This window comes from Mesorhizobium sp. L103C105A0 (assembly GCF_000502215.1).
Classification (GTDB): Bacteria; Pseudomonadota; Alphaproteobacteria; order Rhizobiales; family Rhizobiaceae; genus Mesorhizobium.
The window spans coordinates 1-113,313 of sequence record NZ_AYXF01000013.1 but is presented as its reverse complement, the minus strand read 5'-3'; the positions used below and the strand labels follow the sequence as shown (position 1 = coordinate 113,313).

Genomic DNA, 113,313 nt, shown 5'->3' with positions numbered 1-113,313 from the left:
TCCTGTTGACCGATGTCGACGCCGTCTATGTCGATTACGGAACGGCGACTGCTCGGGCGCTCCGGCGCGTGGATCCGAAGGAGGTGTCGGGGTGGAATTTTCCCGCCGGCTCCATGGGACCGAAAGTCAGCGCTGCGGCGGAGTTCGCTGAAGCAATGGGCAAACCTGCCGCTATCGGCAAGCTCGATGACGCCGTCGAAATTGTCAGGGGCGAACGCGGTACCTGGTTCAAAGCCAGTTGGAGCGTGGATTGATGCGTTTCAAGGCCGCTTGAACGCCTAGTGCCATGAGCGGTGCCGGCATCAGGCTTCGCTTCGGACCATCCCGGCGGTGCGACGGGTCCATGACGATGTAGCCTGAGGGACTGGCAAGATGTGCAGGCTTTGATGCGCATCAAGGCGGAAGGTCGCACCTCGGGCGATCCTGCAATAAAGCTCATCGGAGGAACGACAATGACCTTCAACACCATCATGGTCCAACTCGATGTCGATTCCCCGGCAGTGCCGCGAACGACCTACGCGCTGGAGTTGGCGCGACGCTTCGAGGCTACGCTGATCGGTTTTGCGGCGGCTGATGCATATGTGTTTGTTCCTGGTGACGATGGCGACACGGCGGCGGCTGAAATTATGCGGCAGCGCCGGAACGGGATCGAGGATCGCCTGAAGATCCTGAAGGAAGAATTCCTGAGTGTCGTTGTCGGACACGATGCCTCCTGGCGCAAGGAGGTCGGCGATCCAACATGTATGCTGGCGATGCATGCGCGCGCAGCCGACCTCATCGTGACCGGGGCTCCCGCACGAGGAGTTCCGAGCGACCGTCACCGGATGGTCGATGTCGGAACGTTGGTACTGTCGGCCGGGCGGCCCGTGTTGCTTGCGGCTGACAAGGTTGCGCCGCCTAAGTCCGAAAATGTTCTGGTGGCTTGGAAGGATACCCGCGAGGCGAGGCGCGCGGTCACCGATGCGATGCCCTTTTTGACCGGTGCACAACATGTCCTTGTGGCGACGATCGAGGAACAGAACCTGAGAAACGCACGCGAAAGCGTCGGGGACGTCATCCGGTTCCTGATGAGACATGGCGTCGAGGCAAGATCGGAGGTTTTGGACGTCGGCCAAGCGGACGCTTGCGAAGCCGTGTCCGAAGTCGCCCGGGCGATGGGTGCAGATATTGTGGTCGCGGGCGGCTATGGCCACAGTCGTATCCGCGAATGGGCTTTTGGCGGCATGACCCGCTCCTTGCTGAAGCAAGGGGCGATTAACCGGCTGCTCTCGAACTGACCCACTGGGAGCAGGGATACGCAGAGTCGAGGCGAATGCGAGCGGGAGACCAATGATGGCAAAGAGAACGGACAAGGTCGAGGTTGGCATGGATCTGGCCGCGAGGTGCCGCGTTACCGAAACTTGGCAAGACGATCTGGGGGACCGGTGGGCCACGGTTCTGATCGAGGGCCACGACATCCCTGTCACACTCAAGGTAGTCCACTTTTACCCGTTCGATGACGGCAACTAGCGCGTGACCAGGGCATATGGCGGCGCGACTGTGGGACCTGATCTCTTGAAGCCGCGGCTGGATTTGGGAAGGCCGTTGGCGGATGAGTCACACGGTCTGGCGGCTCTAAGAGTGCATGCCGTCGCGGCGGAAATGGCTTAACGTGGCTTGGCGGTGCCGAATTTGCTGCAGCGTCTGCAGTCGTGCGTTTGTAAACAAGGCGTATGACAAAGGCGAAGTATGCGACCTGCAGAACTACAAGGTCGATAATCGCCCAGCCTACCGCGGTCCAGATTGACCCGGTTGCCGCGTAAGCCCACAGACACACAATACCCGAGGTCAAAAACATTCCGAGCAGGAATTGCGCAAGATACATCGCGGTCCACCCAGCCGTTCGACGAAGGATTTCGAAACGACTCTATTGCTGTCGCCCAAAGCGAACGAGGTCTTAAGCGACCGGCGCGCCTGGCCACTTGATGTGGATCAACAATCCGCGCGACTAGGTAGTTTCCCGTAGGGATATAACCGAATTTCGCGACCCGCGGATTCGCGCGATTGCTGTGTCACGGAACAACCGGGAAAACAGCCATGCACGCTTACACCGCTTCCAGAATTTCATTGCCGACGCATTCTGCTCAGCCGAGCCTGCCAGCGGTCTTTGGCTCGGAACCGCAACTGCCCGTCAACTTCTTTCCCGCCGGTTCGGAGATTTATGCTCAAGGTGAGAAGGCCGGCGCTCTCTACCAGGTCGAATTCGGCGCCGTGCGCATCTACCGCCTGCTCGCGGATGGCCGCCGGCAGATCAGCGCCTTCCACCTCGCCGGAGAGACTTTCGGCTTCGAAGCCGACACGAAGCATCATTTCTTCGCCGAGGCTATCAACGCCACCGGGGTACGCGCCTTCCGCATCGGCACTGGAGCGGACATGTCCCATCAGCTGTTGCCCCTGGCGCTCAAGGGCCTGACGAGGGCGCAGGAGCACCTCCTGGTGCTTGGCCGCCAGAACGCTATCGAACGCGTAGCCGCTTTCCTCGTGGATATGGCGGAGCGGCAGGGCGGCTTGCGGCAGGTTGAGTTGCCAATGTCGCGTATGGACATCGGCGACTATCTCGGCCTCACCATCGAGACCGTATCGCGGGTGTTCACCCGGCTGAAAGACAAGGGCGTCATCCGGCTGCTCAACCTGCGCAGCATTGAAATTGTCAAACACGACGCGCTCCATTGCATGAGCGAATGAAGCGCCTGCCTGCGCAAGAGACGACAATGACGCCGCAAACCGGCCTCAGTTCAAGGACCAGATGACGATGGACAACACACTGACCACCCCATACCGGCTTTCGCTTTGAAGTGCGCCGCGCGCGCCCGGATGATGAGCCAACGCTGGTCGAGTTCTTCACCCATGTGACCGCAGACGACCTGCGCTTCCGCTTTCTCGGCGCTGTGAAGGAAGTCTCGCATGAACGGCTGGTCGCCATGACGCGTTCAGACGACGCCCATATCCATAATTTTCTAGCATTCTCAATTGACGGGATGCTCATCGCGGTTGCGACGTTGGCAAGCGATCGAGCCGATCGAAGCGGCGAGGTCGCGATCTGCATTCGCCAGGATCGCAAGCATCTGGGCGTTGGCTGGGAGCTCCTCGCCTATGTTGCGAAATATGCCGAACAACTCGGCCTCAAAGCGATCGAGTCGATCGAGAGTCGTGAAAATCGTGCTGCGATCGAGGTCGAGCGCGACATGGGTTTCACCGTCACGACCGATCCCGACGATGCGACGCTTGTCCTGGTTCGGCGGGAGCTGGGGGCGCGATCAGCCGCTTAGCTGCCCCTTCCGGGCCGTTGTGGGCGTGGCAGATCGAAAGACGAGCATCTCCGCGGCCACAGCGCTTTCTTCATCCGCTGGAATGACAAGGACATCGACGCGGGAATTTGCAGCGCTGACTACCTCCTCGCCTCTTCGGTTGCGCTCGTCGTCGAGACCTACTCCAAACCAGGCCGCGGCGGCGCTGATCCCACGCGTCCGCAGGCCCAACGCAAGGCGTTCGCCGATGCCCTGTCCCGGAAGCGGCTTTTCTACGCGTCCTATCATCTATCCGTCTGGCCCGCATGAGACGCGTCAACCTCCATGACCGAAACACCGGCACTTCTTGATTGAAGCACCATGTTGGCCGTGCCTCTTCCACCGGGAAACGCGACGACTAGATCGGGAGTGCCTTCGTCTAGCATTTGCTTGTTTCGGATCGGCCCGGCTGCGCGACGATGAGTTTCCCAATCGGCTGGGAAAGCCCGTACGGGGATTTGCCGGCTTTCGGCCAACGTACCCGACAGACGATCGGCACCGTCAGCATCGCCATGAATGACTATCGAAATAGCGCGCTCCTGATGTAGCCGATCGAGAGCTTGGAACAAGAATTTCCGGTCTTGGTCTGCTCTGATCAAATCGACATCGCTTGGTAAATTTGGCCCGTGATCGAGAGGCACTCCGAATTGGCGCCCTCCACACACAAGAACGATCATGCACACCTCCTTTCCTGGAACCACGAGGATCCAATTTCTGCCCCCTCACCGCCTGTGCGTAGCCTAGGAATGCAGAGATGCGAGTTCAGTCGATCATCCGAGCTCGCTTTCAATTGATCTTCGGTCGTATCGAATTGCCCATTATCTCCGCAAAGAATTGGTCAATGGCGTCACCCGTCGGGTGTTCGCCTTTGACACCAAAGGCATTTACCTTGGTGTGCTTTCCGATGAGCTCAAGGATCCGAGCTCGATCACCGAACTTGATCTTAGTAATGCGCCCTACCGGCACTTTCGTGCCACCTTCACCGCGCTCGTAACGCTCCTCTGACTCAATACCCCGGACAAGACCTTGGCGCCAGACGGTAGGCCATTCATGAATTGGCTTGATTGTCCCATCCCGATTGAAGAGATCGCCAAGGTCGGCATTCACCTGGTCCCTCAGTTTCTCAAGGAGGTCGTCCGAGCTGAACTGGACTCGCTGGGAGCGTTGGCGTTTTAATTCTTCAATGAACGCGCTTACGCCAGCATGCTTGAGCAGATCACAGCCTTCGACATCGGCTCGCTTTGCGGAATAGCCGGCCCGGATAGCGGCCTGCGTCGCGTTCAGATCGACGAGGTACTCGTAGGCAAACTGCCGCTGCTTCTCGGTGAGTTTTTTCACAACCTAACTTTTCCCAACCGTTTTACCAAACTCGAGCCCCATCCGTGGATGGCACTCCCCAACATTCCAAGGGGATGCCAGCCCGTCGGCTGCTATCTCACTTCAAGCGAAAGATGTGCGTTTCCAGATCGCCTTATCCGCCAGCCCAACGAGCTGAATGTTCGTGTTTCCCTTTCACGGCTTCCTCGAAAGCCTTCAATCTGACAGGCCCGCCTGCTGGAAAATAGGCCACTGGCTGATCGCCTTGGGACGATAACCAAGGCCAGCCTCGCCTCTGGTGTTCAGCCTCCCAGGCAGCCCAGAGCGGCGTTCCGGGGCGAACTTGTTCTAGAGATGAACCAACGACTTCCAGCATTGGAATGTCTGCGGGAACGGGTGTTCCGTTGCCGTTGTCAGCCTGAACATCCATGCGGTTGACCATCGGCCATCCATGCCGCGCCTGGTATGCCAAACGCTCACGATGTCCGGCTGCACCGTCGTCAGCCATCAACTTCCCAAGGAAAGATCTTGGCTTGGGCAACTGCTGCGGCGGAAGGAGTAGCCAACAAAGCCTGATCGCGCACCAAATGCTCCCGAATGGCTGGGCCATTAGTACAGATGACCCCTTGGCCACTGATAATGCTGAAGTGCGAAGATGCTTCCATTTCCGATCTTTGAAATACGTTCCAAGCGCCAGCGCTTTGCGCCCACAATGGGCAAGATAGGCAGATGCTTTCGCCTCTGCTTCGGCTCTTTCCGTATCTGACAATTCCGCGAAGCACGCTACTGTCCAATCCAGGGGCGATTTCGCCCAATGCGGCCAATTCAAGCTTTCGGCGAGATGCGTAACCCGTGCTTTGAACCCCGCCGGATCGTCCGCCTGGGGCTCACATTCTCCCTTGTCGTCGCGGCTTCGCTCTCTCTTTTGATAATCCGTAATTGCTTTAGGATCAGTCTTTACTAGTGCCGCATTTTCCGTCGACGGATTTGCCGTCGACCGTTTTTCGGGCTGCGGTAAGAATGCAACACTTTCCGACGTCTCGTCGCCTCGCTTAGACCTAGGTTCATCGAAAATGACCAAGCTAAGGGGAGCAAATCGTCCGTCGGCACGAGGTTGCTCTCTAACCGCATAACCAAGCTCGACAAGCTCACTGACCATCCGCTGTGCCTTGCCACGGCCACATCCCCCTTTGTTGCGAATGTCACCTATGACAACCTTCCAGTTGTCGGGTTTTGAAAGGAGATACCCCAGTAGCCAGCGCGCCTCCATCGATAGGCGTTGGTCTTCAAAGACATGGTTCGGAACGGTTGTGTAATTCGTAGTGCGTGGCCCACGCCTGATGGTAGGTTCCGAACTCACGCAACCCTCGTACGGTTTGCCGAGTTCCAGTCAGAGGCTGCGTGGCTTTTGACGGGAACAGAACGGAGGCTGTCAACGGAGGTCTGGTCGAGCCCTGCCCGACGAAGGTTTGAGGCCGTGTGGGCCAAACCCGTTGGTGTCGAAGCGTTCCGACTTGGGTTCCTCATTTTGCAATCTTGTCCGACGCGCGAGCCGAAGCCAGCAGGCAAGCGCCTGAACTGTTCTCAAAGGCTTCAAGCTCGGTCAGACGCCAACGCGTGCAGCCTGGTCCGATCTTGATAGGGTTAGGGAAATCTTTGCGATGTGAGGTCCATCGCCAAACGCTATTCACGGAGATGCGATAGCGCGCCGCAACGTCGTGAACTGAATAGAATACCTCTTTGGGCAATATCGACATGGATTGCAGGACCCTTGCCGAGGTCTCGCCTCGACATTTGCCCGCACGTCATGCGCAGAAGTTGCTCCTCGATCTCAATCAACGCGAACGATGCGTTTGACCTACAAGAGGCACTTTAGGAGAAGCGATTCCATTGCGTCAGTCAACATGCCATATCGACCCACACTACGGCGCACAAAAATCCGACCAGTCCTGCATAAGCTGCCGGCGTTTTTCAAACAGATCACCGCGCCGATAGGCTGCCTCAACCTTGTTGCGAATGCTGTGTGCCAGTGCCATCTCAGCTACATCGCTTGGATATGCAGTGCGTTCGGCCACCCAGTCGCGAAACGTAGACCGGAAGCCGTGCGGAACAGCTGCAACACCCATCCGCCTCATCACGGCTGACAGCGTCATGTCCGAGAGCGAACCCCCGCGCGGTGCCGTGAAAACAATCTCCGAATGCAAGAACCTTGGGATGCCATCGAGAACAAGCATGGCTTGCCGTGAAAGAGGTACACTGTGTTCCCTCCCCGCCTTCATTCGATCGGCTGGGACCGTCCAAACAGATTTCTGCAGATCAAATTCGCTCCACTTCGCTTCGCGCACCTCGCCCGACCGGCCAGCTGTCAAAATAGCAAATTCGAGTGCTTTGGACCCCATCCCCTCAATCCGCTTCAAAGCAACAAGAAACTCTGCAACTCGATCAAATGGCAGGGCTGAATGGTGCGATACCGACCTCAGCTTTTTCGGCTTTGGAAGTACTGAATCAAGGTTCCCTTTCCACCTTGCAGGATTCTCTCCGGATCGAAAACCCGACACTGTGGCCCAGGACAAAACGTTCTCAATTCGACCCCGAAGCCTGGTGGCCGTCTCAGTCTTCTCAGCCCAGATGGGTTCGAGAACTTGAACAATGTGCGCAAGTGAGATCAACCCCACCGGCACAGTACCCAATGCCGGAGACGCGTAAGTCAGGATCGTCGTCAGGACCTGTGCGGCGTGCTTTTCGTTCCTGTATTCACGGCGCTTCGACTTATGCCATCGCCGCGCCGCTTCATCGAAGGTAATTTCACTCGCGACTGCAGACAACAGAGCACGCTTGGCTGCCCGCCTTTGTTCGGCGGGGTCGGCCCCGCGATCAACTGCTGCACGCATCTCCCGCGCTTTTTCGCGAACCTGGGCGAGTGTGACGTCCGGATATCCACCAAGACCAATCTCTCGCCGGCGTTGCCCGATGGAGATTCGAAGCAACCAGGAGCGTGCACCGGTATCCTTGACCTGCAACCCCAGACCCGCCACGCCGCCAACGGCATGTAGCCCCGGTTTCGAAAGGCGCTTGACCTCCAACGGTCCAAGCTCTCTAGCTTTGCGCGGCAATCCTACCTCCAAGACCCATCATTAGACCCACCAAAAAATATGCAACACGGTGAGGGCGCATGCAATGGCATAAAACGCTGCATAAGCCTATGGGACTGAATTTAAATGATATTCTATATTGATTGGACCGATATGTCACTGGGGCAAGGCGGACACTCCCTCCGCCAGATATTTGGCTACCGTGCTGAATTGCCTCTGTATTTTCAAAGAGGGCCAAATCTTTCCTAAGTTATTCCTAACTTCCTAAAACGAAGAAGCCTGCCACCGTGAGGCAGCGGGCCAGCGTGAGCGCAAACGTTGCGCCAGCCTCAGGATCAACGTTCGTCCTGGCGATAGAGCCGTTTGGTCGCGCGGTCGCTTTCCATGCGTTCTGCAGGACCACGGTGGCGTCGGGTCATAAGAACGTACGCCATCAATAGGGCCAGCAACAGTGGCCCACCAGCAACGACGATCAACCACATCACACTTTCAAACATGAGGCATCTCCTTCACGTCACAACCGTCAAGGAGAAGAACCGTTCCGTTCAAAGTTACAGCAACACCAGCTCCTCCTGCGACTGAGGCTCGTTTTCCCACGTGACCGTTTCGGAAATCCGGGCTCCGCTGCAACAAAAGGCTGCGGCTGCACGTTGCGGTTGATCATTCAACCAGGAGCAAAGCAAATGGCCGACGACAAAACGAAGACGGACTTCCGCGATCGGGACCGCGTCTCTGCCGATGAGGATTATGAAGTCGAGTATTTCGCCACCAAGGCCGGCATCACCCCGCAGCAGGTCAAGGAATTGATCGCGAAGCACGGCAACCGACGCGAGACGCTGGAGCGGGAAGCGAAGGCTCTGGGGAGCGGTAGGTAGGCCGGCATGCCAGAGTACCAGGTGGAAGAGTGGCATGGAGAGGAGTGTGTCTCATCTCAGGCCACGAACGCCGATGATCCGTTATCTGCGGTAGAGAAGGTCACGGGCCAAAGGGTGTCGCCTAGAGCGCTTCAGGAGCATTGGTTTCGTGTGGTCGATGAAGATGCGCGAAGCACGCATGAATTCAGCGTTGAGGACGGCGGCGCGGCTGCAGATTTCGCAAAATAGCCATCACCAGAATCTCGGACCTGCATTAGGACCAACGCTGCAGATAGGCGAGAAAGGTACAGCCGCCGGGCGGACCCGACGGCTTATCGTCGATTGGATCGCTGCCGCCGCATGGGGCCTTAAGGCGCGGCCGGCGCCAGCTTGGCGGCTACTTGGTCGATCTTGTCGGCAAGTACGCTATTGGCCCAATCTGTCACCTCAGGGTCAACGGGCTTGTTGGCCATTTGGGCAAGGGCTGCATCGATCGATGGGACGTTGGCAGCGGCAGCTGTGGCGGCGGTCTGAGCAGCGGCCGCATCCTGGGTGGCGTCATCGAGCGCTGCCTGTGCTGCATCGAGGTCGGCCTGCGTCGGGACATCTTCGGGCAGGGTATTCGGGTCAGCCGCTTTCGCATTCAGCGCGTCGAGCGCCGCTTTGGCGTCGGTAACCGCCTGATTAGCGGCGTCGAGCGCCGATTGAGCGTTCTTGGCTATTGCCGACTGTGTCACAAAAGCCTGCACGCCAGCGAAGTTCTTGCTCTTGGAGTGCATAAAGGCGTTGGCGTTGCGCTGAAGCGAGTTCAACCGGCCGAGCTTGGCATGGATATTCTTTTCCTTGGACACAGAAGGGGTAGCGGCCTTGGCGACCTGGCCCTTAGGGGCCTGGCCCTTGGCGGATGCCGACTTGCCGACCGAACCGCCGCCTCCGCCATTGCCGNCCATTGCCGCCAGCATTACCGTTTCCTCCGCTATTGCCATTGCCATTGCCATTGCCGTTACCATTGCCATGGCCGTTACCATGGCCGTTGCCACCAGCAGCAGCCAGGGCCGGCGACACCAGAAGCGAGAACACCGCAAATGCAGCAAAAAGGGTCTTTCGGGATGTCATAACTACCTCCGAGATTGCCACCGCCACTAACCGCTATAGCGGGCAACATGAGGAATCGCTAACACAAAGGGTAAACTTAGATATAGATGTGCTTTCATTGCGAGAACGAAGCGGCCGGCCGGCGAAACGCCAACCAGCATAACTCTTTGAAATTGCTGAAGTAGATCACCCTCCTTGGAACCGGCCGGCCTTCCGAACTCAAAGGTCCTAGACCGCTCAGACCAAGGTCTTAAGCCGTGGTTTCGGCCGCGACTCAGAAGTCGTGACGGCGCGGCGACCTTCGGTAGTCGGCACCTATCGGCCTGAGGCCGAGCTCGACATCGATCCGCTGCAGTGTTCCCAAACACCGCCTAAGTGGTTGTATTCCCTGTCTTTTGATATAAGCGCTAGTCTGAGGTAAAATTTCGACCGGCATCTGGCGGGCTTACGTTATGCAGCATCGAACGTTCTTTGGTGGCAAGGTCACCGAGATCCCCACTTCGTTACATAGCGATCCAAGGGGAATGCTGACCGCTATCGAGTTCAGCGGTTACAATTTCCAAGCCGTGCGGGCGTTCGTCGTCACCGCGCCGCGCGGCACGTCGCGGGGCGGACATGCACACGGCTCGGGCCGGCAATTGATGATGCAGCTGTCGGGCGAGATCGGCATCGAATTTCGGTATCAGGAACAGGTCGAACGGCTGACGCTCACCGCATCGAATCGCGCGGTGCTGGTCGACGCCCCGGTGTGGGCGCTGCAGACCTATGAAGGCGAGAACCCGTCTTTGCTGGTTTTCTGCGATACCGAATACGACCCTGAAAACTACGTATCGAACCCCTGATAACAGTCATCGGGAAAGGAGAGGCCGCGATGCGCGCCAGGACATGACAGCGCCTCGCGGCAGAATGGCTATTCTCGGCGCCGGCATCATGGGCGCCAGCCTCGCTCTCATGATGGCCCGCAGAGGCTACGCGGTGACCCTCTTCGACAAGGAGAGCGAGCCGATGGCCTGCGCCAGCCGTTGGAACGAGGGCAAGATTCATCTCGGCTATCTCTACGGGAACGATCCCTCGCTGCTGACCGCTCGGCATCTGCTTTCGGGAGGACTGTGTTTCGGCAGGCTTGTCTCCGAGCTGATCGGAAGCAATCTGGAAGCGCACACGACCCTTTCGGAAGACCTTTATCTGATCCATCGCAACTCGATCGTCGCTGCCGAGGCGCTGGGGGCGATCTTTGAACGTGTGGATGTATTGGTGCGCAGCCACGCTGACGCCACGAGCTACCTTGCCGACGTATCGGCGGCGCGGTCGAAACGGCTTTCCAGAACTGAATTGGCCGATGTCACCAACTCGGACCAGATCGTCGGCGGCTTCCAGGTGCCGGAGCGATCCGTCAACACGCGATGGGTTGCCGACCGGCTTTGCGCGGCGCTTCGGGGTGAACCCAATATCAGCTTGCGGATGGCGTCCAAAGTCCTGTCGGCACAGCCGGTGGACGGAATTGACGGGAAATGGCGCGTGGCGGTCGCAGGCAAGAAAAGTGAGGCGTTCGACATCGTCGTCAATTGCCTTTGGGAGGGGCGGCTGGCTGTCGACCGCACGGCCGGCATCGAGCCGGTTCCCGGATGGTCGCACCGCTACAGGCTTTGCCTGTTCGGCCGCACCAGGCAGCCTGTCAATGTGCCATGCGCGGTCGTCGCCCTTGGCCCGTTCGGCGACATAAAAAACTATGACGGGCGCAACTTCTATCTCTCCTGGTACCCGAGCGGGTTGCTTGCGGAGAGTGGCGAATTGTCGATCGAAACGCCGCAAGCGCTCGATGCCGACGCACGACAGCGGTTCATCGGCGACGTTCGCGCCACGCTCGCCCGGTTGGTGCCCAGTGTTTCCAGCATGTTCGACGATGCCGAGGAGCTTGAGGTACGCGGCGGCTTCGTGTTTGCGCAAGGGCGTGGTTCGCTCAGCGACCCGAAAGCCACAATCCATCGCCGCGACCAATTCGGGGTCAACCGCCTGGGCAACTACATCTCGGTCGACACAGGTAAATATTCGACGGCGCCGTGGCTTGCCGACAGGCTGGCGCGGCAAATCTGCGGGATCGAGTGAATGGGTGAGACAGAACAGGGCGGCGCGAAGCAGGTAGCGCAGAAACAAGTCCAGCTTCGATCCGGCTGGCGGCCGAAGGTCACGGCGCTGGTGCCATGCTACAATTCGGCGGCATTCATTTCGCGTACGCTGGACAGCCTCGCCGCGCAGACCTGGGACAATATCGAGATCCTGGTCGGGGAGGACAATTCGACCGACGCGACATTCGAGATCGTTTCAGCCTTCGCCGGCGGCCGCGACGATGTCCGTATCCTCCGCCGGGACAAAAACCTGGGATGGCTGAAGAACTCCAACGATCTGATGGCCAATGCCAGCGGCGAATTGATGTTCTTTGCCTTCCATGACGACGTCATCGATCCAACCTATATCGAGGCGCTGGTGCGGGCGCTCGATGCCAATCCCGCGGCCGTACTGTCGTTCAGCGACGTCGAAGTGATCGAAGTCAGCGGCGAAAGTGCCACGTGGAAGTTCGACCTGCTGGAGGGCTTGCAGGACGGTTTTGCGCGTGGCCGGGCGATGGCGCGCCAGCCGCATGGATGGTGGGTTCCCAATCGTGGGATATTCAGGGCCTGGGCGTTCCACCGTAGCGGCGGGATCAAGCCCAACAGCCAAGGCGAATTCAGCGCCGACTGGACCTGGCTTCTGCATCTGTCGCTGCTCGGCGGCTTTGTCCGCGTGCCGCAAGTGCTCTGCCACAAATACTACCGGGCGGGCAGCATCAGCCGGCGCTGGGACCGCAACAGCACCCAACGAAGGGCCTTGCGGGCGGCGGGGATAAGGGAGGTCTGGCACAGCGAGGCCGGCCTTGCACAAAGAGCCTTCCTCGCTGTCTATATCGCCTTGCGGCCGTGGCGGTGGGTGCCGCGATCGCGAGAAGCGCAAAGACGGCGAAACAGGCAATCGGTGCATGGCAGCCCGGACAAATAAGAATGGCGCCGGCGACGTATCAAAGCGGCTGCGTCAAAACACCCTGCCCGGCCAACGGCGATTTCCGCGCATATCCGGCTGCCCCAAAATGGCACTCCGGTTGATTTTTCACGCGAGTTATGGTCGTTCTCCCGCCCATGAAAAAACTATTCCTTGCGGCGCTGGCCTCGGTGACGCTGGCCTGGCCCGCCCACGCGATGGACGCCGCCCTGCGCGCCGGCCTGCTGAAACTCGACCCGGAGACCCGGCTGGAGCAGAGATGCGACGCCGAAGTGCTCGACCGCATCAGCCATGACGACCACAAGTACAAGGCAGACCGCGTCGTCGCCTACGCCTTCGCGACGCCGGAAATGAAGGCCGATGCCATCCGCAGCCCGGGCGCTGCCTTCCGCAGCAAGGGGCAGTGGTACCGGCTGAAGTTCAAATGCGAGACGGCGCCTGACCATATGGAGGTCCTGCAGTTCCGTTACCGCATCGGCGACGAGATTCCGGAAGCCGACTGGGCGAAGTACAATCTCTACGACTGAATTCGCTGCGACCAGAATTCTCTCTGGCAGAACGACCTTCCCTATTCCCGTGGCTTTCAGCGTCGGCCGTTAGAGCGGTTCAGCTTTTTACAGAGCAGCTGACCCACTCTAACTCTTTGTTTTTGCATGATTCCGGACGGAAAACCGCTACGCACTTTTCCTGGAATTGCGCCGGCAGTCTCTTGACGCGCGGGAACCATACACGTTAGGGCGTCGGCATATCCGACGACGAACACGCCGATACAGCAAGGGGCTCCGGTCGATGGACATTTTCAGCGCTGCAAGCATGACGGCCCTCCTCCAGGTCATCGCCATCGATCTGGTGCTTGCCGGCGACAATGCCATCGTCATCGGCCTTGCCGCCGCCGGCCTGCCGGTCGAGCAGCGCAAGAAAGCCATCCTGATCGGCGTGTTGGCGGCGACTGTGCTGCGCATCCTGTTTGCCGCCGTCACCGTCAAGCTTCTTGCCATTGTCGGCCTGCTGCTGGCCGGCGGCATCCTTTTGTTGTGGGTGTGCTGGAAGATGTGGCGCGAGCTGCGGACGTCGCATGCCGACGAGTTCGAGGCGACCGAGGCGCTCTCCGATTCCGACCTCAACAGCGACAGAACGGTAGGTGGCAAGGCGCCGCGCAAGACGCTCGGCCAGGCGGCCCTGCAGATCGTCGTCGCCGATGTTTCGATGTCGCTGGACAATGTGCTGGCGGTCGCCGGTGCGGCGCGCGATCATTTTCCGGTGCTTGTCATAGGCCTGGTGCTGTCGATCGCCTTGATGGGCTTGGCCGCGAGCTTCATTGCCAAGCTGCTGCACCGCCACCGCTGGATCGCTTATGTCGGCCTGCTGATCATTCTCTACGTCGCGATCGATATGGTCTATCGCGGCGTTGTCGAGGTCTGGCCGCATGTCAGTCCTGTGGTGAGCTGACTCTGCCGGTCCTACAGCTTCTGTATACTACGGGTATCTGCCGGAGGCAGTGGTCGCGTTCGCCGCAGCCGCTGCCCATACCAATGCCGCAATAAGTGTGGTACTGGCCGCCGATCCCGAAAAACCCGGAATGTTTCTCATGTCTGCGCCTCGCGTCAGTTTCGTCAGCCTTGGATGCCCGAAGGCGCTTGTGGATTCCGAGCGCATCATCACGCGCCTGCGCGCCGAAGGCTATGAGATCGCGCGCAAGCATGACGGCGCGGACCTTGTCGTCGTCAACACCTGCGGCTTTCTCGATTCGGCCCGCGACGAATCGCTCAACGCCATTGGTTCGGCGCTTTCGGAAAACGGCCGGGTGATCGTCACCGGCTGCCTCGGCGCCGAGCCGGACGTCATACGAGAGAAGCACCCCAACGTCCTCGCCATCACCGGCCCGCAGGCCTATGAGAGCGTGATGGCCGCGGTGCATGAGGCGGCGCCGCCCAGCCACGATCCCTATATCGACCTTCTGCCGCCGCAAGGCGTCAAGCTGACGCCGCGCCACTACGCCTATCTCAAGATTTCCGAAGGCTGCAACAACCGCTGCACCTTCTGCATCATTCCGGCACTGCGCGGCGACCTCGTCTCGCGCCCGGCGGCCGATGTGCTGCGCGAGGCCGAGAAGCTGGCCAAGGCCGGCGTCAAGGAACTGCTGGTCATCTCGCAGGACACCAGCGCCTACGGCATCGACATCAAGTACCAGACGTCGATGTTCGGCGACCGCGAAGTGCGGGCGAAATTCCTCGACCTTTCGGAGGAGCTGGGCAAGCTCGGCATCTGGGTACGCATGCACTATGTCTACCCCTACCCGCATGTCGCCGATGTCATCCCGCTAATGGCGGATGGAAAAATCCTTCCCTATCTGGACATCCCCTTCCAGCACGCCTCGCCGCAGGTGCTGAAGAACATGCGCCGTCCAGCCCATGGCGAAAAGACGCTGGAGCGCATTCGCGGCTGGCGCGAGGTGTGCCCGGATCTGGCGATACGCTCGACCTTCATCGTCGGTTTCCCCGGCGAGACCGACGAGGATTTCGAGATGCTGCTCGACTGGCTGGACGAGGCCAGGATCGATCGCGCCGGCTGCTTTAAATACGAGCCGGTCCGCGGCGCCCGCTCCAACGATCTCGGCCTCGAACAGGTGCCGCAGGAGATCAAGGAAGCGCGCTGGCATCGCTTCATGCAGCGCCAGCAGAAGATCTCGGCGACGCAGCTGGCCAAGAAGGTCGGCAAGCGCCTGCCGGTGCTGATCGACGAGGCGCATGGCACGTCTGCCAAGGGCCGGACAAAATACGACGCGCCCGAGATCGACGGTTCGGTGCATATCCAGTCGCGCCGCCCGCTGCGCCAAGGCGACATCGTCACGGTCAAGATCGACCGCGCCGACGCCTACGACCTTTACGGCTCGGCGGTTTAGAAAATTACCAAAAAGGGCGCCTCCCGGCGCCCTCGGATTTTTGGCACAGCCCTCGGCGCGGTTTCGCAGTCGAAGCGTGCAGCCCGCGAAATGAAAAAGGGCGCCGCGCGGCGCCCCTTCTCCTTTGCGTTTCCGATATTTACTGCGGCAACTTGTCGTCGACGCCCTTCACATAGAAGTTCATGCCGAGCAGCGTGCCGTCGTCGGCGACTTCGCCGTCCTTGAGCCACGGCGTGCCGTCCTGCTTGGCGACCGGTCCGGTGAAGGGGTTCCAGCCATCTGCGATTTTCTTGGCGGTTGCCTCGGCCATCGCCTTCACATCGTCCGGCATGTTGGTGAAGGGCGCCAGCTTGACGGCGCCGTCCTTGATGCCGAGCCAGACATTGTCCGGCTTCCAGGTGCCGTCGAGCGCTGCCTGAACGCGGCTGATGTAGTACGGCCCCCATTCGTCCGTCAGCGAGGTCAGCTGCGCGTTCGGCGCGAACTTGATCATGTCGGAGGACTGGCCGAAGCCGTGCAGCTTGCGCTCTTCCGCCACCTGCAAGGCAGCGGTGGAATCGGTGTGCTGAACGATGATGTCGGCGCCCTGATCGAACAGTGCCTTGGCCGCGTCAGCTTCCTTGCCCGGATCGAACCAGGAGTTCACCCAGACGATCTTGGCCTTGAAGTTCGGGTTGACCGACTGCGCGCCGAGCATGAAGGAGTTGATACCCATCACCACTTCGGGGATCGGGAAGGAAACGATATAGCCGGCGACCCCTGCCTTCGATTCCTTGGCGGCGATCTGGCCGAGCACATAGCGGCCTTCATAGAAGCGCGCATTGTAGATGCCGAGATTGTCAGCGGTCTTGTAGCCGGTGGCGTGCTCGAACATCACTTTGGGGAACTTCTTGGCGACCTTCACTTCCGGGTCCATGAAGCCGAAAGAGGTGCCGAAGATGATCTTGCAGCCTTCGCGCGCCAGACGCTCGAAAGCGCGGTCGGCATCGGGACCTTCCGAGACGTTCTCGAGATAGGCGGTTTCGACCTTGTCGCCGAGCGCCTTTTCCACCTCGAGGCGGCCCTGGTCGTGCTGGTAGGAATAGCCGAAGTCGCCGATCGGGCCGGTGTAGACCCAGCATGCCTTCAACTTGTCGGCGGCCTGCGCGGACGCCGCCAGTGACATGGCGGCGGTCGTGGTCATCAACGCAATAAGCAGTTTTTTCATTGTGTTACCTCTCTGAGTTTAGCCTTGGAGCTTCCCGTTTGTTTTTGTTGTCAACGATCCGGAACGAATGGCTGCCCCAAGGAAGCCGGCGTGTTCATCATCGTCAGACGCTTGTTGCGCGAGATTAGAACGAGAACCACGACGGTTGCCAGATAGGGCAGAGAAGAAAGCAGCTGCGAAGGCACCGGAATGCCAAATGCCTGTGCATGAAGCTGGCCGATCCACACCGCGCCGAAGATGTAGGCGCCGGCGAGCACGCGCCACGGCCGCCAGGAGGCGAAGACGACCAGCGCCAGCGCGATCCAGCCGCGGCCCGCGCTCATGTTCTCCACCCATTGCGGCGTGTAGACCAGCGACAGATGGCCGCCGGCAAGGCCGGCGCAGGCGCCGCCGAAGATGACCGCGAGATAGCGGTAGCGGATGACCTTGATGCCGAGCGCATGCGCCGATGTGTGGCTGTCGCCGATCGAGCGCAGAGTGAGGCCGGTGCGGGTCTTGAACAGGAACCACATGACGGCCGCCGTCAGCGCGATCGAGATGTAGAAGATCGGGTCCTGGCCGAACAACAGCCTGCCGACCACGGGAATGTCGGTGAGCACCGGAACGTAGAGGTTTGGCAGCCGCTCGCCGGGCTGGCCGACGAAGCTGGTCCCCATCATGCCGGAAAGGCCGAGGCCGAGCAGCGTCAACGACAGGCCGGTCGCCACCTGATTGGTGGCGAGCGACAGCGTCATCACCGCAAACAGCAGCGAGAACACCGCGCCCATGGCAATTGCCGCCAACAGGCCCATCCAGGGCGATCCCGTGAGATAGCCGGCTCCGAAGCCGCCGACGGCGCCCATGATCATCATGCCTTCGACGCCGAGGTTGAGCACGCCGGAGCGCTCGACCACCAGTTCGCCGATGGCCGCTATTAAAAGCGGCGTCGCCGCCGTGGCGATGGTCAAAAGGATGTTGACGGCGATGTCCATCAGCGGGCTTCCTTCAACTTCGGCGCGGCTTCAAGCTTCGCCGCGCTTTTCGTCAGCGCCATGCCGACCAGACGGATGCGATAGTGGATGAGCGTGTCGCAGCCGAGCACGAAGAACAAAAGCATGCCCTGGAACACGCGTGCCACTTTGTCGGAAATGCCGAGCGCGCTCTGCACCGCCTCGCCGCCGAGATAGGTCAACGCCAGCACCAGGCCGGCGGCGACAATGCCGAGCGGATTGAGCCGGCCGAGGAACGCGACAATAATGGCGGTGAAGCCGTAGCCGGGCGAGATCACCGGCTGGAGCTGGCCGATGGCGCCGGAGACTTCCGAAATGCCGGCAAGCCCAGCCAGCGCGCCTGACAGCAGGAAGGCGAAGAACACCATGCGGTTGAGGCCGAAACCGGCGAAGCGCCCTGCCCTCGGGCTGGAGCCGAGCACGCGGACCTCAAAACCCTTGAGCAGGCGGCTCATCAGCACCCAGATCAGCACGGCTGCGATGAGAGCGAAGACAAAACCCCAATTTGCGCGGCCGGCATCCGGCATCAGTTCCGGCAGCACCGCCGAGTCGTTGAACTGGATCGTCTGCGGGAAGCCGTGGCCCTGCGGATCGCGCCAGGGACCGCGCACCAGCCAGTCGAGGAAAAGCTGGGCGACATAGACCAGCATCAGGCTGGTCAGGATTTCGTTGGTGCCGAAGCGCGTCTTTAAGAGAGCCGGGATTGCAGCGTAGGCGGCGCCGCCGACCATGCCGAACAACAGCATCAGCGGCAGCACCAGCGGGCCTTCGAACCCGGGAAACAGCACCGGAATGGCCGAGCCGAAAATGCCGCCGAGGATGAACTGTCCCTCGGCGCCGATGTTCCAGATGTTGGCCTTGTAGCAGACGGACAGGCCGACCGCGATCAGGATCAACGGCGCGGCCTTGATCGCCAGCTCATGCAGCTGCCAGACCTGGCTGATCGGCTCGATGAAGTAAATCCCGAAAGCAGTCAGCGGGTTGACGCCGAGCAGCGCGAACAGAACCGCGCCGGCGATGATCGTCAGAGCGAAGGCGATGAAAGGCGACAGCGCCGAAAACAGCATCGAGCGCTGTGGGCGTTTGACGAGTTCGAGGCGCATCATGCCGTCTCCAGACCATGTTCGGCGTGGCCGGGCTCGGCGCCGCCCATCAACAGGCCGATCTTCTCGAAAGTGGCCTCGGCGATCGGCAGCGGCTTCGACAATTCGCCATTGTGCATGACCGCGATCGCGTCCGAAATCTCGAACAGCTCATCGAGGTCCTGGCTGATGACCAGAACCGCCGAGCCACTGCGCGCCAGTTCGATCAGCGCCTGGCGGATATGAGCGGCGGCGCCGGCGTCGACGCCCCAGGTGGGTTGGTTGACGACCATGACGGCAGGGCTGCGGTCGAGTTCGCGACCGACGATGAATTTCTGCAGATTGCCGCCCGAAAGGGCCGCAGCTTCCGGATCGGGCGCGCTCTTGCGCACATCCATCGCCACGATGATGCGCTGGGCGGCGGCATAGACCGCACCGCTTTTGACGGCGCCGCCGACGCCGACAAAAACCTTGCCGTCGGTGGCGTGCCGCGACAGAAGCAGGTTTTCCGAAAGCTTCATGCGTGGCGCCGCGCCATGGCCGAGGCGTTCTTCCGGCACGAAGGCAGCGCCCATCAGCCGCCGGCCTGTGATCGAGAGCGAGCCGGCATCCTTGCCGCGGATGCGCACGGATGCGGCGTCCTGCTGCAGCACCTCGCCGGAGACGGATTCGAAGAACTCGCCCTGGCCGTTGCCGGCGACACCGGCAATGCCGATCACCTCGCCGGCGCGCACAGTGAGGTTGATATTCTTCAGCGGAATCGAAAACGGCGTTGCCGGCTTGCGGCTGAGGGCGCGGATTTCGAGCAGCGGCTGCGCGGTCTCGATGCCTTCGGCCGGCGCACGCACCACGGCCTTCACCTCGTTACCGACCATCATGCGGGCCAGCGACGAAGCCGTTTCCTCGCGCGGATTGCAATGGCCGACGACCTTGCCGTGACGCAGCACGGTGGCGCGGTCGCAAATGCGTTTGACCTCTTCCAGCCGGTGCGAAATGTAGAGGATGGATTTGCCCTCGGAGCGCAGGCGCTCCAGCGTCTCGAACAGCTTGTCGGCTTCCTGCGGCGTCAGCACCGAGGTCGGCTCGTCGAGGATGATGAGCTGCGGCGTCTGCAACAGGCAGCGGATGATCTCGATGCGCTGGCGTTCGCCGACCGAGAGATCGCCGACCAGCGAGTCCGGATCGAGCGGCAGGCCATAGCTGAAGGAAAGCGCCCTCGCCTTGGCCGCGATCGAGCTGATCGGTGAGCCGTCATCCAGAGACAGAGCGATATTCTCGGCCGCGGTCAGCGCCTCGAACAGCGAAAAGTGCTGAAACACCATGCCGATGCCGAGCTTCTTCGCCATGCCCGGACTGGTGATCCGCACCGCTTCGCCGTTCCAGAATATCTCGCCGGAATTGGGCTCCAGCGAGCCGAACAGCATCTTGACCAGCGTCGACTTGCCGGCGCCGTTTTCGCCAAGCAGCGCGTGGATCTCGCCCTTGGCGATGTTGAGGTCGATATGATCGCACGCCGTCAGCGTGCCGAATATCTTGGTCAGGCCACGAACCTCAAGCAGGTTCGCTCCATCATGATCTGCACTCACAGTGCCTCCCATCCGGTTCCCGGACATGTTCTGTGTTCCCGCCAGCATGGTATGCGCTGGCCGCTCTCGTGCGAAAGCAGCACCCACCTTGAAAGAGCTTCAAGAATTTCAGCGGAAACTCAAGGGGTAAAGACCGACCTGCTTCGTACAACAGACCGATCGCCCGGTTTTTCGTGCAAACAGTGCCTGGCGTCGCGGCAAAACGCTGAAAGCAAGGCAGATCAGGGGATCAGTATGGTCGTGCCCGTGGTCTTGCGCCCTTCGAGATCGGCTTGCGCCTTGCCGGCGTCCTTCAGAGCATAACGCTGGTTGATCTTGATCTCGACCGCACCGCTCAACACCACGTCGAACAATGCCGCGGCGGAGACTTCGAGGTCTTCACGCTTGGCGTTGTAGACGAACAAAGTCGGCCTGGTAGCGAACAGCGAGCCCTTCTGCGCCAGCAGCGACATCGAAAATGGCGGGATCGGTCCAGAGGACTGACCGAAAGAGACGAACATGCCGAGCGGCTTCAGACAGTCGAGCGAGGCCGGGAATGTGTCGTTGCCGACCGAATCGTAGACGACGTCACATTTCTTGCCGTCGGTTATGGCGGCGACGCCGGCGACGAAATCCTGCTCCTTGTAGTTGATGACATGGCCGAAGCCATGCGCCTTGGCGAGCTCGATCTTATCGGTTGAGCTTGCCGTGCCGATCACGGTGGCGCCGAGATGTTTTGCCCATTGTCCCAGGATCAGCCCGACGCCGCCGGCGGCGGCATGGAACAGGATGGTGTCGCCTGCCTTCACCTTGAAGGTCCGGCGCAACAGATACTCCGCCGTCATGCCTTTAAGCATCATGCCGGCGGCCTGTTCGTCGCTGATGCGGTCCGGCACCTTGACGACGCGGTCGGCGGCGACGACGCGCTGTTCGGCATAGGCGCCGACGTTGACGGCATAGGCGATGCGGTCGCCCGGCTTCAGCCAGTCGATGCCTGCACCGACCTCGAGAACCACACCTGCCGCCTCGCCGCCGGGGATCAGCGGGAAGCCGCCGGGCGGCGGATAGAGGCCGATGCGGTGATAGACATCGATGAAATTGAGGCCGATCGCGGTGTGCCTGACCAGGATCTGCCCGGCGCCGGGTTGTCCCGGATCGGCGTCTTCATAGGTCAGGACTTCCGGACCGCCATGGGCGTGGATACGGACTGCTTTGGACATTGTGGGCTTTCCTGCGGTCAGGCTTTCTTAGTGTCCGGCTTGGCGCCGAGTTTGGGGAAGAACTGCATGATACCGCCGATGCAGGCGAGGTAAAGTCCGGTGATGGTGATGCCGACCTTGGTAAAGACGCTGACCTGTTCGCCCAAAACGCCGATCTGGTCGTAGAAGGCGGCAAGGGCCGCCTGCGCCAGCGCCAGCGCACCGAAAGCACACCAGAGCAGCGTCATGCCAAGATTAATTGGCCGCAGCCGCACCACCCGCACGGGGTGAATGAAGTTGATCGGCACGAAGGTGAGGATGCCGGCCGCCACGACGACGCCGAAGGACACCCACTGTCCCGGCTCGATGACGAACAGCGTGAACACGACCATGTTCCAGACGACCGGAAAGCCTTTGAAGAAGTTCTCCTTCGTCTTCATTCCGGTGTCGGCATAATAGATGGCGCTGGACACCACGATGATGGCCGCCGACAGGAACGACAGCCCTTCGCCCATGAAGCCGCGCTGGTAGAGTGCGAAGGCCGGGATCAGCACGTAGGTGACATAGTCGATGATGTTGTCGAGGAGTTCGCCCGACCAGGTCGGCAAAATCTCCTTGACCTCGAGCTTGCGGGCGATCGGCCCGTCTATGCCGTCGACGAACAGCGCCAGCCCCAGCCACCAGAACATCGCCGTCCAGCGTTGCTCGCTTGCCGCCACCAGCGACAGGAAGGCCAGGAACGAGCCAGACGCGGTCAACAGATGCACCGAGAATGCCCGCGCCTGCGGCCAGGTGACCTTTTTCTTCGGCCTCGGAATCCGGTCGGTGATCTTTTTGGCGGCGTTTCTGGCCGTTGTGTTCTTGCTCACGGGCCCCGCCAATCCAGTTTGCAGATTTCGGCCGAGCGGCCGGCAAAGTTCCAGTTGCGGCCGAAAGCCCGCATCTTGCTCTTGTCGGACCTGGCCACGATGATCTCCGGCGCGATCCAGTATTCCGAGTTGCCGATCACGGTATCCTTCTCGCGATCCTTGCCGGGAATCGGTGTGACCGCCCCGTCGATGATCTTCGGTATCTGGAAAATGCGGGTCTTGTCACGCGTCTCGTAGGTGATCGGCACCTGCTCGACACCGAGGAACTTGCCGACAAGGATCGACAACAGCGAGGTTGTTCCGCCGGCCTTCCCGGTGAAGATCCTGGTCAGCGCTTTCACCGCGTAGACGGAGGCGCGCTTGTCGATGAACAGGCCTGCGGTCCAGTTGCCGCGGCTCATAAAGCCGGGGATTTCCATGACCAGACCGAGATTGAGGCCGGACAGGTCGACCTCGCCGAAATGGCCTGCGTCGATGCGGAAGCCCGCCCAGGTCTGACAATAACCCTCCGTCGGCGGATGGCTGCCAAGCGACAGCACGCAAGGACAAAAAACCGTGCAATTGCAGGAGAGTACGAGCTCTCCTTTCATTGCCCAGCCTTGCTCTGCCATGGAATTCTCCCCCGTCATGCCGAGACTACTAGCAGGGCGACTACCCAGACAAGCAGTATCGCACCGGCCACTCGGGTTGGAAGGCTGCCGGTGGTCTGTTTTTCGATCAAGGTGAACAGGCCGATCAGCGCCATCCAGAACACGTTCATCGCGCCGACGGCAAACATCACCAGCATCAGCGCCCAGCAGCAGCCGAGGCACCACAGGCCCTGCTTCAGCCCTAGCCGGAAGATGCCACCCGGCTCCGCGCTCCAGTTGGAAAACAGTGTCGAGAACGGGTTCCGGCATTTTGTCAGGCAGGCCTGCTTGAGGCTGCTGAACTGGTAGAGGCCGGCAACCAGCAGCGCGGCCGCCGCGGCAAGGCCGCTCACCGGATCGAGCAATCGAGCGGAGGACGTAAATGCGTGGACGAGCAACGTCAGCACCGCGAAGCCGATAGAGGCGACAAGCCATGTCGAGAGGTAGCCGGCAGCCAGGACCAGCGGATGGGCCACCGGCTCGCCCTTGATGCGGGCGGTGTCGGCGATTTCACAATAGGTACGGATCATCGGCGCCGCCGACGGCAGCATCGTCGCCACGGCCATCAAAAACCACATCACGATCAGCGCCAGAACCGGTGCGCCGCCGGCATCAAGTGGTGCGGGCGTCAGGCACATGCCGAAGAAGCGGTCGAGGACATCCGGCAGCGGCAGTTGCGGCAGATATCGCAGGACCACATGGCCTGGTACGCCGGGGAGCCGGGCTTCGGCGCCGCGGATCGCCATGGCGCCGAGAATGAACCAGGCGAGCAGAATGCCGCCGGCGATGGCGATGTTGACCGTCAGGCGGGGGCTGCGGGCCAGGCTTGCCGTGGCGCGGCCGGCGCGGTCGAGATGGCTGAAATCGTCCTGCTGGCCGGTCATGACAACCGAATGAGCCTAATCGCCGCGTTGATCAAGCCGCATGGTCTGACCTATATCCATGGGTAGACACCTGCATCGCAAACTGGAAGTCCAATTTGGATCATCGCGAGACAGCACGGATACTGGTAGCCGGCAGCGGCCCTGCCGGACTGATCGCGGCGCTCGGTTTCGCCGAGGCGGGCTTTCCGGTAACCCTGGTCGGACCCGAAGCAGGCGGGCCCGATGGCCGGACCACGGCGCTGATGAACCCTGCTCTCAAGGTTCTCAATCGGCTGGGCGTGCTGGCCGAACTTGCGCCGAAGGCCGCGCCGCTGAAGGTGATGCGCATCGTTGATGCGACCAGCCGGCTGATCCGCAGCCCGGTGGTGACTTTTCGCGCCATGGAGATCGGCGAGGAGCAGTTCGGGCTCAACCTGCCCAACAGTGCGCTGAACCCGACGCTGGCCAAGTCCGTCGCGGCCCATCCCGGCATCGAATGGCTGACGTCGATGGTCGAGAGTTGGCGTCTGGACGCCGATCAGGCGCATGCCGTCTTGACTGATGGTCGCGAAGTCTCGGCCGCGCTTGCGGTCGCTGCCGATGGGCGCCTGTCGCCGGCGCGCGAGGCGGCAGGCATAGTGGCCTCGGTGCGATCCTACCGCCAAGCGGCGCTGGTGCTGAATTTCGGCCATCGCAGCGAACACGGCTTCACCTCGACCGAGTTCCACACAGAGACCGGGCCGTTCACCCAGGTGCCGCTGCCCGGCAACCGCTCCAGCCTCGTCTGGGTGGTGAAACCGGAGGCGGCGAAGGACCTCGCCGCACTCGATGACGCGACGCTTTCCGAGCGTGTCGAGCAGCAGATGCAGTCGATGCTGGGCCGGGTGTCGGTCGAGCCCGGCCGACAAATTTACCCGCTTTCAGCGGCATCACCGGGGCGCTTCGCGCAAAACCGTGTGGCGCTGGTCGGCGAGGCTGCACATGTGTTCCCGCCGATCGGGGCCCAAGGTCTAAACCTCGGCATCAGGGACGTCGAGGATCTGATTGGAATCGCACGCGAAAATCGCGGCGACCCTGGCGCCGCAAGGGCTTTGGCCGCCTATGATTCCAGGCGCCGTCCCGACATTCTGGCGCGTTCGGGCGCGGTCAACCTGCTTAACATGTCGTTGCTGTCGGACATGTTGCCGGCGCAGATGGCACGCAGCGCCGGCCTCAATGTGCTCGGCAGTTTCGCGCCGCTGCGCGCCTTTTTCATGCGCGAAGGCTTGAGGCCGGGCAGCGGCTTTGCGGCGCTTACCGGCGGTTCAGGGAAACAGGTCCGGCGGTAAGATGCCGTGGCGGATCATGTAGAGCAGCCCGGTCACCGTCAGCACCGAGAGGCAGGTGGTGATCAGCACGCTGGCCGACGCGCGTTGCACCCAGACGCCATATTGCTGGGCGATGACGAAGACGTTGGTTGCGGTCGGTAATGCCGCCAAAAGCACGGCTGAAAAAACCCAGATTTCGGAAAAGTTCCCGATCCAGCTCAGCACGACGTAGCAGAGCGATGGATGCAGGATCAGCTTCAGCGCCGCGATCGACGCCAACTCATGCGGCACGCGGTTGAGGGGCCGGAGCGCAAGCGTCACGCCCATGGCAAACAGGGCGCAAGGGGCGGCCGCCCGAGACAGATATTCGAGCAGGCGATCGACCGGCTGCGGTGGGTGAAAGCCGAGATAGGCGGCGCCGACGCCAAGCGCGGTCGCGATGATGAACGGGTGCAGGACGATTTTCCTGACTACGCCGAGGATGAGCCGCCACGGCGATGTCTTGTCGTCGCCCGACAGCGCCATCATCATCGGCGCGATGGCGAAATGCATGATATTTTCGAAGCAGAAGATCAGCGCAACGGGGACCGCCGCTTGTTCGCCGAAGGCGAGCAGCGCCAGCCCCGGCCCCATATAGCCGATATTGCCGTAGGCCGCGGCCAGCGCCTTGATCGTCGACTGGGCTATCTCGCCGCGCGACGCCGTCACCGACCAGACGAACATGATCGAGAAGATCGTGTAGGTGGAAAACACCGAGCCGAAGATGAAACGCCATTCGGTCAACTGTTCGAACGGCGTGCGGCCAGCAATTGGAAGAACAGGGCAGGAAGCGCGACATAGACGATGAAGGTGTTCATCCAGCCAAGCGCTTCCAGCGGCTGCCTGGTGATGCGCGCGACCAGAAAGCCGATGAAAATCAGCCCGAAGAACGGAAGAACAAGACCGACAATGTCAGACATTTTTGCCCTGGCCCGAAACCCCGGGACCGGGCTAGCCCGTAGCTTCATCGGGCGTCAAGCGCTTCGGCATTGAACTGACACGCTTTCTGCGCCAAATAAAGCCTGATCCCAGACCTAAGTCGGGCTCGATTTTTGGCCACGGTGTGTGTAAATTCAAAGTCTTAGAGCGCTCTTCGCACATTCGAGGGGACGCCGGGCGCTCTAGAGGCTTAGTGGTGAGTATGATGAAAACGGCCAAATTTTCGATCGGACAGGTGGTTCGTCATCGGCTGTTTCCGTTCCGCGGCATCATTTTCGATGTCGATCCGCAATTTGCCAACACCGACGAATGGTACGAAGCCATCCCGGCCGACGTGCGGCCGCGCAAGGACCAGCCGTTCTATCACCTGCTCGCCGAGAATTCGGAAACCGAATACATCGCCTATGTCTCCGAGCAGAACCTGCTCGAGGATCAATCGGGCGAACCGGTCCGGCATCCACAGATCGGCGAGATGTTCGACAAGCGGCCCGACGGACGCTATGAGCCAAAACGCCAGTCGAGACACTGACATCACCTTGCATCGACGTGACGACAACAAAAAAGCGGGGCATGACCCCGCTTTTTGTCGCTCCGGTATCTGTCCCGGCGATTAGTTGGCGGCTTTGGCCTTGGCCTGCTCGTCCTTGAGCTTCTTGGCGAAGTCCTGGTTGTTCTTGACGACGAAATCCTGAAGTTTTTTCTGCCGATCCTCGATGTCCGACTGCTGCAGCGGCGCGCCGTCAAAGGCGCCGCTGAAGCCGGTCAAGGCAACCTTGATTGGATTTGGCTGACTCTGGAAGTTGATCGAGGTCAGCGTGATCGCCTGTCCCTTCTTGAAGGACGCGACGAGCGCGTCGGTCAGCGGCACTTCGGCAACGCAACGGTCGGCGAAGCAAATGACATAATCCAGCTTCGTCGCCTTGCCGGCGTCTATCTGCAGGGCGATGCCGGGGGGCACCAGGCGACCTGGGGGAACCGTGACCTGGAAGACCTTGCGGTTTACCTTGCCCTTCAACTCGATCAGGCTGACCCCGGTGACGAACTGGCCGTTGCCGGCAGTAATGATGTTCTGGACATTGCAGATGTCGACATCTTCCTGCTTGGTGCAGGCCTTGAACCAACCCTGCGGAATCTGTTGCTGTGCCGAAGCGGTGGGAAGTCCGGCGCCCAGAAAGCCGACCACGCCTGCGGCCAGGACCGAAAGGCGGTATGCGTTGCTCAGGCTCGTCATGTCGTGCATTTCCTCTCAAATGATCCCGGGACCGGCTTCTTCGCGCCGTGTGGTCCTGCTACCTGTTGCCGAATTGAGGCAACAGAATGACTTCGGAGCGCGTGTTACACTGCATGAGCAGCCGAATCCAGCCCGCCGCCTGCAATTCTTGGCCTCGCAATTTGGGTCGTGCGATTTGGGTTGATGTATCTGGCCGGAGCGCCGCAGCGCCATGTTAGGGTGCACTCCGAATCATCAAGCCGCCCAGTAAGGAGACGGTCATGGGCCGCATTCTTGTTTGGCTGATCGCCGCAATTTCGTTCTTCGCCTTTGCACCCGGCGTGGCGATGTCGGAACCGAAACATGCCATCGCCATGCAGGGCGAGCCGGCGCTGCCAGCCGACTACCAGCATTTCGACTACGTCAATCCCGATGCGCCCAAGGGCGGCAACATCACTTACTGCGTCGTCGGCAGCTTCGACAATCTGAACCCGTTCATCCTGAAGAGCCTGCGCACCACGGCGCGCGGCATGCAGGACCTCATTTTCGGCAATCTCGTCTTCGAGCCGTTGATGATGCGCAACTACGACGAGGCCTTCAGCCTCTATGGCCTGCTCGCAGACACAGCCGATATGGATCCCGAGCGCAAGTGGATCGAGTTCCATCTCAACCCAAATGCAAAGTGGTCCGATGGCGACCCGGTGACGCCGGATGACGTGCTGTTCACCTACGATGTCTTCACCGACAAGGGCCGCCCGCCCTACAGGGATCGCATGAGCCTGATCGCCAAGCTCGAAAAGACCGGCGATCACAGCGTGCGCTTCACCTTCAACGACAAGGCCAATCGCGAGACCCCCTTGATCATCGCGCTGACGCCGATCATCCCAAAGCACGCCTTCAACAAGGATACCTTCGACAAGACGACGTTGAAGCCGGTGATCGGCAGCGGTCCCTACATCATCGACAAGGTGCAGCCGGGACAGCGCATCGTGTTCAAGCGCAACCCGAATTACTGGGGCAAGGACATCCCTTCCAAGCGCGGCTTCGACAATTACGACCAGATCACCATCGAGTACTTCCTCAACGCCAATGCCAAGACGGAAGCGTTCAAGAAAGGCATCTGCGCCATTTACGATGAGGGCGATCCGGTCAAGCGCGAGCGCGATATCGATTTTCCCGCCTTTCATCGCGGCGAGGTGATCGCCGAGACCTTCGACACCGGCATACCGCCCGTGGTGACCGGCTTCCTGTTCAACACGCGACTGGAGAAGTTTTCCAATCCGGAGGTGCGGCGCGCGCTCGGCATGCTCTACGACTTCGAATGGGCTAACAAGAACCTGTTCGGCGGCAAGTACACGCGCACGATGAGCTACTGGCAGAATTCCGAACTTTCCGCGCTCGGCCATCCCGCCAGCGACAGGGAAAAGGCGCTGCTGGCGCCCTACCCCGGCCGCGTGCCGGCCGATGTCATGGACGGCAGCTGGCGCCCGCCGGTGAATGACGGCACCGGCCAGGACCGCAAGGTGATGAAGGTGGCGTTCGACCTGCTGAAGAGCCAGGGCTACGCCGTTAGGGATGGTGTCCTGCTGGACCCAAAGGGAATTCCCTTCGGTTTCGAGATCCTGACCGCCTCGCAGGACGAGGAACGCTTTGCCGCCATTTATCAGCGCTCGCTGGAAAAGATCGGCATCGCGGTGACCATCCGCAGCCTCGAAGCCGACCAGATCCAGTCGCGCAAGCAGCGTTTCGACTTTGAGGTTCTTGTCGGGTCGAGCGGGTTCAGCAACTCGCTGTCGCCCGGTATGGAGCAGAACCTTCGCTGGGGTTCTTCAGAGGCCAAAAGAGAAGGTTCATTCAATCTGGCCGGCGTCGCCGATCCGGCGGTCGACGCGGCGATCGACGCGATGCTGAGAGCACGGACCAAGGAAGACTATGTCGCCGCCGTGCGCGTGCTCGACCGATTGCTGATCTCCGGCAATTTCATGGTGCCGATGCAGTACAACGCGCAGCAATGGCTCGCTTACTGGAATTACCTGGATCATCCCAAAAAGACTCCCATATTCGGTTATCAATGGCCGACATGGTGGCGCAAGCCGAACTGAGCGTAGCCGAGATCATGCTCGGTAAAACGCTCGGCTGCAGGAGATCAAGATGAGCGATGACAATTCCATTTCCGTCGACGTGGTTTCCGACGTCGTCTGCCCCTGGTGCTTCGTCGGCCAGAAGCGGCTGGATAAAGCGATTGCCGCTGCCGGCGACGTTGAGGTTCATGTGCGCTGGCGGCCGTTCCAGCTCGACCCGACCATCCCGCCCGAGGGCAAGGACCGGCGCGAATACATGCTGGCCAAATTCGGCAGCGACGAGCGCATCCGCCAGATGCATGCCCGCATAGAGCCGCTCGGCGAAGCCGAAGGCATCGATTTCGCTTTCGACGCCATCAAGGTCGCCGCCAACACGCTGGACGCGCATCGTGTCATCCGCTGGGCCGGTGCCGCCGGTGAAGCCGTGCAGAACCGGCTCGTGCGCCGGCTGTTCCAACTGTATTTCGAGAAAGGCGGCAATATTGGCGACCACGCCGTGCTGATCGATGCCGCCCGCGAGGCCGGCATGGACGCTGCCGTGGTCGAAACGCTGTTGCCGACCGATGCCGACGTCGAGGAGGTGCGCACAGAAATCGCCACGGCATCGCGGATGGGGATCACCGGCGTGCCGTGTTTCCTGCTCGAAGGCAAATACGCCGTCATGGGCGCGCAGGACGCCGACACGCTGACTGATGCCATCCGCCAAGTCGCGGTCGCAAAGGCCAAGGGCGAACTGGAAAAGGCCGGCTAGAGCCTGTTCCATCCCGATGGAAATCGGGATGGGCTCTATCTCCTTGTTTGAGCATGATCTCTGGACAAAACGGTTTCCCGTTTGTCCGAGAAAACCGGCAACCACTTTTCGGGATCATGCTCGGGTTATTTCACCGTCACCTTGGCTTTGCTGAGGAAGAATCCGTGGCCGTTGCTGCCCGTGCAGGTCAGTCCCTTGGTTGACGACTGGCAGGTAAACGGCCCTTTGCTCCAGCTGCTTCCGTAAGCCAGCTTCGCCACATCGCTGCAGCAGCCCTGCTCGCCCGGATTCTTGATCAATGTCGCCGGGCCGTTCGGCCCAAGGATCACGGTGACGTAGCTGGGCTCGACGCGCGAACAGCTCAGTTCCGGACCGCCATCCTGTGGCTCGTAGGTGCTGGTGCCGCCCTTCGGCGTGTAGATGCAGCCGATGTTGCCGGACGGCGCATTGAACTCGATTTGCCCTTCGGCGCTTGCCGGAATGGTCTGGCTGCCGGCATGCGCAAGAGGCAGCCAGGCAAAGAGCGTCACGATTGCGGGAACGGCTGCGCTTGCAAGCATTGGGGAGCTTCCTTGTTGGGGACCGGACATGCATTGGTGCCGACAGTGCCCGGCAAGGTTCATTCCAGTGCGCTTGATTGTCAAACGGTGTTGAACTGCAGCTAAAAAGCGCGTGCCACCTCATGAACAGTCGCTTTACAGCAGCGACGATCTTGCGTGCCCAACCATGATGGCCGGTGAGATGATTCGGGCGGCCTGGGGCGATCATGGACGGCAATTTTTCGGGCGATCCGGTTAGCGCGCGGTGGGAAAACCGGCCGACGGGCAGGCCTTTTGGTCACAAAGCCGTGTATGAGCCTTCCCTCAGGGAATATATTCGCACATCTGAACGTTCTCGCAACACATTGAAATAAAGGACAAATTTGGCCCAAAGACGGCGATCTCGCAGCGCCAACTGTTGCCTCATGGCAACGGCGGGTGGGCTGCTTCACATCCGCCGGGATAAAATTCATAGAAAATGATCAATTGGTGTTACTATCCGTAACAAAACTAAAAAAGGTTTGGGCGGGATTGTGATTCGGGTCGACAGACCGCGACGTTCAATATCGGCACTTTGGAACCGCGACGCCCCCGTCGGGCCGTCGCCCCTGACGCCAGTATCGTCGATGCGGACCTTCTGGGGACTGATGCGGGCCTACTGGTTCTCGGACCGGTGGAGGGAGGCCTGGGCTCTCACCGTCGTCCTCGCACTCATCATAGCCCTGTCGAGCAAGGCCGACGTTTGGTTTACCGTGTTGGCGGGCGAACTGGCAGCCTCAATCGCTTTTTTTCACGACGCCGCGAATACCACGCCCCTTGAATCGGTGCTTACCAATGCCGGCCTGCTTGTGCTGCTGGTCGTGTTCAAGGACATGGGAATCATAGGCGCCTGCAAATTTGTATCGGCGACATTGCATCGCAAATGGCGCGCCTGGTTGAACGCGCGTTTCAATGCGGCGCTGCTCGATACCAACCATACGCACTACCACGCTCAGAATGGCTCGCCAGATGCGCCAGCGCCCGACAACATCGATCAGCGCGTGCAGGAATCCATCAAAGACATGGCGGGCGGCGCCATCGGGCTTGCCCAAGGTGTCTTCGGCGTCTTCACCTCACTTTATTTTGTCGGCGGCGCTTTGCTGGCGAATTCCGTGGAGGTAAAAGGCCTGGATGCCCTCGGCAGCTATGGCAGCGCCGTCCTCGCTCTCCTGGCGGTTGCCATCTACGTGCCGGTCAATACCTGGATCGCGATCAAACTCGGCGGAATGCTGGAGTGGCTCAACGTCAGGATGCAGAAGGCCGAAGGCACCTATCGCAGCGAACTGATCACCTTGTTGCGCCGCAGTTTCCATGTGTCGGCGTCGCAAGGCGAAGACGTGCAAAAGACGATACATGGACGGCTCTATCTCGATATCGATACCACCTGGTCGAAGCTCAACATCGTCAACACCCTCTATGCGGGATTCGAATCGGTCTATAATTTTGTCGGGGCCAAAGTTGTCGCCTACGGACCTGGTCTGGTGCCGTTCATCCACAACGGCGTCGACCTCAAGGGCTACATAACCGGTTCCGAGCAGGTCAACGCGCTGATCAGCAAATGTTCCTGGTTCATCCATGTCATGCCGAGTCTCGCCACGTTGCGGGCCAACAGCCAGCGCGTCATTGAGTTGGCGAACGCCATCGAAAACGTCCAGCAGCCGCAAGACTTCTACAGCCAGACCGGCCAGTCCGACTTCCACTATGCCAGCCAGAACCCCGTCTTCGGCCTGACCATCCAGAAGCTCGAACTGGCGCATCAGGGCGAGGACGCCACGCCATTCCTGAGTGCTGCCAATCTGCGCTTCCGGCGCGGCGAGTGGGCATTCCTCAAGGGCGAATCCGGCTGCGGCAAGACTTCACTGATCAAGGCGATCAACGGCCTGTGGCCCTATGGCCGCGGCACCATCGTCTTCCCTGACGGTGTGAAGAGTTTCTATGCCGCCCAGGAGGTCAAGCTGCAGCAGGTGTCGCTGAAGCAGCTGGTATCCCTGCCCGGCTCCGAGCAGGACTATGGCGATGCGCAAGTGGCGTCTGCCCTGCACAAGGCGGGCCTTGGCGACTTCATCGAACACATGGCCGATGAAAGCCGCGAGGGAAAGATCTGGGACCAGCTGCTGTCGGGCGGCCAGAAGCAGAAGCTGGTGGTGGCCCGCATCGTGCTGCAGCAACCGGGACTGCTGTTCCTCGACGAAGCGACCGGCGCGCTCGATCCCGATGGCAAGATTGCCTTCCATCAGGCGATCAAGGACAATTGTCCCGATGTCACGGTGATCAGCATCATGCACGAGGCGGTGGCGCCACGCTCGGCCTCGGGCGTAGAATTCTATCACAGCGTGGTCGCGATCGCCGACGGCGTCGCCACCAAGAGGCCGCTTGTTCCGAACCTGCCGCGCGAGCTCACCACCATCCTTACGCAGCCGCGGCCGGTCGAGGACAAATGGATGCGTTTTTCACGCCGGCTGAAGCAGAAATAGCAGCCACGCCGAAGCGCGTTCCGCCACTGGCGGCGGGGCACTCGCTCCCTCCCCCTTCAATAATCATCACAGTCTCGCGATTGGGCCGGCTCCCGGCTGTTTTCCGCCACTCCCGCGATTGACTCGCCAAGATGCGCTCCTATGTTGCGCCCGCTCGCTGAATTCCAACTCGAACCGCGAGCAGAAAGGTCACCGCGCCATGCCTGGCGACAGTAGTCGAACGCAACCGCCGTCCGCCTCGATGTGACCTCTAACGGCTCACGTCCCGCCGGACGGCAAGGAGTGAGCCATGAACGAATTTACCCCCGTCGTAGCGGGCGACGATGCCGTCGCTATCGCCCGTATCCTTGCCAATGATCACGTCGCCGATGTCGTCGAGGCCCTGAACCGGGAATCTCGCGATACCGCGATAGAACTGCTTTGCGAAATGCCGTTCGAGCGGCTCGTCGAGATCTTCGACCAGCCTGAACTCGACGGCGCCTCCGATCTGGCCGAGGCGCTGCCGCGCGCCAAGGCGTGCAAGCTCCTGACCGCCATGTCGGTCGACCGCGCCGCCGATATCCTGCGCGAACTGGACGAACCGGCGCGCTCCAGCTGCTCGGCGGGTTGGTCCCGCCGCTGCGGGCAACGCTGCTTTCCATTCTCGGTTATCCCGAAGGCAGCGCCGCCTCGATCATGACGACCGAATTCGTCAGCGTGCCGTCGGACTGGACCGTCGGGCGCACGCTCGACTACATCCGCAAGGTGGAGCGGACGCGGGAGACCGTCTACGCCATCTACATCGTCGATCCAGACACGCATGTGCTGGTGCGCTCGACCGGCCTGCGCCGGCTGATCACCGGCGAGCCGGACGATCCGATCCTGTCGGTGGCGCCGGATCGCGCGCCGGTGACGGTGACGCCGCTGACCGATTGCGAAACACTGGCGCAGACGATCTCCAAATACGACCTGCTCGCGGTTCCCGTCGTCGACCACGGCAAGATCCTCGGCATCGTCACCATCGACGACATCATCGACACCATGATCGAGGAGACGACCGAGGACGCGCATCGCTTCGGCGGCATGGAGGCGCTCGACGAGCCCTACATGAAGATGAGCTTTCTCGCCATGATCAAGAAGCGCGGCGGCTGGCTGTGCGCGCTGTTCATCTCGGAGATGCTGACCGCCAACGCCATGCAAAGCTATGAAGGCGAACTGGAGAAGGCGATCGTGCTCACCCTGTTCATCCCGCTGATCATGAGCTCGGGCGGCAATTCCGGTTCGCAGGCGACCTCGCTCGTCATTCGCGCGCTGGCGCTGCGCGAGATCGGCCTTCGCGACTGGTGGCGGGTGGCGTTGCGCGAATTGCCCACCGGCTTCGTGCTCGGCGCCATGCTTGGCGTGGTCGGCATCTGCCGCATCGCGCTCTGGCAATATATGGGCTTCTACGATTATGGGCCGCATTGGCCGCTGATCGCGGCGACCGTGGGGGCAGCACTCGTCGGCATCGTCACCTTCGGCTCGCTGTCGGGGTCGATGCTGCCGTTCGCGCTGAAACGGATCGGCTTCGATCCGGCGAGCGCCTCGGCGCCGTTCGTCGCCACGCTGGTCGATGTCACCGGCCTGGTGATCTATTTCTCGGTGGCGCTGGTCATCCTGCGCGGCACTTTGTTGTAATAAGCTTCAGGCGTCCCATCGCGGTGGCAACAGCGGCTGCGATGGGATGGGGGTATTCAAGATGGAGCGCGCGGGCATCAATCGACCCGCACGCCGTCCTTCACGCGGTAGGTCGGCTTGTACATGGTGACCAGTTCCTCCGCTGCCGTGGGGTGGACGGCCATGGTGCGGTCGAAATCATCCTTGGTGACGCCGGCCTTCAGCGGAATGCCGAGCAACTGCGCCATCTCGCCGGCGTCCGGCCCGAGGATGTGCGCGCCGAGCACTTTTCGCGTGGCGCCGTCGACCACCAGCTTCGTCAGCATCTTTTCGTCGCGGCCCGACAGCGTGTGCCGCATCGGCCGGAATGTGGCGCGGTAGATTTCGATATCGGAGTAGCGCTTGACGGCATCGTCCTCGGACAGCCCGACGGTGCCGATCTCCGGCTGTGAGAAGACGGCGGTCGGGATGGTGTCGTGGTCGGGCGCGGTCGGATTGCCCTTGAATGCGGTCTCGATGAAACACATGGCCTCGTGGATCGCCACAGGCGTCAACTGCACGCGGTTGGTGACGTCGCCGATCGCCCAGATGTTGTCGATGTTGGTGCGGGAAAATTCGTCGACAACGATGGCGCCGGTTAAGCCGAGCTCGATGCCGACGCCTTCCAGGCCCATATTCTCGGTGTTGGGGAGGCGGCCGATGGCGAGCATGACCTGGNTCGATGCCGACGCCTTCCAGGCCCATATTCTCGGTGTTGGGGAGGCGGCCGATGGCGAGCATGACCTGGTCGACGGTCAGCACCTTGCCGCCGGTGACCAACGCATCCAGCCTGCCGTCCGGCCGTTTGCGGACCCATTCCGACACGGCGTGGCAGAGGATCTTGATCCCCTTCTTTTCCATGGTTTCGTGCAACATGTGCCGCAGGTCCATGTCGAAGCGTGACAGTATCTCCTTGCCGCGATAGACCAGCGTGGTGTCGACGCCCAAGCCGTGGAAGATATTGGCGAATTCGACGGCGATGTAGCCGCCGCCCTCGATCATGATCGCCTTCGGCAGTTGCTTGAGGTCGAAAACCTCATTGGAAAAGATGCAATGCTCGTGACCGGGCAGCGCCGGGTGCGGCGCCGGCCGGCCGCCGGTGGCGATCAGGATCTGGTCGGCGGTGACGGTGCGGTCATCGCCCAGGAGATGCACGACATGCGGGTCGACCAGCATGGCGCGCGAGTGGAACGTCTCGCCGCCGGCGCCTTTCACGTTCTTTTCGTAGATCGCTTCCAGACGGGCGATCTCGCGGTCCTTGTTGGCGACCAGCGTCGGCCAGTCGAAGCTCGCCTCCGGCACCGTCCAGCCATAGCCGGCGGCGTCGGCAAAATGCTCGGGAAATTGCGAGGCATAGACATAGAGTTTTTTCGGCACGCAGCCACGCATGACGCAGGTGCCGCCATAGCGGTATTCCTCGGCGATGCCGACACGCTTGCCGAGCGCTGCCGCCACGCGCGCCGCCCTCACCCCGCCGGAGCCGCCGCCGATGACGAAGAGATCGTAGTCGTAACCGGCCATGCTGCTGTTCCTTGCCCCAAGAAATGTTTGAGACAGGTAGGCTGCATGAAGCCAAAAGAAAAGCCCGGTTTCCACCGGGCTTTCTGGTCCAGCGGCAAGGATGCCGGTGGCGAAATCAGACGTCTTAGTTCTTCGGCGCTTCCGGCTGGTCACCGTCTGCGGGCGCATCGCCGTCGGCAGGTGCAGCGCCATCGGCGGGGGCAGTTGCGCTATCCGGCGCAGGCGCGGCCGGAGCAGCGGCCTTCGCGGCGGCTGCCAGCGTTTCGCCGACCTGCTGGGCGAGATCGCGCGCCAGGCCGTTCTGCCAGATGTCGGCGGCCTTCACCAGTTCGCGCGTCACGTTGGGGCCGTTGTCGAGCAGCTTCTTGCCGGCATCGGAATTGTAGAAGGCGGCGATGTCGGTGAGATCCTTCTCGGAGAACACCTTGGCATAGGCGAGCGCTGCTTCCTTCTCCAGATCGGCACGGCGCGAGGCCAGCGCCAGTGCCTTTTCGCTGACGGTCTTGCCGATCAGCTCCTGCATATCAGGGTTCTTCTGGATGAGCTGCTGCTCGAGCGAGGCCGCCGCTTGCGGCAGGATGTTGTCGAACGAGTCGGTCGCGTGGATTGCCGTGACCGCCGCCCGTGCCGCCTTCAGATGCGATTCCGTGATCTCCTGCGAGAACGCCGGGGAAGAGAAGGCGAAAACGGCCGAAGCCGCCAGAACGGCGCAAAGATTGCGAACCCGGTTATGCAACATCATGATCGGTAGAACTCCCTGGTTTTCGGGCGGCATGGACTGTTTGGATGCCGTCGCCGCCGGCGATGATGGCCGCTGACGCCAGCCCGATGAAAAGACCATGCTCGACCACACCAGGAATGGCATGGAGAGCATTAGAAAGCGCTCTTGTATCCGGAATGCGGCCAAAAGATGCATCGAGGATAAAATGGCCGCCGTCTGTAACAAAAGGCTGGCCCCCCGTCATCCTCAATGTAACCGGGCCGGAAAGGCCGAGACTTTTGGCCGCTGCCGCGACCGCGATTTCGGTCGCGCACAGGCCGAATTGGTTGACTTCGATCGGCAAGGGAAACCGGCCAAGGGTGTCGACCATCTTCGAGCGATCGGCAATGACGATCATGCGCTGAGATGCCGCCGCGACGATCTTCTCGCGCAGCAGCGCGCCGCCGCCGCCCTTGATCAGTGTCAGCGCCGCGTCGATCTCGTCGGCGCCGTCGACGGTAAGGTCGAGCTCGGGCGTTTCCTCAAGCGTCGACAGCGGCACGCCAAGTTCGCGGCAAAGGGCTGCGGTGCGCTCCGACGTCGGCACGCCGATGACGGACAAGCCGGTGGCGATCTTTTCGGCCAGCAGCCGCACGAATTCGTCGGCCGTCGTCCCGGTGCCGATGCCGATGCGCATGCCGTCGCTGACATGGGCAAGGGCTGCCCGCGCGGCCTCGACTTTCAACTGCCTCGCATCCATGCTCGCCCCAGGGGTTTGGCTTGGTTCTGATTTTTCTGGATGCGCGCTCCTAGCACTTTTGCCCGCAGGGTCAAAGACTTTGGCTCGCACCGGCTTGCCTGAAAGAAGCGCAGCCGCTATCGCCTGCCTGCAATGCATCAGCCACAGGACAGGCCATGACCCAACCGATCATCGTGTTCGACCTCGACGGGACGCTGATCGACACGGCGCCGGATCTGCTCGACAGCCTCAACCACAGCCTTGCCGCCAGCGAGCTTGCCGCTGTCGACGAGGCCGGCTTCCGGCGTTTTGTCGGCCAGGGCGGACGGGTGATGATCGAGCGCGCGCATACCGCGCAGCAGAAATCGCTGGCGGTGGAGGAGCACGACAGGCTGCTGAAGGTGTTCCTCGACCACTACACACTCAACATCCCCGGCAAGTCGCGCCCCTACCCCGGTGTCGTCGAAGCCATCGCCCGCTTCGAGAAGGCCGGCTATCTGCTCGCCATCTGCACCAACAAATATGAGGCGAATTCGAAAGCGCTGATCGAGGCGCTCGGCCTGACAAAGCATTTCGCCGCGATCGCCGGCCAGGACACGTTCGCCTTCCGCAAGCCCGACCCGCGCCATCTGACCGAGACCATCCGGCTCGCCGGCGGCGATCCGCATCATGCGCTGATGGTCGGCGATTCGCAGACCGACATCGACACCGCCAAGGCAGCCGGCATTCCGGTGGTCGCCGTCGATTTCGGCTACACCGACCGCCATGTCAGAGAATTCGAGCCGTCGGCGGTGATTTCGCATTTCGACGCGCTGACGCTCGACCTGGCGGAACGGCTGATTGCAGCTGCGGCCGGCTGAGCGAAACGGGCGATTGCGCGGCAGCGCCTGCCCTCGCCTATTTCAGGCACAGAAGGCCGGCGCATCGCCTTGACTTCACAACCCTGCCTCCCTTATATCGCGGCTCGCTTGGCCTTCGGGCAACGAGCGGGCGATTAGCTCAGCGGGAGAGCACACCCTTCACACGGGTGGGGTCGCAGGTTCAATCCCTGCATCGCCCACCATCTTTCTTTCCCTGAACAGCGCACTCCAAGCCAGCACTCCTAGCAGCTGCAACTCGCCCCTTCCCCACCAAAATTCTTCTGCGCGAAGTTCAAGGCGCTTGAGTAGCTCGTGTAGCTCTGGAACTGGCAGACATCGGAGCCGTTGCGCACCTTCATCTGCTCGAGATCCCAGAACGAAACCTCGATGTGATCGTTGGCGCAATAGACCGTGTATTTTTCAGGCTCCAGCGCGTTGGCTTTCTGCAGCGGCATGGAGACGGCTGGAATGCAAAGCGCGGAAAGTGCAAGCATGACGGCGTGACGCGTGCGCATGTAAAAACCTCTGGAGTGAGAACAGCCCGTATTTGTCGCGACGATAGTGAGCGGCGCATCGCGGCTTTTTTACGCGCCCTTGTCTTCGCCCCGCTCGGGCCTTCAGTGTTTCTATATGCTGGTCCATATCTCCAATGTGTTGGCCTTGATGATCGGCACCGCACGGGCTGTCACCAGTCGGCCAGCGGCAACCGTGAGGTCGGCGGCCAGCAGTTCGGCGGCGCCACGGTCGGCGTCGTTGTAGGGGTTGTAGCGAACTTCGTTCTTGCCGGCGGCAGCGGCGACACGTTCTTCGCCAGGGTTTGGAATGCCCCAGCCCAAGGCCCGCATTTTTGCGGAAAGCGCCCCGGCCTCCTCGCGCGCCATGCCGGCGAACTGGACGTAAACCGTCTGTGGGCTCTGCTGGATACGCAGCCGGTCCTTCAGCGTGTTGAGTGCGTTGCGATCCTGCTCACCGATAACAGTCTGGCCGTCGGCTGCCGAAAGGGCGAGATCGGCAACCGCCCGGCGCGCGCCGGCAAACACAGCCAGCCAGTCCGGGCGTTCCCACAATTCAGGCGGTACCCCAAGCAGGGTCTCAAGCACGTTGCGGCGCCCCGCCGGTGTCAGCCCGCTTATGCTTTGCAGGCCGGCCATCTCGACGAGAGCCGCGACGATCTTCTGCCGTTCGACCACCGGAAGGTCTGCGTCTTCGAGGACGGCAATCAGGTCACCGCGCAGTGCATCATTTGCGCCGTCGAGCAGCTTGACGCGAGCCGCCAGTTCGTCGGCCGCGGTTCCATTGGGGCCGCGGTTCTTCAGTGAATCCGTCCATTCGATGAGAGGGTCGAAATTGAGGCTCGTGAGCCTTTCAAGCTCGGCAACCGGGAGCCGATACTGCTCGACGTTGAACGCCCCCGTAGCGTCGGCTGGAATGAAGAACGCATCGACCTCAAATTCCGGCTCCCTCACCTCTCCCTTCACGGCCGCCGACACCGAGGACACCGCGAGCTTCCAATAGGCATAAGGGACCGGCACGCCGTCGACCGGCTGGTCCGCGGGCCGGAAGACAGGACCACTGAAGATGGTCACCCGATTGGCGAGCGGATTGTGCTGCGAGCGAACCCAGTTTTCGAGCGGCACCCATCGGCTGCCGTAGAAAGTACGCGGCTGCGGCATCGTGTTTGGCAGGAAAGAGGCATACTGCGCCAGCTTGAGCGCCGCCGTTGCCGGATCGCCGGCGAACTCCGGACCCCAGGCGATGTCGCTGGCACTTGCAAATCGCGCCGCCAGCCAGGGCCGGTCCGCGCGAAAGTACCAGTTGGGACGAGGCTGGTAGTCGACCGACAATCGGCTGTCGGGTTTCAGTCTGCTGGCGGTGAATTGCAGCGGCAACCTCTGCGACCGATCCAGGTTGACGGCCGAATAGATGGCCATGCGATGAGTTCGGCCCATGACCAGCGAGTAGTTGATGTAATCAAGCGGCGGCGCCACGGCGTCGTTGGCCAGGTCGTCGGTTATCCTGGGCAAGCCGATCGTGGCCCCTATGAAATCGACCTTGTATCCCGAAAGAACGTTAGGCTGTTTGTCTATGTCTTTGCCAAGCAGCGGTTCAAGCGCGGCGCGCAGCGGCGCCGGCAATTGGTCGAGCGCGACCTCGCCGCTTTTGACCTGCCCGGCCAGCTCGACCAGCACCCCCTGTCGCAAATCGGGCGCCAACTTGTCCAGGGACACGCTGCCGAGTTTGAGCTGTTCGACCACAAGCAAGATCGCGGATCGCAAAGTGGCCTGCGTGGCTTGCTGCTCGGCCAGCGTCTTGGCGGCGTCTTCCGCCTTCTTCTCGGCAACGGCAAGTGCAGCCTCGGCTCGCTGGCGTGCGTCTTCCGTCTTTTCAAGGGCGGTGGAAAGCTTTCCATTGAGCTTTGCGACCTCACTCGCCGTCGTCTCGGCATCCTTGCGCGCGTCAACAGCGTCATTTCTCTGGACGTAGGCGAAATAGGTGGTTGCCCCAAGGATCGCGGCCAGGATGGCAAACAGCGCGATCAATATATTCTTGCTGCGATCGCGCTGCTTCTGGCTGTCGGTCTCCGCCTTGGCGCTCGCCTCGACGAACTCGGCGATGTCTGGCCCCTGCGGAAGCTCCGCCGCCTCCTTCAGCGCTTCGCCGCGCAGGAGATAGCCGGGATAGCCGGTGTTCTTCCATTGCCGCGCCTGGGCGGCCACGCGAATGCGAAAGCGCTCGGTCAGTTCGTCCGAACTCAGTTCGTCGTCGGATGCGAAGCCGTCGCCGGATACGGCACCGTCTTTGGTCGTCACGACTACAGGTTCAGGGACAGCGATGGCGATCGCCCCGGAATCGGTGATTTCACGCGATGCGGATTCGTCGTCGGCCGCAACGGCAACTGGCTCGGCTGTTTCGAGCCCACCACCGCCGGCGAAAGACGCGAGCCGCGCCGGGCTGACGTCGGCTGAGGTGATGCCCGGCCGCGTGACCAGTTCGGCGGACCAATAATCGAGTATGCGCTGCGCCGCGCGCCGGTCGGATTCCCGCGCGATGGTGCTGCCGGCGCGCCGTGCCTTGGCCAGGAAGTCGCGGATGGCCTGCGCATCGGGGGCCGTGTTGTCGATGCTGGCTTCCGTCGTCTCGGCGCCGGCCTTGTCGCTGCGGCTCATCGATGGGTCGACGGCTTCATTGCTGCTGGCGATGCGCATCAGCTCGAGATGTGCGATCCGGATGTCGCTCAGCGAAATAAAATCGGCCGGAGTTTCGGTCTCCGTGCCTGTCGCAAGTTCATCGCTCATGGCCCCAGGTCCTCAATGATCTTGTGCAAAGGCGTGCTGACGCGGACGATCGAGGCGCATTCCGTTTTCAGCGCCAGATCGACCTGGACGAAGCGTTGCTGGGCCTCGTCCCGATAGGCTTCGAAGGCAAGGATGAAGGCGGTATCGACGGTCTCGCGCGATAGCTGGTCGTTGACGTCGGTGGAGTAGTCGACGAGCGTCGCCCGCCACGCTCCAGTGGGGTCGAGGTCGGCAAGAACCTTGACCTTCACTTCCAGGTTTCGCCACAGCGGCGAAAACTGGAACGGCAGCGACTTGTCCGCCGCAGCGCCCCCTTCTATCGGCTCGATCATGTCGGTAAGGCTGGCCAGCTTGTTGTCGATGTCCTGCCATAGCTTGTGCTCGACGACGCGCGCATAGATGGTCGAGGACAGCACCATGATCGCGTCATGCGCGGCCTTGATCAAGGGCACGGACGGCTCTTCTGCAGGAAGTTTGCCGGCTATCGTATCTAGACCGGTGGCCAAAAGTCCGAAGGGCAGGTTCTTTGCCGTGACGAAAATCTGCTGGTTGAGCCGCGACGGCACGACGCGCAGCACGGTGCGCACGTCAAACAGCGCGTCGTAGGCGTCCGGAGACTTGTTATCGATGGCAGCCTGCAACTTGATCGCAGCCGCCTTGAGGTCGTCGAGCCAGGCCTGCTCGATATCGTGAAGCGCCGGCCCCGCCGGCAGCTCCATGACCGACTCTCCGATAGAGACACAGAAGAGCTTCAATATTTTGAGGAAATTGCGCATGACGCGGACCTGCTCCAGGTCGGCCCCCATGTCGCGGGCGGCGACCAGCAGGTTCTGGAAGCTGCCGATGCCGTATTGAAAACTCTGCAGATGGTCATGCAGGTCCTTGTAGGTCTTGAGGACATCGATCTGGCTGGTGACATTGGTGAGGCCGTTGTCGGCGGCAAGCGTGGCCTGAATGTCCTTGGACTGCTGGTTGACGGCGTTGAAGCCTGCGAGCGCGGTGTTGACCCGATCGTCGGTCGTCATGCCGGGCAACTCGGCCGTCGGTTTCTGGCCCGCGGCGAGTTCGTCCAGATAGGCCTTGAACCGGGCCGCGCACTGCGGATTTTGCGCCACGACGGCAGTCATAAGCGCCTGCGACAGTTTATTGGTCAACGCATAGTCAAGGATGTTGAACCAGACTGTAAGCGCCGCCCCCTGGAGGTTGATGGCGCCAGCGACGATTCCAGCGTCCTTGGTTACCTGCAACCAATCGGGAGGCAATGGGTAGAGATCAGCCAGTTGAAGCCTGAGGTCGAAATAGGCGCTGATCTCTGAACTCCCTGGTGTTTGGTGTCTGGCGTTATAAACCGTCACATCCGAAAAATTTTACATGCCGTAGTCCCAAATCGCCGCGCATCGAGCTGCGCCATCGGTCTGCATAGCTCACCATCTACACGGGCTTGGCCGCGAGGTCCTGGATGATGGTGTCGATCGCGATGCCTTCGTTGCGATAATATGTGCTTTTGGTAGGCGCGTTGGGCTCGGTGAGCCAGCCTCCGCTGTGATGCAGCGCAATCAGGTTCCAGTCGGTGTCGAAGACCGGCGAGCCCGAGGAACCCGGCAGCGTGTCGGTCAGATACTGGACGCGGCCGCCGCCGACGAAGGCCACGACATTGGCGACGAATGAAATCTGCTTTTGCGCGCCGCCGGGATGCTGGATGATGTTGACATGGTCGCCGGCCTTGACGGCCATGGGCTTCAATTCCAACTCGCCCCATTTGGAGGCATCGCCCTTGATGCGGACAGCTGACCAATCATTGTCCTTGGAGGTACGAAGCGGCACGGCGGTGTCGATGTCGAACTGGTCGAGCGGCGCGTCGAGCCCGGCAACGGTGCGCTGATAGTTGAACTGGACCACCGTGCCCGCCAATGAAGCGTCGTCAGGCAAGACATGGTTGTTGGTGATCAGTATCCCGCCGGTGGTCATGAAGCCGGTGCCGGAGCTGCCATCCGCACGCTTGATGCGCACCACCGATCTTGCCCTGACAAGGCCGAGTTCGAGATAGCTGATCGGCACCAGCGTGCTCTTGTCACCAAGGATTTTTTCGAGCTGGGCCGGCGCCGTCGCGCCGCTCCAATTGGCGGTCGCGGGGCCTTCGACCGGCGGCGGCGGGGCGTGCTGCTTTGCCTGCAGCAGTGCCTGGTCGCCGGGATTCTCATCGAGCGCAAAGGCGACGAGGTCGTCGGCCCTGGTCTCCTGCTTTGCGCGCTGGACAATCGCAAACCAGTTGTTGATCGCCTTGTTGTCAAAGGCGATCTGGGCCGTCGAAAGACCGACACCTTTGGCAACACGCACGCCGTCGCCGATCATCGGGTAGAGGTTAGCGAGGATGCGGTTGAGACTGTTCAGTTCGGATTGCGTCCATTCGGTCATGGGATTCCCTCCGACCCTAAGCCTTCTTCTTCCGCTTGCGCGACCCCGCCCGCATCGCAATTTCGGTGCCGCGCACCGTTTCGTACTGGTCGGCGTCGATCAGCGACTGATCGAAGCTGACGCCGGTCATTTCGGAGATTTCGGTCAGCGGGTACATGGCGCCGATGAACTCGTCGGAGACGGCAAACTCCAGCTGCGTGTCCGACAGATCCTGTTCGAGCACGAAGCCATAACTGGCGATGCCGTCACTGACGCGGGCGACTACCACCTTCCAGAAGCGGCGCGGCACCGGCGCGCGGAGACTGGTGCCTTTGGGACCCTTGCCGGCAAAGGTCCGGTCGTCTTCGGCGAGGACCGGGCCGGCGAAGACGCAAAGCCGCTCGCTGGCCGCCTCCGACAGGACGTGATTCTCAAGATCGCCCCAGTTCTTCTCGCCGCTGTCGGAGCGGTTGTAGCCTTCGACCTGGGGCGAGCAGTTGGTGACATGGAAGGAGCAGACATTGCCCCTGAGCAGCAGCTCGAAGGTGCTGCCCCAGGCCACGTCATCGCGCCTGACGATATGGCCCTTGTCGAAGGCGCCCTGATCCTGGGTGTAGAAGACATCGGGGATCTGATACTTGTCGTCGAGCCGCAGATCCGGGAACCAGCGCTCGCTGAACAGGCCGCCACGCGAATAGTTGCGGCCCTTTTCCGGCTCGCGCAGATTGCTCTCCTCGGTGACGTTGGAGGCGGTGAACAGCGCCAGCCGCCGCTTGGCGTGCATCTTGAGTGAAAAATTCTGGTAGTCCAGCCGCGTGCCCCCGTCCCTAAGTGGCGCCAGCACGGAGAGGTCGGTGGCCTCAGGCATGGGCACAATGACCGGTGCGAGTTTAGTGCCGCCAGAGAGAAATTTCTCGTCGTAGCCCTTATAGCCGGCATAGTCCGCGACCGTTTTGGGAACGAATGCGCCGCCTGGAGGGGTCGGCTTGGCCGCTTCCAGTTCGACCGATTCCGTGACCGCTTCATGGCCAGGCGTTGCGCCGAGCGAGACGGTGATGCGCAACGGCACTTCGAAGGTGACGCTGCCGCCCGGCGAAACGACGACGCCTCCGGATGGAGGCGTCTGGGTGGCGACGCCCGGGATCTGCTGGGCGCCGCCGACTTCAACCAGGTTTACGCCCTCGGCCGGCGACCCACTGTCCGCCTTGTTCCACCATGCGCCCCAATCGTTGGGGCCGCCGCTGGCGGCGCCGGCGAAATTGAGGCCGAGGTCGACGACACGCTGGTCCTTGGCGAGCGCGCCGGTGGGCACGGCGTAGTTGCGCTCGAGATAGCGGCCGGCAAAATGCAGCGCCACGACCTCGCCGGTGGCGAGGTTGATCATGGCGGTGCCGGAGTTGCCGCCAGTGGTCGAGCAATCATGTGTCGCCGCGCTGACGATCTTACCGAAACTCTCCGTATCGAAGCCGCCCTGCAGCATGCCCGGTTGCAGGCGCTTGACCTGGAAACGATTGCGCATGAGCTCGTTCTGGACATCGACCGCGTTGCGATTGTCGAACGCGGGATAGCCGATGGCGACGACTTCCTGGCGCAGCATATCGCGCGCGTCGGCGACCGCGAGCGACAGCGGCGTGATGTTGTCGGGCAGGCCTTCGACTTCGAGGATCGCCATGTCCCAATAGGGATGGATCATCCGGACATTGCGGATCTTGAAGACGTTTCCCGCCGCCGAATCGCGCTTGAAGTCGATGCCGGCGGCGCGGCCGTTGATGAATTGCACATTGCGGTCGCCAAGGCCGTCCGCAAATATCTGCGCCACATGACGGTTGGTCATCAGCAGGTTGCGGCCGACGACGAAGCCCGTGCCGCCGTAAGGGATATTGGTGTTCCACAACAGTTCGATACGCCCGATCGCCGGCAGGGCGGCTTCGATGCGCTGCTTCAATGCGGCCTCGCTGGTAAGCTTCGTCCACAGCGAATGGCCAGGTGTCGGAGCGCCGTCGAAAGTCAGCGTCGTAAAGGTGCCATCCTTGATGTCATAGACCGGCCGCAACTCCGGGATGATTATGGCTTCCAGATCGGAAAGCTGCTCGGGCGCGACTTCGGCGCCCCGCGCGAGGCTCTCCATGCCAGCGCGCGCCGATTCAAACGCCGCCTCCGTCTTGCCGGCTTCCGCAGGCGCAAGGGATTCCAGTCCGCCGCCTGCCATCGTCTCCATGTTGCCGAGGACCGATTCAGTCCCCTCGCCCCCGGTGACGAGATCGAGATATCNCGAGATATCGACGGATTCGCTGCTCTCTGCTGACCGGCATAGTAGCCCTCTAACGTTCTGTCGAAGTAAAGAACTGTATTGCCCCATTTTAGACTGGTGCAATTCTGACTGGCAGGCAAGGAAACAAATCAACTCGCGTCGAAGATGACCGCAGCGCAACGTCGGCATGTCTCTTTGCGGCAGTCGCTCGCGCGATGTATGACGCTCGCATTATTTCAGCGATGCCGTATGTGATCTCCGTCACAGACGCTCACGCTGTTTGCCCCCACCTATCGCAACGGGTGGAAGGGCCATTGCGGCCGCTCGGTTTTACAGAAATTTTATCACCTATCCATTTTTATCAGTTGGCGCCTGCACGCGCGGCTCCTCCCGCCGCGCGTGCAGGCGGCTTTCCGCCCGGCACGAGCCAGGCACTGGGCGCGACCACTGCGCCACGCCTTTACAAGGCGTAATCGCAAGGGATGAACGCCGGCCTTTGACGCGGTGCACTCTTGCCTTAGACTTCGGCCCTTAAACTTCGCCGATTGCGGCAATTGGGAATTTGGAACATGGCTTTTGGCGGCCCTAACGACAGAAACGATCTGCCGCGCCTGGCACGCATCGATCCAAAGCTGTTCGATATCCTGTTCAGCGGCTGCAAGGTCGAGCGCTACGCCGCCGGCCAGCATCTGTTCGTCCAGGAAGATGCCGCCGACCGGATCTACGGGGTGATGAGCGGCACGGTGGAAATCTCGATCTATTCGCCTGGCGGGCAGAAGCTGGTGGCCAATATCGAGCTGTCGCGCAGCCTCGTCGGCGAGATCGGCGCGCTTGACGGGCGGCCACGCACCGCCACCGCCATCTGCCTGACCGCTTGCGAGCTGGTTTCGCTCAGCAGGACACAACTCTTTGATCGCATTGAGAGAAATCCACCGCTGGCACGCGCGATGATCGAACTTCTGTGCGCCCGGCTGCGCTGGGTCAGCGGCGAACTCGGCGACCAGGCCTTCTTCGGCATCGAGGCGAGGCTCGCCAAACGCCTGGTCTTCCTGGCCAAGGTGATGGCCGACAGCGCCGGCTGGATCCCGATCTCGCAATCGGAACTCGGAGAGTTCCTCGGCGCCACGCGCGAGTCCGTCAACAAGACGCTCAACGACTGGCGCAACCGCTCGTTCATTGCCATCAAACGCGGCGGCCTGCGCATCACCGACACCGGGGCACTGCGCCACATCGCCGAGTCGCAGGACGACGACTGACGCCGAATCAGAGCCGCGAAATCAGGTAGCGCAGCGCCGAGCGGCTGGGCATGAAGAAATATCCACCCCCCTTGGTGGTGACGAATTGCGGCATGTCACGGAGCGTCGTGACCTTTTCCCATGACGGAATGGTGAACCTGCCATCGCCGCCGCGCGAACCAATCGTCGGGTCCTTTTCAGCGACGAGGCCCTGGAACGTGGCCGACGAAACCCAGGTCTGCTGAATGAATTCGTACTGGCGCTCTATGTCGGCGTTGAGGCACATGAACAGCAGCCCCTTTTCGACCTTGCCATTCTTGCCGTCCTGCTTCTGATAGGTGCGGCCGACCCGCAGGATACGATGGCGCTTGCCGATATTGATCTGCGTATCGCGGTCCTCACCCAGCGAGTCGCGTGGGTTGGAACGGCGAATGTGGGCACCAAGCGGGCAGCGATGGCCTTGCGGATCCTCGGCGCCAGCGGCGAAGTTGTTGTCGATGACGCGTCCCGGATGATCGGGGTTGCGCACCAGCGAGCTACCGTTCTGCCAGCGGCCGAGCATCTTGGCGGCAATCCAGTCTTGCGTGATGGCTTGGTTGCCGAGTTGGCTCGCGACCAAGGCTGCAGCCTTTTTGCAGTAGTTGTTGAAGACGTCGACGTGCTGCTCGAACTGGCGAATAACCAGGAATGAACCGTTGCGCCCGAAATCGCGCGGCGGTGGCGGCAGGCCCGGAATCAGCCGGCTACGGCGCACCTGCGAAAGGATTCCAGTCCGATCGCGTGATGCGCTTACCGAGGGCGAGGCTGGATAGAACCCATGCTCATCACGATAGCCGAACAGGAACTCGCCGGGCGCGACCAGATGCATGGGCGCGGCGCCCCTGCTGGCGCGGGTCGTGCCCCGGACAATCGGCTGCGAAATCCCGTCCGCGAAACCGAAATGCTCGTAGGCTGGCCCACGTTCCGACCGATCGTCACGCTTTGCCCCGTCGGACGATTTCGTCTTCGTGTCGGTCGGACCCCGGTTTACGGCGAGCGGCAGTTCGGCAACGACCTTCATGCCTGCACCGGTCGTCTTTCGTCTCACGGTGGCAATCTCGGTCTTCAACCGTCCCGGGTCTTCAGCATAGCAGACGATGACCAGGTCCACAGGGTTCTCCAGCGACCCCCACTCCCATTCGTCCGGGCCGTCGCGGCCTCGGTCGTCCAGTATGCGCCCACGCTCGGGGTTGCCCATGCCATGGCGAAAGGCGATCGGAAATGTTTCCAGTGGATCGCCCTCCACACCCTCGTCGAGCCCAAACTGCCGCAGGCCACCGGGACCAAAGGCGACTATCATAGCGCGCCCGGCGGGCCTGCCTTCGCCGAAACTCGTCTGCTCGACAACGAAATCGAGCCAGGCTCTGCGCTTGGGCGCCGGCAACTTGTCCGGCACCCGGATCGCAAGCATATGCGAATAAGCGAGCGGGCCGAGCGGGCCGAAGAAGATGGACTGGATCTCGCCGGTTTCCAGCTGCTGTTCGAGAGGCGCCGGAAAGGCAGAGCTGATATTGGCCAGCAGCGAAGTGGTCTTTTGAACGGTGGTTGTTTCGCTCGCCGGGCGCCGTAGCGAACCGAACAAGCTCAGCCAGTCGCGCGCCTCGTTGCCGACGGCGGAAGCAATGCCGCGCCTGACCCGGGAATTGATCCGGATGCGCTCTGTGTTGATTTGCGGATAGGCGGAGTACCAGAACAGGGTCGGCACCTGCTGGCGCCGCGCCCAGCGCTTGAAACGATCGCCGTCGCGCGCGCCGTCCAGGAACAGCCATCGTGTGCGTGGATAGCCCACGGTGTTGCTCCACACGCCGGTCAGGCCAGCGGACGCCTTGGCGATGAAGTCCTCAAGATAGCTTTCCCAGCTGCCGCCGTAGTTGGAGAAGAACATCAATCGGTTGGAGCCGGGCAGCAGTATCCAGCGGGCGAAATGGATGGTGTTGATGGTGTTGAGGAAGCCTGGCTTGAATACCTTCTGGGCAGCTATCGAGATCAGGTAGAAAGAAAACCTGAGCGCCAGCCGCCGCAGAATGCCGGCCTTCATCGTCGAAATCGCAGTCAGATGGTTTTGTGCCGCGTGGCCCTCCTTGACGAGTATCGCGTTCAATTCAGATATGCCGATCGATGTGCTTTCCGGCCGATCCCTGTCCTCGCGGCGTCGCAGCGCCAGCAAGCACGAAAACGCCAGCAGCGCCGCTGCCACCAACACTCCAAGTCCCGACAACAGAAGTGAGGTGATTGCTACCGCTATGGCGGTGAAGGAGATTTCCTGGGAACTGATGTCGATAGATCTGCCGAACACCACACTGTAGGTCATGTACCAGCAAGCAGCCCAGATGATCGCCACCGTGACGAAGACCGGTGGTACCAGCAACGTCGTCATCAGGGCACGGCCCCAATGACCCGGCGGCTTTTCGAGCAGGCTTTCGGCCGGCTCGAACGCCCAGGCAAACGTCCCTAATGACTGGACACGCTGGCGAACTTCAGCGAGCACGGCAGGAGCGTTGCCGGCCCCTTTGCGTGGCCGCTCGACGATGTCGCGCACGGCTTCGAAAAGCTGCTGCTCGGCCTTGATACGCTGGACCGAGTGCCCCGGCGTGCCCGAAAACACCAGTCCGGCATTGCTGCCGAAGGACGGCGATATGTCGACATTGTGCTTGCGCAGGAAATCGTTCAATGCGCCGCCATCGCGCAGATCGCAGACATCCTTGAAGATCGGCCGCAGCCGGTGCCCGATGGCGTGCGTGACCGCATCGATGACATCGTCGATGCTGCCGTCACCGGAAATCTCGAGAACCAGAGCTCCTTTTTCCTGACCGGAATCAGCGCCGATCTCGCCGGTGCCGACCACGGTCAGGCTGGTGAAGTGGACGGTGCCGGCAATGTCGAGCGCGGTGCGGATCTCTTCGACGGCCGGGTTGCCGAGGCTGGCAACCTTGTCGCGGACAGCATCCAGCGACGCGGACCGGGTGACCGGGCAGACCACCGTCACCATAGACTGCGTTACGGTGCGGCAGAGTTCTGCCCGTTCGAAATCGACCTTGAGGGTTTCGGGATAGGCGCCGATGCGGGTCATGCGCCCGGCCTTGCCGGGCATGCGGCGCACGCCCTGCTTCTGGAACAGGGCGCGCAGGCTTTCGCCGATCTGGATCCTGGCGATCTCGGCGCCGATGCACTGATGAATGCCGTGGCCGAACACCATGTAGTCGCGATGCGGGCGCGATGTGTCGAACTGGTCCGGGTTCTGCACGGCGTCGGCATCGAACATCGCCGACAGCGTCGCCGGCATCACCACCGTGCCGGCCTTCACCAGGCGCTCGCGGCGCGTACCCTTGCCGATGATCGCGTCGCGGGCCGTGTAGCGCCAAGGGCCGACCCAGATCGGCTTGAAGCGCATGGCTTCAAGGACGGCCCTGTCGAGCTTGGCGGTATCGTTTTCGGCCAATGCGGCATCGATAGCCTGCCGTGCGTCGGGCCGCGACAGGATCACGTCGAGGCAATTGCCGGCGGCCAACACATTGGTCGGGACGAAGCCGGCGATCATGCCCAGCATGATCGAATTGAGGTCGTCCCGCGACAGGCGGCCCTGATCCATCTGGACAACCAGCCTCGCCAGCGGTTGCTCGGCCTTCAAGCCCCGGTCCCTGGCCGACTGGATGGAGCGATCGATGGCTTTGAGAAGACGGTCGCCCGCCACCACTGCGAGTTCGCGCATGACGGGGCTCGCCGTCGGGTCCGAAAAGAACAGCGCACTCAGCGCGATCGCCCAGTCGGCGAATTCGGATTCATCGTCGATCTCGACGCCGAAATAATCTCGACAGATGTGCACCGGGACGATCTTCATCAACCTGGAGATCGCATCGAAGCCGGGGCTAGCGCGCATCATGATCTCTTGCGAATGACGCGCCGCGATCGGCCTGACGGCGGCTTCGACCTCGGCCGGCGGGAATGCACTCAGCACCGACGATTTCATGCGCCGGTAGTCGGCGCCGTCCTGCATGCCGAGGATGAAGTTGGATCCCCGGGCAAGCTCGGTCATTTCCGGGCCGTATGGGGTCTGGAATTCGTCGCCGCGCTCCAATATGTCGCGGACATCGGCGTTCTTGGTGACCACGAGAACACCGAAGAGCTTGCCGGTCGGCCGGAAACGCCGCAACAAGGAAAGCGCCCAGCGGGGGTCTTCGGCCAGAGACCCGACGATGCGCGCAATCAGCCCTGTCTTCCGGATCCGGCCGAGATCGAAGGGCGGCATTTCCGACAGCGGGCGCTGGTTTTTCTGGACCGCGCGAATAGCGTCGAAATACTTCAGTTCGGTCATGCGCGTTCAAGCCCCCCGGCTATCCAGTTATTGCGATGCCGGCCGTTCAACGCCTAGGTTTGCATCGGTTGCACGTATGTGAATCTTTTCACAGTTGGTCCATGTTCCAGCCAGCATTGACGCCATGTTCATTTGGCCAGTCGGAAATTGGCGACGAGGATCTCGTTCGCGGCCTTGTCGGTGAACGGTATCCAGCGCACACGCTGTTCTGAAAAATCGGGATGCCGGGTGGTGAAAATGGTCATCTCGCGCCGCGCCTGTTCCGGCCGGCCGCTTCGCATCAGCGCGCCGATCTTCAGGAACCTGGAATAGAAATAGCCGGGAGACAGGTTGAGCGAGCGGTCAGCGGCAGCGATCGCCGCCGGCCAGTTCTCGACCAAACAATAGGCCGCCGTCAGTTCCCCCAGATTGTGGAAGCGGTAGAGGTCGAACGGGCTCAATCGCTCGGTATCGAGAAAGAACGGTATCGCGGTCGCGGCATTGCCGAGCAGCAGCTGGGCGCTGCCCATGGCCGAGCGCGCGAAGGCAAAGCTCGGATTGATGTGGATCGCTTCCTCGAGATGGTCGACGGCCGACCGCGGTTCGCCGCGCATGATGTCGACGGCGCCGAGATGGGCGTGCGGGCGCGCATCCAGGCTGTCCACCAGCAACGCCTTGCGGGCAAACTGCTCGACCTTGTTCAAATCGTCGCTGTCGCCGAAACGCAGCCATGCCCGCCAGAAATACCACCACGCCAGTTCGTTGAGCACGGCGCTCGAGTTGGCGTCCTCGCGGTAGGCCTTCTGGAAGAACTCGAGTGCGGTTTCGGTGTCGCCGCGGGTGCGCCGGTTCATGTGCCAGCGGCCCCGTCGCACCAGTTGCCAGGTCTCCAGGCTTTCCCAGGGAACCTGGAAGGTGCGTGCCTGTTCCGCCCGGTCGACCTCCTTGTCGAGGATCGAAACGATCTCAGCGCCGATCTGGTCGCGCAGGTTGAAGATGTCGACCAGATCGCGATCGAAGCGCTGCGACCACACCAGCCGCCCGTTGGACGCGTCGGCCAGCGAGGTGTTGAGGCGGATCTGACCACCATTGCGCATCAGCGTGCCGCTGACGATGTAGCGCGCGCCGAGCGCGTTGCCGATCACCCGCGTGCCCAGCGTGTCGTCGCGGAACTGGAAGCTGGAGCCCTTGGCGATGACCGAGAGCCATCTGGTGTTGGATAGACCATAGATGATGTCCTCGGCGATGCCGTCGGCCATGTAGCCGATGTCATGCTCGCCGCCATCGGCGTGGAAGGGCAGGACGGCGATCGCCGGCGGCCCCTTGGACGACAGCTTCTGCTGCGCATTGGCCTGGGGAATGGCCGCGAACGACGCCGCCGGCGAGGATCCGTTGCCGCTGCGGCCGGCGATCAGAACGCGCACCGGCAAGGCGATGTTCTTCAGCCTGAATTCGCCGAGATCGGTGAATTCGGCCGCCGTCTTGTCCTTCACATGGTGCCAGGTCGTCTCCGAAACGGCGAGACCGTCGCCCGGCGCGAATTCCTGGATTCTCGCGGCGATGTTGACGTCGTCGCCGTAGAGGCGGCCACCACGCACGATGACGTCGCCGGTGTTGATGCCGGCGCGAAACGGCATGCGCATATCGTCGGCAACCTCGGCGTTGAGGGCGACGATGCGGCCCTGGAAATCAAAGGCCGCGCGCAACGCCTCGATCGGATTGCCGAACTCGGCCATGATGCTGTCGCCGGCGTCGCCGAACGTGCGGCCGCCAAATGTGCCACAGCTGTCGGCGATGATGTCGCGCCGTTCCTCGAATGCCGCGACAGCAGACTCGTCGTCGATGCCCATCAGCCGGGAGAACCCGACGGCATCGATAGAAATGATTGTCGCCAGCTGACGGGTGTAGTTCCGTACAGCCATGTTCGAGCCCCCGCTCCCTTTCTGGTTCTGGTCCAGCACAGGCGACGACCCGTTCCTGAAACACTTCGCCGCGCGCTGAGAGATGAAGATTCCGGCGGGGTTGGCGCGCCATGCCACCCCGCCAGGACCAGAAGTCTAGCAGGGTCTTGGGCAAAGCTCTACCACCATCGGGTTGTCCAGCGCGGGCCGTGGCAGCACTCATGGTTGGCCGGCGGTTGGCGCAAATATTGGCGTGCCGTAGCTCTGAGCGCGGCGATCCAGGGCTTCACGGAACCTGCGCGACGTCAGCACTCGGAACAAACTGTGCTGCCTGCGAGTTTCCGGTGCGGTTCATACCAACGTGAAATGAGGGTAATCATGCGAAATCTTGTTCTGGCGACCGGCGTCGTCGTTCTTCTGGCCGGCTCGACGGCCTTTGCCGCGGATGACAGCCCACTGCCGCCGACGAATGCCCAGAAACTGTCGGCAATCATCGCCAAGGTCGAGCAGCGCGACGGCTTTCGCTATGTGAAGGAGGTCGACTGGGACAAGGACGGGTACACCGTCACCTATTACACCGCCGACAAGGCGAAAGTCGAAATCACCTTCGATCCCGTAACAGCCGAACCGAAATAGCGCTGATACCGCACCGCTTCGGCAATTCCGTCCGCCGCGTTTTTTGCCTACGATGGTGGCAGTTGTCGGACAACGGGGCGACCATGCTTTCTTCCAATCGAATTGCCAACTCGCTTGCGCTTGTCGTTGCACTGGCTGGCGCGGCGGTCTGCCTTGGTCCAGCGCGTGCCGACGGGCCATCCTTCGACTGCCGCAAAGCCAGCCTGCCGGTGGAAAAGGCGATCTGTGCCGACCCGCAACTGTCGGCAATTGATGCCTTGGTCGCCAAGGCCTTTACGGGTTTCGAGCCAGCCTTTGGCCGCGACAAGCGCAAGATCGCCCGTGCGCTCATCACTGACAGGAACGCCTGCGGGCAGGATGCCGCCTGCATCGTCAGCGCCCAGAACAATGCGCTGCAGACCTACGGCAATGCGCCGTCCTGGGTGCAGGATTACAACATCGCCCTGATCGGCAAGAAGGCGCTCGACACCGCAGCCCGCCATCCAGGCAGCCCCGACCAGCCCCTGCCCTCGTCGATCGGGCAATGCGCCTTCACCCACATCACGGCGCTGACTACGCGGCTTGGCGACGACCCGCTGGAAACGGCCAGTCCTGAAGCCGGCAGTGTGACGCGGTTCAGCAATGGCGGCGCCGGGGTTTCCTACGAGCGGGAGCCTGGCCTTGCCAGTTCGAAAGCCGGCGATCCTGTCGTCATGTGCCTGATATCGATCCCGAGGGATTGTCCGCAGGGCGACGAGCGCGGGCGGGTCTATTACGGCGTCGACCTCACGATAAAAGGCACATGGATTTTGCCGGATTCGCAACATCTATGCGGCGGCGCCTGAAGATTTGCCGCAAAGCACTGCTGGATGCACTCTTGCGCCGATCCGCCTTTGATGGCTGAGTGCGCGTAACAGTTGCAGGGCACGGGGGTGCATGGCCATGGTTAAGCATGTTTTGAAGCGCATCCTGATGATGCTTGCCGGCTATTTCGTTTCGGTGCTGATCGGATTGTTCGCGGTCGTGGCGATATATTGCGCACTCGCCGTATTGCCCAACGCGCCGGACTATTTCGGCGCCATGCAATTTTCGCCCATTGTCGTGCTGCTGTGGCCGCCGCTCGGCATGGTCGTCTATTTCTTGACGATCGTGCTGACCGGCCTGCAGACGCTGATCTTCGCGCTGCTCGCCGAATTCTTTGCCCTGCGCAATTTCCTGGTGCACATGCTGTTTGGCGCCGCTGCCGCTGCAGCCGGCTTTTTCCTGGTCTGGCCGGCCGCGGAAGAGGATGCCGGACGCTGGGCCGATATCGGCATCATCGCCGCCGCCGGCCTCGTAGCCGGTCTGGTCTATTGGCTGATCGCGGGCCGCGACGCCGGCTTCCGGCGTCCGCTCATCCAGCGCTGATCGCAGGAAACGGGCGACCGTCCATCGGCCAAAAATCTAATAAAACCAGAGAGACAAAGTGAGTTCCTCGTTCGTTGAACGAGGAACTCCGCTGGTTTCAGCTCGTCGGCGAGCGCACCGCTTCAGTCGCTTCCAGCGCCTGCATCAGCCGCGTGTCGCGGTCGTAGACATCGTTGAAATATTCGACTTTGCCGGACAGGTCCGGCCAGGCAGTGAAGTAGGAGACATAGACGGGAATCGTGCGTGTCACGTCTTCGCTGGCATGGCCGTGCTTGAGCTTTTCGGCGATGTCGTCGACCGAGACGCCGAGCACCGCCGCCGCCATCCCACGTGGATCCTGAAGGCGAATACAGCCATGGCTGAGCGCCCGCATATCGCGCTGGAAGAAGGATTTTTGCGGCGTGTCGTGCATGTAGATGGCGTGCTTGTTGGGGAACAGGATCTTCAGTTCGCCCAGCGCATTGGCTTCGCTCGGCTGCTGGCGCACGCTGTAGGGAATGTTGGCGCCGTAGGCGCCCCAATTGACCGAGGAAGAGGGAACCCGCCTGCCGCGCGAGTCGGTCACCTCGTAGCCGGCACGGTCGAGATAGCCCGGATCGCCACGCAGCCTTGGCAGCATCTCGTTGACGATGATCGACTGCGGCACGCCCCAATAGGGATGGAAATCGACCTGCTTGATCTCCTTGAAGAAGAAGGCGGTCTGGTTGGTGGTCCGGCCGATGACGACGCGGGTCTTCAGCTTCTCCTCGCCATTGTCGATATAGCTGGCGGTGAAGGCGGGCTGGTTGATGAACACCCGCGGGCTGCCGAGATCGGACGGCATCCAGCGCAATTCTTCCAGCGCGACCTGCACCTTCTGCAGCCTGTCGGCCTTGGACGTGCCGGCGAGCGAGGCGACGGTGCGCGGGCCGATGACCCCATCGCCCTTCATGCCGGCCTTCACCTGCACGGCCTTGATGATCGGAACCAGTTCGGGAACATAGACATCGCTGGTGCCGAGACGAGACAGGATCTCGCCATAGGCGCCGCCCATCTCGTCGTCGAGATTGCGCGCGATCAGCGTCAGCAGCTTCGGCAGTTCGGCGCTGGTCTCGCCGGGCTTCAGCAACAGCTTGGGATCGACGACGATTTCGTTTTCGGCGCTCGCCTGCAGCGATTCAAGTTCGACGCGCAGCGCCTGATATTCCGCGTTCTGCGGGTGCCGCGATTCGAGGTAGGTGCGCACTTCCTGGGTGTGGGCCAGCGTCTTGAGCGCGCCTTCCATGTCGACCGGCTTCGGCGGAAATTCATAGTAGCCGGTGATGCGATTGGGATCGACGCGCCCGCTCTGGGCGTCACGGGCATAGCGCAGTACGCGCGCCGACAGCGCCATCTCGAAGCGGACGAGTTCCTTCAGATGGGCGTCGGCATCGACTGCCGATGCGTTGGCTGCCGGCACCTCGACCGTGTAGTCGGCCGACGTGAGACCATAGCTTGCGGCTTCGCCAAGCACCCGCACCGCATCCTGGGCGCGGGCATTGGGATTGCCCTCGTTCACCCAGATGAAATCAGGATTGGCAGAGTAATAGGCAATCAGTGCCTTGGCGATATCGGGCTCGGCATAGAGTTCATAGTCGCTGAGGCCTGCAACGGCTTCGCGGAAGGCGGTGCTGGTCGCCGACGGAACAAAGGCGGCGTCTTCAGCTGTTGCCACCTGGGGAGGTGCTGCCACCAATGCGGTAAAGTCGACGCGCACCAGCCGGTCGGCCTTGTAGGTGTAGTAGGACGGGCTGCTGATCCTGGTGCCGCCACCGCCCGATACGGCGGGCTTCGGCTTGCGCTTCGGCGGCGGCGGGAATTCGCCTTGCGGCCTGTGCTTGACGCCACCGCCGAACAGCATGTCGAACAGGCCTTGCGCGCTTGCCTGCGGCACACCGAAGGCCAGTGCTGCCGCCACTGCAAGCGGCATCACGGTGGCTTTATTTCCGAGGAATTTCATTAATCACCCGCTCCGGCTGCAAGCCGGCTCCCGTTCCGCGCCGCTAGACGATCTTGCCAACCGCATGGCGGATGTAAGGCGCTACTATACCGATTCATACCGATTTCGTTAAGCTTCCATAAATTTCCGCAGGCCTGTTGCAGAACGGTTTCACAACATCGTGACGTCTGGAGCGGCGTTGCCGCTCCAGACCGGTCAAAGCGGCCGCTGCTTCAGGCGTTGGCGCCACCGTCGATGGTGAGCGCGGCGCCGGTGACGAAGCGCCCTTCCGGACCGGCGAGCCAGGCAACCATGCCGGCGATCTCGTCAGCCTTGCCGAAGCGGGGCGTCGCCATCTTCCGCCGCTGGTGTTCGGCATGCGGGCCTTCGGCCGGGTTCATGTCGGTGTCGGTCGAACCGGGATGAACGACGTTGGCGGTGATGCCGCGCGGACCGAGGTCTCGCGCCAGCGCCTTGGTCAGGCCGACCAGCGCAGCCTTGCTGGTCGAATAGGCGCTGAGGCTGGTGTCGGTGACGCGCTCGGCCAGATTGCTGCCGATCGAAATGATGCGGCCGCCCTCGCCCATGTGAGCCGCTGCCGCCTTCGAGGCTACGAACGGCGCTCTCAGATTGACCTCAATGGTCTCGTCAAAGTCGGCCAGCGACATCTGTTCGATGGGCGCCGCGCGCCAGATGCCGGCGCTGTTGACCAGGATGTCGAGCCGGCCGAAGGCATTCACCGCCTCGGTGACCGAGCCTTCGATGGCGGCAGCGTCGCGATTGTCGGCTTGGATGGCGATCGCGCGACCACCTGCCGCTATAATCTCGGCGACGACAGCTTGGGCCGGCGCCGAGCTGTTGACGTAGGTGATGGCGACGTCGGCGCCATCGGCCGCAAGCCGTTTTGCTATCGCAGCACCTATGCCGCGGCTGCCGCCGGTGACCAGTGCTGCCTTGCCGTTCAATCCGTTCGCTGACATGTCATTTCCCCGTTATGTAACGATCGATACATAAATATCTGGCAACCTGCCTGGCGATGTCAAGTGAATTATGTATCGATCAACACAGAAAGATCGTCATGCCGGAAAGAGGCCGCCCCCGCACCTTCGATCGAACCGCCGCCTTGCGGCAGGCGATGGAGCTGTTCTGGGCCAAAGGCTATGAGGGCACCTCGATCGCAGACCTGACCGCGGCGATGGGGATCAGCTCGCCCAGCCTCTATGCCGCCTTCGGCAGCAAGGAGGCGCTGTTTCTGGAAGCGACCGAGTATTACACCCGCAACGAAGGCACCGAGATCTGGAGCGCGCTGGACGAAGCGCCGACGGCATGCCAGGCGATCGAGAATTTCCTGCGTCAGACGGCAAAAGCGTACTCTCAGGACGACCGCCCGCAGGGCTGTCTCATCGCACTGGGCGCACTGCACCAGGATTCAAGCAGCGGCGCGATCTGCGATGATTTGCGCCGCCGCCGCGCCGAAAACCACACCCTCTTGCTGAGACGGCTGGAACGCGGTGTGGCGGAAGGCGAATTGCCGGCGGGCTTCGACAGCAACGCGGCGGCGACCTTCTATGCGACGGTCCAGCACGGCATGTCGATTCAGGCCCGCGACGGCGCCTCGTGCGACGCGCTCATGGCCACAGTGGCCGGAGCGATGGCGGCGTGGCAGGGGCTGGTCGGAACAGCGTGACAAAGCGCGGAGCTTGTGCTGGAAATCCAGTCGGCGGCGAAATGCGCCGGGAGGGATCATCCGTGAAAAAAGGGTATCGCGAGTTGCTCGACGAGGCCAATGCCGAGATCGAGGTGGTCTCGCCCGAGGAAGCGGCCGGGCTGCTCGACGACGAGGACACCATCTTCGTCGACCTGCGCGATCCACGCGAGATCGAGCGGGACGGCCAGATCCCCGGCGCCAAACATGTCACTCGCGGCATGCTGGAATTCTGGATCGATCCCGAAAGCCCCTACCACAAGCCGTTCTTCGCCTCGGGCAAAAGCTTCGTCTTCTTTTGCGCCGGCGGCTGGCGCTCGGCGCTGGCCACCAAGACGGCGCAGGATATGGGGCTGTCGCCGGTCAAGCACATCCTTGGCGGCTATACCGCCTGGAAGGCGGCCGGATTGCCCGTCGAGCCGGGCGGCAAGAAGAACGGTTAGCTCACCGCTCCGGCGTTGTCGGAGTCGACAATACACCCATTGGAATCAATGCAGTATCGGCTCGCGCTCGTTTTTGACAAAAGTCACAGCGCGTTCGACAACACCTTTGTCGGCGAGAATGCGACGGTGGCCGAGCCCATCGGCCCAGTGCAGCCGCACATGGCTGCCGGCGCCGGCATAACGTGTGGCATGATCGGCGGGGACTTCGCGGTCGTCCGGCGCGTGGATGACCAGCGTCGGCACCGGCGCCTCAGCCAACTGGCGGTCGCCGGTGAATTCATGCAGCGGCCGGCCCGACAGCCTTTTCACCTGATCGGCCATGGAAACCTGCGAACGCGGACCGACATTGAGCATGCGGCTGAAGTCGGCGAAGATCGCCGGCAGGGAACTTGGCGCGGCGACCAGCACCAGCCGCTCGGCCGCGACGGGCTGGATACCCTTGATCGAACCGGCAATGGCATTGGCGGCGACGGCGCCACCGAAGGAATGGCCGACTATCGCCTTGAACGGACCGAACCATTCGCCGGCGACCCTGACCGCCTCGACCGCATTGACCATGTTGAGATGACGGCCCAGCGACTGGCCATGGCCCGGCAGGTCGAGCGAGGCGACCCGGTAGCCCGCATCGCGAAAGCCTTCGATCAGAGCGCGCATATATTCCGTGCGCGAACGCCAGCCATGGACGACCAGCACCGTGCCGGCGGACGCCCTGCCCGGCTCGGGCCGGAATTCGTGCACCATGACGCAGCCGGCCTTGGTCGTAAGCCGATGATGGCGCGCCTCGGCCATGAAGCCGGCGGCGCGGTCGACCGCACGCCGCTCGCCGTCACTGAGCGCCTTCACGCTCGGCGTGCGGCAGAACAGTTCGAAGGCGGCGCGCCCGCTCAGGCGGGGCGCCACATGCTCGGCGGCGCGGAACACGCCCCGGATGACCTTCAGTCCAAATGATGCCATAGTGGCGATCCATCCATTCCGTTCAAGCATGAACATAATAGTTCAAACATGAACATTAAACAAGAGCTGCCCTGGGACAACCCGCGCTTTCGCAACTGGGTCGCGGTGGCGCGCGCCTGCCATGTGCTGGAGCGTGCGCTGGCGGTAAAGCTGGCGCCGCTGGATCTCAAGCCGGCGCAGCTCGACGTGCTGATGAACCTCTATCGCCATCCCGGCATGTCGCAGCACGATCTCGCCCGCAAACTGCTGGTCGGCCGCTCCAACATCACCATGCTGTTGCCGCAGCTCGAGGCGCGCGGCCTGCTGCGCCGCGAAGGCGACGAGAAGGACAAGCGCGTCCTGCGGCTGACGCTTACCGAGGCCGGCACGGAGCTTTTGATGAAGGCGCTGAAGGTGCATATGGCGCTGATCGAAAAGGCGATGAGCCAGTCGACAGCGGAACAGTGCGACATGATCGGCGAACAGATGCGCAAGATCTATGACGTGCTGAAGGATACCTGAGCCGTTCGATCCACGCGCCTCCCACCTCACCACATCGTCTTCTTCGCCCGCTCCGGCCATTCCTTGTCGTAAGTACCGGCATCGATATTCTTGCGGCTGGTGACTTCCAGGATTGTTCCGGGTGTCGGCAGCGATTTCGGGTCGACGTGCTTTGCCGGGTTCCACAGCTCCGAGCGAACGATGGCGCGGGCGCACTGGAAATAGACCGAATCGACATCGACCAAGGTGACCGAGCGCGCCGGCTTGCCTTCGACGGCGAAGGAGGCGCAAAGCGCGGCGTCGGTGGTGATGCGGGCGCGGCCGTTGACGCGCAGCGTCGTGCCCGAACCCGGCACAAGAAACAGCAGCCCGACGCGAGGATCGCGGATGATGTTCTTAAGCGAATCGGCGCGGTTGTTGCCGCGCCTGTCCGGCATCATCAGCGTTTTCGGGTCATGCATGCGCACAAAGCCGGCGAGATCGCCGCGCGGCGAACAGTCCAGCCCTTCCGGCCCGCTCGTCGCCAGGGCGACAAAAGGCGAGGCTTCGATGAAGGCGGCATATTCGGGAATGACGTGGTCGAGTTCCTTGACCGTCGACGCTTCGCCGGGCAGGCCGTAGAGGGCTTCGAGCTGTTCGACCGTGGTGATGTCAGACATTTTCCCGTCTCCGAACCGTTGCCAGCGTTACCCCCAGTCAATGACGTTTTGCCGACAGTGCCGAACTAGCGGTCGCGGCTCAGTCCCTTCTCCTGGAGCTCGGCGAGATAGGCATTCCAGCGCGCGTCCTTTTCGTGGCCAAGCGTGTGCAGGTAATTCCAGGTGAAGATGCCGGTGTCGTGAAAATCGTCAAAGGTGATGCGCACGGCGTAGTTGCCGACCGGCTCGATCTTGAGGATGGCCACGTTGCGCTTGCCGGGAACCGTCACCCGCTGGTCCGGCGAATGGCCCTGCACCTCGGCCGAGGGTGAAGCGACGCGCAGCAGTTCGGCCGGCAATTCGAACGGCCGATGATCGGGAAAGGTGACGGACAGCAGTTTTCTGTCCTTCGAGACCCTGAGTTCCTTCGGCGCCGTCATTGTTCTGCATCCCGTCAATCCGCCCTTCCCTACGCTGCTTCGCGCGAGCGGAAAAGGCCATTTGGACCCGGCCGACACCGGATGTCGGCCAGGGAATGTCACCAAAGATCGAGAGCGGCTATCTTGAATGGCGGGTTGGATCGTATCACATAGCCGTATATAACGGCGCCACTCGCAGCCACGGGAATGCTTGAACGCATGGACATGATCGATCCCTTCGGTCGCACGATCAGCTACTTGCGCGTGTCGGTCACCGACCGCTGCGATTTCCGCTGCACCTATTGCATGGCCGAGGACATGGCGTTCCTGCCCAAGAAGGACCTGCTGTCGCTCGAGGAACTCGACCGGCTCTGCACCGTCTTCATCGAAAAGGGCGTGCGCAAACTGCGCCTCACCGGCGGCGAGCCGCTGGTGCGCAAGAACATCATGCATCTGGTGCGCCAGCTGTCGCGGCACTTGAAGAGCGGCGCGCTGGAAGAGTTGACGCTGACCACCAATGGCTCGCAGCTGTCGCGCTTTGCCGCCGAGCTTGCCGATTGCGGTGTCGAGCGCATCAATGTCTCGCTCGACACGCTCGATGCCGACAAGTTCCACGCCATCACCCGCTGGGGCCATCTCGGCAAGGTCATGCAAGGCATCGATGCCGCGCAGGCGGCGGGGCTGAAGGTGAAGCTCAACGCCGTTGCGCTGAAGGACTTCAACGACGTCGAGCTGCCGGAGATGATGCGCTGGGCGCATGGCCGCGGCATGGACTTGACCGTCATCGAAACCATGCCGATGGGCGAGATCGACGCCGACCGCACCGATCAGTATCTGCCGCTGTCGCTGCTGCGCGCTTCGCTCGAGCGCCAGTTCACGCTGAGCGACATCCCCTACAAGACCGGCGGTCCGGCCCGCTACGTCCATGTCGCAGAGACCGGCGGCAGGCTGGGCTTCATCACGCCGATGACGCATAATTTCTGCGAAAGCTGCAACCGCGTGCGGCTGACCTGCACCGGCACGCTCTATATGTGCCTGGGCCAGGAGGATGCCGCCGACCTGCGCGCCCCGCTGCGTGCGTCCGAAGGCAACGAACTGGTCGCTGCTGCCATCGACGAAGCGATCGGCCGCAAGCCGAAGGGCCATGATTTCATCATCGACCGCCGCACCAGCCGCCCTTCGGTATCGAGGCATATGAGCGTCACCGGCGGCTGATTTTTTCCGAGATTTGGTGCAGAATGCTTCCGTTGGAAGCGAGGGGGATTTCCATGCAGCGTGTTTGCCAAACCGGGCTGTCAGCGCTGGTCGTGGCCCTATCATTGGCGACCACAGTGGCGCTCGCAAAGCCGTTCACCTACATCAATGCGCGCTATGGCACGGTGTGCACGTTCCCGAGCCAGATTTTCAGCAAGCCGATGCCTGAGTCCCTCAATGGCGACGGTCGAAAATGGCTTAGCCCCGATGGTGCGAGCTTGTCCTGTTACGGCGGATACAAGCTGACGGAAGATACGCCCGACAGTCTGGTTGAAAAGGAAAAAGCCGACCCTGACTCTGGGGAAAAGGTCACTTACAGCAAAACCGGTAAGAACTGGGCAGTGGTCTCAAGCACCAAAGGCGACAAGATCTTCTATACCCGAATCGTCTTCGAAAAAGAGGATGCAATCCATACAGTCTGGATCGAATATCCCGCCTCGCTCAAGGCCAAGTACGACCCACTGGTCGGCGCTATCGGCGACAGCCTGCATGGGGCTGAGCAACACTGGGAATAAATCGCTCTCGACGCTGCAAACCCGATTTACCGCCATCGCGTTCCGCCCTAATTTCGGCCTATAGCGGCTCGTCGCTCGGTTTGGGGGAATACGACATGCGCACATTCTTACTTTCTCTTGCAATGCTTGGGTTTGCCGCCGCGCCGGCAGCAGCACAGTCCATCGGTGGCAGCTACACCGTTGCGGGCACCAATTTCGACGGCTCGAAATATGGCGGCGAAGCCACCATCACGCTGACCAGCGAGACCACCTGCACCATCCATTGGGAGACGGGCGGATCATCGTCGGACGGCATCTGCATGCGCAACGACGATGCCTTCTCCGCCGGCTATGTCATGGGCAAGGAAATCGGTCTCGTCGTCTACAAGGTAGAGGATGACGGCTCGCTGCACGGCCTGTGGACCATCGCCGGCAAGAACGGCAGCGGCACCGAGGTGCTGACCCCGAAATGAGCCTGCTGGTCATCCGGCCAGCCCTCTTAGCGATTTTGTGGGCCACGGGTGAAAATCCGTGGCCTATTTCTTTGACGTTGCTGTCTTGCCGCCGGCTGCTACAGGCTTGGGCGGTTCACCGTTTCGCCGAAACGTCGAACCGCTTTATTCTTTGTTTTCACGCAATTCCGGACGGAAAACCGTTTCACACTTTTCTGGAATTGCTCTTGCAAAACCGGTAACGCCCTTGCCTCTTTCCCCAAACATTCGCGGCGCGCTGTGCATGATGGTGGCCATGATCGGCTTCACCCTCAACGACGCCATCACCAAGTTCTCGTCGGAATCGATGAACATGGCGCAGGTCATGCTGGTGCGCGGCGCCTTTGCGTCGCTGCTCGTCGGTCTGCTCGCCTGGCAGCAAGGTGCGCTCGCACGGCCGGGCTCGATGCTGCAGCCGCTGGTGGCGCTTCGCGTGGTCGCCGAGGCCGGCGCCACCGTCGCCTTCCTTGTCGCATTGGCGCATCTGCCGATCGCCAATGTCTCCGCGGTGCTGCAGGCGCTGCCGCTGGCGGTGACGATGGGGGCGGCACTCGTATTCAGCGAAGCGGTCGGCTGGCGGCGCTGGCTGGCGATCGCGGTCGGCTTCGGCGGCGTGCTGATCATCGTGCGGCCAGGCTTCGAAGGCTTCAGCGTCTATTCGCTGTACGCACTCGTCAGCGTCGCCTGTTGCGCAGTACGTGACCTCGCCACCAAGCGCATCCCGAGGGCTATCCCGACCTTGCTGGTGTCGACGGCAACGGCAATCGCCATGACCATCGTTGGCGCCGTGCTGCTGTCGCCGATGGGTGGCTGGACGCCGATGTCCGGCAAAGGCACGGCACTGTTGGCATTGGCGGCGGTGCTGGTGCTGATCGGCTACCAGTTCATCATCATGGCAATGCGGGCCGGCGACATCTCCTTCATTGCGCCATTCCGCTACACCGCCCTCTTTTGGTCGAAGATCGGAAGAGCACACGTCTNCGGCTCCGGCCTCTACGCGCTCTATCGCGAACGGGTCGTCGGCCGGCAGAAGCCGGCGGCCGAAAGCGCTGGACCCGACATGGCGCCGGACGGCATATAGGTTGGCCATGAGCCAAGACATTGCAGGAATTATCCTGGCCGGAGGCCTGTCACGGCGCATGGGCGGCGGCGACAAGACTTTGCTGGCGCTTGGCGAGCGTCCGCTTCTCGACCATGTCGTTGCCCGCCTGGCGCCGCAGGTCGGATCGCTGGCGGTCAGCGCCAATAGTGACCCGGCGCGCTTCGCCGCGGCCGGTCTTCCGGTTCTCGCCGATGCGGTGGAAGGCTATGCCGGACCGCTGGCCGGAATTCTCACCGGCCTCGAATGGGCGGCAGCGAATACCGCTTTCAAGGCATTGGCGACGGCCGCCGGCGACACGCCGTTCCTGCCGGTGGACCTGGTCGAGAGGCTGGCTGCGGCTGTTGACGAGCGACCAGGCTCCATCGCTGTTGCCAGTTCCGGCGGCAGGCGGCATCCGACCTTTGCGCTGTGGCCGCTCGGGCTGCGTGAGGCCTTGCGCCATTTCCTGATCGACGAGGACAACAGGCGCGTCTCCGCCTTCATCGAGCGGCACGACTGTGTCGAAGTGGAATTTCCGTTGCTGACCCACGGCAGTGACGAGATCGACCCGTTCTTCAACATCAACACACCGCACGACCTTGCGGTGGCCGAGCGTCTGTTGCAGAGCATCGGCCCATGAACATCTTCGGCATCACCGGCTGGAAGAATTCCGGCAAGACCACACTGACCGAGAAGCTGGTCACAGAGCTCGTCCGGCGCGGCTGGACAGTGTCGACGGTCAAACACGCCCATCATGAGTTCGACATCGACAAGCCTGGCGCCGACAGCTTTCGTCACCGCCAGGCGGGCGCCACCGAAGTCGCGGTGGTGTCGGGCAAACGCTGGGCGCTGATGCATGAATTGCGCGGTGAGGACGAGCCGACGCTGGAGACGGTCCTGTCGCGGTTGGCGCCGTGCGACATCGTGCTGGTCGAAGGCTACAAGCGCGAGGCGCACAAAAAGATCGAGACCCGGCGGCGGGAGGCCAAGGACCGCTCGCCGCTGTCGGCGAACGACGGACATATCGTGGCGATTGCCGCCGACTTCGCGGTTACCGGCGAAAGCCTGCCTGTGTTCGATCTTGACGACACGGGAGGGATAGCCGACTTCATCGAGCGCATGACCGGCCTCAAACCTTGAGGCCCCTGCCCTCGCCCGGGTCAACCGCCCTCTTCAGCCGTTGCATTGTCTAAGCGCGTCGCGCCTGAACGGCCTCATGCGACGCTTCAGGTTGTTTTATTTATGCATGTCGTCGTCCCAAAACCGCTGCGCACTTTTGGGCGACATGCATTAACCCGGCGTCGGCATTGGCTGGACCCGCAAATCCCGCAAGCAACGGTTTTACAGTTGCTTTTCTCCCGAAAACAGTGGGAGTATCGCGCCAGCGGGCGGTCAAAAGCACCGCCCCACAGAGCCGTTCCGGAACGACGGCCGGGAGCCATAAAGAGAGGACTATCATGCGTATTGCACTGCGTATCGCGCTCGCCGCATCGGCTGCGCTGCTGACGCTCGGCGTCGCCCAGGCTCAGGAAACGACCCTGAGAATCGGCACCGAAGGCGCCTACCCCCCATTCAACAACCTGACCTCCGACGGCCAGCTCGTGGGCTTCGACATCGACATCGCCAAGGCGCTCTGCGACGAGATGAAGGTCAAGTGCACCTTCGTCGCCCAGGATTGGGACGGCATCATTCCGGCCCTGCAGGCCGGCAAGTTCGACGCCATCGTCGCCTCGATGTCGATCACGCCGGAGCGCGCCGAGAAGGTCGACTTCACCCACAAATACTACAACACGCCGTCGGCGATCGCGGTACCCAAGGATTCGACCCTCAAGGGCGTGACCAAGGAAGACCTGGCCGGCAAGACCATCGGCGTCGCAACCACCACGACGCATTTCAATTATGCCTCGAAAACCTATACGGACAGCACGGTCAAGGGCTATCCGAGCAGCCCCGAAGAGCAGGCCGATCTCGCCAATGGCCGTCTCGACGCGATCGAGGACGATATCGTCGTGTTGCAACAGTTCCTGGATTCGCCTGATGGCGCCTGCTGCAAGATTCTCGGCCAGCCTTCGCCGCAGCCGGTCGATATCTTTGGACCGGGCGCCGGCATCGCCGTGCGCAAGGGCGAGACGGATCTGGTCAACAAGTTGAACAGCGCCATCGACGCAATCCGCGCCAACGGAAAGTACAAGGAAATCAACGACAAGTACTTCAAGTTCGACGTCTTCGGCGCCGAGTCCTGATCGTCTGAAACAAGGCGGCAGGGGAAGTTTCCTCCTGCCGCCTTGGCCTGACAGAAGTGGAGACAAGACCCGTCAATGCCAAGCCAGAACATATGGATACTTCTCACTTGGGGACCCGATGGCTGGATTGACGATATTGCCTATGGCGCACTGGTCACCATTGCGCTCGCGCTGGCGACACTGCCGATCGGCCTGACGATCGGCTTTTTCGTCGCCTGGGCGAAACAATCCGAAGAGCCATCGCTTCGCGTGGCTGCCAACATCTACACCACGGTGTTTCGCGGACTGCCGGAACTGGTGACGCTTTTCCTGTTCTTCTTCGGCATGCCGATCCTCTTGCAGTATGTCATCCGTCTGTTCAGGCCGGAAGCGACGGTCGATGTCGACAGCTTCCTCGCCGGCATGATCGTGCTGTCGCTGATCTTTTCGTCCTATTCCAGCGAAGTCTTCCTTTCGGCCTTTCGCGCCATTCCGAAGGGCCAGTATGAGGGCGGCTATGCGATCGGGCTGTCGAAATGGCAGACGATGCGCAAGGTGATCCTGCCGCAGCTGCTGCGCATCGCCTTCCCCGGCCTTGAGAATTGCTGGCTGAGCCTGCTCAAGGACACGGCCCTGGTGTCGGTCGTCAACCTGGCTGAAACCTTGCGCAACGCCGGCGTGGCGGCCCGTGTCACCAAACATTCCTTCCTGTTCTACAGCGTCGCGGCGATGGTGTTCCTTATCCTTGCCATCCTGTCGTCGATCGCCACCGGCTTCATCCTGCGTTCGCTCGGGAGGAGGGAGGCACGATGAGCGTCGTGACGCGCGCCGCCGTCGACATCGAGAAGCCACCACCACGGGCGCGAGGCTGGCCGCGGGCCCGTATCGTCGGTTACGCGCTGGTCGGCTTCTGGATCCTGTTCGGCATCGGCATCGCCGTCTATCTGGTTTACGCTTGGAATGGCGAATTCTTCGCCAGATACGCGCCGGCCTATCTGCAGGGCTTGGGAACCACGCTTGCGCTGGTGGCCATCTCGATGGTGCTCGGCGCGCTTTTTTCGCTGCCCGTCACCTATGCCCGCATGTCGAAGAACCGCTATCTGTCCGTCCTGGCCTATTGCTACGTCTACTTCTTCCGCGGCACGCCGCTGCTGGTCCAGGTCTATCTCGTCTATTACGGCCTGGGCTCATTCCGGGTGCAGCTCGAATCCGTCGGGCTGTGGTGGTTCTTCCGCGACGCCTTCAATTGCGGTGTGTTCGCCTTCGCGCTCAACACCGCCGCCTACCAGGCCGAAATCCTGCGCGGCGCCATCGAGAGTGTTCCGCGGGGCCAATGGGAGGGCGCTGCTTCGCTCGGCCTGCACAAGCTGCAGACGCTGCGCAAGGTCGTCCTGCCGCAGGCCTTTATCGTCGCGCTCCGGCCCTACGGCAACGAGCTCGTCTTGATGATCAAGGCTTCCGCCATCGTTGCCATCATCACCGTCTATGATTTGATGGGCAACGCGAAGCTGGCCTACGCCAAGTCCTTCGACTTCCAGGCCTATGTCTGGGTCGCCATCGTCTATCTGGTGATGGTCGAGATCCTGCGCCACGGCGTCGAATGGATCGAGCGACGGATCACCATTCATCTGATCCGCTGAGCGGTCGGCTGTACCAGTCGATCGGCTCATGCGCGTCTTGACGAATTGTGTGCAGTGCCTAGAGCTTGCGCTGACAATTTCGCTTTCATCTGAAGGGCAAACCCATGGCATCTGTGGCATTTCTCGGTCTTGGCGTGATGGGCTATCCCATGGCCGGGCACCTCAGGAACAAAGGTGGCCATGAGGTCACCGTCTATAACCGCACCGCAGCGAAAGCCGAGCGATGGGTTGCCCAGCATGGCGGCAAGCTTGCTTTGACGCCGGCAGAGGCCGCAGAGGGCCAGGATTTCGTCTTCTCCTGCGTCGGCAATGACGACGATCTGCGCTCGGTGACGACCGGGGCCGATGGCGCCTTCGCCGCGATAAAAAAAGGCTCCGTTTTCATCGACAACACCACCGCCTCGGCCGAAGTCGCGCGCGAACTGGCCGACGCCGCTGAAAAGGCCGGCTTTTCCTTCCTCGACGCGCCGGTTTCCGGCGGGCAGGCGGGCGCCGAGAACGGCGTGCTGACGGTGATGGTCGGCGGCGAGCAGGCTGCCTTCGACAAGGCCAGGCCGGTCATCGACGCCTTTGCCCGGATGGTCGGGCTGATGGGTCCGTCGGGCGCCGGCCAGCTCACGAAAATGATCAATCAGATCACCATTGCCGGGCTGGTTCAGGGACTGGCCGAAGGCATCCATTTCGGCAAGAAGGCCGGGCTCGACATCGAGAAGGTCATCGAGGTGATTTCCAAGGGCGCTGCCGGGTCCTGGCAGATGGAGAACCGCCACAAGACGATGAATGCCGGTAAATATGATTTCGGCTTTGCCGTCGACTGGATGCGCAAGGATCTCGGCATCTGCCTCGATGAAGCCGACCGCAATGGCGCGAGACTGCCGGTGACCGCCCTTGTCGACCAGTTCTACAAGGATGTGCAGGCGATGGGCGGCAAGCGCTGGGACACCTCGTCCTTGCTGGCACGCCTGGAAAAATAGGCGTTCGCAATGGCCGAGCTTTCGCCCCAATCGAGCGCCGATGAGATCGTCGCCCATTTGCGCTCGATCGGCTCGGAGGACAATCGCCGCGGTATGCTGCGCTACGGCATCAAGATCGAGCGCGCGCTCGGCATCTCGCATGGCATGCAGCGGCAGATCGCCAAAAAGATCAAGCGCAACCACGAGCGTGCTTTCGAGCTTTGGCAGACCGGCATCATGGAGGCGCAGTTCATCGCTTCCGTCACGGCCGACCCGAAGCGCTTCTCAGCCGCGGATGCACGACTATGGGCCGCGTCCTTCGATTCCTGGGATATCGTCGACGGCGTCTCCGATCTCTTCGTCGACACGGACGCCTGGAAGGAGCTGATCGAAGAGTTCGCGGCGGACGAGCGCGAGTTTGTTCGACGCACGGCCTTTGCAATGATGGCGTGGTCCGTCGTGCACCGGAAGCAGGAGCCGGTGGCGACTTTCCTCGGCTTCCTGCCGATCATCGAAGCGCATGCCACCGACAGCCGCAATTTCGTGAAGAAGGCGGTAAACTGGGCGCTTCGTTCGATCGGAAAGCGATCGTTGGAGATGCACGGCGCTGCCCTTGCCGTCGCCGAACGACTGGCCCAGTCGGCCGACAAGACGGCGCGCTGGATTGGCAAGGACGCCGTACGGGAACTCACCAATGCCAAGATCATCGAGCGGATCGCCGCCAGAAAAGGCTGACCTAGCCAACGTCCGGTTCACCGAGGTGACGCGGCAGACGCGCGCCGATTTCGAAGGCCTCTTCGAAGCGCAAGGCGGTCCGAAGTATTGCTGGTGCATGGCCTGGCGGCCCCTGCCCGGCCGCCGCGAGCATGTCCAGCACGCCGAGTTGAAACGGGCCATGATGGCGCTTGTCGAGGCCGGTACGCCGGTCGGAATCTTGGCCCAGATTGACGGCAAGACCGTCGGCTGGTGCTCGGTCGCGCCGCGCCAGACATATCGGAAGCTGACGTCGCAACAGGACGATGACGAGACCGGCATCTGGTCGATCGTCTGCTTCTATGTGCCAAGGGCGCTGCGCGGCGGCGGGCTGGCGGCAGCGCTGCTTGACGCTGCCATAGATCACGCCTTTGCCAAGGGCGCCGGCGTGATCGAGGCCTACCCGGTCGACGAGGCATCGCCGAGCTACCGTTTCATGGGGTTTCGCGACATGTTCATCGCTCGCGGGTTCCATGAGGTCGGCATGGCCGGCTGTCGCAGACATGTGATGCGGCTCGAGCGTTGACGCGATCGGCCGCGGCGTCTTTACTCCTGCACAAAGGAAGCGGCCGATGAGCAGTCCTCTCAAATCGACCTTAGCGCTTGCAGCCGCGTTGTTGGTGTTCACCGCTACCAACGCCTCAGGCCAAACCGCGCACATCTTCTGGAAAGATCTGCGTCCTGCGACGCAGGCGGTGGCCGAAGATGCCGGCCTGCCGATGATTGCGGCAAAACTGCCCGATCGTGGCGAGACATTGTCGCTCAACCTGCAGGACAAGACGGTACAATTAGCCGGCTATGCATTGCCGGTCGACCGTGATGGCGATCTCGTCTACCAGTTCCTGCTGGTGCCGTGGACAGGCGCTTGCAGCCACATGCCGACGCCGCCGCCCAACCAGATCGTGCTGGTGACGCCGGCCCGTCCCTACAAGATGTCGCAGGCCTATGAGTCGGTTGCCGTGACCGGCGCCTTGCGGCCCGGCTTGGAGAAGAGCCAGTTGTTCATTCTCGACGGCGTCAGCATCATCCAGTCCGGCTACACCCTACGCAAAGCCGATGTGGTGGCAGTCGACACGGTGCCGGACACGATCACGCTGCCGGTCAACTCGCCCTGGAGTTTCCTCAACAAAAATAAAAACTAAGCGCCGCCTGCTTGTGCAGCGTCAACGCCCAGTCATGGACAACCGCGCTCAGGCCGCGTTGGCGCCGGATTCCTTGTCCAGCAGCATGTAGTCGAGCGGCATTTCGGTGGTGTACTTGATCTGCTCCATGGCGAAGGACGACGACACGTCGCGGATCTCGATCTTGGCGATCAGCCGCTTGTAGAAGGCGTCATAGGCGGCGATGTCGGGCACCACGACGCGCAGGAGATAGTCGACGTCGCCGCTCATGCGGTAGAATTCGACCACTTCGGGAAATTCCTGGATGACTTCCGAGAAACGCCGCAGCCATTCATGGCTGTGCGAATTGGTGCGGATCGACACGAAGACGGTGACGCGCACATTGACCTTTTCGTGGTCGAGGATGGCGACGCGCCGCTTGATGACGCCCTCTTCCTCCAGCTTCTGGATGCGGCGCCAGCACGGCGTCGTCGACAGGCCGACTTTCTTGGCGACATCGGCAACCGCGAGCGTCGCGTCCTCCTGCAGGAGGCGGAGAATTTTTCTGTCGAGGCGATCCATTAAGGTGCTCCTGGTGCAGGCCGCGTTCCCTCGGGCGCGACGCGCTTTGGGAATAGATTGGCTATACTCCCTCTTATTTCGACCTTTCACAAGAAAGAAATTCTGCCGGATGGCACAAAAGCGAGTGATATCTTGCTTAAAGTCTAATCTATGCGATAGCGGATTTCCGATCTCAGAAACGGCAGCAAATCCATTTCAAACCATGGATTCTGCTTCAGCCATCCTGAGTTGCGCCACGACGGGTGTGGCAGCGGCAGCACTTTCAGGCTGGCCGGCGCATCCCAGATGGTGCGCCAGTCCTTCACGGTTTCGGTCAGCGACGGCCGGCGCGTGGCGCCCATATGCCAGGATTGCGCGTAGGAGCCGATTGTCAAAACGAGGTCGATCTGCGGCATCAGCGCCATCAGCGGCGCGCGCCAGGCCAGCGCGCATTCTCGGCGCGGCGGCAGGTCGCCGCCCTTTGCGTCCTGGCCGGGGAAGCAGAACCCCATCGGCACGATGGCGAATTTATCCGTGTCGTAGAATTCCTCGCTGGTTACGCCCAGCCAGCTTCGCAGCCGGTCGCCGGACGGGTCGGTGAACGGCATGCCGGACGAATGCACCTTTGTGCCTGGCGCCTGGCCGGCGAGCAGGATGCGGGCGCTGGATGATGGCAGCAGCACCGGGCGCGGCTCGTGCGGCAGTGGCCTGCCGACCGGAGTGTCGACGCAGATGCGGCAGGCGCGGACCTTTGCCGTCAAGCGTTCGAGTTCCGCCTCCATCAGGCGGAAGCGCTCGGACGGCTGGAGACGGCGCTGTACCAGCGCAGCACGTTTGTGCACTCGTCCGGCACTTTGATGCGCGCTGGTTTCATGAAATCCATGGCGATCATGCCGGTGATATCGGCGATCGAATAGGCGTCACCGGCGGCGAATTCGCGGTTTGCCAGTTCGGGGTCGAGCAGTTTCAGGAATTCGACCGCTTTCGCCTTGTTGGCCTCGCCCCATTCGGGGATCTGCGGAATTTCCCATTCCTTCATCGCCGGATGGATGTGGCGAAAAGCCTGGGCGACGCAGCTGAGCAGATTGAACTCCATGCGCCTTTGCCACATCTCGACCTTGGCCTTGCCGAGCGCGCCTTGCCCGAACAGCGCCGGTTCGGGATGCAGTTCCTCGAAATAGCGGCAGATGGCGACGGATTCGGTGAGGATGGTGCCGTCGTCGAGCTCCAGCACCGGCAGCCGCTGCAGCGGGTTGCGCGACCTGACCGGCTCCTGCTTGTGCCCCATCGCACCCATATCGACCGGCACCAGTGGCACTGCGATGCCCTTCTCGGCCAGGAAAACCCGCACGCGCCGCGGATTGGGGGCGCGGCCGCCATCGAACAGTTTCATGCTTTCCTCCCGATATGGTCCTTCAACTATAGTGCTCGTCACCAGACGCGAAACATCTCTCGCAAGGCGTCACCGACCGAAGCCAGCGTGCCGTGCTTTCTTTCGAGCGGGCCGCCGTGGTGGCTTTCGCGCCAGTCTTGCGGCTCATCGAACGTGCCGGCCCAGATGCCAACCTTGCCGGCGCGGGCAATGGCCTGCTCGGTGTCGAAATCGCCATAGGCAATTGCCCAGCCGGCCTCAACCTGGGCCCGGTTGAGATCCTTTCCACCGGCCTTGCAATCGCCGAGCAGGCGGCCGTAGCGCTCGCGCTGCCAGCCGCTGCAGGTCACCGGATTTCCTGATATCAGCCGCACCAGCGCCTGGCGCGCCAGCCTGCCGCAGGCGTAGTCTGCGCCATCCCTACGGCAGATCTGCTGGTATTCCGGAGCGTCGATGCCGCGCATGCGGATACGTTCGGTGCCAAGAGTGAGTGAATCGCCATCGTTGACGATCGCCACCCCTTCCGCCTTGCGCGTCTCGAAACGGTCAAGGCGTGCGGCGAGCAGGATCAGCAGGCCGAGCAGAATGACCGTCAGCGCGTAATCCAGCAGCTTGCGCCACAGGCTTCGCGGCGGCGGCGGATAGTATCGCCGGCGCGGCCTTGGCGACCACGAACGGCTCATATGGCAAACAGTCTCTTAATCATTCGAACGTAGCTTAACGAATTGAGATCGCTGCGCGCATAAATCGAAGTTTCCATGCCTCTGCTACGCTCGAACACAGCGGATAAATTCATTGTGGACCGCCGGAAACCGCACCGCAACAGCGATGTGGCGCGCGCGGTGCGCAAGACGCGCGACCGTCTTTCGCAGCAGGTCGGCAATCTCGACTTCGACCGCGAGCTGCTGAAGCTGCATGCCGGGACCATGGTGCGCGGCGCAGCCGTCATCCCACTGCTGGTGTTGGCGGTCGCGGCGGCCGGGCTGCTGGCCGGTGTGGACAAACAGATCAGCGTCTGGGCGCTGTTCACCCTGATCTGCTATTCGATCGTCGCCTTCATGGCGCGGCGCGTCGGCCGCACCGAAGCTGCCGAGCTCAACCCTGTTCGCACCCGCAGGGAATTCCTGATCGGCCATTCGCTGTGCGGCCTCGGCTGGGCGTGGTTCGCCTGGCTCGGCTGCGCCACCTGCCAGATCGACCAGTTCCAGGTGGCCAAGGCGGTGGTGCTGCTGCTGGTCATGGCGGCGACCGCTATCATGGCGTCGTCCTTGCGCGGCTCGCTGATTGCCACCTTCGTCGTTCCGGTGGCGGTCTATGCCTATGCCGAGACGAAATTTTGGGTGCCGGTCGGGACGATCATGGTCGCCCTGCTGGTCGCGGCATTGCCGTTCTTTGCCTATATCGCGCGCCATCTCAACCGCTCGTCGCTGATACTTCTGTCCTTCCGCTCCGAAAAGGATGCGCTGCTCGCCGAGGTGGAGACCGCGAAATCGATGTCGGACGAAGCTCGTCGGCGGGCCGAAGACGCCAATCTGGCGAAGTCGCGCTTCCTTGCTTCTATGAGCCATGAGCTCAGGACGCCCCTCAACGCCATTCTCGGTTTTTCCGAGGTGATGGCCAATGAGGTGCTCGGGCCGATGAGCAACCCGACCTATCGCGACTACGCCCGCGACGTGCACGATTCCGGCCAGCATCTGCTCGACCTGATCAACGAAATCCTCGATCTGTCGCGCATCGAGGCCGGCCGCTATCAGCTCAACGAAGAGCCGGTGATGCTGCTCAACATCGCCGAAGATTGCTGCCACATGATGGAATTGAAGGCGCGCAACAAGGACATCCGCATCGTCCAGGATTTCGAAAGTGCCCTGCCGCGGCTGTTCGCCGACGAGCGCGCGGTGCGGCAGATAACGCTCAACCTCCTGTCCAACGCCATCAAATTCACCGCCACCGGCGGCGAAGTTCGCGTGCGCGTCGGCTGGACGGCGGGCGGCGGCCAGTACATTTCGGTCAAGGATAACGGGCCGGGCATACCGGAAGACGAAATCCCGATCGTGCTGTCCGCCTTCGGCCAGGGCTCGATCGCCATCAAGAGCGCCGAACAGGGCACCGGGCTCGGACTGCCGATCGTGCAGGGCCTGCTTGCCATGCATGGCGGCGAATTCGAACTTCAGTCGAAATTGCGCGAAGGCACCGAGGCAATCGCCATTTTCCCGCTCGCCCGAGTGATGGAGGAACTGCCGGCGCTGCCAACCAAGACCGTGGCGGCGGCCCGCCGACGTTGACAGCTTGTTCTAGGCTTTGACCGCCGCCGCCATGCCCGAACTGGTAAGCGCCGCCGCCTTGACCAGACCGGCGGCAAGGGCGGCCCCTACCCCTTCGCCGTGGCTGATGCCGAGATCGAACAGCGGCCTGAGGCCGAGCCGCTCGGCGGCAAGCCTTTGGCCGGGTTCGGGCGACTGGCTGGCCAGCAGGCAATGGTCGAGCGCACCCGGGTTGGCGGCATGCAGCACGGCAGCGGCAGCGGTCGCGGCGAAGCCGTCGAGCAGCACCGGGATTTTTTGCATCCGGGCGGCGAGGATGGCGCCGGCAATGGCCGCAAATTCGCGGCCACCGACCCGGCGCAGTGCTTCCAACGGGTCCTTCAGAGCCGCACCATGGAAGGCGACGGCTTTATCGACTACATCAGCCTTGCGCGCCTGCATGGCCGCGTCCGCGCCCGAGGCGGGGCCGACCCAGTCGGCGCCGCTGCCACCGAACAGGACGGCGCACAAGGCCGCCGCAACGGTGGAGTTGCCGACGCCGAGATCGCCAAGGCAAATCAGATCGGCGCCACCGGCGATGGCTTCCATGCCGAAGGCCATGGTGGCGGCGCAGCCGCGTTCGTCGAGGGCGGCGTCCTCGGTGATGTCGGCGGTCGCAATGTGCAGCGCCAGATCGAACACCTTGAGGCCAAGATTGTTGGCGACGCAAATCTGGTTGATTGCCGCACCGCCGGCGGCGCACAGCTCAACGGCGTTTGCGGTCGCAGCGACAGGGCGCGGCGAGATGCCGTGGCGGGTCACGCCATGGTTGCCGGCGAAGATCGCCACCAGGGGCCGGTTCACCGCCGGCGGGGCGCGCCCGCTCCAGGCAGCAAGCCAGGCGGCGATGTCCTCGATGCGGCCAAGCGAGGCTTTCGGCTTGTCGGCCTTGGAAAATAGGGTGCGCACCCTGTTTTCCGCGACTGTATCGGCAGGCGGCAGGCTCGCCAGCAGATTGCGAAAGTCGTCGAAGGGCAGCGCGCTGGTCATGTCGGTCCTGATCATTCCCTGTGGTTGATCAGCGGCATAACCGCCTTGCCCGGCCGGCACAACTCCCCTCGACATTGGCGCGAAAGCGGTTGCCCGCGCCGCATTCCGAAGGGCTTGCATTGGCTTTGCCGTTGCACCATGTGGAGATGGAGCGAGGGATTCCGGACGGAACCTTCAAGAGAAAGTCATGACGGCCATCGAATCCCCGTGCATCCTGGTCTGTTCGATCGACATGAAAACCGGCTTCTGCTTCGGCTGTGGCCGCACGCGCGATGAAATCGGCGCCTGGATGGGGATGACGCCGGAGGTACGCCGCAGCGTCATGGCCGAGTTGCCGGCCCGATTGGAAACGGTCGAGCGCCGGCCGCGCCGGGAAACACGCCGCAGCCGCATGGCGCGCGAGCGCGACGTCCTCTCTTGAAACGGCAGGTCCAATGAACCGACTGTTCTGGATCGTGATGGCGGCAATCGGCCTCGGGCTGGTGCTGCTGATGATCAACAACGACGCCGGCAGCACGTTCGGCATCGAGAATTACGATTTCAGCCGTCTGGTCTGGCTGGGGGCGATCGGCTTGCTGGTCAGCGCCGGCCTTGTCCGGTCCGGCAGGCCGCTCGGCGTCATGGCCCGCAATCTCGGCACGTGGGCCCTGATCGTGCTGGCGCTCGTCGCCGGCTACCAGTACCGCTACGAGTTGCAGGATTTCGCCAGCCGGGTGACGGCGGGCCTCGTTCCCGGCAGCCCGCTGGCGCTCGGCGTCGAGGACGGCCATGCCACCGTGACCCTGGACAAGGCCGACAGCGGCCATTTCGAGGCCCGCATCACGATCAACGGCGCGCCGATCCGCACCGTCGTCGATACCGGCGCGACCAGTACAGTGCTCACCGCCGAAGACGCGCAGGCGGCCGGCTTCAATCCGGCCGCGCTGAGCTTCACCGTCCCGGTCTCGACCGCCAATGGCATGGCGCGCGCCGCTTCGGTGCGCACCGACGAACTGGCGATCGGCGGCATCGTGCGCAAGAACATGCAGGTGATGGTCGCCGCGCCCGGCGCGCTCAGCCAGAGCCTGCTCGGCATGAACTTCATCGGTTCCCTGTCGGGTTTCGACGTGCGCGGCGACCGGATGATTCTGCGCGACTGAACTGCTTAAGCGGCCTTTTCAACACGGTCGAAATTGACGGCAGCGAACGCTGCCTTCAGCACATCCGGTCCGGCGCCGGGTTTCGTCGCGTCGGTGGACAGTATCTGCCGGAAGCGGCGCGCGCCCGGCAGGCCGTGGAACAGCCCGACCATGTGGCGGGTGACGTGGCCGAGCCGCCCGCCCTGCTCGATATGCCGCGCGGCGTAGTCGGCCATCGTGTCGATCAGCGCGGCAAAATCGTAGGCGCCGGCCTTGTCGCCGTAGAATGCCGCGTCGACGCCGGCCAGGATGCCTGGCGTGTGGTAGGCGGCGCGGCCAAGCATGGCGCCATCGACATGATCGAGGTGGCGAGCCGCCTCTTCGAGCGATTGAACGCCTCCATTGATGCCAATGAATTTGTTCGATTTTCTAGCCTTGAGGCGATAGACCCTGTCATAGTCGAGCGGCGGGATGTCGCGATTTTCCTTCGGGCTCAGACCCTCCAGCCAAGCCTTGCGCGCATGCACCCACAGCGCGTCGGCGCCGGCCGCGAAAACGCCGTCGGCCAGCGCGTCGAGCGCGGGCTCCGGATCCTGCTCGTCGACGCCGATGCGGCATTTGACCGTCACCGGGATTTTCACCGCCGCCTTCATCGCCGCCACACAATCGGCGACGAGGTCAGGCACTTTCATCAGGCAGGCGCCGAACGTGCCGGACTGGACGCGGTCGGACGGACAGCCGACATTGAGATTGATCTCGTCGTAACCGAAGCCCTCGCCGATGCGCGCCGCCTCGGCCAGCTTTTGCGGATCGGAGCCGCCGAGCTGCAGTGCCACCGGATGTTCGGTCTCGTCAAAACCAAGCAGCCGCTCGCGCGCACCATGGATGACAGCGTCCGCCACCACCATTTCGGTGTAGAGCAGCGCACGCTGCGTCAACTGGCGGTGGAAGAACCGGCAATGCCGGTCGGTCCAGTCCATCATAGGCGCAACGGAAATCCTATGGTCTTGATTTATCACGCTTTTTCTCGTATTTTCAGGGCCTTAAAACGTGCACACGTTCGCCGTTTGTACGACACGATATCCGTCAGTTTTCGCATTTTGTACCCCTCCCTGTGCACACAGCGTGCACGAAAAAGAGACCACCCATGGCATCCATCAACAAGTTGGCTTCCGGCAAGTGGCGTGTGCAGGTTCGCTGCAAGGGCCACTACCTCAGCACCAGCTTCTCGTTCCGCAAGGACGCCGAGATGTGGGCGCGCCGAATTGAGCGAGAAATCGACCTGGGTCAGAAGCCTGCTCCCAAGCACAAGGACGGGATCAAAACGGTCTCCGACCTGATCGACCTGCATATCGCCGATATGACGGAAGTTGGCAAGTTGATCGGGCGTTCGAAGGCATTCAGCCTGGACCTGCTACGAGCCAGGCTCGGAAGGCTCAACATCGCGGATCTCAGTCGCGAACAGGTCATAAAGTTCGGCAAGGAACGAGCCGAGGAAGGCGCCGGACCTGTCACCGTTGGAATAGACATCGGATACATCCGGACATTGCTGGTGCACGGCGCGGCTGTGCATGGACTGCCTTATTCAGCGGAGCCGGTGGAACTTGGTCGTGTCGCCCTCGCCCGCTTGGGTCTTGTTGGCAAGGGCAACGAACGCGATCGGCGACCGACACTTGGCGAGATAGAGGCCCTGATCCGGTACTTCAGAGAAAACAATTTCCAGATTATCCCCGTCGACAAGATCATCCGCTTTGCGATCGCCACCGCCATGCGGCTCGGGGAAATCTGCAACGCCACGTGGGAGGACCTGAACGACCGCAACAACACCCTGCTGATACGAGATCGCAAGGACCCACGCCACAAAAAGGGCAATCACATGCGTATCCCGCTCCTCGATGTGAGTGGTTACGACGCCCGCGCGATCCTCGAAGAGCAGCGTTTCTCCACTGAGGGAAAGGGACGCATCTTCCCCTACAATGGGAAGTCGGCCGGAACCGCCTTCCGACGTGCCTGTCATGAACTTGAGATCGAGGATCTGCACTTTCACGACCTGCGTCACGAAGGCACAAGCCGCCTGTTCGAAGCTGGCTTCACCATCGAGCAGGTCGCCATGGTCACCGGGCACAAGGATTGGAAGATGCTCCGCCGGTATACCCACTTGAGGCCGGAGCAACTTCATGTGATCGCGGCGAGGCTTCAACAAACACCGCCACATGCGGAGTTGCGGCAAGCAATCGGTTAATACCACATTGCCAGACATCCGCCGTTGCTGGGAGGACAACGACGAATCCAGGATGGATTGAGCGATGTTGTCACGGGTCGCAAGGATTGGAAGATGTTGCGTTGACATACGCATCTCAGCCGGAAACCCTGCACACGGTCAAGAGCTGCGAGGGCAGCCTAGCCGACCGCCAATAAATTGGCGCTTCCAAAGGAAACCGCAGGCGGCTCCGTGGAAAACGCAGCGATGATCGCCTCGAGCGAGACATTCAATACGCTGGAAAAGGTCCGGCCCTTCTGCCAAATCGCAACGTAGTGATAGAGCGCGGACGGCTCCACTGGCCTTATTCCCAAGTGAAACGCCGCGTACTCACGCGCAATGATCTCATTGGTTATCGAAATGCCTAGGCCAGCCGAGACGTATCCGGCTTCGTGACCGTTGCAATCGAATTCTACCAGTATGTCCGGCTCAACGCCGGCGAAGCGTAAGGCATTGAAGTTCATTTGGTGGGCGGCGAACTGGGGATCGATGTCAACGATCGTTTCGCCTGCCAGGTCGTGAGCATCGATACAGGTCTGTTTTGAAAAACGGTGGTCGGGATGAAAGATGCATACGTTTCGTGCCGACCCAAGCGGCGCCCACTCAAACAGATTTGGATCCAAGGGCAGCCTCGAGATTCCGAGTTCGGCACGCCCTGACAGGATGTGCTCGCCGATCTGCTCGTAGCTTCCCGAAAGTGACCGGACATTCGAGGCGGTCTTTGAGTGGATGATCGCCACGACCTTGGGCAAGGTCACGAAACCGAAAACAGAAGGCGCGGCAATCGCAATCCTCTGCTTTTCCTCGTTCTTCATAGCGAAGATCGACGCTTCCAGCCGATCCAGCGACGTCAGGGCAAGTTCCACGTTTCGCAGGAGTTCCCAGGCTTCCTGCAAGGGGACGATGCGGTTGGCTGATCTCTTGAAGAGTGTGATGCCGAGCGTGGTCTCGAGTTGCTTCACATGTTGACTGACGGCCGGCTGGCTTATCCCGAGCGCTGCCGCCGCTCGCCTTGTCGAACCGGCCCGCAACACCTCTCGGAAGACCTTCAGTTGACGGAGCTTCAGGTCGCTCTGCAGCAACTCCATTCCCTGCGCTCCTTTCCCTGATAACGCCACCCGGGAAGCAGATAACGCCAACCTGGGAAGCAACGAACCTCCTCAGTATATAACGGTGCGTTATAGATAAAATAATAAAAATTATAGATTGAGTGCGCAATTTCAAGCGATAGGATGAACTAATATCTCAAAATAACTCCAAATTACCAATATAACAATTCGCAACCTTGGGTTATACGTCTGAGTCCGCGCGACAAAGGGCCGGCGTATCCTGCGGTATTGCGAGTCGAGGAAAGCGCCCCATGGGTGGTTTTACTACTCAGTTTGTTGTCGCACTCACCGTGACCATAAGCCTGGCTCTTGTCAGCGGCTGCCTGGGTACGGCATTCGGGCTGTTTCTGGCCATTTCGAAGGGCACGGCACAGCCGCGCCTCAACAGCGTCGTGACGGCCTACACGACGGTTGTCCGTGGTGTGCCAGAACTTCTCATTATCCTGCTCATCTACTTCGGCGGAACGACCCTTGCCAGCAAGATCGCCGGCCGGTACGTGGAGGTGAACGCATTCACCGCAGGCGTTATCGCGCTCTCGGTCGTCTTCAGCGGCTATGCGACCGAAGTGTTTCGCGGCGCGATTGCGGCGGTACCCGCGGGTCAAACCGAAGCGGCAAAGTCGCTTGGGCTGAACGCCTGGCAGCGCTGGGTGTTCATCATCGGACCGCAGATGCTGCGGCTGGCGCTGCCGGCCTATGGCAATCTCTGGATCTCGCTCTTCAAGGATACCGCGCTGGTCTCCATCGTCGGTCTGACCGACATCATGCGCGTTGCGTATGTGGGGGCCGGATCCTTGCGCGCACCATTGACCTTTTACCTTGCCGCCGCCGCTCTCTACCTCTCGCTGACCACCGTCACGCTGCTGTCGATCCGGCTGGCTGAGCGACGTTATCCGGCCCTCGGCCGGTAGGAGGGAGCGACCATGAACCTCGGCCTGATGTTTGACGCACTGGTTGTCCTGCCTTCCGGTGTTGGTCTCACATTGACCCTGACGGTCTTGTCACTGACTGCCGGATTTCTTCTGTCCGTGCCGCTGGCCTTCATCCGCGCGTTCGGACGTCCCGGCCTCTCGCTCTCGGTGCTGGCATACACCTATGTCATACGCGGCACGCCGATGCTGGTTCAACTCTTCCTGCTCTATTATGGCCTCGCTCAGATCGAGGCGGTGCGAGCCAGCATCTTCTGGGTCATCCTGCGCGATCCTTTCTGGTGCGCCCTTTTGACATTCTCGCTGAACAGCGCGGCACACACCACCGAGATCCTGTGCCGGGGTCTCCAGTCCGTACCTAAGGGTGTCACCGAGGCGGCCACGTCTCTCGGCTTGAAACGCTTGCAGATCGCTCGCCTGGTCACCTTCCCAATCGCTTTCAGGATTTCGCTTCCGGCTTATGGGAACGAGATCGTCGGGATGATCAAGGGTTCGTCCCTGGCGAGCACCGTTACGCTGCTCGAAATCACCGGCATGGCGAGACAGATGGTTTCGACGACGTTCGCGCCCTACGAGATCTTCATCGTCGCCGGAGCGATCTATCTATCGCTGACATCGATTTCCGTAAAGGCGATCCAATTCCTGGAACGGCGGCTGTCGACGGACGGCCATCCGGTGCGTCGACGAAAGGCGCGATTGCGCCCCGCCCTACCTGACCCAGAGATCACGACGCCCCTGCCCTGACCTGCGGGTTTTTGGCAGCCCTTCCTATCCAAACCAACGAAGAGGTGCATCATGCGCATACCCCTGGCTATTGCTGTTTCTATCGCATCCCTGATGTCGGCATTCCCGGCGAGCGCCGAAAGCGAGCGCGTCATTTCGATCGCCTCCGAAGGCGCCTCGCCGCCTTGGGACAGCACCGACGCGAACGGTCAACTCTACGGTTACGATATCGATGTTGGACAGGAGCTGTGCCGTCGCATCGAGATCAAATGTACCTTTGTCCCGCAGGATTGGGACGGGATCATCCCGGCACTGCTTGTCGGCAAGTTCGACGTCATCATGTCCGGCATGGCGATCACGGAAAAGCGCAAGCAGAAGATCGCATTCTCCGTTCCCTACGCCACCGGCTTCAACCAGTTCGTTGTGCGCAAGAACCTGGGTCTCGATCCTGGCGACATCAAGCAGAAGGTCAACCTCTCGACCATCGGGGACAAGGAGAAGGCGACCATTGAACGCCTCAGATCGACACTCGCCGGCAAGGCGATCGGGGCCCTGCGCTCGTCAAATTCGGAAGCGGTCGTGAAGGAAATGCTGGGCGATGTCGTGACCATCCGCAGTTATGACAGCCAGGACAACATGAAGCTCGATCTTGCCGCGGGTCGCATCGACGGCGGTCTCGCCGACTACTTCACCTGGCGGGATTTCCTGGAGACGCCTTCCGGTTCGGATGTGGTGTTTTTCGGCCCTGAACTGAATGGCGGGCTCTGGGGGCCGGGCGTCGGCGCAGGTCTGCGCAAAGACGATACGGAGTTGCTCGCCAGGTTCAACGCGGCCATCGACGCGGCCACCAAGGATGGGACGATCAAGGCGCTGAGCCTGAAATGGTTCAAAAGCGATATCTCGCCTGCAGTCGCGCAATAGGCAGCAACCGACTTCGACATTGACGTGGCGCCGGCCGGAATGCCAGCGCCCTCCCCTCCTTCAAGGCGAGCCCCATGAAAGACCAGTTCTGCGCGGTCGTTACCGGCCAATCCCTGATCAAGCACGATATCCGTGACATCAAAGACGAACGCTTCATCGCGGTTACGGACTTCCTGCGACAAGGCGACGTCGTCTTCACCAACTTCGAGTCGACGATCCTGGGCAAGCACGGCGGGTGGCCGACCAAGGGCAAATACTTCGGATATTCCAGGGCTGAAGTGCTCGACGCATTGCAGGCGAACGGTTTCAACGCGCTTGCGCTCGCAAACAACCACGCCTTCGATCTCGGCGTTGGCGGCATCCTGTCGACGCTGGAGGAGGTGGAAGCGCGGGGCTTCCTCCATGCCGGCATCGGGGCCGACGAGACGGATGCGAGGAAACCGGGCCGCCGCCAGCTGGGCGCGCGCGAGGTCGCACTTCTTGCGATGGATGCAGGCCCTGGCCCGACCAACATGTATGCCGAAGACCGTACAGCCTTCCGGCCGGCTCGGCCGGGCGTCAATCGCCTGAGCACCGTTCGCAAGATGGGGGTGCCGGACGGACATTTCAGCAGACTGGCAAGGCTGGGCGCCCATTTGCAAAGCTCCCCGTTTGAACTGGCCAACTATGCGCAACCGGAGGACCCGGTAGAGGTGGCAGCCGGCAAGGAGATCAATTTCTACGGCACCGTGTTCACGCAAGCCGCCGATTTCGGCCGCCTCATCGAAGTCGACCAGCAGAGCGCAGCCATCCATCTGTCCGCCATCCGGCACGCCGCGGCACAAGGCGATTTCGTCATTGCCTATCTGCACCACCATCATTGGGAACCAGGTTGGCAGAACGTGCCGCGCTGGGTGCAGGCCTTTGCCAGGATGTGCATCGACGCCGGCGCCAACCTGTTCGTCAGCCACGGTGCTCCGGTGCTGCAGGCAGTGGAAATCTACAATGGCTCGCCGATCTTCTACGGCCTCGGAAATTTCCTTTTCCACGTCCACCCGAAGGAAACCGAATGGGATCCACCGGAAGTCTGGCAAAGCATCGTCGCGGCCTGCCGCTATGATGGGAGCGGAAACCTCGCAGGAATAGACCTCCTGCCCGTCGTGATCGGCGCGAAAGCTCAGTCTCTCGGATCAGCAACGGGCAGATTGGTACCCGTCGCCGTCGCTGGAAGCGCGGCGCGAGACATCCTCGAGGGATTCGCGACCCGATCGCGGGCGTTCGGCGTCGAAATCGAAGTGTCCCCGACTTGCGGCCGCATCGCCCTGCCCGCTGCACGAAAATTCGGCTGACGGCCCGACCGACCGCTCACACCGTCTTGCATTCCGCCGGCGGGGACTCGCCGCCCGTCTCGCTATCTGCCTTTGTGTCTAGCCTGGGCCAGTTCTTCTCCTAACGCCGCGATCAGGGACGAGACGCGACCGCGCACACGCGGCGGAAGTTTCACTAGCCCTTCAATCAGTCGCCGACCCTCCGCGCTGGCAATGAAATCCAGGCGCTCATCGACCGGCAGGGGCCGCGCCTCGACGCGGGTTTCATCGTTTCCCGGCAGGCCTTCAAAGAAGCGGCCGACAGGAACGCCGAGCGAACTGGCGATCTCGTAGAGCATCGACGCGCTCACGCGATTGCGCGCGTTCTCGTATTTCTGCAGCTGCTGGAAACTGATGCCGATGGATCGGGCAAGCTGGGCTTGCGATACGTCCGATTGGACGCGAACCGTCGCAATCTGCCTGCCGACATGCTGATCGGCGGGATGCGGGTCGCTTTCGATCTTCGGCTTCGGCCCCGTCCGAAGGAGGACTGAGCGTTGCGGTTTCAACAAGGCCTTTCGATCCTCCATTAGTCAGCCGGACAGAGAGTCTGTCGCCACGCGCCGGGCTCTCCGCACCGATGTGATCTGCAGGTCGACTCGCCATTTTATATACCTTATGGGGTGCAAAATGACCCTATTGGTGGCAAAGAAAATCTGCCTGCCGATTGTGGCCTCATGGTCAGTCCACGACAGATTCGAGCCGCACGAGCTTTGCTTGGTTGGTCGCAGCAGGAGCTTGCGGACAAGGCAATCGTGTCGCTGAACGCTCTGACCCGGTTGGAAAACGGCAAGGTAGATTCCCGGATCAGCACTTTGCAGGCCATTGAGGCGGCCCTGATAAAGGCGGGTGTCGAATTCTTATCCGCTGGTCAAAAGGGTGAAGGTGTTCGGCTCTTAGATCCTCAGGCTTGAATGTCCCGTTGGCGGAAGGACAGGTTCTCGCAGCTGCAACCGCCACAACTACCCTCCGGCGGGTGACGAGAGGCAAAGTCGTGGTATTGTCGGAATCAGCCATGATCCGAGTTTCCTGAAGCTTGGTTGTGGTCAGGCTGGGATGACTCCCCGACGCACGTCCTCAGCCGAGTCCAAATGTGAGCCCCTGCTCCTATGAAACTTTGGAAGCAGAAAAACTATGTGAGCGATTTCATATCACATGAGCCATAAGTGATCAACTTGAAATTAGATGATATGAAAGAAATTATGGGCGCCCAGATCAGAGGAGCGCGAGGATTAATACGTTGGAGTGCCGAAGATTTGGCCGATGCGGCGAGCGTGGGAGTAGCCACAGTTAGGCGCGCAGAAGCTGCGGATGGCGTCCCTCCAATCACAATAGCAAATCGGAATGCGATCCGTGGTGCCCTGGAAAGGGCGGGCATCGAGTTCATTTCGGAAAACGGCGGTGGCGCTGGCGTGCGCTTGGCCAAACGGCAATAGCGAACAACGCGCAGCTTCGAGCGATCGTCTAAATCTCATCGCCGACGTCCCGCTTGCTTTTTGCACTAGGTGCGGCCATCCGCACAGGTGACATTGAACGACTGAAAAGGGGCCGAAAGGGGACTGTCAGCTTCTAAGCACGAATTTTCACAAGCGGACTTTCATGCCGCAATGGAATCGACCTGACAGGGCGCAATCCAAGCCCTAGCCAGGGAACAGGAATGCCGAGGCAGGATCGAAGAAAATGCGTTGACCCGGTGCGATGGCGCTGTCCGCTTCCTCTGCATCGGAGGTTGGCCTGACGTCGATATCTTCTCCGGCCGCCGTGCGCGCCACGATGCGCCGGCGGTCGCCGAAGAAGGCGGTATCGACGATCTCGACGCCGAGTGCTGCGCTCGCTGGCCCGGGCGTCAGGCGGAAGGCTTCGGGGCGTACCATCAGGCGCACCTTTTGACCTTGACCAAAGGATGTTGTCGTCTTTACGCCGGTCACGATCGAGCCGTCGGCCAGGCGGACCGTCGACGCGCCACCTGCGGTTAGCAGATGCTCGGCCGGCAGGAAATTCGAGTTGCCGATGAAGCCGGCGACAAACTCGCTCGCCGGCCGGAGGTAAAGATCCTCACCGGTGCCGATCTGTTCGATACGGCCTTCCCTGAACAGAGCGATGCGATCCGAAAGATGCAGCGCCTCCTCCTGGTCATGCGTGACATAGAGGATCGTGACGCCTGTCTCGCGGTGGATGCGGCGGATCTCGGCCTGGATCTCCTGGCGCAACTTCTTGTCGAGTGCCGACAGCGGTTCGTCCATCAAGAGGATCGGTGGGTCGTAGGCCAGCGCGCGTGCAAGCGCCACGCGCTGCTGCTGGCCGCCAGACAGCGCGCCCGGATGGCGGTCGGCGAAGTTTTCGAGGCGCACCAGCGCCAGCATGTCGGCAACCTTGCGCTTGACCTCACCGTCGGGCCGGCGGCGCACGCGCAGCGGAAAGGCGACGTTCTCGGCGACGCTCAGATGCGGAAAAAGGGTGTAGCGCTGGAACACCATGCCGATGTTGCGCTTGTGCGACGGCACCGAAAGCAGCGATCTGTCCTCCAGGAGCACATCGCCCGAGCTCGGATCCTGGAAACCGGCGATGGCGTACAGCGTGGTCGACTTGCCGGAGCCCGACGGGCCGAGGAACGTCAGGAACTCGCCCTTGGGCACATCGACGGTGACGTCGTGGACGGCGACGAAGGCACCGAACGTCTTTCTTACTGCGCGTATGGACAGGAAGGGAGGGATCATCTGGTCAATTTTCTGCGAAGGAGTGCGGTCACGATCATCAGGCACAAGGTCAAGCCGACAAGCAGGCTGGAGGCGGCGGCGACGACCGGGCTGAGGTCGGCGCGCAGGCTGCCCCAGATTTTCACCGGCAAGGTTTGCAAGCTCGGGCTCGCCATGAAGATCGCCACCACGACCTCGTCCCATGAGGCCAGGAAAGAGAAGATCGCCGCCGAGAAGATGCCGATCCTGATCGACGGCAAGGTGATCCTAAGCCTCGCCTGCAGCGGGCTGGCGCCGCAGACGATGGCCGCGTCCTCGATGGATTTGTCAAAACCCTCGAGCGCGGCCGTGATCGGAATGATGGCGAAAGGCAGCGCCAAGATGGTGTGGGCGATGACGAAGCCGACCGTGGTGCCGGCAAGGCCGATGCGCAGGAAGAAGGCGTAGATGGCGATGGCGAAAACGACCACCGGCAGCACCATCGGCGTCAACAGCAAGCCGCGCAGGACCTGGCGTCCGCGAAACTCACCCCTGACCAGGCTGAAGGAGGCGAACAGGCCGATGATGACGGCGAGGATAGCGGCCATGGCGGCAATTCGGGCACTGGTCAGAGCGGCATCGATCCAGGTCGGGTCGCCCAGCAATTGCTGATACCATTTCAGCGTCCAGCCGGGTGGCGGAAAGGCCAGCCAGCGCGACGAGCCGAATGACAGGAGCACGATGAAGACCACCGGCAGCAGCAGGAAAGCCGTGACGGCCGCCGTGAAGCCGCCAAGCACCATCCGCAGCCATCCGAGCCGTTCATAGTCGAGCAGCATGTCAGGTCCCTCCCCCGGCGCGCCTGGCCCCAACCAGGCGAAACTGGATCGCGTAGAGCGCCATGGTGACGGCAAGCAGGACAAAGGCGGCCGCACTGCCGAGCCCCCAGTTGAGCAGCGACTGCACCGTCTGGGCGATCATCTCGGCCAGCATCATGTTCGATGTGCCACCGAGCAGGGCCGGGGTGACGAAGTAGCCAAGCGACATGACGAAGACCATCAGGCCGCCAGCAGCGACGCCGGGAAGCGACAGCGGCAAGAGGATGCGGCGGAAGGCCTCGAACGCGCTTGCGCCGCAAAGGGCTGCCGCGCGCAGCGTCATCGGGTCTATCGACCTCAGTGTGCCGACCAGCGGCAGGATCATGAAGGGCAGCATGATGTAGACCATGCCGATGGTGACGCCGGCCAGATTGTTGATGAGCGGCAGCGGTTCGTGAATGATGCCCAGGCCCATCAGTGCCCGGTTAATGACACCGGTGCGCTGCAGCAGCACCATCCACGCATAGGTGCGGGTAAGAAGGTTCGTCCACATAGACAGGATGATGATGCCGAAGACGATCGAGCCCAGGGCGGGCGGCATGATCGCCAGCATCCAGGCGACGGGGAACGCCACCAGGATGGTGACGGCGGTTACGACCGATGCAACCAGAAAGGTGTTGAGGAACACCCGCACATAGGTGCCGCTGCCGAACAGCGCCGCGTAGTTCTGTAAGCCCGGTTCGGGATCGGTGACGCTGCGCAGCAGCAGGGCGACCACCGGCACGATAAAGAACAGCCCGACCAGGAGCAGGGCCGGCAAGGCGCTGCCACTGCCGGTCGGCAGGCCGACGATCGAGCCGCGTCTAGGAGAATTTCCTTGCATCGAGCGGTCCTGTCTCGAAACGGGGCGCGCAAGCCGCGCCCCGTCGGTCTGCAACGGCGTTACTTGGTCTGCCAGGCATACCAGCGCGTCGCGATCTCGTCGCGATGCTCGGCCCAGTAGTTCATGTCCAGGTTGATCTGGCCCTCGACATGGGCATCTGGCAGGGCCTTGACGGAATCGGCCGGCATCTCCGCCTTGGCCTTGGTGTTGATGGGCGCATAGCCGCTTGCTTCGGCGAATTTCGCTTGGCCGGTCGGGCTGGTGGCGGCGGCAAGGAACTTCATCGCGCTGGCCTTGTTCTTGGTACCCTTCGGCACGACGAGCACGTCGGCGGCGGTGAGGTTCTGGTTCCAGGAGACGCCGACATCGGTGCCGTCCTGCTGAAGGGCGAAGACGCGCCCGTTCCACAATTGCCCGAAGGCGGCCTCGCCGGAGGCGATCAACTGCTGCGACTCGGCGCCGCCGCCCCACCAGACGATGTCGGACTTGATGGTGTCGAGCTTCTTGAAGGCACGGGCGAGGTCGAGCGGATAGAGCTTGTCCGCCGGCACGCCGTCGGCCAGCAGAGCGATCTCGATCACGCCCGGCGCCGACCATTTGTAGAAGGTCCGCTTGCCGGGAAACTTCTTGGTGTCGAACATGTCGGCCCAGCCGGCCGGTTCGCTCGCGACCGCGCCCTTGTTCCAGGCGAGCACGAAGGAATAGTAGAAGCTGCCGACGGCATGCTCATTGCTGAAGCGCGGGTCGAGATCGGTCTTGGGCACGACCGCATAGTCGATCGGCTCGAGCAGTCCGTCCTTGGCGGCCTTGATGGCGAAATCCATCTCCACGTCGACGACATCCCAGGTGACGTTGCCGGCGTCGACCATGGCCTTGAGCTTGCCGTAGTCGGTCGGTCCATCCTGCAAAACCTTGATGCTGGAGCTGGCCTCGAAGGGGGCGGCCCAGGACTTGGTCTGCGCCTCCTGCGTGGTGCCGCCCCAGCTGGTGAACGCCATCTCATCGGCCTTGGCGGCTGTCGCCGCGAGCAGTCCGGCCAGCAGGCCGGTCAAAATCAATTTCATTGTCATTCTCCTCTGTTGGTCTGTTCTTGTTTTTCTCAGTGCACCTGCGTCCTGCGCAACTCAGCGCATGACGAAGGGATCGGGGATCGGCTCGTCCGAGGTGTTGATCCATACGGATTTCGAGCGCGTGTAGTCTCTGATGGCGTCGAGACCGCCTNGACCTCGTTCAGATCTTTGCCGGCACGGTGCTCAATCAGACCGGAGCCGCCGAACGGAACGAGCGGCGATACGGCGCGATAGGTGTTGACCCAGACAACGCCGGCATGGATGTCGCGCGCCATGCGATGCGCCTTGCCGAGATTGCTGGTGAACACGCCGGAAGCCAGGCCGAACGGAGTGTCATTGGCGAGTGCCAGCGCCTGCGCTTCGCTGTCGAAGGCAAGCACGCTGAGCACCGGTCCGAACAATTCCTCCCGCACGCAGGGCAGGTCGCTGCCGCCGGCATCGATGATGGTCGGTGCGTAGTAGAAGCCGCTGCCGACTGGCCGTGTTCCACCGGTGACCAGCATGCCGCCCGCGGTGAGGCTTTCCGCGACAACCTTCTCGATCCAGTCGCGCTGCCGCAGCGTGGCGAGCGGACCCATTTCGGTCGCCGGATCCTGCGGATCGCCGATGCGAATCGCCTCGGCCTTGCGCTTCAGGCGAGCGAGGAATTCATCCTTCACCGAACGTTCAACCAGCAGCCGCGAGCCGGCGACGCAGCTCTGGCCGGTCGCCGCGAAAATGCCGGCGACCACCGCATTGGCGGCACTGTCGAGGTCGGCGTCGGCAAAGACGACGACCGGGCTTTTGCCACCGAGTTCGAGCGTGGTGTAGGCAAGGTTTTCCGCCGTGTTCCTGACGACGGCGCGCGCCGTCGACGGACCGCCGGTGAAGGCGACGCGCGAAACCAGCGGATGGCTGGTCAGGCGCCGGCCGCAATCATGGCCAAAGCCGGTGAGGATGTTGACGACACCGGCTGGAAAGCCGGCCTCATGAACCAATTCGGCAAAGGCAAGCAGCGGCGCCGGCCCATCTTCGGAGGCCTTGAGCACGATGGTGCAGCCGGCGGCGAGCGCCGGGCCGAGCTTGACGGCCGAGAGGAAGAGCTGCGAATTCCACGGCACCACCGCGGCAACGACGCCGATCGGTTCGCTGCGTATGGTGACGTCGAGATCCGCCTTGTCAACAGGCACATGCGTGCCTTCATGCTTGTCGGCAAGCCCGCCATAATAGCGGTAGTAGTCGCCGACATAGGCGATCTGGGCGCGGGTTTCGCGGATGATCTTGCCGGTGTCGCGCGTCTCGAGTTCTGCAAGGCGCCCGACATTGGCGGCGACGAGGTCGCCGAGCTTGACCAGCAGTTTTCCACGCGCTGTCGCAGTCATCCTTCGCCATAGGTCTGAGCGCAGTGCGCGGTGCGCCGCCCCGACGGCACGGTCGACATCGGCTTCGCTCGCCGCCGGCATCCTGGCCCAGGCCGTCCCGGCCGATGGGTCGACGCTGTCGAACGTGGCGGACGGCTCGTCGAAGCGGCCGTCGATGAAGTTCCTGAAAACAGCGTCGGTCATGGGCTCGCGATCAGAGGAAGGCCGGCATCACCCGGTCGATGAACAATTGCAGCGATTTCATCTTGCGCTGGTGCGAAAGGCCGCTGTCGATCCAGATCGAATACTGGTCGTAGCCGAGCGCCTCATAAGCCTTCAGCCGGGCGATGACCTCATCAGCCTCGCCAATTACCAGGTTCTGCCTGATCTTGTCCGGCGCGTATTGCGGCATGGCGGCGATCTCATCCGCCGTCAGCGGCTCCAATATGCCTTGATGCACCGGCTTCTTGTTCTGGAACCAGGCGCCGAACTGGCAGTAGAAAGTCGACAGGTCCTGGGTGAGGCGATCGGCATCGGTCGCGTCTTCGGCGACGAAGGTGTGCATCAAAAGCATGATTTCCGGTCTTTCGATCTCGGGATGCGCGGTGCAGGCGCCGTTAAAGCGCTGCATCAGGCTGGTCACCTCGTGATCGCCGGAAGCCAGCGGCGTCACCTGGACCTTGCAGCCATTGGCGACGGCGAAATCATGCGAATTCGGGTCGCGGGCCGCCACCCAGATCGGCGGGTAGGGTTTCTGCAGCGGCTTGGGCGAGGAGGTGGTGGCCGGGAATTGCCAGAACTCGCCGGAGAGTTCGAAGTCGCCGTCCCAGAGGCCGCGGATCGCCGGTATGATCTCGCGCATGCGCTGGCCGGCCCCCCAGGCGTCGAGGCCTGGAAAGATGCGCTGATATTCATAGCTGTAGGCGCCGCGCGCGATGCCGATGTCGAGCCGGCCGCCGCTGATTACGTCGGCCATCGCGGCTTCGCCGGCAAGCTTGATCGGGTGCCAGAAGGGCGCGATCACGGTTCCGGTACCGAGGCGGATGCGGCTGGTCTTGGCGGCGAGATAGGCGATGTTGATGAAGGGGTTCGGCGAGATGGTGAATTCCATGCCGTGATGCTCGCCGATCCAGGCGGTCTCGAACCCTGCCTGCTCGGCCAGCAGGACCAGTTCTTCTAGCTCGGTCACAAGCTCGGAATGCGGCTTGGCCAGGTCCGATCGTTCCATGTGCACGAAGAGCGAGAATTTCATCGCTGGTCACCTGTATTGACGGCGGAAGCGCCGGCGCTGGCGAGCGGCCGGACCTCGCCTTCGACATTGTTGCCGACATAGACACCGAATGCATCCACCGAGCATTCCCTGACATAGCGCGCGAGCATCGAGCGGATGGCCGGATCGGCGATCTTCAATCCTTCGATCGCGTCGATCTCGATCAGCCGGATGCCGCGATCGCTGGAAGCGGGCACGTCGAACGTGCCGCGATAGTAGACATGCGTGCGTGAAACAGTTCCGGCATCGTCCCAGACGGCGAAAAGGAAGCCGAGCTGAGCCTCAATGGCCTTTGCCACAAGCAACCCTCGGAGGCTATTGCCATCGCCCGCCGAGCCCAATCCCCGGCCACGCGGCAGTTCAAAACCGTCCGCGGTTTCCACGAACAGGATCCGGCCGCCATTTTCGAGGATGGCGCCAACATCGGTGCCGGGTTGGGTTGCGGCGAGCGCGTCCTGGCTGAGGCCGGGTGCGACATAGGCGCCGCGGCAATAGCCGAGCGGCTGCGAGGAATTGTGCTGGAAATCGCGGACGCGCCCAATGAGGATCGAATGATCGCCGGCCTCGACCAGTCGCTCCATGTCACAGTCGAAGGACGCGACGGAGCCGTCCAGCACAGGGCTGCCGGTCCGTCCCGGCCGCCAGGCAACGGCGGCGAACTTGTCGGCCACTTTCGAGGCGAAGATGCCGGACGCTGCCTTTTGACCCTCGTTGAGAACGTTGATGGCGAAGCTCTTCGATGTCGCGAAGACGGGATGGCCAAGCGCCTTGTGTGCGATGCAGACCAGCACCAGCGGCGGATCGAGCGAGACCGAGGTGAAGGAGTTGGCGGTGAAGCCGCGCGGCTCGCCTTCGGGGCCGATCGTGGTGACGATGGTGACGCCGGTGAGGAAGGAGCCAAGCGCACGGCGGAATTCGCCGCTGTCGAACCCGGTATTCGCTTGCGCAGGGCCGTCTTGTTCGGTCGCTTCGTCCTCGGTGAGGAAGTCAACGATGCAGCGCGTGGTGAGGTCCGGTGCCGCGACCGCCATCATGTGCTTCTCACCCGGCAGTACCGTGCAGCGGCCATGCGGCGCCAGGCGTGCCATCGCGGCTGACATTGCCGGTGAAGAGTTCCTGTCCTCGGAGCCGGTCATGAACAGGGCCGGCACGGCCAGCGTCGGCAGGCGATCAGCATGATCGCCGTCGGCACGAGTGAACAGGCGATAGGTGCGGGCATAGCCTTCCGGGTCGACCGCGCTCAGTGCGGATGCCGTCTTCTGCGCTGCCGCTTCCAACTCGACCGGCACCGGATCGCCGAACCAGCGGGCGATGGTCCGTGCCGTGCCGGCCGTATCGCTGCGGCCGTTGAGCGCCACCGCGCGCTGGCGAACGGCTTCGGCCAGTTCAGGTGTACGCCGGAACACGGCATTCAGTGAAACGATGCGGCGGACGCGCTCCGGTGCGCGCAGCGCGAGTTCCTGAGCAACGAGTGCACCCATCGAGTGGCCGACGACGGATACCTTGTCGAGGCCGAGATGGTCGAGGAGGCGAATGGCTTGGTCGGCATAATCGGCCAGTTCCGGATCTTGCGGTGGCAGCGGCGACTGACCATGGCCGAGCATGTCGATGGCGATCGCGTCGAAGCGGCCAGCCATGCGCTCGAGCTGCGGCTGCCAGATCGCAGCGTTCATGCCGACACCATGGATGAACAGCACTGGGGCACCGACACCGGCCCGGATGAAGCCGGTGCCGTCGGGCGCCGTGCCCTGTCGAGCCCATGCGGAAGCATCAGCCATGCACGTCCCCAAGCTCCTTGAGGTCCTGATAGCGGTCGCCGATGCGGTGATGCGGGCGACCGCCGATCGAAGCGCCAAGCGCGACCACCAGTTCGTCCGGCGCCGGCGCATCGCCGATCTGGAAATGCACGGTCAGGTAATGCGAGCGCCGTCCCTCGTCATTCTTATCCATTAGCGGGATCATGATCGGCGTGTTTGGCCCGCCGCGCAGATTGGTGAAGGCAAGATAGGTCTTGGCGCCGACGGCACGCCGATAATGATTGCCGAAATGGAGTGTGTGGATCAGCGCCGACGCATGCTCGATCTCGCCCGACGTACCGCAGATGGCGGCCTTGCCATAGCCCTCGATAGCCTCGCCGGAACCGGCGACGGCAACGATCTCGCGGGTCAGGATCTCCCCCAGCACCGGCGCACAGGCTCGGATTTGGGGCGACAGATCGTCGGTGAAGCCGCGACCGGCCCAGGGATTGGTCAGCACCGCGGCGACGCCGATAAGGCGCAGCGGCCGGGGGGTGGCCTTGCCGCCTTCGATCAGCGTGTTCTCGGTATAAGTCACGATCTTACGGATGGCGGTCTGCATTGGATTTCCTCGGGTAGGTGATGCCTCGGAACGTCCAATCCCGCTGTCATCTTATGGTATACCATGATATGGAGCGCCAAGTACCTTGTCAACCGGGCGTCGAATCTGTTTTGGTAGGGCGCAGGAGGCATACATGCCAGACGACAACCTTCGCATCGACCGCAGCGCCAAGACCTTGAGGACGCTGGCGCTGGAGCGCATGCGCGAAGCGATCATGGATTTCCATTTCCAGCCTGGCGAAAGGCTCGTCGAACGGCCGCTTTGCGACCAGCTCGGCGTCAGCCGTTCCGTCGTGCGTGAGGTTCTGCGGCAGCTGGAGGCAGAGGGGCTCGTGCAGATGATCCCTGGGCATGGGCCGGCCGTCGCCAGGCCGGACCTCGGCCGTACCGACGAGATCTACGAGCTTCGGGCTCTGCTTGAAGGCATCGCGGCCCGAGCCTGTGCCCTGTCGGCCACCGGCGAGCAGTTGGCAAGGCTCGAAGGGGCGCTGGCGGATTTGTTCGATGCGTGGGCGTCGGCGACGCCGCCTGCGGTGATGCGGGCGACGACCAAATTCTACGAGGCGCTGTTCGAGGCCGCCGACAAGCGTGTCGCCTGGGAAATCGTCTCCGGGCTGAATGTCCGCATCAACCAGCTTCGTTCGATGACCATCGTCTCGACCAACCGGCGCGAAGCGGCGATCACCGAGATGAATGAGATCATGGATGCGATAAGGGCGCGCAAGCCCGATGAAGCGGAAGCGGCGGCACGGCGACATGTCGAATCGGCGTGGCAGATCGCTCGAGATAAACTTCGCCTGGTCTAGGTCCGCGTGAGCCTAGCCTATCCAACCCTTCGAAGCGCCTTGCAGAAAATGTCTGCTTCCCGGCAACGAAAATGCAACTTTACGACTGAGATGACCCGCAAGCGGTCCGGCAGCTTCGGAGCCGTATCCGGACGGTCTGCTTCTAGGAAGCGCTCGTCGGTAAGCTGCCGTTCGAGTTCACGGTCATCGAGCGAAGTTTGCCTTGTCAACTGACGAATACGCTGCTTTGACGACCAAGTTTAGCGGGCGCTCTTACCGGCCGGCACCTTGACGGCTGGAACAGGGCCGGTAGCGGATCGGCAGCTTGTGGAGCCACGCAGCCGAAGAGCGGTCATTCCATGACGTTGTTTACAGCTCCAGGAGGAGTGTCACTCCTCCTCGAATAACAACCTGCCATTCGTCAACGCCTCCTTCCAACCTAGGGAGAACCGCCGGAAATCAGGCTGTCAGATTGCACACCGTCGCGTGGAGTCATTCATCGCGCCAGTATGGGTGGGAACAGCTGAATTGGCGCGAGCCAACCAGACGGCGTTTGGTCTCAGATATCGGTCCTCGGACGGGCAGATCATTCGCGGTCATGTTGGGTACGAAACTGTAACCCTGATCGACAAGCTGCAGTTTCAGCTCCGCCAGGTGGCGCCTGAATCCATTTTCGATGTAGCTGCGCGGATACCGCCATCCGTTCCTGCATGCTCGCACGAGAATGTCGGAATACAGTTCAGAGCTGGCAGCTTTCACCGCTTCTTCGGAAGTCAGTTTGCTGTTGGTTTGGGTACCTTCGGACAAGCATCGCCCCACCGACACCAAAAGCACCAGTATTACGGTCAAGACAGACAACTTTGTCATGGAGCCCTCCGTGTTCTGAATCGACCAGGCCTGCCAAGCAACCTGCCCTGCCGATCTGCAGAGACTAGGATGCTGACCCGTCGCATGGAATCGTGCAAATGCAGTGTTTTCGATATCGCATCTGTAGTATTTTCATCCTGATGTAAGGCCATCGGGTTCTGGCCACAGGTCGGCAGCAAGGAAAATGGAACGATGCTTCGCGCCGTAGGCAATCCTCTCGCCGGCTTATCGGATCGGGAGTTGATGGTCGCGGCAAAGTTTGCGGAGGGCATGACTTATCGCGAAATCGGCGAAACACTTTTCATAGCGCCTACCACCGTTCGGACCCATCTTTCGGCCATTTATCGGAAGCTCGATGTTCGTAGTAAAGTGGCGCTTGCTGGGTTACTTGCCGATCACCGCCAGCAGGACCGCAGCCATGCACCACCCGGAAGTCTTTCGACCGATGAGCCGGGTCCGCCGGTCCTCGCAGTTCTCCCGTTCGACAATTTAAGCGGAGAAGAACGCTGGACTCGTATCGCTGATGGTTTGTCGGCGGACCTCATAGTTGATCTCTCTCGCTACCGGGACCTTGCGGTGATCGCCCGCCAAACAATGCTTTCCTACAAGGGACGGCATGTTGACGTGCGAGCTCTCGGACGAGAGTTGAATGCCGACTATGTGATCGAGGGAAGTTTTCAAGTGGACGGGCAGCGGGTGCGCATCCGCGTCCAACTCGTCGACGCCCACACAGGGGTCGATGTCTGGACGATGCGTTACGATCGTTCCGCGAACAACCTGTTTGCGATGCTGGACAGCGTGACCGAAAACATCATCAATGTCCTTGCAACTTGCCACGGTCAGCTCGCCAATCTGCGACGCGATGCGGCTCGTCGGAAGGCTCCAGCAAGTTTGCAGGCCTATGACTGCTATCTGCTTGGGCTTGAGCAGAAGCACCTTTTCACCCGTGAGTCGAACAAGGAGGCGATACGGCTACTGGCGCGTGCGATCGAACTCGACCCGGGTCTAGCAAGAGCTTGGACCGCGCTGGCACTTGCGCATGCTGTGGAAGCTATCAACGGGTTTACCGACAACCTTTCCGGCTCGATCGAGAGCTGGAGCCAATGTGTCAAGCAAGCGCTGGCGCTCGATCCGTCCGACATTTACGCCCGCATAATGCTTGCCGATCTTCGGGCATTGCAGGGCGATGTCGAAGCTGCTGTCGAAGAACATGACCGAGTGTTGGTGGCTGCTCCAAATGACGCGGACTCACTTGCCTTTCTTGCGGGTAGCCTTGCTCTTGTTGGCAGCGACCCGAAGCGTGGCTACGAACTGGCCAAGCGAGCGGTCCGGCTAAATCCTTATGTTCCCTGGTATCATGGAATGCTCGCTCGATGCAGCTACGTTCTTGGCTTTTACCGTGAATCACTGGTCGCGCTACGTCAATCTGCGCCAGATTCGCCCGCCACCCTTCTGTTTCTGGCAATGGCTCATGCGATGCTCAATGAAACTCCTCAGGTCGCCAGGATCAATTCGCGACTGAAGGACGAGTTCCCGAATTTCACGGCTGAGGTGTTCATCAGAACCTATCCGGTTACCAATCCTGTCGCCATTGCTGCAATCAGAGAAGGCGCCCGTCGTGCGGGTTTGGCCTAGCTTCTTCACTCTGGTCACCTCAGAGGCGCATTGCTCCTCGGGCAGCATTGGGGCCGAATGCGGACTGGCGGCTTTAACTGAGCAGCAATCAACAACGGACGATTGCACCATAGCTTTTGAGGCCAGCCAAATGGCTTTGTCGTCCTGGGCGGGTTGCATAAGGCTGCACTCCAAACATGGCTTTCAAGGAAGCTGGACGATTCCCTCAAGCGCCGCGTAGACCGAGATTCGAAGCCAACGGTCCATGCTTCGCGCGAGGCCGGGGTCGCCGATGAGGAAAAGGCCGCCCCTCTCTTTCTCACGCTCGATGCTGGAGCGGCCCTCCAGGATGGCTCCCAGCGAAACAACGCCGGTCTCGACGTAAAGATCGACGTCCCGGCCGGGGTCGAGCGCGCATAGTTCAGCGAGGTCAATCTTTCGCCGCACGGCCCACATGAGGGTCGAAACATCCACGTCGGCGAGCGCGATCTCCGCCTCGATGTTGCATTGCGCCCATTCCGCCAGCGCGTTCATCGCCGGCTCGAGCCTTATCGACTTTTCGGTACGGAAATAGCTGATGGTGCCCGTCGCCTCGTCCTCGACGCGCTCGACCAGGCCCAACGCTTCCATTTCCTTGAGCCGCCTCGACAAGAGGGCGGACGAGACGTTGCCCACCCCCTTGCGAATGTCATTAAAGCGGGTCGAGCCGTTCCAGAGCTCGGTCAGGATTTGAATTGTCCAGCGTGGCTCCAGGAACTCGCAGGCGTGCGAGATCGGGCAGACCAGTCCGTAAGGCCGTCGCGTCATGGCTGACCGCTCCTTTGCCGCAGGTTAGGCCTTTCGGAGGTCTGATGCCAGTTCACAATCTGAAGCGGAACGCTTCCGAAGCTGCCCTGGCGCCTTCTCGCCTTCTGCCGTCACGTGATCGCCATTCGCATTCCCGATCAACGGAGGTTCACCATGACTTGGCGTAACATGACGCAAACGACAATAGGCCAGACCGCACGGCGCTTGCCGGGCACTTTTCTTGACCCTCCGCTCGAACGCCTGCTGGCCCTTGTCCGTGAGTGGAGGACCCGCCGCAACATAGAGCGCGGGCTCGGTCACCTGTCCAACTTCCTTCTGCGGGACGTTGGCTTGACCGAAGCGGACGTCGAAGCGGCCTGCGCCGACAGCTTCGATAGGTCCGCCTCTCGCGCGCTCCAGAGTGCAGCGCAGAACCGCACGGGAAATTGGTGAGAAGGGAGAGCCCCGGGAGCGGAAGCCGTTTTGACGGCGGCAATTGATCAGCCGAACTCAGGGCCATCCCCAGTAGCGCCTTGGTTTCAGAGATCTAGCGCGCCGAAGCGATTCGAATGCATACTTCCAAGTGGTCGGCCGGCTCTTCGGATTCATCGTGAGGAACGTCTGCTGTTGGAAGAAATCTACCGAAGCTTTGACAACCGAGTTGAGGCGCTGAGCGCACGCTCGTGCGGTATAGTAGGTCCGATAGCGAGCTACGAGCACGGCACGATCCGCAACTATCGAAGCCCGGCAATGCGCAGCCCCTCTACATAGAGAGCCCGGTGCTTGTCGTGAACGATCGGATGAAACTTGTCTACCCATTGAAGGGATAGGGACGGTTGAAGGCGCTTGGCCTGCGAAAGCGCATGAACCGCGATGTCCATTTCACCGGCCATCCCAGCGGCCGCCGCGTACGTCCGCCATGCAGACCCAAAATGGGGCCGGAGTTCAACCGCGCGACATTCGCATTCGACCGCGTCTGCATATCGTCCAGCCATGAAATGACATAAGCCAAGGATGGAGAAATTCGCAGCATATGTGTGATCGCGAGGACTTAGCCTACCCGCGATTTCAAGATGGTCGAGCCCCTCGGCGGGCATGCCCCCATATCCGTAAGTTGAGCCCAGGATCGAATGCGCAAAGGCGAAGCTCGGGTTTAGCTCGATCGCTTCATTTAGTTCTCTCACAGCAGAGTCGAAGCCGCGCGAAATCATGTGGACAAACCCTGCCGCTAAATGCGTCCACGGGTCCTCGGGGTCGCCTTGGATTGCCCGCTGCGCGAGGGCGCGAGAGGTGGGCAGAATGTCTGCTGCGTTGGCCCATCCTGACAAAACGCGGGCCGCGTGAGCCCACGCCAACAGGCTGTTGGCGCGGGGATAGTCAGGATCGAGGTCCGTAGCCTGCTTCAGAAATCCCTGTGCAATCTCGATTTCCGTAGCCGAACTCCAGGTCCAGACATATGGCATCGCCTTCATGACGAATCCCCAAGCGTCAAGATTGGTGGGGGACCTGCTCTGAAAGCGTTGCTGTTCCGCCGTGTAGAGCCGCGGCTCGATCGTAGCGATGACACTTTCGGCAATCTGATCCTGAAGCGCGAAGAATTCCGACAATTCCACATCGTATCGTTCAGCCCACACTTGTACCCCGGTCGATGTGTCACTGACTTGCGCGCTTATCCTGAGTCGATGACCTGAGCGCCTTACACTTCCGTCCAGCACATACCGCACACCAAGCTCTCGACCGACTTGTTTTAAGTCGACCGCTTTTCCCTTGTAGGTGAACAAAGAGTTCCGGGCGGACACGAAGAGCCAACGAAGACGCGACAGCCGAGTAATAATGTCTTCGGCAAGGCCGTCGGCGAAGTATTCCTGTTCGGGGTCGCCGCCCATGTTCTGGAATGGCAAGACAGCAATCGAAGGGTTGTCGGGCAGCGCCAGCTGTTCGGAGGACCCGGCAGTCGCAGCCAGATCGGTTTTTGGGACCGTGTCGCGCATACATAGGCGATAGGTGCGCACCGGGCGTGCGATATTTTTGAGCTCTTTCTCGCCCAGATCGACAAATTCTTCCTTCAGTTTGTCGCGCACCTGTTCGTAAGCGGCGGCCGATAAACAGATGCCGTTCGGCTCAGCGATGCTTTCTAGACGGGAGGCAATATTGACACCATCTCCCATCAGATCGCCGTCGCTCTCCTCGACAACATCGCAGAGATGAATGCCGACGCGAAATTCAATGCGTCGCCCGGGCGGTAAGCCAGCGTTGCGCTCAATCATGCCGTTCTGCATTTCGATTGCACAGCGTACGGCGTCAACAACGCTCCGGAACTCTACGAGGGTGCCGTCACCCATAAGCTTCACAACGCGCCCATTGTGGACAGCGATGGTCGGATTGATGAGATCGCTCCGGAGCGCCCGTAGCCGCGCCAGCGTTTGATCTTCGTCCGACCCCGCCAACCGGCTGTATCCGACCACGTCGGCGACCAGGATCGCCGCAAGTTTCCGCGTCTGGCTCACTTTGCCCACTCCTGTCGACTAAGTGGCATAGCACAGATTACAAAATCCCGTTTTCGAAGGCGACGTTCGATAGGTGAATTCCGAGATAGCCTCAAACAAAGCAGCGCGGGATCTGATTGGAAGTGAATCACGGCAACCACGATCTGTTGGCGAGGCGGACCTTAGGTGCCGTTGAAAATTTTCAGTCAACGAAGCGCGTCCTGTCAGACTTGATGATGACCTCGGCGAAATCGGGCGAGACCTTGCCGCACCAGGCCATCAAGAGTTTTCTCACCGCCCTGATACGGTGAGCCGCGCCAGCACCGTTTCAGCCTCGAGGCGAGGCACCACGGCGATACCATCGCGGTCGCCGACCAGTATGTCTCCCCGCGAGATGGTCATTCCTCCCAGTACCACCGGGAACCCGGCCGTGCCTGGACCATTGCGCGCCGGCGAGTTCGCGACGATCCCGGCACAGTAAACCGGCACCCGCCCGCCTCGATCCCGACAACATCGCGCACGAGGCCGGCGCACCCCTTGTTTCGCACCATGCCAAGGACGAGATCCTCAGTGACCGCCGCACCAGCAAAGCTGTCGGTGGCCGCAACGATGATATCGGCCAGTATCGCAGTACCTGGCGAGAGTGCCTTAATCCCTGGTGCAACGCCCCTCGCCCGCCCATGGCGTCTAGGACTAGGCTCACGGGCAAGCCGGAAAAGGCACTGATGATCTCTGCCGCAGGCCGTTCGAAACGGCTTTTGATGGTGAGCAGCGGTGGGTCTTCAATCATGTGGCGGCCTCACACCCTGAACGAACGAAAGACGAGCTGCAGCGGGATATTTGCGGTTCCTCAAAGGCGCTGCCGCAACTTCCATGCCCTTGAGAGATATCGAAGGCGAGGATCTTCGCTCTGGGGGCGAGGTGAAGTTCAAGCACCTGGCAGCTGAATTCCTCGCCATCGTAAAGAGCTGCGCGTCGTCGATCGCATCGAGGCAGCGACCCAAGGCGCCTCGCCGAGAGTGGAAGACGAGGAATAGTTCGCCCGATTCGCGTGATCGCATTTCGCGATAGCCGCCGGCGAGCCAGTCATTGGCTTCTCGGCGCCGGCCGATCTGTACTCCAGCGACCAGGTTTCAGAAAAGTTTCAGAATTTCGCCGGTACGCACCGCTCCACATGCGCCATGATCCCTACAATCTAGGGAGTGGCCATCATGGAAAACGACGTCGAAAGGCTCCGCATACGGCAAGAGCTTTACGAGTTGTACTTCAGTGGGGTCAACAGCTTGGCCTGCGCGCCAATGCCCGGCACCTTCTTCGAACTTCTAGAGTTGGGCGCCCTGGCTCGCCATGAACCCGTGCCTGAGGGGGCAGAACCTGCGGCTGCGGCAAAGGTCTTGACCGTAAGCGCGGATGGCCCCTGTATGTCGACGAGCCCGGCTCGGTTTGGCAGAGCGCTTCTGAATGTCGCATACAGAATCAGGGAGCATAGCAATCGGCGAGTGCGTGTTTGACACTTCGCGCGGCTTGCTGTTGCGCCAGGGTCATCCCGTCAGGAAAAACAGGGCACGTCGTCAGCAAGTCGGAGCTGATGGAGTCCGTCTGGCCTGGGCTGTTTGTAACCGAAGACTCGCTCACCCAAGGCGTGCGCGAGTTGCGCAAGGCGCTGCGCGATGACTCACAAAGTATAATTCGCACCGTCTCAGGCCGCGGCTACCTCCTTTCACCGCTTGGCGCGCCGGCGAGGCCGCCGTCCGACCTGCCTTCTGTAGCGGTGCTGCGCTTCACTAATGAAGGCGATGCGACCGACACGCCTCTGGTCGATGGTTTTGCCGAGGACATTGTCAACGCTCTGGCGCGATTTCGCACTGCTGTTGTCCTGGCGCGTAACTCAAGCTTTTCCTTTGCGTCGGAGGACCCCGGCAACTGGACCGAGGTCGGCAGGAGACTCGGGGCAACCTTCCTGGTTCGGGGACGCATGGGCCTTCGCGACGGCACCGTACGGGTGGCGGTCAACCTCATCGAAGCGGCAAACGGCGCGGTCTTGTGGGGCGAGAAGTTCACAGCATCGGGCTCAGCTGTTTTCGACATGCAGGAAGAGATCGCGCTGCGTGTGACGAACCGTCTTGTCGCACGGCTCGACGATGCGGGCTTGACGCGCGCCCGTCCAAAGCCTCCAGCAAGCCTGGCGGCTTATGAGCTTCTTCTCAAGGGGCTGGTGCATTTGCGTGGCTACGGCGCCGACGATAATCAGGCAGCGCGGAACTACTTTGCTGCGGCCGTCACCAAGGATACGCATTATGCGCTCGCGCGCTCATACCTTGCATTTGCCGACCTGATTATCGGCGATTATGGAATGGCTCCTCCGGAGGTGCTGGCCGACATAGTAGAGCAAGCCCGCTTCGCGGTAGGACTCGCACCAGAGGAGCCTCGCTGCCATCGGATTCTTGCCCAAGCACTGCTGTGCACGCGCACATACGATGCCGCCGAGCGGCACTTTCGAAGATCCTATGACCTCAATCCCTTCGATGCGGACACGATCGCGCAGATCGGCTATCTGCTTGCCATCAGGGGCAAGCCTTTCGAAGCCCTGACCTGGATCGACAAGGCGGTTCAGATCAATCCGATACATCCAGACTGGTATCATTCCGACCGTGCATTCGCCCAATACGCGGCGGGAGACTACAAGGGAGCCGTTGTCAGTTGGTCGATGTTGCCCATGACTTCGGCCGTAAGGCTCACATGGCTGGCGGCGGCACAGGCGAAGTTGGGCAACCAGGACGCGGTATCGCGGCTCGTTTCCGAACTCAAGCGTATCGCGCCATCCTACACTCCACTGGAGTCGATCCGGGCCAGCATGCTTTACGAGCATGAATCTGACGCTGACCATCTTCTCGACGGAGTCGCGAAAGCGCTGATGATGTGGAGCGCCGCCTGAACTGTTTGGTTACCGGCCGGACTGGCGGAGCTTTGGGCAACGTTGAAACATTACGACACCGATGTGTCGGATGGTTTGCATTCAAAGATTTTTGCGGCGCTATCTGAGAGCTCTCGTCGGTGATCGCGGGAGGAACTATGGAATCGCCCGAGCATGCTTTCGAAATCATCCGCTACAAGAAATTGGACCGTCCGCGTGCCGGCCTATAGCAACACGCTGACCTTCGCTTTCGAGGCAGAAAGCTACGCACGCTCCTATGCGGATGGCCAGGCTTTCCGCCTTAGCGTCCAGGTGGCTGAGCGCAAGAAGTGTGCGTGAAGGGGGCCTACAATCCTGGTCGTTTCGCCCCAGACGGCTGAACCCGACGATGTCCGCCACCAGGATTGCCGCAATCTTACGGCGCTTCGGTCATTTCTGCTGCCAAAACCGCCACAAGCTTTCGTTCTGGGCGCGCCACGATCCCCTCCGGCCCTACACCTGGGTTTGCTCTAACGTGGCACCCCTGCCTACGCGCAACCAGCTACCAGAGTCCGCTTCAATCGGCGGCAGAGCTCGGCCCAATGGCCGAATTGCGGCGCATAGCGGAATATGGCATCGCGCCTAGACGGTTGAGATTCAACCGCGGCTCAGAACTCGCCGGAGAGCACTGAAACGAATGCGATATTGCGCCGGCGTCAGCCCGACCTTGCGGCGGAAGAGACGCCCGAAAAAACTCGCATCCTCGTAGCCGACTTCATTGGCCACCCCCTCGACCGCCAGGTCGCCGGTCTCCAGCAGTTCCTTGGCCGCTTCGAGCCGGAGCGCGTGGATGTAGTCGATTGTCTTCATGTCCGTGGCCCTTGCGAAGCGGCGCACGAAGGAGCGCTCGGACAGGCCTGACAGCTTGGTCATGGCGGTGACGGGCGAAGGGGTCCGGTAGTTGCGTTCGGCCCATTTCTGGCAGCGGTTGATCACCGCGTCGTCGGTCTGGCGAAAGCGCATCAGCGCTGCGAAGGGCTGCTGGCCCATGTCGTGCCACTGCAGCATGTAGACCTTGGCGACCTCCATCGCCTCCCTGAGGCTGACGAAGCGCGCGATCAGATAGAGGGCGAGATCCTGCCAGCTTGAGCCGCCCCCGGCCATGACGATGCGCTGGGCCTCGCCGCTCAGCACGAGCGACTGGCCCGGCTTCACCTTCACGCCCGGATAGTTGTTCGTGAGCGTCTCGACATAGCCCCAGTGAATGGTGGCCTCGCGATTGTCGAGCAGCCCGGCCTCACCGAGCAGCACCGCGCCCGAACATGCGCTGGCCAGCATGGCGCCGTCGTCATGCGCTCGCTTCAGCCACGCGGCTTCGGCGTCATACTGCCCGGCAACGCTTTCGCCCGGATTGACGAAGAAATCTGGAATACAGACGATGTCGGGTGGCGGGCAATCGGCAAGGCTGTGATCTGGGCGCACCCAGATGCCGTTTGCCGCGCGAAACGGGCTGCCGTCCCCGGCGACCACATAGGGCCGCATGCGTGGCGTGCCCGCGGCTCCGCTGGTGATGAACAGGAAATCCCTGCCGGGCGAGGAAAACAAGTCGAACATGCCGTAGATCGTGGAGGCGGTAGCCTCCGGAGCGGCAAGGATCGCCACATTCAATGGTCTCGCCTGTTCAACCATGGCAGAAATGACCGCCTTCCAGCATTTTCGACTTTAGCGGCCGTGCCCGCGCCGCGCTAGCGTGTGTCAAACGAGGAGACCGCTACATGGCCGCCACCGCTACCCTTGCACAATCGAGCATCGATAGCTTCCGTTCCATCTTGTGCGGCGAGGTGCTGGAGCCGTCGAACCTGTCCTATGACGCGACGCGGGTCGTTTGGAACGGCATGATCGACCGCCGTCCCGCCCTCATCGCGCGCTGCCGGAGTGCTGCCGATGTCGTGGCGTCGGTGAATTTCGGGCGCGAGCATCGGTTAGCGATCGCGATCCGCTCGGGTGGCCACAATGTTGCAGGCTACGCCGTCTGCGAAGGCGGCCTGATGATCGACATGTCGCTGATGAAGGGCGTGCGGGTCGCGTCCGGCCTCGACCGTGCCCTCGTCGAGGGCGGCGCGACCTGGGCCGATGTCGATGCGGCCACCACCCCGCTTGGCCGCGCCACGCCGGGCGGTCTCATCTCGGCGACGGGCGTTGCCGGCCTGACGCTTTCCGGTGGCATCGGCTGGCTGCGCGGCAGCCACGGCCTCAGCGTCGATAATCTGCTGGCCGCCGATCTGGTGACCGCCGATGGCCGGCTCATCCATGCCGACGCGACGCAGAACCCGGATCTCTTCTGGGCGCTACGCGGCGGCGGCGGCAATTTCGGCGTGGTGACGAGCTTCGAGTTCAAGCTGCACCCGATCGAACCGGAGCTGATGTTATGCGGTCCGGCCTATCCCGAGGAGCGCGCCAACGAGATCATTCCGCTCTGGCGCGACTTCATGCAGACCGCACCCGACCGCCTGAGCGGCCTGGCCGAGTTCTCCACCCTGCCCGACGACCCCTCGATTGCCGAGCATGCAAGGGGCCGGCGCGTCCTGGCGCTCGGGCATGTCTATGACGGACCGGCCGACGAGGGCGAACGGGTCGTGGCGCCGTTGCGCAGTTTTGGGGAACCGCTCGTCGATTTCAGCGGCCGCATGCCATATCGCACCATCCAGTCGCTCTATGACGGGCTGTTCCCGAAAGGCCGCGACCGCTGCTACTGGAAATCCACTTACCTCTCGCGCCTCGACGACGAGGTCGTCGGGGAGACCACTGCTTGGATGGCGAAGCGCCCCTCCGAAATGACCTTCGCCTCGATCTGGAAGTTCGGCGGTTTCGTCCAGCGCGTTGCAGCCGATGAGACTGCCTTCGGCGACCGCTCCATGCCCTTCATGCTCAGCCTCGACGCCATCTGGCCAGGCGCTAACGAGGACGATGCGAACATCGGCTGGGTTCGCAGCTTCTGGCAGGACATGCAGCGCTACTCGACCGGCCGCCTCTATCTGAACTTCCCCGGCCATGGCGAAGGATCGGATCTCGTCCGCGACGCCTTCGGCGCTGAGGCTTACGCGCGGCTCGCCAAGATCAAGCACAGATACGATCCGGACAATCTGTTCCGCCTCAACCAGAACATCCTGCCAATGCGCTGACGCACAATCAAAATCGGGTGTACGGTGCGACCCTCGTCTCGCCGTGGGAGCTTTGATCGCGCTGAGTCGCGAGCGACGACCAGCGTGGTCGCCGCGATGCCCGCTTTCAATCAGTGGCAAATCTGTCCGCAACGGCTGAGATGAAGCGCAAAGCTGTCGGGCAACCTTGGGGACCGCAAGCCAACTGGCAGCTTTAAGGCTTCAATCCGTCAGAAGTGGACGTTCAGCGTGCGCGAGTTCCGGTGGCCAGGATCACGCCTGCTATGACTTCATCTCGACGCGGATACCGTGCAGGGTCTTGCTCGAAGCGTTGAGCACGCGACCCGCTGGTTGGGGGGCCATATGCACCACAAGACACCCTTGACCGTCCCATGCCTGAACCGCTTGGACGACATCTCGATTGGGCGGCATCATGGTTCCATCCGGCGCGAAGTCGTGGATAGGGCCTTCNCTGAACCGCTTGGACGACATCTCGATTGGGCGGCATCATGGTTCCATCCGGCGCGAAGTCGTGGATAGGGCCTTCCACCTCATCGAACACGAATACTGAAGGCCAGCGGTGGTGATGTGTCGGCTCTTCCTCGTCGGGCTTGAGGATTACCTCAAGCACACGTAGCCGGTCATTCTCAAACAACACCTTATGGTTTCCGGGAGCCGCGATAACGGCGTCAAGCTTTGGATCCCACTGCGTAGGATCGGTCTGGTCGATCACCTTGGTAGTCATGGCGTAATTCTCCTCTCAGATAGACAGGCGGCCCTCACGCCGTCGTCACTGGTTGAATTGTGCCTTGGGCGCAGAACTGCTGCCCGTCCGCCAGTCGCGCATAGTTATGAACGATCTGGTTCTCGTGATCTTGAACCTGCACGACGAAGTTGCCGCCTTGCTCGGTCCAACTCATGATGAAAAGTCCGGGTCGAACGCCGGTCAGATTGCTCTGAACCACCTCGTCGATCTCGGTAGCGCCGATCGTCGCCTGCACCCGCAATTCGGTCGGCGACAGGACCGTCAACCTCGGTACGAACTGTCCGAATGAGCAATCAAAAGTCTTTCCGACGAGCGAGGTCGGAGCACCATTGGTGGTAGCCATCCTAATCCTCCTTGATGATTTTCGAAATCAGCTCGGCCGATGCTCGGGACAGATGCCGAACTGCTACTTTCAATTTTTGGAGCGCTCCAAGTGCAAGTTCCAACATTTTGGACCTAGCGTCAAGAAAAAACTTGGAGCGCTCCAAGAAATTGTCTAATTGAGGGAAATGAACGCTTCTAAAATGCCTACGCTCGCCGATGTCGGCCGGCTCGCTGGAGTCTCCCGCGGCACCGTCTCCAACGTATTCAACCATCCGGATCTGGTGCGATCCGATCTGCGCCAGCGCGTCGAGGCCGCGGCGCGTCAGCTTGGTTATGATGGCCCCGACCCGAGGGGACGCGTGCTGCGCGACGGCAAGTTCAACGCCATAGGCCTGATCCCCCCGGGCGCATACGCCATTGCCGATATGATCAGGAGCCCATATCTGCGCGAGCTGGTGCTTGGCGTTTCGCTTGCTTGTGACGAGGCTGGAGCGACATTGAGTTTGGTCAATGGTACGGACGAGACACGCACTTCCACCATTCGAGAGGCCTTGGTTGACGGCTTCATTCTGGGCCACAGCGCGGACATCGAGTTGATTGCGTCTTTACGGCGCCGGCGGCTGCCCTTCGTCATCCTCGAGAGCGATGCCGGTCCGGACGTCAATTCTATCCGGATAGACGGCAGGAGCGGGGCGCTGGCGGCCATCAGGCATCTGGCTGCTCTTGGACATCGGCGTTTTGCAATCCTTTCCATTCGGCGCACATCGGGGTCACCCATCGTCCATTTGCCTGGCAATTCCCCGCGCGCTATCTCTGCCGGTTTTCAACTCGATCAGGAGAGACTTTTCGGCTTCGCCCAGGGTTTGGCTGAGTTCGGTCTGTCAATCGACAATGTCCCGATCATCGAGACGACCCCAGGTGAGCCTTCGGCCGGAGCGGTCGTATTCGACCGGGCTCCGCAAGCAACGGCGATCTTGACTATGTCGGACTGGCAGGCAATCACCGTCCTGGACGAAGCGCGTCGGCGCAATATCAAGATACCCGAACACATGTCTGTCGTCGGCTTCGATGGCACTGCGGAGTCTTCGCGCACCACGCCCCCGCTCACGACAGTGGCTCAAGACATTGTCGGGAAGGGGAGACTTGCCGCCACGACGGTGTTTGCAAACGGCGCCCCGAGCCAGGTGATCATACCGGTCGAACTCTTGGTCCGCGGCTCGACCGCCCGACCACGCGGTTAGGCCGGTCACCTCATACTCGTCGTAACGCACAGTGCGCACTGCGAACTCCAGCGTGGTCGCCGTCAACGTCTGCTTTCAGAAGGTATCAAAGGTGGCTGCAACGGCCGAGATCAGGCGCATTGCGGTCCGGCAGCCTTGGGGCCGGGACCAGTAAGTCCGCTTGTGGTCAGTTAAGAACGACAGAGGCCGATCTCGACCCACATCAGCCATGCGGAAACATCCGGTTTCGCACAAGGCTAAGCCATGAGGGCAATGTCTTCAAAACGACGTGGTTGCATTATCGCTGTCCAGTAGGCCAAGCATGCTCGCATTCGAAACGCCAGTCGAATACGCTCAGCGAAGCTTTGAGCTAGGGAGGCAGGACAACCGCACATGGAGCGAAGGCTTACCGCGATCCTTGCTGCCGACGTGGTCGGCTACAGCACGCTCATGGGCGAGGATGAGGTCGGCACGCTCGAACGACTGAAGGGTTGCCGTCGAGAACTGGTCGACCCCGCGATCAAGGAATTCCACGGTCGGATTATCAAGCTCATGGGAGACGGGGCGCTGGTCGAATTCGCCAGCGTCGTTGATGCCGTCCAATGCGCTGCCGCGATTCAGCGCCGGATGGCTGTCCGAGACCCGGGCACCTCCGACCCCCGCCACATCCGGTTTCGCATCGGCGTCAATCTCGGTGATGTCATCGTAGAGGAAAATGACATCTACGGCGATGGCGTCAACATCGCCGCGCGCCTCGAGGCTATGGCCGAGCCGGGGGGTGTATGTATCTCCGGAACCGCATTTGATCATGCCGTTCACAAGGTTGATGTCGGCTTTGCCAGTCTTGGCGAGCAGCGCCTCAAGAACATCGCCGATCCGGTTCGCGCCTATCGATTGCTGCTGGATCCCGCAGCATCGGGAAAGGTCACGGCCGCGCCACACCGGCCGAGCTCGCGCGTCATCATCCTGGCAGGCGCCGCCGCCTTGGCGATCGCCGCGATTGCCGGCATTTTCGCATGGCAGAAGTTCTCAGTGCCATCGCGGCCATCGGTTGCCGTGCTGCCGTTTGCAAACCTCGGCGGCGATCCAGGCCAGGACTATTTCGCTGACGGCATCACCGAGGATCTGATCACCGACCTCACCAAGCTGTCCGGTCTGGACGTCATCGCGCGCAACTCGGTGTTCGCCTACAAGAACAAGCCTGCAGCGCTGGCGGACGTCGCGCGCGACCTTGGCGTCCGCTTCGTTGTCGAGGGGAGCGTCCGCCGCACCGGCGAGCAGATCCGCCTCAATGCCCAGCTCATCGATACGGCAACGGGCGACAATCTGTGGGCCAACCGGTTCGACCGTGGCATGGCCGGCGTGTTTGCCGTCCAGCACGAGATGAGCGGCGAGATCGCCAAGGCGCTTGGCATGCAACCTTCGGCAGCGGAAAGCGACAGCATGGCGCGGCCGCCGACC

General features: G+C 61.7%; 105 protein-coding genes, 1 tRNA gene and 4 pseudogenes (1 of these 110 only partly in view). 56 read left to right on the top strand and 54 right to left on the bottom strand.

Annotated elements, in window-relative coordinates:
• The 4 genes from arcC to X727_RS139170 all read left to right on the top strand — a co-directional run.
• On the top strand, positions 1-254 hold the 3' portion of the coding sequence (gene arcC / locus X727_RS139150; RefSeq protein WP_023829817.1) for a carbamate kinase. The gene continues 667 nt to the left of window position 1, outside the view; the window shows 254 of its 921 coding nt (coding positions 668-921); its start codon lies beyond the left edge, outside the window; the stop codon is at positions 252-254.
• Positions 255-386: 132 nt separating this feature from the next.
• On the top strand, positions 387-1,277 hold the full coding sequence (locus X727_RS139155; protein ID WP_245270366.1) for a universal stress protein: 891 nt from the start codon (positions 387-389) through the stop codon (positions 1,275-1,277).
• Between the two features lie 799 nt (positions 1,278-2,076).
• Positions 2,077-2,724 carry a helix-turn-helix domain-containing protein gene (locus tag X727_RS139165; RefSeq protein ID WP_023829820.1) on the top strand — a complete coding sequence of 216 codons (648 nt, stop codon included), beginning with the start codon at positions 2,077-2,079 and terminating at the stop codon, positions 2,722-2,724.
• 110 nt (positions 2,725-2,834) lie between these two features.
• On the top strand, positions 2,835-3,308 hold the full coding sequence (locus X727_RS139170; RefSeq protein ID WP_023835090.1) for a GNAT family N-acetyltransferase: 474 nt from the start codon (positions 2,835-2,837) through the stop codon (positions 3,306-3,308).
• On the opposite strand, the gene X727_RS139175 is transcribed toward X727_RS139170, so the two are convergent.
• The 5 genes from X727_RS139175 to X727_RS1000000168640 all read right to left on the bottom strand — a co-directional run bounded on the left by X727_RS139175 (position 3,297) and on the right by X727_RS1000000168640 (position 8,232).
• Positions 3,297-3,575, bottom strand: coding sequence for a hypothetical protein (locus X727_RS139175; RefSeq protein WP_023829822.1), 279 nt, complete (start codon positions 3,573-3,575; stop codon positions 3,297-3,299). The two genes, X727_RS139170 and X727_RS139175, sit on opposite strands and share 12 nt — an antisense overlap.
• Positions 3,576-4,112: 537 nt before the next feature.
• Entirely contained in the window at positions 4,113-4,664 is a 552-nt protein-coding gene (locus tag X727_RS139180) for a terminase small subunit (protein WP_023829824.1), read from the bottom strand.
• 133 nt (positions 4,665-4,797) lie between these two features.
• Positions 4,798-6,003, bottom strand: coding sequence for a helix-turn-helix domain-containing protein (locus X727_RS1000000168135; protein ID WP_155923612.1), 1,206 nt, complete (start codon positions 6,001-6,003; stop codon positions 4,798-4,800).
• 562 nt (positions 6,004-6,565) lie between these two features.
• Positions 6,566-7,756, bottom strand: coding sequence for a site-specific integrase (locus X727_RS139185; protein ID WP_023835089.1), 1,191 nt, complete (start codon positions 7,754-7,756; stop codon positions 6,566-6,568).
• Between the two features lie 314 nt (positions 7,757-8,070).
• Positions 8,071-8,232 carry a hypothetical protein gene (locus X727_RS1000000168640; protein WP_023691300.1) on the bottom strand — a complete coding sequence of 54 codons (162 nt, stop codon included), beginning with the start codon at positions 8,230-8,232 and terminating at the stop codon, positions 8,071-8,073.
• A gap of 186 nt (positions 8,233-8,418) precedes the next feature.
• On the opposite strand from X727_RS1000000168640, the gene X727_RS139190 reads away from it, so the two are divergent.
• The 7 genes from X727_RS139190 to rimO all read left to right on the top strand — a co-directional run bounded on the left by X727_RS139190 (position 8,419) and on the right by rimO (position 15,619).
• Positions 8,419-8,610 (top strand): DUF3606 domain-containing protein, encoded by a 192-nt coding sequence (locus tag X727_RS139190; RefSeq protein ID WP_023668952.1) that lies wholly within the window; start codon positions 8,419-8,421, stop codon positions 8,608-8,610.
• A 1,526-nt stretch (positions 8,611-10,136) separates the two neighbouring features.
• Positions 10,137-10,526, top strand: a complete 390-nt coding sequence (locus X727_RS1000000165735; protein ID WP_023835088.1) for an FdtA/QdtA family cupin domain-containing protein — start codon at positions 10,137-10,139, stop codon at positions 10,524-10,526.
• Positions 10,527-10,590: 64 nt separating this feature from the next.
• A complete protein-coding gene (locus tag X727_RS139200) occupies positions 10,591-11,790 on the top strand; it encodes an FAD-dependent oxidoreductase (RefSeq protein ID WP_023835087.1) in 1,200 nt (399 codons plus the stop codon).
• Positions 11,791-12,717 carry a glycosyltransferase family 2 protein gene (locus tag X727_RS139205; RefSeq protein WP_023691313.1) on the top strand — a complete coding sequence of 309 codons (927 nt, stop codon included), beginning with the start codon at positions 11,791-11,793 and terminating at the stop codon, positions 12,715-12,717.
• Between the two features lie 119 nt (positions 12,718-12,836).
• Positions 12,837-13,244, top strand: a complete 408-nt coding sequence (locus tag X727_RS139210; protein WP_032889884.1) for a DUF930 domain-containing protein — start codon at positions 12,837-12,839, stop codon at positions 13,242-13,244.
• 262 nt (positions 13,245-13,506) lie between these two features.
• Positions 13,507-14,166 (top strand): TerC family protein, encoded by a 660-nt coding sequence (locus X727_RS139215; RefSeq protein ID WP_023668959.1) that lies wholly within the window; start codon positions 13,507-13,509, stop codon positions 14,164-14,166.
• A 139-nt stretch (positions 14,167-14,305) separates the two neighbouring features.
• Positions 14,306-15,619 carry a 30S ribosomal protein S12 methylthiotransferase RimO gene (gene rimO / locus X727_RS139220; RefSeq protein WP_023691314.1) on the top strand — a complete coding sequence of 438 codons (1,314 nt, stop codon included), beginning with the start codon at positions 14,306-14,308 and terminating at the stop codon, positions 15,617-15,619.
• Positions 15,620-15,758: 139 nt separating this feature from the next.
• Here rimO and X727_RS139225 read toward each other — a convergent pair whose 3' ends face one another.
• The 8 genes from X727_RS139225 to X727_RS139260 form a co-directional block, all read right to left on the bottom strand.
• A complete protein-coding gene (locus X727_RS139225) occupies positions 15,759-16,826 on the bottom strand; it encodes a BMP family ABC transporter substrate-binding protein (RefSeq protein ID WP_023682527.1) in 1,068 nt (355 codons plus the stop codon).
• A gap of 50 nt (positions 16,827-16,876) precedes the next feature.
• Positions 16,877-17,797, bottom strand: a complete 921-nt coding sequence (locus tag X727_RS139230) for an ABC transporter permease (RefSeq protein ID WP_023682526.1) — start codon at positions 17,795-17,797, stop codon at positions 16,877-16,879.
• The gene (locus X727_RS139235) at positions 17,797-18,921 is read right to left on the bottom strand and encodes an ABC transporter permease (protein ID WP_027050893.1); all 1,125 of its coding nucleotides are present in this window, start codon (positions 18,919-18,921) and stop codon (positions 17,797-17,799) included. Before X727_RS139235 ends, X727_RS139230 begins: the two co-directional genes overlap by 1 nt.
• Positions 18,918-20,495 (bottom strand): ABC transporter ATP-binding protein, encoded by a 1,578-nt coding sequence (locus X727_RS139240; protein ID WP_023835086.1) that lies wholly within the window; start codon positions 20,493-20,495, stop codon positions 18,918-18,920. Before X727_RS139240 ends, X727_RS139235 begins: the two co-directional genes overlap by 4 nt.
• Positions 20,496-20,704: 209 nt before the next feature.
• Entirely contained in the window at positions 20,705-21,682 is a 978-nt protein-coding gene (locus X727_RS139245; RefSeq protein WP_023745058.1) for a quinone oxidoreductase, read from the bottom strand.
• Positions 21,683-21,699: 17 nt separating this feature from the next.
• Positions 21,700-22,530, bottom strand: coding sequence for a phosphatidylcholine synthase (pcsA, locus tag X727_RS139250; RefSeq protein ID WP_023668966.1), 831 nt, complete (start codon positions 22,528-22,530; stop codon positions 21,700-21,702).
• A complete protein-coding gene (locus tag X727_RS139255) occupies positions 22,527-23,141 on the bottom strand; it encodes a DUF1326 domain-containing protein (protein ID WP_023835085.1) in 615 nt (204 codons plus the stop codon). The genes pcsA and X727_RS139255 overlap by 4 nt, the downstream gene beginning before the upstream one ends.
• 14 nt (positions 23,142-23,155) lie before the next feature.
• Positions 23,156-24,043 (bottom strand): DUF2182 domain-containing protein, encoded by an 888-nt coding sequence (locus X727_RS139260; protein WP_023835084.1) that lies wholly within the window; start codon positions 24,041-24,043, stop codon positions 23,156-23,158.
• 95 nt (positions 24,044-24,138) lie between these two features.
• Between X727_RS139260 and X727_RS139265 the strand changes: the two genes are divergently transcribed.
• Positions 24,139-25,350 (top strand): UbiH/UbiF family hydroxylase, encoded by a 1,212-nt coding sequence (locus X727_RS139265; protein WP_023835083.1) that lies wholly within the window; start codon positions 24,139-24,141, stop codon positions 25,348-25,350.
• Here X727_RS139265 and X727_RS01000000165050 read toward each other — a convergent pair.
• Positions 25,327-26,288, bottom strand: a pseudogene (locus X727_RS01000000165050) (AEC family transporter). The gene X727_RS139265 and the pseudogene X727_RS01000000165050 overlap by 24 nt on opposite strands.
• A 224-nt stretch (positions 26,289-26,512) precedes the next feature.
• Between X727_RS01000000165050 and hspQ the strand changes: the two are divergent.
• Positions 26,513-26,836, top strand: coding sequence for a heat shock protein HspQ (hspQ, locus tag X727_RS139270; protein WP_023668971.1), 324 nt, complete (start codon positions 26,513-26,515; stop codon positions 26,834-26,836).
• 81 nt (positions 26,837-26,917) lie between these two features.
• Here hspQ and X727_RS139275 read toward each other — a convergent pair whose 3' ends face one another.
• Positions 26,918-27,538, bottom strand: a complete 621-nt coding sequence (locus X727_RS139275; protein ID WP_023835082.1) for an invasion associated locus B family protein — start codon at positions 27,536-27,538, stop codon at positions 26,918-26,920.
• A 260-nt stretch (positions 27,539-27,798) separates the two neighbouring features.
• Between X727_RS139275 and X727_RS139280 the strand changes: the two genes are divergently transcribed.
• Positions 27,799-29,619: an extracellular solute-binding protein gene (locus tag X727_RS139280; RefSeq protein ID WP_023835081.1), complete on the top strand. Its 1,821-nt coding sequence runs from the start codon at positions 27,799-27,801 to the stop codon at positions 29,617-29,619.
• A 49-nt stretch (positions 29,620-29,668) separates the two neighbouring features.
• Positions 29,669-30,349 carry a DsbA family protein gene (locus X727_RS139285; protein ID WP_023835080.1) on the top strand — a complete coding sequence of 227 codons (681 nt, stop codon included), beginning with the start codon at positions 29,669-29,671 and terminating at the stop codon, positions 30,347-30,349.
• A gap of 125 nt (positions 30,350-30,474) precedes the next feature.
• On the opposite strand, the gene X727_RS139290 is transcribed toward X727_RS139285, so the two are convergent.
• Entirely contained in the window at positions 30,475-30,909 is a 435-nt protein-coding gene (locus X727_RS139290; protein WP_023750697.1) for a hypothetical protein, read from the bottom strand.
• 605 nt (positions 30,910-31,514) lie between these two features.
• Here X727_RS139290 and X727_RS139295 point away from each other — a divergent pair.
• Both X727_RS139295 and mgtE read left to right on the top strand, forming a co-directional pair.
• Positions 31,515-33,401, top strand: a complete 1,887-nt coding sequence (locus X727_RS139295; RefSeq protein ID WP_023835079.1) for an ABC transporter ATP-binding protein/permease — start codon at positions 31,515-31,517, stop codon at positions 33,399-33,401.
• Between the two features lie 289 nt (positions 33,402-33,690).
• Positions 33,691-35,057 (top strand): annotated as a pseudogene (gene mgtE / locus X727_RS01000000165045) (magnesium transporter).
• A 77-nt stretch (positions 35,058-35,134) separates the two neighbouring features.
• Here mgtE and X727_RS01000000165040 read toward each other — a convergent pair.
• The 3 genes and pseudogenes from X727_RS01000000165040 to rpiA form a co-directional block, all read right to left on the bottom strand.
• Positions 35,135-36,596 (bottom strand): annotated as a pseudogene (locus X727_RS01000000165040) (glutathione-disulfide reductase).
• Positions 36,597-36,720: 124 nt separating this feature from the next.
• Positions 36,721-37,338 (bottom strand): DUF2059 domain-containing protein, encoded by a 618-nt coding sequence (locus X727_RS139300; protein WP_023835078.1) that lies wholly within the window; start codon positions 37,336-37,338, stop codon positions 36,721-36,723.
• On the bottom strand, positions 37,325-38,056 hold the full coding sequence (rpiA, locus tag X727_RS139305) for a ribose-5-phosphate isomerase RpiA (RefSeq protein WP_023820739.1): 732 nt from the start codon (positions 38,054-38,056) through the stop codon (positions 37,325-37,327). Before rpiA ends, X727_RS139300 begins: the two co-directional genes overlap by 14 nt.
• A gap of 155 nt (positions 38,057-38,211) precedes the next feature.
• Between rpiA and X727_RS139310 the strand changes: the two genes are divergently transcribed.
• Positions 38,212-38,895: a phosphoglycolate phosphatase gene (locus tag X727_RS139310; RefSeq protein WP_023691328.1), complete on the top strand. Its 684-nt coding sequence runs from the start codon at positions 38,212-38,214 to the stop codon at positions 38,893-38,895.
• Between the two features lie 128 nt (positions 38,896-39,023).
• Positions 39,024-39,098 (top strand) — tRNA-Val (locus tag X727_RS139315).
• Between the two features lie 39 nt (positions 39,099-39,137).
• Here the strand turns inward: X727_RS139315 and X727_RS0134555 are convergent.
• The 5 genes from X727_RS0134555 to X727_RS1000000165730 form a co-directional block, all read right to left on the bottom strand.
• Positions 39,138-39,410 (bottom strand): hypothetical protein, encoded by a 273-nt coding sequence (locus X727_RS0134555; RefSeq protein WP_023696133.1) that lies wholly within the window; start codon positions 39,408-39,410, stop codon positions 39,138-39,140.
• A gap of 111 nt (positions 39,411-39,521) precedes the next feature.
• Positions 39,522-42,191: a DNA/RNA non-specific endonuclease gene (locus X727_RS139320; RefSeq protein WP_023745068.1), complete on the bottom strand. Its 2,670-nt coding sequence runs from the start codon at positions 42,189-42,191 to the stop codon at positions 39,522-39,524.
• Positions 42,188-43,318, bottom strand: a complete 1,131-nt coding sequence (locus X727_RS139325; protein WP_155921533.1) for a hypothetical protein — start codon at positions 43,316-43,318, stop codon at positions 42,188-42,190. Before X727_RS139325 ends, X727_RS139320 begins: the two co-directional genes overlap by 4 nt.
• Before the next feature lie 304 nt (positions 43,319-43,622).
• Positions 43,623-44,606, bottom strand: a complete 984-nt coding sequence (locus X727_RS139330) for a trypsin-like peptidase domain-containing protein (RefSeq protein ID WP_023745069.1) — start codon at positions 44,604-44,606, stop codon at positions 43,623-43,625.
• Positions 44,607-44,622: 16 nt separating this feature from the next.
• A complete protein-coding gene (locus X727_RS1000000165730; protein WP_210163670.1) occupies positions 44,623-46,794 on the bottom strand; it encodes a DNA/RNA non-specific endonuclease in 2,172 nt (723 codons plus the stop codon).
• 611 nt (positions 46,795-47,405) lie between these two features.
• On the opposite strand from X727_RS1000000165730, the gene X727_RS139335 reads away from it, so the two are divergent.
• On the top strand, positions 47,406-48,092 hold the full coding sequence (locus X727_RS139335) for a Crp/Fnr family transcriptional regulator (RefSeq protein ID WP_023668987.1): 687 nt from the start codon (positions 47,406-47,408) through the stop codon (positions 48,090-48,092).
• Positions 48,093-48,099: 7 nt separating this feature from the next.
• Here the strand turns inward: X727_RS139335 and X727_RS139340 are convergent, their stop codons facing one another.
• Both X727_RS139340 and X727_RS139345 read right to left on the bottom strand, forming a co-directional pair.
• A complete protein-coding gene (locus tag X727_RS139340; protein ID WP_023835076.1) occupies positions 48,100-52,422 on the bottom strand; it encodes a cytochrome P450 in 4,323 nt (1,440 codons plus the stop codon).
• Positions 52,423-52,550: 128 nt separating this feature from the next.
• The gene (locus X727_RS139345) at positions 52,551-54,323 is read right to left on the bottom strand and encodes an adenylate/guanylate cyclase domain-containing protein (RefSeq protein ID WP_023835075.1); all 1,773 of its coding nucleotides are present in this window, start codon (positions 54,321-54,323) and stop codon (positions 52,551-52,553) included.
• 357 nt (positions 54,324-54,680) lie between these two features.
• Here X727_RS139345 and X727_RS139350 point away from each other — a divergent pair, with 357 nt between their 5' ends.
• The 3 genes from X727_RS139350 to X727_RS139360 all read left to right on the top strand — a co-directional run bounded on the left by X727_RS139350 (position 54,681) and on the right by X727_RS139360 (position 56,324).
• Positions 54,681-54,938: a PepSY domain-containing protein gene (locus tag X727_RS139350; protein WP_023668990.1), complete on the top strand. Its 258-nt coding sequence runs from the start codon at positions 54,681-54,683 to the stop codon at positions 54,936-54,938.
• Between the two features lie 83 nt (positions 54,939-55,021).
• Positions 55,022-55,762 (top strand): lysozyme inhibitor LprI family protein, encoded by a 741-nt coding sequence (locus X727_RS139355; RefSeq protein ID WP_023710496.1) that lies wholly within the window; start codon positions 55,022-55,024, stop codon positions 55,760-55,762.
• A 91-nt stretch (positions 55,763-55,853) separates the two neighbouring features.
• Positions 55,854-56,324 (top strand): hypothetical protein, encoded by a 471-nt coding sequence (locus X727_RS139360; protein ID WP_023668992.1) that lies wholly within the window; start codon positions 55,854-55,856, stop codon positions 56,322-56,324.
• A 97-nt stretch (positions 56,325-56,421) separates the two neighbouring features.
• Here the strand turns inward: X727_RS139360 and X727_RS139365 are convergent, their stop codons facing one another.
• Positions 56,422-58,302, bottom strand: coding sequence for a murein L,D-transpeptidase (locus X727_RS139365; protein ID WP_023688498.1), 1,881 nt, complete (start codon positions 58,300-58,302; stop codon positions 56,422-56,424).
• Between the two features lie 212 nt (positions 58,303-58,514).
• The gene (locus tag X727_RS139370) at positions 58,515-59,261 is read right to left on the bottom strand and encodes a 3-oxoacyl-ACP reductase family protein (RefSeq protein ID WP_023688499.1); all 747 of its coding nucleotides are present in this window, start codon (positions 59,259-59,261) and stop codon (positions 58,515-58,517) included.
• Between the two features lie 98 nt (positions 59,262-59,359).
• On the opposite strand from X727_RS139370, the gene X727_RS139375 reads away from it, so the two are divergent.
• A complete protein-coding gene (locus X727_RS139375; protein WP_023668995.1) occupies positions 59,360-59,968 on the top strand; it encodes a TetR/AcrR family transcriptional regulator in 609 nt (202 codons plus the stop codon).
• A gap of 62 nt (positions 59,969-60,030) precedes the next feature.
• Complete coding sequence (locus tag X727_RS139380) at positions 60,031-60,429, top strand: rhodanese-like domain-containing protein (RefSeq protein WP_023688500.1); 399 nt, start codon at positions 60,031-60,033, stop codon at positions 60,427-60,429.
• A 45-nt stretch (positions 60,430-60,474) separates the two neighbouring features.
• Here the strand turns inward: X727_RS139380 and X727_RS139385 are convergent, their stop codons facing one another.
• The gene (locus tag X727_RS139385; RefSeq protein WP_023668996.1) at positions 60,475-61,383 is read right to left on the bottom strand and encodes an alpha/beta fold hydrolase; all 909 of its coding nucleotides are present in this window, start codon (positions 61,381-61,383) and stop codon (positions 60,475-60,477) included.
• A 48-nt stretch (positions 61,384-61,431) separates the two neighbouring features.
• Here X727_RS139385 and X727_RS139390 point away from each other — a divergent pair, with 48 nt between their 5' ends.
• Positions 61,432-61,884, top strand: a complete 453-nt coding sequence (locus X727_RS139390; RefSeq protein WP_023668997.1) for a MarR family transcriptional regulator — start codon at positions 61,432-61,434, stop codon at positions 61,882-61,884.
• Between the two features lie 26 nt (positions 61,885-61,910).
• Here the strand turns inward: X727_RS139390 and X727_RS139395 are convergent, their stop codons facing one another.
• Both X727_RS139395 and X727_RS139400 read right to left on the bottom strand, forming a co-directional pair.
• Complete coding sequence (locus X727_RS139395) at positions 61,911-62,522, bottom strand: pyridoxamine 5'-phosphate oxidase family protein (RefSeq protein ID WP_023668998.1); 612 nt, start codon at positions 62,520-62,522, stop codon at positions 61,911-61,913.
• 65 nt (positions 62,523-62,587) lie between these two features.
• Positions 62,588-62,941, bottom strand: coding sequence for a DUF971 domain-containing protein (locus X727_RS139400; protein WP_023668999.1), 354 nt, complete (start codon positions 62,939-62,941; stop codon positions 62,588-62,590).
• 198 nt (positions 62,942-63,139) lie between these two features.
• Between X727_RS139400 and moaA the strand changes: the two genes are divergently transcribed.
• The 3 genes from moaA to X727_RS139415 all read left to right on the top strand — a co-directional run bounded on the left by moaA (position 63,140) and on the right by X727_RS139415 (position 65,141).
• Positions 63,140-64,135, top strand: coding sequence for a GTP 3',8-cyclase MoaA (gene moaA, locus X727_RS139405; RefSeq protein ID WP_031193366.1), 996 nt, complete (start codon positions 63,140-63,142; stop codon positions 64,133-64,135).
• Positions 64,136-64,188: 53 nt separating this feature from the next.
• Positions 64,189-64,689, top strand: a complete 501-nt coding sequence (locus tag X727_RS139410) for a hypothetical protein (RefSeq protein ID WP_023714206.1) — start codon at positions 64,189-64,191, stop codon at positions 64,687-64,689.
• 95 nt (positions 64,690-64,784) lie between these two features.
• A complete protein-coding gene (locus X727_RS139415) occupies positions 64,785-65,141 on the top strand; it encodes a hypothetical protein (protein ID WP_023669002.1) in 357 nt (118 codons plus the stop codon).
• Between the two features lie 144 nt (positions 65,142-65,285).
• On the opposite strand, the gene X727_RS1000000169665 is transcribed toward X727_RS139415, so the two are convergent.
• Positions 65,286-65,417, bottom strand: a complete 132-nt coding sequence (locus tag X727_RS1000000169665; RefSeq protein WP_280800279.1) for a hypothetical protein — start codon at positions 65,415-65,417, stop codon at positions 65,286-65,288.
• Here X727_RS1000000169665 and X727_RS139420 point away from each other — a divergent pair.
• From X727_RS139420 to X727_RS139465, 10 genes are all read left to right on the top strand, one after another.
• Positions 65,368-66,240, top strand: a complete 873-nt coding sequence (locus X727_RS139420; protein ID WP_023835074.1) for a DMT family transporter — start codon at positions 65,368-65,370, stop codon at positions 66,238-66,240. The genes X727_RS1000000169665 and X727_RS139420 overlap by 50 nt on opposite strands.
• 7 nt (positions 66,241-66,247) lie before the next feature.
• Positions 66,248-66,880 (top strand): molybdenum cofactor guanylyltransferase MobA, encoded by a 633-nt coding sequence (gene mobA / locus X727_RS139425; protein WP_023710490.1) that lies wholly within the window; start codon positions 66,248-66,250, stop codon positions 66,878-66,880.
• Positions 66,877-67,380 carry a molybdopterin-guanine dinucleotide biosynthesis protein B gene (gene mobB, locus X727_RS139430; RefSeq protein ID WP_023690740.1) on the top strand — a complete coding sequence of 168 codons (504 nt, stop codon included), beginning with the start codon at positions 66,877-66,879 and terminating at the stop codon, positions 67,378-67,380. Before mobA ends, mobB begins: the two co-directional genes overlap by 4 nt.
• A gap of 317 nt (positions 67,381-67,697) precedes the next feature.
• Entirely contained in the window at positions 67,698-68,483 is a 786-nt protein-coding gene (locus X727_RS139435; RefSeq protein ID WP_023688509.1) for an ABC transporter substrate-binding protein, read from the top strand.
• A 75-nt stretch (positions 68,484-68,558) separates the two neighbouring features.
• Entirely contained in the window at positions 68,559-69,275 is a 717-nt protein-coding gene (locus X727_RS139440) for an ABC transporter permease (RefSeq protein ID WP_023669007.1), read from the top strand.
• Positions 69,272-70,102, top strand: coding sequence for an ABC transporter permease (locus tag X727_RS139445; RefSeq protein WP_023669008.1), 831 nt, complete (start codon positions 69,272-69,274; stop codon positions 70,100-70,102). Before X727_RS139440 ends, X727_RS139445 begins: the two co-directional genes overlap by 4 nt.
• A gap of 104 nt (positions 70,103-70,206) precedes the next feature.
• Positions 70,207-71,076, top strand: coding sequence for an NAD(P)-dependent oxidoreductase (locus X727_RS139450; protein WP_023745085.1), 870 nt, complete (start codon positions 70,207-70,209; stop codon positions 71,074-71,076).
• A 9-nt stretch (positions 71,077-71,085) separates the two neighbouring features.
• Positions 71,086-71,790 carry a DNA alkylation repair protein gene (locus X727_RS139455; protein ID WP_023745086.1) on the top strand — a complete coding sequence of 235 codons (705 nt, stop codon included), beginning with the start codon at positions 71,086-71,088 and terminating at the stop codon, positions 71,788-71,790.
• Complete coding sequence (locus X727_RS139460; protein ID WP_023745087.1) at positions 71,750-72,334, top strand: GNAT family N-acetyltransferase; 585 nt, start codon at positions 71,750-71,752, stop codon at positions 72,332-72,334. The genes X727_RS139455 and X727_RS139460 overlap by 41 nt, the downstream gene beginning before the upstream one ends.
• A gap of 46 nt (positions 72,335-72,380) precedes the next feature.
• The gene (locus X727_RS139465; protein ID WP_023745088.1) at positions 72,381-72,950 is read left to right on the top strand and encodes a DUF3299 domain-containing protein; all 570 of its coding nucleotides are present in this window, start codon (positions 72,381-72,383) and stop codon (positions 72,948-72,950) included.
• A 48-nt stretch (positions 72,951-72,998) separates the two neighbouring features.
• On the opposite strand, the gene X727_RS139470 is transcribed toward X727_RS139465, so the two are convergent.
• From X727_RS139470 to X727_RS139485, 4 genes are all read right to left on the bottom strand, one after another.
• The gene (locus X727_RS139470; protein WP_023669013.1) at positions 72,999-73,490 is read right to left on the bottom strand and encodes an Lrp/AsnC family transcriptional regulator; all 492 of its coding nucleotides are present in this window, start codon (positions 73,488-73,490) and stop codon (positions 72,999-73,001) included.
• A gap of 143 nt (positions 73,491-73,633) precedes the next feature.
• A complete protein-coding gene (locus X727_RS139475; RefSeq protein WP_023688514.1) occupies positions 73,634-74,251 on the bottom strand; it encodes a uracil-DNA glycosylase family protein in 618 nt (205 codons plus the stop codon).
• Complete coding sequence (locus tag X727_RS139480; RefSeq protein WP_023708349.1) at positions 74,251-74,862, bottom strand: glutathione S-transferase; 612 nt, start codon at positions 74,860-74,862, stop codon at positions 74,251-74,253. The genes X727_RS139475 and X727_RS139480 overlap by 1 nt, the downstream gene beginning before the upstream one ends.
• Before the next feature lie 38 nt (positions 74,863-74,900).
• Entirely contained in the window at positions 74,901-75,524 is a 624-nt protein-coding gene (locus X727_RS139485; RefSeq protein WP_023745089.1) for a thermonuclease family protein, read from the bottom strand.
• A 75-nt stretch (positions 75,525-75,599) separates the two neighbouring features.
• Here X727_RS139485 and X727_RS139490 point away from each other — a divergent pair, with 75 nt between their 5' ends.
• Positions 75,600-77,123, top strand: coding sequence for a HAMP domain-containing sensor histidine kinase (locus tag X727_RS139490; protein WP_023745090.1), 1,524 nt, complete (start codon positions 75,600-75,602; stop codon positions 77,121-77,123).
• 9 nt (positions 77,124-77,132) lie between these two features.
• On the opposite strand, the gene X727_RS139495 is transcribed toward X727_RS139490, so the two are convergent.
• On the bottom strand, positions 77,133-78,131 hold the full coding sequence (locus X727_RS139495) for a nicotinate-nucleotide--dimethylbenzimidazole phosphoribosyltransferase (RefSeq protein ID WP_023710483.1): 999 nt from the start codon (positions 78,129-78,131) through the stop codon (positions 77,133-77,135).
• Positions 78,132-78,318: 187 nt separating this feature from the next.
• Here X727_RS139495 and X727_RS139500 point away from each other — a divergent pair, with 187 nt between their 5' ends.
• Together X727_RS139500 and X727_RS139505 are read left to right on the top strand one after the other, a co-directional pair.
• Positions 78,319-78,552 (top strand): DUF1289 domain-containing protein, encoded by a 234-nt coding sequence (locus tag X727_RS139500; protein WP_023824914.1) that lies wholly within the window; start codon positions 78,319-78,321, stop codon positions 78,550-78,552.
• Between the two features lie 13 nt (positions 78,553-78,565).
• Positions 78,566-79,270 carry a TIGR02281 family clan AA aspartic protease gene (locus X727_RS139505; RefSeq protein ID WP_023726599.1) on the top strand — a complete coding sequence of 235 codons (705 nt, stop codon included), beginning with the start codon at positions 78,566-78,568 and terminating at the stop codon, positions 79,268-79,270.
• A 5-nt stretch (positions 79,271-79,275) separates the two neighbouring features.
• On the opposite strand, the gene dusA is transcribed toward X727_RS139505, so the two are convergent.
• Complete coding sequence (gene dusA, locus X727_RS139510) at positions 79,276-80,268, bottom strand: tRNA dihydrouridine(20/20a) synthase DusA (protein ID WP_031204674.1); 993 nt, start codon at positions 80,266-80,268, stop codon at positions 79,276-79,278.
• Between the two features lie 128 nt (positions 80,269-80,396).
• Here dusA and X727_RS139515 point away from each other — a divergent pair, with 128 nt between their 5' ends.
• Complete coding sequence (locus X727_RS139515; protein ID WP_023835072.1) at positions 80,397-81,491, top strand: site-specific integrase; 1,095 nt, start codon at positions 80,397-80,399, stop codon at positions 81,489-81,491.
• Positions 81,492-81,649: 158 nt separating this feature from the next.
• On the opposite strand, the gene X727_RS139520 is transcribed toward X727_RS139515, so the two are convergent.
• On the bottom strand, positions 81,650-82,597 hold the full coding sequence (locus tag X727_RS139520) for a LysR family transcriptional regulator (protein WP_023832148.1): 948 nt from the start codon (positions 82,595-82,597) through the stop codon (positions 81,650-81,652).
• A 272-nt stretch (positions 82,598-82,869) separates the two neighbouring features.
• On the opposite strand from X727_RS139520, the gene X727_RS139525 reads away from it, so the two are divergent.
• The 4 genes from X727_RS139525 (at position 82,870) to X727_RS139540 (ending at position 86,519) form a co-directional block, all read left to right on the top strand.
• Positions 82,870-83,529: an ABC transporter permease subunit gene (locus tag X727_RS139525; RefSeq protein ID WP_023832147.1), complete on the top strand. Its 660-nt coding sequence runs from the start codon at positions 82,870-82,872 to the stop codon at positions 83,527-83,529.
• Positions 83,530-83,541: 12 nt separating this feature from the next.
• On the top strand, positions 83,542-84,291 hold the full coding sequence (locus tag X727_RS139530; RefSeq protein WP_023832146.1) for an ABC transporter permease subunit: 750 nt from the start codon (positions 83,542-83,544) through the stop codon (positions 84,289-84,291).
• A 51-nt stretch (positions 84,292-84,342) separates the two neighbouring features.
• Positions 84,343-85,191: a transporter substrate-binding domain-containing protein gene (locus tag X727_RS139535; RefSeq protein WP_023832145.1), complete on the top strand. Its 849-nt coding sequence runs from the start codon at positions 84,343-84,345 to the stop codon at positions 85,189-85,191.
• A gap of 74 nt (positions 85,192-85,265) precedes the next feature.
• Positions 85,266-86,519, top strand: coding sequence for a CapA family protein (locus tag X727_RS139540; RefSeq protein ID WP_023731779.1), 1,254 nt, complete (start codon positions 85,266-85,268; stop codon positions 86,517-86,519).
• Positions 86,520-86,581: 62 nt separating this feature from the next.
• On the opposite strand, the gene X727_RS139545 is transcribed toward X727_RS139540, so the two are convergent.
• Positions 86,582-87,049 (bottom strand): helix-turn-helix transcriptional regulator, encoded by a 468-nt coding sequence (locus X727_RS139545; RefSeq protein ID WP_245274207.1) that lies wholly within the window; start codon positions 87,047-87,049, stop codon positions 86,582-86,584.
• Positions 87,050-87,214: 165 nt separating this feature from the next.
• Between X727_RS139545 and X727_RS139550 the strand changes: the two genes are divergently transcribed.
• Positions 87,215-87,451, top strand: coding sequence for a helix-turn-helix domain-containing protein (locus X727_RS139550; RefSeq protein WP_023716174.1), 237 nt, complete (start codon positions 87,215-87,217; stop codon positions 87,449-87,451).
• A gap of 276 nt (positions 87,452-87,727) precedes the next feature.
• Positions 87,728-87,973 (top strand): hypothetical protein, encoded by a 246-nt coding sequence (locus X727_RS1000000169180; protein WP_023804518.1) that lies wholly within the window; start codon positions 87,728-87,730, stop codon positions 87,971-87,973.
• 204 nt (positions 87,974-88,177) lie between these two features.
• Here X727_RS1000000169180 and X727_RS139555 read toward each other — a convergent pair whose 3' ends face one another.
• The 8 genes and pseudogenes from X727_RS139555 to X727_RS139585 form a co-directional block, all read right to left on the bottom strand.
• Positions 88,178-89,254, bottom strand: a complete 1,077-nt coding sequence (locus X727_RS139555; RefSeq protein WP_023716175.1) for an ABC transporter ATP-binding protein — start codon at positions 89,252-89,254, stop codon at positions 88,178-88,180.
• On the bottom strand, positions 89,251-90,051 hold the full coding sequence (locus tag X727_RS139560) for an ABC transporter permease (RefSeq protein WP_023716176.1): 801 nt from the start codon (positions 90,049-90,051) through the stop codon (positions 89,251-89,253). The genes X727_RS139555 and X727_RS139560 overlap by 4 nt, the downstream gene beginning before the upstream one ends.
• A 1-nt stretch (position 90,052) precedes the next feature.
• On the bottom strand, positions 90,053-90,913 hold the full coding sequence (locus X727_RS139565; RefSeq protein ID WP_023835070.1) for an ABC transporter permease: 861 nt from the start codon (positions 90,911-90,913) through the stop codon (positions 90,053-90,055).
• Between the two features lie 59 nt (positions 90,914-90,972).
• A complete protein-coding gene (locus X727_RS139570; RefSeq protein WP_023716178.1) occupies positions 90,973-91,977 on the bottom strand; it encodes an ABC transporter substrate-binding protein in 1,005 nt (334 codons plus the stop codon).
• A 60-nt stretch (positions 91,978-92,037) separates the two neighbouring features.
• Positions 92,038-93,527, bottom strand: a pseudogene (locus X727_RS01000000165035) (aldehyde dehydrogenase).
• Between the two features lie 10 nt (positions 93,528-93,537).
• Positions 93,538-94,575, bottom strand: coding sequence for an LLM class flavin-dependent oxidoreductase (locus X727_RS139575; protein WP_023697483.1), 1,038 nt, complete (start codon positions 94,573-94,575; stop codon positions 93,538-93,540).
• Complete coding sequence (locus tag X727_RS139580; RefSeq protein ID WP_023716180.1) at positions 94,572-96,371, bottom strand: alpha/beta fold hydrolase; 1,800 nt, start codon at positions 96,369-96,371, stop codon at positions 94,572-94,574. The genes X727_RS139575 and X727_RS139580 overlap by 4 nt, the downstream gene beginning before the upstream one ends.
• A complete protein-coding gene (locus X727_RS139585; protein WP_023716181.1) occupies positions 96,364-96,951 on the bottom strand; it encodes an amino acid synthesis family protein in 588 nt (195 codons plus the stop codon). Before X727_RS139585 ends, X727_RS139580 begins: the two co-directional genes overlap by 8 nt.
• A gap of 133 nt (positions 96,952-97,084) precedes the next feature.
• Between X727_RS139585 and X727_RS139590 the strand changes: the two genes are divergently transcribed.
• Positions 97,085-97,756 (top strand): GntR family transcriptional regulator, encoded by a 672-nt coding sequence (locus X727_RS139590; protein ID WP_023716182.1) that lies wholly within the window; start codon positions 97,085-97,087, stop codon positions 97,754-97,756.
• Between the two features lie 471 nt (positions 97,757-98,227).
• Here the strand turns inward: X727_RS139590 and X727_RS1000000168125 are convergent, their stop codons facing one another.
• On the bottom strand, positions 98,228-98,602 hold the full coding sequence (locus tag X727_RS1000000168125; protein WP_023716183.1) for a hypothetical protein: 375 nt from the start codon (positions 98,600-98,602) through the stop codon (positions 98,228-98,230).
• 192 nt (positions 98,603-98,794) lie between these two features.
• Between X727_RS1000000168125 and X727_RS139595 the strand changes: the two genes are divergently transcribed.
• Positions 98,795-100,237 (top strand): LuxR C-terminal-related transcriptional regulator, encoded by a 1,443-nt coding sequence (locus X727_RS139595; protein ID WP_023835069.1) that lies wholly within the window; start codon positions 98,795-98,797, stop codon positions 100,235-100,237.
• A gap of 183 nt (positions 100,238-100,420) precedes the next feature.
• On the opposite strand, the gene X727_RS139600 is transcribed toward X727_RS139595, so the two are convergent.
• The 3 genes from X727_RS139600 to X727_RS1000000169660 all read right to left on the bottom strand — a co-directional run bounded on the left by X727_RS139600 (position 100,421) and on the right by X727_RS1000000169660 (position 103,977).
• Positions 100,421-101,023 (bottom strand): helix-turn-helix domain-containing protein, encoded by a 603-nt coding sequence (locus X727_RS139600; protein ID WP_023835068.1) that lies wholly within the window; start codon positions 101,021-101,023, stop codon positions 100,421-100,423.
• A 713-nt stretch (positions 101,024-101,736) separates the two neighbouring features.
• On the bottom strand, positions 101,737-103,509 hold the full coding sequence (locus X727_RS139610) for an adenylate/guanylate cyclase domain-containing protein (RefSeq protein WP_023716187.1): 1,773 nt from the start codon (positions 103,507-103,509) through the stop codon (positions 101,737-101,739).
• A 270-nt stretch (positions 103,510-103,779) separates the two neighbouring features.
• Positions 103,780-103,977, bottom strand: a complete 198-nt coding sequence (locus tag X727_RS1000000169660) for a hypothetical protein (RefSeq protein WP_196813640.1) — start codon at positions 103,975-103,977, stop codon at positions 103,780-103,782.
• A gap of 1,099 nt (positions 103,978-105,076) precedes the next feature.
• Here X727_RS1000000169660 and X727_RS139620 point away from each other — a divergent pair.
• Complete coding sequence (locus tag X727_RS139620) at positions 105,077-106,423, top strand: winged helix-turn-helix domain-containing protein (RefSeq protein WP_050591324.1); 1,347 nt, start codon at positions 105,077-105,079, stop codon at positions 106,421-106,423.
• A 195-nt stretch (positions 106,424-106,618) separates the two neighbouring features.
• A complete protein-coding gene (locus X727_RS1000000169655; RefSeq protein ID WP_280806434.1) occupies positions 106,619-106,741 on the top strand; it encodes a hypothetical protein in 123 nt (40 codons plus the stop codon).
• A 297-nt stretch (positions 106,742-107,038) separates the two neighbouring features.
• Here X727_RS1000000169655 and X727_RS139625 read toward each other — a convergent pair whose 3' ends face one another.
• Complete coding sequence (locus tag X727_RS139625; protein WP_245260153.1) at positions 107,039-108,043, bottom strand: helix-turn-helix domain-containing protein; 1,005 nt, start codon at positions 108,041-108,043, stop codon at positions 107,039-107,041.
• 113 nt (positions 108,044-108,156) lie between these two features.
• On the opposite strand from X727_RS139625, the gene X727_RS139630 reads away from it, so the two are divergent.
• Positions 108,157-109,563 (top strand): FAD-binding oxidoreductase, encoded by a 1,407-nt coding sequence (locus X727_RS139630; protein WP_023835065.1) that lies wholly within the window; start codon positions 108,157-108,159, stop codon positions 109,561-109,563.
• A 758-nt stretch (positions 109,564-110,321) separates the two neighbouring features.
• Here X727_RS139630 and X727_RS139635 read toward each other — a convergent pair.
• Positions 110,322-110,651, bottom strand: a complete 330-nt coding sequence (locus X727_RS139635; RefSeq protein ID WP_023699226.1) for a hypothetical protein — start codon at positions 110,649-110,651, stop codon at positions 110,322-110,324.
• Between the two features lie 166 nt (positions 110,652-110,817).
• Here X727_RS139635 and X727_RS139640 point away from each other — a divergent pair, with 166 nt between their 5' ends.
• On the top strand, positions 110,818-111,873 hold the full coding sequence (locus tag X727_RS139640) for a LacI family DNA-binding transcriptional regulator (protein WP_023835063.1): 1,056 nt from the start codon (positions 110,818-110,820) through the stop codon (positions 111,871-111,873).
• Positions 111,874-112,245: 372 nt separating this feature from the next.
• A partial coding sequence (locus X727_RS139645; protein ID WP_023835062.1) for an adenylate/guanylate cyclase domain-containing protein occupies positions 112,246-113,313 on the top strand: 1,068 nt, incomplete at its 3' end.

What these genes read in the sequence shown, in the direction of transcription:
- X727_RS1000000169665 (WP_280800279.1), bottom strand. Translation starts at nt 65,417, where the DNA reads ATGGCCACCATCATGCACAGCGCGCCGCGAATGTTTGGGGAAAGAGGC.
- X727_RS139330 (WP_023745069.1), bottom strand. Translation starts at nt 44,606, where the DNA reads ATGACCGAATGGACGCAATCCGAACTGAACAGTCTCAACCGCATCCTC.
- X727_RS139530 (WP_023832146.1), top strand. Translation starts at nt 83,542, where the DNA reads ATGAACCTCGGCCTGATGTTTGACGCACTGGTTGTCCTGCCTTCCGGT.
- X727_RS139280 (WP_023835081.1), top strand. Translation starts at nt 27,799, where the DNA reads ATGGGCCGCATTCTTGTTTGGCTGATCGCCGCAATTTCGTTCTTCGCC.
- X727_RS139310 (WP_023691328.1), top strand. Translation starts at nt 38,212, where the DNA reads ATGACCCAACCGATCATCGTGTTCGACCTCGACGGGACGCTGATCGAC.
- X727_RS139275 (WP_023835082.1), bottom strand. Translation starts at nt 27,538, where the DNA reads ATGACGAGCCTGAGCAACGCATACCGCCTTTCGGTCCTGGCCGCAGGC.
- X727_RS139190 (WP_023668952.1), top strand. Translation starts at nt 8,419, where the DNA reads ATGGCCGACGACAAAACGAAGACGGACTTCCGCGATCGGGACCGCGTC.
- X727_RS139385 (WP_023668996.1), bottom strand. Translation starts at nt 61,383, where the DNA reads ATGGCATCATTTGGACTGAAGGTCATCCGGGGCGTGTTCCGCGCCGCC.
- X727_RS139470 (WP_023669013.1), bottom strand. Translation starts at nt 73,490, where the DNA reads ATGGATCGCCTCGACAGAAAAATTCTCCGCCTCCTGCAGGAGGACGCG.
- X727_RS139165 (WP_023829820.1), top strand. Translation starts at nt 2,077, where the DNA reads ATGCACGCTTACACCGCTTCCAGAATTTCATTGCCGACGCATTCTGCT.
- X727_RS139585 (WP_023716181.1), bottom strand. Translation starts at nt 96,951, where the DNA reads ATGCAGACCGCCATCCGTAAGATCGTGACTTATACCGAGAACACGCTG.
- X727_RS139435 (WP_023688509.1), top strand. Translation starts at nt 67,698, where the DNA reads ATGCGTATTGCACTGCGTATCGCGCTCGCCGCATCGGCTGCGCTGCTG.
- X727_RS139450 (WP_023745085.1), top strand. Translation starts at nt 70,207, where the DNA reads ATGGCATCTGTGGCATTTCTCGGTCTTGGCGTGATGGGCTATCCCATG.
- X727_RS139320 (WP_023745068.1), bottom strand. Translation starts at nt 42,191, where the DNA reads ATGAGCGATGAACTTGCGACAGGCACGGAGACCGAAACTCCGGCCGAT.
- X727_RS139340 (WP_023835076.1), bottom strand. Translation starts at nt 52,422, where the DNA reads ATGACCGAACTGAAGTATTTCGACGCTATTCGCGCGGTCCAGAAAAAC.
- X727_RS139225 (WP_023682527.1), bottom strand. Translation starts at nt 16,826, where the DNA reads ATGAAAAAACTGCTTATTGCGTTGATGACCACGACCGCCGCCATGTCA.
- rimO (WP_023691314.1), top strand. Translation starts at nt 14,306, where the DNA reads ATGTCTGCGCCTCGCGTCAGTTTCGTCAGCCTTGGATGCCCGAAGGCG.
- X727_RS1000000169180 (WP_023804518.1), top strand. Translation starts at nt 87,728, where the DNA reads ATGAAAGAAATTATGGGCGCCCAGATCAGAGGAGCGCGAGGATTAATA.
- X727_RS139205 (WP_023691313.1), top strand. Translation starts at nt 11,791, where the DNA reads ATGGGTGAGACAGAACAGGGCGGCGCGAAGCAGGTAGCGCAGAAACAA.
- X727_RS139590 (WP_023716182.1), top strand. Translation starts at nt 97,085, where the DNA reads ATGCCAGACGACAACCTTCGCATCGACCGCAGCGCCAAGACCTTGAGG.
- X727_RS1000000168640 (WP_023691300.1), bottom strand. Translation starts at nt 8,232, where the DNA reads ATGTTTGAAAGTGTGATGTGGTTGATCGTCGTTGCTGGTGGGCCACTG.
- rpiA (WP_023820739.1), bottom strand. Translation starts at nt 38,056, where the DNA reads ATGGATGCGAGGCAGTTGAAAGTCGAGGCCGCGCGGGCAGCCCTTGCC.
- X727_RS139210 (WP_032889884.1), top strand. Translation starts at nt 12,837, where the DNA reads ATGGTCGTTCTCCCGCCCATGAAAAAACTATTCCTTGCGGCGCTGGCC.
- X727_RS139485 (WP_023745089.1), bottom strand. Translation starts at nt 75,524, where the DNA reads ATGAGCCGTTCGTGGTCGCCAAGGCCGCGCCGGCGATACTATCCGCCG.
- X727_RS1000000168125 (WP_023716183.1), bottom strand. Translation starts at nt 98,602, where the DNA reads ATGACAAAGTTGTCTGTCTTGACCGTAATACTGGTGCTTTTGGTGTCG.
- X727_RS139255 (WP_023835085.1), bottom strand. Translation starts at nt 23,141, where the DNA reads ATGGCAGAGCAAGGCTGGGCAATGAAAGGAGAGCTCGTACTCTCCTGC.
- hspQ (WP_023668971.1), top strand. Translation starts at nt 26,513, where the DNA reads ATGAAAACGGCCAAATTTTCGATCGGACAGGTGGTTCGTCATCGGCTG.
- X727_RS139295 (WP_023835079.1), top strand. Translation starts at nt 31,515, where the DNA reads ATGCGGACCTTCTGGGGACTGATGCGGGCCTACTGGTTCTCGGACCGG.
- X727_RS139535 (WP_023832145.1), top strand. Translation starts at nt 84,343, where the DNA reads ATGCGCATACCCCTGGCTATTGCTGTTTCTATCGCATCCCTGATGTCG.
- X727_RS139460 (WP_023745087.1), top strand. Translation starts at nt 71,750, where the DNA reads ATGCCAAGATCATCGAGCGGATCGCCGCCAGAAAAGGCTGACCTAGCC.
- X727_RS139410 (WP_023714206.1), top strand. Translation starts at nt 64,189, where the DNA reads ATGCAGCGTGTTTGCCAAACCGGGCTGTCAGCGCTGGTCGTGGCCCTA.
- X727_RS139525 (WP_023832147.1), top strand. Translation starts at nt 82,870, where the DNA reads ATGGGTGGTTTTACTACTCAGTTTGTTGTCGCACTCACCGTGACCATA.
- X727_RS139515 (WP_023835072.1), top strand. Translation starts at nt 80,397, where the DNA reads ATGGCATCCATCAACAAGTTGGCTTCCGGCAAGTGGCGTGTGCAGGTT.
- X727_RS139445 (WP_023669008.1), top strand. Translation starts at nt 69,272, where the DNA reads ATGAGCGTCGTGACGCGCGCCGCCGTCGACATCGAGAAGCCACCACCA.
- X727_RS139570 (WP_023716178.1), bottom strand. Translation starts at nt 91,977, where the DNA reads ATGAAATTGATTTTGACCGGCCTGCTGGCCGGACTGCTCGCGGCGACA.
- X727_RS139335 (WP_023668987.1), top strand. Translation starts at nt 47,406, where the DNA reads ATGGCTTTTGGCGGCCCTAACGACAGAAACGATCTGCCGCGCCTGGCA.
- X727_RS139575 (WP_023697483.1), bottom strand. Translation starts at nt 94,575, where the DNA reads ATGAAATTCTCGCTCTTCGTGCACATGGAACGATCGGACCTGGCCAAG.
- X727_RS139345 (WP_023835075.1), bottom strand. Translation starts at nt 54,323, where the DNA reads ATGGCTGTACGGAACTACACCCGTCAGCTGGCGACAATCATTTCTATC.
- X727_RS139465 (WP_023745088.1), top strand. Translation starts at nt 72,381, where the DNA reads ATGAGCAGTCCTCTCAAATCGACCTTAGCGCTTGCAGCCGCGTTGTTG.
- moaA (WP_031193366.1), top strand. Translation starts at nt 63,140, where the DNA reads ATGGACATGATCGATCCCTTCGGTCGCACGATCAGCTACTTGCGCGTG.
- X727_RS139455 (WP_023745086.1), top strand. Translation starts at nt 71,086, where the DNA reads ATGGCCGAGCTTTCGCCCCAATCGAGCGCCGATGAGATCGTCGCCCAT.
- X727_RS139475 (WP_023688514.1), bottom strand. Translation starts at nt 74,251, where the DNA reads ATGGAGGCGGAACTCGAACGCTTGACGGCAAAGGTCCGCGCCTGCCGC.
- X727_RS139580 (WP_023716180.1), bottom strand. Translation starts at nt 96,371, where the DNA reads ATGGCTGATGCTTCCGCATGGGCTCGACAGGGCACGGCGCCCGACGGC.
- X727_RS139325 (WP_155921533.1), bottom strand. Translation starts at nt 43,318, where the DNA reads ATGACTGCCGTCGTGGCGCAAAATCCGCAGTGCGCGGCCCGGTTCAAG.
- X727_RS139355 (WP_023710496.1), top strand. Translation starts at nt 55,022, where the DNA reads ATGCTTTCTTCCAATCGAATTGCCAACTCGCTTGCGCTTGTCGTTGCA.
- X727_RS139495 (WP_023710483.1), bottom strand. Translation starts at nt 78,131, where the DNA reads ATGACCAGCGCGCTGCCCTTCGACGACTTTCGCAATCTGCTGGCGAGC.
- X727_RS139505 (WP_023726599.1), top strand. Translation starts at nt 78,566, where the DNA reads ATGAACCGACTGTTCTGGATCGTGATGGCGGCAATCGGCCTCGGGCTG.
- X727_RS139630 (WP_023835065.1), top strand. Translation starts at nt 108,157, where the DNA reads ATGGCCGCCACCGCTACCCTTGCACAATCGAGCATCGATAGCTTCCGT.
- X727_RS139560 (WP_023716176.1), bottom strand. Translation starts at nt 90,051, where the DNA reads ATGCTGCTCGACTATGAACGGCTCGGATGGCTGCGGATGGTGCTTGGC.
- X727_RS139595 (WP_023835069.1), top strand. Translation starts at nt 98,795, where the DNA reads ATGCTTCGCGCCGTAGGCAATCCTCTCGCCGGCTTATCGGATCGGGAG.
- X727_RS139490 (WP_023745090.1), top strand. Translation starts at nt 75,600, where the DNA reads ATGCCTCTGCTACGCTCGAACACAGCGGATAAATTCATTGTGGACCGC.
- mobB (WP_023690740.1), top strand. Translation starts at nt 66,877, where the DNA reads ATGAACATCTTCGGCATCACCGGCTGGAAGAATTCCGGCAAGACCACA.
- X727_RS139285 (WP_023835080.1), top strand. Translation starts at nt 29,669, where the DNA reads ATGAGCGATGACAATTCCATTTCCGTCGACGTGGTTTCCGACGTCGTC.
- X727_RS139375 (WP_023668995.1), top strand. Translation starts at nt 59,360, where the DNA reads ATGCCGGAAAGAGGCCGCCCCCGCACCTTCGATCGAACCGCCGCCTTG.
- X727_RS139640 (WP_023835063.1), top strand. Translation starts at nt 110,818, where the DNA reads ATGAACGCTTCTAAAATGCCTACGCTCGCCGATGTCGGCCGGCTCGCT.
- X727_RS1000000165735 (WP_023835088.1), top strand. Translation starts at nt 10,137, where the DNA reads ATGCAGCATCGAACGTTCTTTGGTGGCAAGGTCACCGAGATCCCCACT.
- X727_RS139365 (WP_023688498.1), bottom strand. Translation starts at nt 58,302, where the DNA reads ATGAAATTCCTCGGAAATAAAGCCACCGTGATGCCGCTTGCAGTGGCG.
- X727_RS139260 (WP_023835084.1), bottom strand. Translation starts at nt 24,043, where the DNA reads ATGACCGGCCAGCAGGACGATTTCAGCCATCTCGACCGCGCCGGCCGC.
- X727_RS139370 (WP_023688499.1), bottom strand. Translation starts at nt 59,261, where the DNA reads ATGTCAGCGAACGGATTGAACGGCAAGGCAGCACTGGTCACCGGCGGC.
- X727_RS139240 (WP_023835086.1), bottom strand. Translation starts at nt 20,495, where the DNA reads ATGGGAGGCACTGTGAGTGCAGATCATGATGGAGCGAACCTGCTTGAG.
- X727_RS139350 (WP_023668990.1), top strand. Translation starts at nt 54,681, where the DNA reads ATGCGAAATCTTGTTCTGGCGACCGGCGTCGTCGTTCTTCTGGCCGGC.
- X727_RS139290 (WP_023750697.1), bottom strand. Translation starts at nt 30,909, where the DNA reads ATGCTTGCAAGCGCAGCCGTTCCCGCAATCGTGACGCTCTTTGCCTGG.
- X727_RS139400 (WP_023668999.1), bottom strand. Translation starts at nt 62,941, where the DNA reads ATGACGGCGCCGAAGGAACTCAGGGTCTCGAAGGACAGAAAACTGCTG.
- X727_RS139550 (WP_023716174.1), top strand. Translation starts at nt 87,215, where the DNA reads ATGGTCAGTCCACGACAGATTCGAGCCGCACGAGCTTTGCTTGGTTGG.
- X727_RS139540 (WP_023731779.1), top strand. Translation starts at nt 85,266, where the DNA reads ATGAAAGACCAGTTCTGCGCGGTCGTTACCGGCCAATCCCTGATCAAG.
- X727_RS139620 (WP_050591324.1), top strand. Translation starts at nt 105,077, where the DNA reads ATGGAGTCCGTCTGGCCTGGGCTGTTTGTAACCGAAGACTCGCTCACC.
- X727_RS1000000165730 (WP_210163670.1), bottom strand. Translation starts at nt 46,794, where the DNA reads ATGGCAGGCGGCGGACTGGAATCCCTTGCGCCTGCGGAAGCCGGCAAG.
- X727_RS139300 (WP_023835078.1), bottom strand. Translation starts at nt 37,338, where the DNA reads ATGATGTTGCATAACCGGGTTCGCAATCTTTGCGCCGTTCTGGCGGCT.
- mobA (WP_023710490.1), top strand. Translation starts at nt 66,248, where the DNA reads ATGAGCCAAGACATTGCAGGAATTATCCTGGCCGGAGGCCTGTCACGG.
- X727_RS139520 (WP_023832148.1), bottom strand. Translation starts at nt 82,597, where the DNA reads ATGGAGTTGCTGCAGAGCGACCTGAAGCTCCGTCAACTGAAGGTCTTC.
- X727_RS139440 (WP_023669007.1), top strand. Translation starts at nt 68,559, where the DNA reads ATGCCAAGCCAGAACATATGGATACTTCTCACTTGGGGACCCGATGGC.
- X727_RS139230 (WP_023682526.1), bottom strand. Translation starts at nt 17,797, where the DNA reads ATGGACATCGCCGTCAACATCCTTTTGACCATCGCCACGGCGGCGACG.
- X727_RS139245 (WP_023745058.1), bottom strand. Translation starts at nt 21,682, where the DNA reads ATGTCCAAAGCAGTCCGTATCCACGCCCATGGCGGTCCGGAAGTCCTG.
- X727_RS139600 (WP_023835068.1), bottom strand. Translation starts at nt 101,023, where the DNA reads ATGACGCGACGGCCTTACGGACTGGTCTGCCCGATCTCGCACGCCTGC.
- X727_RS139215 (WP_023668959.1), top strand. Translation starts at nt 13,507, where the DNA reads ATGGACATTTTCAGCGCTGCAAGCATGACGGCCCTCCTCCAGGTCATC.
- X727_RS139235 (WP_027050893.1), bottom strand. Translation starts at nt 18,921, where the DNA reads ATGATGCGCCTCGAACTCGTCAAACGCCCACAGCGCTCGATGCTGTTT.
- X727_RS139565 (WP_023835070.1), bottom strand. Translation starts at nt 90,913, where the DNA reads ATGCAAGGAAATTCTCCTAGACGCGGCTCGATCGTCGGCCTGCCGACC.
- X727_RS0134555 (WP_023696133.1), bottom strand. Translation starts at nt 39,410, where the DNA reads ATGCGCACGCGTCACGCCGTCATGCTTGCACTTTCCGCGCTTTGCATT.
- X727_RS139555 (WP_023716175.1), bottom strand. Translation starts at nt 89,254, where the DNA reads ATGATCCCTCCCTTCCTGTCCATACGCGCAGTAAGAAAGACGTTCGGT.
- X727_RS139360 (WP_023668992.1), top strand. Translation starts at nt 55,854, where the DNA reads ATGGCCATGGTTAAGCATGTTTTGAAGCGCATCCTGATGATGCTTGCC.
- X727_RS139500 (WP_023824914.1), top strand. Translation starts at nt 78,319, where the DNA reads ATGACGGCCATCGAATCCCCGTGCATCCTGGTCTGTTCGATCGACATG.
- X727_RS139175 (WP_023829822.1), bottom strand. Translation starts at nt 3,575, where the DNA reads ATGATAGGACGCGTAGAAAAGCCGCTTCCGGGACAGGGCATCGGCGAA.
- X727_RS139200 (WP_023835087.1), top strand. Translation starts at nt 10,591, where the DNA reads ATGGCTATTCTCGGCGCCGGCATCATGGGCGCCAGCCTCGCTCTCATG.
- X727_RS139415 (WP_023669002.1), top strand. Translation starts at nt 64,785, where the DNA reads ATGCGCACATTCTTACTTTCTCTTGCAATGCTTGGGTTTGCCGCCGCG.
- X727_RS139395 (WP_023668998.1), bottom strand. Translation starts at nt 62,522, where the DNA reads ATGTCTGACATCACCACGGTCGAACAGCTCGAAGCCCTCTACGGCCTG.
- X727_RS139155 (WP_245270366.1), top strand. Translation starts at nt 387, where the DNA reads ATGCGCATCAAGGCGGAAGGTCGCACCTCGGGCGATCCTGCAATAAAG.
- X727_RS139635 (WP_023699226.1), bottom strand. Translation starts at nt 110,651, where the DNA reads ATGGCTACCACCAATGGTGCTCCGACCTCGCTCGTCGGAAAGACTTTT.
- X727_RS139480 (WP_023708349.1), bottom strand. Translation starts at nt 74,862, where the DNA reads ATGAAACTGTTCGATGGCGGCCGCGCCCCCAATCCGCGGCGCGTGCGG.
- X727_RS139390 (WP_023668997.1), top strand. Translation starts at nt 61,432, where the DNA reads ATGAACATTAAACAAGAGCTGCCCTGGGACAACCCGCGCTTTCGCAAC.